Genomic DNA, 96,272 nt, shown 5'->3' on the forward strand with positions numbered 1-96,272 from the left:
TATCACCGTCTCGATGCGGCGGAGCGGGCTCTGGGTGAGGTTGAGGGTCGGGAGCGGAAGAAGATCGCGACGCGGGAGGGCATGCTCGCCGAAGCCCGCACCCAGGTCGGTGCCGACACCCACTGAACCGGGGCCCATCGGGCCGAGTCCCAGTACAGTGGCCCCATGACCTCTCCCCGCATCGTCGTCATCGGAAGCGGGATCGCAGGCGCCTCCGTCGCCTTCGGCCTCGCCGCCCGATCGGCCGCCGTCACCCTCATCGACGACGCCATGTCCGGTCAGGCCACCGCCGCCGGCGCCGGCATCATCGCCCCCTGGGTGTCGTCGAGCGACGGAGCCTACTACGAGACCTACGCCGCGGGCGGCGCCTTCTACCCCGAACTGCTCAGTCGGCTCTCCGCCTCGGGGATCACCGACGTCGGGTACCGGAGGACCGGGGCGATCGTCGTCGATCGTGACCCCTCCAGGCTCGCCGAGGCGGCCGTGCTCGTGCGCGAGAGGGCGGCGGCCGCGGGCGCAGTCGCCGGTGAGGTCACCGAACTCGACCCCACGCGGCTGCGGCGGGCCTGTCCGCCCATCGACCCCGAGATGTCGGGACTGCTCATCACCGGGGGAGGTCGGGTCGACGGGCGGATGCTCCGCGACGGTCTGCTCACCGCGGCAGCCGGATCGGGAGCCGAGCTCGTCCGCGACTCCGTCGTCGGTCTCACCGCCTCGGGCGGGAGCTCATGGTCCGTGGCAACCGCCTCGGCGAGGGTCGACTGCGACGCGGTCGTCGTCGCGGCCGGAGCCCGCAGCCCCGAGATCCTCGGCCGGCTCGGTCACCGGGTCGCGATCGCCGGGCAGCGCGGGCAGCTCATCCACCTGTCCCTGCCCGGAGCGAACACCGGGACCTGGCCCACCGTCCACCCCCTCGGCCACCACTACATCACTCCCTTCGACTCGGGCCGGATCGTCATCGGTGCGACCAGGGAGGACGGGACAGGGTTCGATGTCCGGCCGACCGCGGCGGGACTGCGCCAGGTGCTCGACGACGCACTGGCGATCGCCCCCGGACTCGCCGAGGCGACCGTGCTCGAGACCCGGGTCGGGATCCGGCCGATGTCGCAGCGGGACAACAGGCTGCCCTTCGCCGGACGGATCACCGACGCCTCCGGACTGTGGCTGGCGTCGGGGTTCGGCGCCGGGGGACTGACGATGGGACCGCTCATCGGTGACGCGATCGCCCGGGACATCCTCGGCGAACCGGCTCCGGAGATCGCGGCCCTCCAGCCCTGAACCGGCTGCTGACCCGGACCGGCGGCTCTAGCTCGACTCCGCCGACCGCGCCCGCGCGCCGGGGGAGACGGCGTTCGCGATCGCCTCGAAGGCGCGGATGGTCGGGAACAGCTTCGTCGCATCCTGCGGCAGTCCCCAGCTCGAGAGCTTGACCCCGACGAAGCTGGCGCCGGGATTCATGTAGATCATCTGCCCGTGGATGCCGAGGGCGAGGAACGCGTGGGAGTCCGGGTAGGGGAACCAGAACTGGTTGCGGTACATGCCGCCGGGCATCCGGTTGTCGCCGGGGCTGTCGGCGAACGCCTGCCGGGTGTCCTCGCTGCCGGTGAGGGTGTCGCCGATCCAGGAAGTGGGAACCACCTGCTCACCGGTCAGGGACAGGCCGCGATTGGCGTAGAGGTAGCCGAACCGGGCGAGATCGCGCAGGGTCGAGTTGATCCCGCCGTCGAACATCCCCACCCCGTACTGGTCGGTGGCGATGACGGCGTCGTGCTCGGCACCGATGCGCGACCAGAGCACGCGCGACATCAGCGTCTGCATCGGCTCCCCGGCGGCCTTCTCGCACACCCATCCGAGCACATCCGTCTCACACGAGCGGTACTCGAAGGGACCGCCGTGCTCGGACTTCCTCTCCAGCGTGGTCAGGTAGCGGTACATGCCCAGCCCGGGGGACTCGGGCTCGTCCTCCGACCAGCCGATCGACGCCTCGATCTGCCTGACCTCCGAATTCGGGTCGAGGTAGTTCTCCGAGAACCTGATCCCCGAGCGCATGTCGAGCAGATGGCGGACCGTGGCGCCGGAGTACCCGGACTCCGCCATCTCGGGGACGTAGTCGGTGATGGGCCGCTGGGGGTCGAGGACCCCGGCTCCCGCCAGGATCCCGGCGACCGTGCCGACCAGCGACTTGCTCACCGACATGAGGAGGTGCTGGGTGTCGGGACGCATCGCCGCGAAGTACTCCTCGGCGAGCACGGTCCCCCGATGGAGGACGAGCCAGCCGTCCGTGTCGCTCGACTCGATGACGCTGCGGACGCTGCGGGCCTCGCTGTAGGGAGTCTCGGGGATCTCGATCTCCCCGAGGTCCTGGAGGCCGACCGGAAGCTCCGCGACGGGTCCGGTGCCGCGGGAGATCGGCGTGGTGGGCAGGATCTGCGACAGGTTCTGGAACGACCACCGGACGTTGTCGGCATCCTGCCAGTTGTCCTTGTCGATGATGCTCACGGCCTGCGCCGAAGAAGTCTCAGTCACGGTCTGCCCTCTTGATCGTCCGGGTGTGCTCGATGGTCCGGGTGCGCCTGCCGGCCCCGGTTGCGGTTCGTTGCAGATTACCACCGCGGCGCATGCGAGGATGCGCGCGGAGTCGTCGGGACCCCCGGACGACCGTGGCCGCCGGGGGTCCTCAGGAGTCCGGTTCAGTCGCCCTTGGCGCCGGGACCGCCCAGTGCCGGGGAGGGATCCTCGGCGGCGACGGGGACGCCGGCGTACATCGCCCGGATCGAGTCGATGAAGTGCTTGGCCCTGATGCTCAGCGTCTTCGACTCCCCGTTGCTCGTCTGCAGCGGGTTCTTCGTCACGAGCACGCCGAGGTCGGCGCCCTTCCACCGGTACTCGCCGGCCCCGTAGATGCGCAGGAAGAATACCTCGTTGCCGTTCTGCAGCGGATGCCAGTCGAGGGCCGCCCGCTTGTACGTCAGGGTCCCGTACTGGTCGAGGTAGTACTGACCGGTCATCGGCGAGTGGGTGATGTACTCGGTGATCGGAGCCGTCTCCTTGATGATCATCTGGCTCCACTCGTCGGCGCCCGAGAGCTCCTCCCACCGCTCGTTGATCTCGTCGATGTCGAGGTCGAACTCGACATCGAGGTACTCGAGGAGGTGGAAGAGGAACAGCGGGACGTCGGCATAGGCTCCGGCGGTGACGTTCGTGATCGCCGAGGCGCCCGAGATCCGGGGGTTGAGCTCGCCGAGGTAGACCTCGTCGGAGTCGGTGTCGACGAGCACGTCGACCTCGAAGAACCCGCGGTAGCCGCGCTTGCGCAGCCCATCGCCCATCCGGCGGACGAGGTCGCGGGCGCGCGAGCGCTGGTCGGCGGTGAGCACATCCGGGGTCATCTCATTGCCGCACCAGCCGCCCTTGTACGGGGTGAGCTCGCTGAACCCGACCAGTTCGGTGAGGAACGGACCGACGACGACGCCGCTGGAGGTGATCACGGCCTCGACCGCGACCTGGAGGTTGTTGATCCGCTTCATGATCTTCAGCTGCTGACCGATGATGTCCTCGGAGTGGGCGTCCCAATCGGCCTCCGCGGCGATGAAGAAGGTCGTCTTGCCCGAGTCCCCATAGGGGGTCTGGACGACGAGATCGGTGCCGAGCCCCGCCTTCTTGCTCTCGGCGACGAGCTCCTCGTACGTGTCGGCGGTCGTGAGGACGTTGGGCACCGAGTACGCGCCGGCCTCGTTGCCGAGCTTCGTCGTCTCGATCTTCGAGTCGAGGAGGTTGCGGAGCTTCGCCGAGGGCAGGATGAGGTCGTAGCCGAGTTCGCGGCAGATCCGCTCGGTCTCCTCGTCGAAGAACACCATCGCGACCTTGGGCCGCTCCCCGTGGGGGACGTTGCGCGTCATGTGGGCGCGCACCTCGGCGTTGAGCAGCAGCCAGTTGTTGATCGCCTCACCGCTCTCGAACTCGACGAAGGGCTTGTAGCGCGGCGAGAACACGCGCGGGTGGGCGCCGTCCCAGCCGTCGTAGTAGGTGATGTAGGAGAAGTTGCGGACCCAGCGGTCGAGGCCGAGGAGGTTGAACGGGGTCGCGCCGATGAAGTAGATCGGCGTCTGGTTGGTGCGGAAGAAGTGGCGGACCTCGGAGATGTTGCGCAGCGGGCGCCGCAGCTGGACGCGATCGGCCTCGGCGCCGGCGTAGGCGGCGTCCGTGCCCACATGCACCTCGGCGTTGGTCGGGTCCGCCTCGGTGACGGGGAGGTCCGTGTCCGCTGTGGCCTGCGCGGCGGTGGCCGCACGGGTGGCCGGAGTGTCGACGGGACCGGCCGGCGGGGCATCGACGGCGGGGGCGGCCGCGGGAGCGGAATCGGCAGCCGGGGCGGAACCGGCGGGGGCCTGCTCGGCCGCGGGAGCGGTCTTCTCCGGGCGTCCGGAGCTGGGAACGGCGACGGCGTCCTTGACCACGCGATGGCCGGTGCCCGTCGTCTCTCCCTTGACCGGTTCGGCCTTGACGGCCTTCGCCGACGCGGCGCTCTTCGCCCCGGGCTTCTTCTTCTCCGACTTCTTCACCGTGGACTTCTTCGCCTCCGACTTCTTCGCCGGCGCGACCGGTGCCGTGACGGCGGTTCCGAACGCCGAAGTCGATGCGCGGGTGCCGTTGTCCTGCGGATTCGCAGTCGTCTCGGTGGCAGTGGTCGATGGGGCCTTGGCCGATGAGTTGTTCGTCATCGCACTTCTCCTTGTGAAGACGTCAAGCGTCGCATCCTCGTTGATGTCCGCGTGCACATCCCCTCCGAGATCCTCGCCCCTGTGCGGGAGCTCCGACAGCGAAAGAGATGTGTAGTGGACAACATATACCAGTTGCCGTCGCCCGCGCACGAGCGCTCACCGCATGGTGTCGCGGACGGCGTCCCCCGGTCACCGACACGCGGATTCTCGCCGGTCTCGGCGGGAGGGCTACCCTGGAACACGCGAGGTCCGCCCCGAGCGGCACGAGAGACTGCGAAAGTGAGTGACTGATGCCGGTGAACACGGACAAGCAGGGGTCGAGCTACCGCCTGCCGAGACCCTACGAGGTGTCCCGAGAGGCGATCGCGGAGTTCGCGCGCGCCACCGGAGCCCGAGCCGACTGCCATGTCGACGCCGAGGCGGCCCGCACCCTGGGCTATCCCGACGTCATCGCGCCGACGACCTTCGCCGTGATCGTCGCCCAGAGGAGCGAGTCGGCCTACATCCGGGACCCGGAGTCCGGCATCGACTTCTCCCGGGTCGTCCACGGCTCCGAGCAGTTCACCTACACCCGACCGATCGTCGCCGGGGACCGGCTCGATGCGACGACCCACGTCGACGGCGTCAGGGCCGCGGGAAGCAACGCGATGATCACCACCCGGACCGAGATCACCGACGCCGAGGAGGCGCCCGTGGTCACCGTGACCTCGACGATCGTCGTGAGAGGAGACGTCTGATGATCGACCTGAGCACCCTGAGCGTCGGCGACACGGTCGTCAGCACCGAGATCCCGCTCTCGCGGGCCTCGCTCATCGACTACGCCGCCGCCTCCGGAGACCACAACCCCATCCACTGGTCCGAGCGCTTCGCCACCGAGGTCGGACTCGACGGGGTCATCGCCCACGGCATGCTCTCGATGGCCCTCGTCGTCGCGCCCATCGCCGAATGGCTCGGCGATCCGGGCAGGATCGTCGACTACCGGACCCGGTTCTCGGCCCCGGTGCTCGTCCCCGACGCCGACGCCGGTTCGCCCGCCACCCCCACCGCCGCGCTCAGCCTCGAGGCGACGGTGGCCGCCGTCGACGCCGAGGCGGGAACCCTGCGCATCGACGCGACCGTGCGGGCGGGGGAGTCGGACGTGCTCAGCCGCACGCAGATTCGAGTCGCCCGGTGAGACTGTCCGAACTGACGACGTTCCGCCTCGGCGGGCCCGCCCGGGCGCTGACCACCGCCCGCACCCGCGAGGAGCTGCTCGACTTCTGTGCCCGCCATCCGCTCGGGCTGGGCGCCGGCGGCGACGCCGACGTGCTCTTCATCGGGGGCGGGTCGAACCTGCTCATCTCCGACGCGGGATTCGACGGTGACGTCTGCCGGGTCGCGACGACGGGCATCGACATCGCGGAGACCACCGCCGCCGAGGCGCTCGTCACCGTCGAGGCGGGGGAGAACTGGGACGACGTCGTGTCCATGACGCTGTCGCGCGGCCTCAGCGGCCTCGAGGCCCTCTCCGGCATCCCCGGCTCCGTCGGGGCCACCCCGATCCAGAACGTCGGGGCCTACGGCACCGAGGTCGGCGAGCTCATCACCTCCGTCGAGGTCTACGACCGGATCGCCGGTCAGGTGCGCAGGCTCAGCGCCGCCGACCTCGAGTTCGGCTACCGGACCTCGATGCTCAAACGCACCCAGCAGCGCTCAGGCGCCTCGGCGCACCTCGTGCTCTCGGTGACGTTCGAGCTCAGGCGCGACACGGCCTCCCTGCCGATCCGCTACTCCCAGCTCGCCTCGGCGCTCGACCTCGAGGTCGGGCAGACCGCCCCGGCCGCCCTCGTCAGGGACACCGTGCTCGCGCTGCGCCGGTCGAAGGGAATGGTGCTCGACGAGGCCGATCACGACACGTGGTCGGCGGGGTCGTTCTTCACCAACCCGATCGTCACCGACGCCGGCATGCTGCCGGTCGAGGCCCCGCGCTACCCGGTCACCGACCCCCTGAGCGGGGCGACGATCGAGGGGCTGACGAAGACCTCGGCGGCCTGGCTCATCGAGCATGCGGGCTTCTCCAAGGGCTATCGCCTCGGCGCGGGGCGGGCGAGCCTGTCGACCAAGCACACGCTCGCATTGACGAACCGGGGTGAGGCGAGCACCGAGGACGTGCTCGCGCTCGCCCGGGCGATCGTCGCCGGAGTCGAGGAGCGCTACGGGGTGACCCTCGAGCCGGAGCCGACCTTCATCGGCTGCTCACTCTGAGCCGCGGTCCCTGCGCCACCGCGCGATGTCCGCGGAGGCCCGGGCCCGGACCTCCGCGGGCGCGGCCGAGACGGCGAACGAGTCCTCCGCGAGCCGGGCGAGGTCGGCGGCAGTCAGGCCCATCCGCATGGCGAAGCGGTACTGATCGGCCAACCGTGACCGGAAGATCAGCGGATCGTCGGCCCCGAGCGCGACCTTCGCGCCGGCGGCCATGAGCGTGGTGAGGGGAACGTCCTCGATGTCGGGACAGACCCCGAGGGACACGTTCGACCCCGGGCAGACCTCGAAGGCGACACCGGCGTCGACGAGCGCGGCGAGCAGGGCGGGATCCTCGACCGCGCGCACCCCGTGGCCGAGCCGGTCCGGCCGAAGCGCCTCGGCGATCTCGCGGATGTGCGCCGGTCCGAGCAGCTCACCGCCGTGGGGCACCGAGAGCAGGCCCGCGCGCCGGGCGATCGCGAACGCCCGGGAGAACTCGGCGGTGACCCCACGGCGCTCGTCGTTGGACAGCCCGAAGCCGACCACGCTGCCGGGACCGGAGCCGGCGAACCGCGCGGCGAGCCGGGCCAGCGTGCGGGCGTCGAGCGGGTGGCGCGTGCGGGAGGCCGCGACGACGATCGCCATGCCGAAGCCGGAGTGGCTGACCTCGGCGGCCTCGTCGAGGATGATCTCCAGCGCCGGGGTGATCCCTCCGACGAACGGGGCGTACGAGGTGGGGTCGACCTGCAGCTCGAGCCATCGCGACCCCTCGGCCCGGTCCGCCTCGGCGGCCTCCCTGACCAGTCGGCGCATGATCTCCTCGCCGCGCACGACCCCGCGCGCCATGTCGTAGAGGCGCTGGAACCGGAACCAGCCGCGCTCGTCGGGACTGAGATCGAGAGGCGTGGAGCCGAGCAGCGCCTCCGGCAGCGACACACCCGCCTCGGCGGCGATCTCGCGCAGCGTCGACACGGCCATCGACCCCGTGAAGTGCAGGTGCAGATGGGCCTTGGGCAGGGACACGATCGGATCCGTCACCCCATCCACACTAATGGCCGCGGGCCCGTCGTCCCTAGAATGGAGCCGTGTCAGTCCCGCGGAGAATCACAGCCCTCGTCGTCCTCCTGGCGTCCCTCGCCGTGATCACCCTGCCCTGGGCCGTGCTCAGCGCCCGTGCGGACCTGACGTTCGGTCCCCACGAGGCGCGCTACGAGGTGACCGCGGACTCCCGGCTGACCGTGGACTTCGGGCCCCTGGGCAAACTCCTCATGCCCGCCGAGGAGCACCTGCCCGCCGGACTCGGGCTCACCGTCGAGGTCGGAGAGATCCCCGTGTCCGGCGACAGGGACGAGGAGTCCCGGGCGGGGGCGTCCCAGCGCCGTGCCGGCGCCGCCGAGGGGCAGGGCACCGTCGACGCCCTCGGCGCCGATGTCGCCTCCTACGCCCTGCTCTTCTCCTCGCCGCAGACGCAGATCGACCAGATCGTCATCGGCCTGACCCGCGACATCCTCACCCGGTGGGCGCTGGCGGTGTGCGTGCTCAGCGGCGCGGCCACGGGCGCCGCGCTCGCGTTCGGTCCGCTCCGGGCCCGCGACGCCCTCCGGGTCGTGGCCGGCAGGGAGCTCGTGGCGGCCGGTCTCGTCGTGGTCACCGTCTTCGGCGTCGTCGGCATCGCGGTGCTCAACCGGCCCCAGCCGGTCGTCGGCGACCCCGCCTTCGACGGCACGCCGCTCGAGGGCGCGCAGGTCACCGGCCGCCTCGGCGGGGTCATCGGCACGGCGGTCGGCGCCGTCAAGGACTTCGCCGACGACAACGACGCGTTCTACGACGGCGTGCTCGCCCACCTCGACGAGCAGTGGGACGCCCGGCCCCAGACCGGGAACTGGTCCGACCGGGGCCTGGTGCCGGTCGCCGGCGCGGAGGCGGGGCGCGCCGACGTGTCGACGTTCGTGTTCGGATCCGACATCCACTGCAACATCGGGATGGCCCGGGTGGTCGGCGACGTCGCCCGGCGGACCGGCGCGGACGCCTACATCGACGGCGGCGACATCACCATGACGGGCACCTCGGCGGAGAACTACTGCTTCGACGTCCTCGATCAGGAGCTGCCCGAGTCGATCCCGAAGATCACGGTCAAGGGCAATCACGACTCGACCGAGACGACCGATCATGCCGCGCGCAGCGGCTGGGAGGTGCTCGAGAACTCGACCGCGGAGCTGGCGGGGGTGACGTTCTTCGGCGGCCCCGACCCCAGGCGCACCGTGTTCGGGTCCGGTCCGGAGCTGGAGACGGGGATGACGGCCGAGCAGTACGCCCAGGCGCTGCGTGCGGAGGCGTGCGAGACCGAGTTCGACATCATGCTCATCCACGACGCGCGCATCGCCGCCCCCTCGCTGCGCTCGGGCTGCGCCGAGTACTCGCTGAGCGGGCACTGGCATCGCCGCGTCGGCCCGGAGGCACTGGGCAGCGGGGTCAGGTATGTGAGTTCGACCACGGGCGGGGCGCTCGCGAACGCGCTGACGCCGGGTCCGCTGAAGATGGACGCGGAGCTGAGCATCATCCGGATCGACAACCGGACGAAGCGGCCCATCGACCTCCAGGTCATCACCGTCGGGGAGGACCAGTCCCTGCGCATCGGGCCGTGGACGAGGTTCCCGGCCCCGATCCCGCTCGTCGGACAGCCCCCGGAGGGGGACGCCGAGGGCTCGTGACCAGCCCGGGGACGACACGGTCGCCGGCCCGGTTCGACTAAACGCGGCCGGAGACGGTATGCTCGTCTCTCGTGGTTGGGCACGACTCGGACGAACCGATCCGAGAGGTGCCGAATCGAAGGGGTGTGGCGCAATTGGTAGCGCAACGGTCTCCAAAACCGTAGGTTGCAGGTTCGAGTCCTGTCACCCCTGCGCAGTTGATCGTCGTCGATTCGCATTCGGCGCGACGCAGTCCTCGACTGGCCAGAAGCAATTGTGCAGTCCCATGGAAACCAACCGAGTGAGGATGTGTGAGCGACACACCGGCAAAGAAGACCGACGCGGCACCCACGAGCGCCGGCGGTCGCAGGCAGCTCGGGTTCTTCGGTCGAATCCTCCAGTTCTTCCGTGAGGTCATGGCGGAGCTGAAGAAGGTCGTCACCCCGACTCGCAAGCAGCTTCTCAACTACACACTCGTCGTGCTCGGATTCATCCTCGTCATGATGCTGCTCGTGACGGCGCTCGACCTCGTGTTCGGAAAGCTCGTCGGCTTCGTCTTCGCCGGCACCCCGATCTGGCCCCTGTGGTGAGCGTCGCCCGGTCGCGATGATCTCCGCCCGGCAGCGAGCGGGCCGACTCGGATACGATGTCATAAGTTCAGCAGCACATTCCCACAGCTCACCTCTTGACGAGTTGTCCCTACACGCGAAGCGAGGAAATGATCGGTGTCGGAAACCAGTTCATCCGAACATGATGCCCCTGAAGCTCAGAACGTCAGCGCCGAGGAGGCGAACGTCGCTGAATCGACCACTGCCGTCGAGGATGTGACCGAGACCGCCGGCGCCGAGGGAGAATCCGAGGCCCCGGCCGCGGAATCCGACGTCGACCCCGACTCCGAGACCGCCGCCGAGACCGCGTCCGGCGACGACGTCGACCCTGACGCGGAGCCCGCCGAGACCACCTCCGGCGACGACGTCGACCCTGCGGAGGAGTTCAAGTCGGAGCTGCGGATGCAGGAGGGTGACTGGTACGTCATCCACTCCTACGCCGGCTACGAGAACCGGGTCAAGCAGAACCTCGAGAACCGCGCCGTCAGCCTCAACCTCGAGGACTTCATCTTCGAGGTGCAGGTCCCGATGGAAGACGTCATCGAGATCAAGAACGGCCAGCGCAAGCAGGTCCGCCGTGTGCGCATCCCCGGCTACGTGCTCGTCCGCATGGAGCTCACCGACGAGTCCTGGGGCGCGGTCCGCCACACCCCGGGCGTCACCGGCTTCGTCGGCAATGCCTACGACCCGGTCCCGCTCTCGATCGACGAGGTCTTCACGATGCTCGCACCGGTCTTCGAGGAGCGGCAGGCCGAGGCCGCCGCCGGAGAGGGCGCGGCGAAGGAGCAGGCGTCCGCCCAGGCCCCCATCACCGAGGTGGAGTTCGAGGTCGGCGAATCCGTGCTCGTCAAGGAGGGCTCCTTCGAGGGCCACCCGGCGACGATCCAGGAGATCCGCCCCGACTCGCAGAAGCTCACCGTGCTCCTGTCGATCTTCGAGCGCGACGTCCCCGTCGAACTCGGCTTCGACCAGGTGTCGAAGCTCTGAGCCCTCGAGCCTGAGCGGAGCCCGGCGATGTCCGGGCTCCGCTCGCATTCACCGCCGGGGGAGCGGGACCCGGTGGGCCCGGCCTCCGGGTGATCCGGCTCACCACGGTTTGCCCCCGGTGCTCCGCACATGGAATACTGGTGTGGTTTGATTGTCCGCCCTGTATCGGCAGGAGCGACGTCGAACGACGTGTCGGAAGTTTCGGACACGTGACAACTTTGAGATTAAGGACCGTACATGCCTCCCAAGAAAAAGGTAGCCGGCCTCGTCAAGCTCCAGATTCAGGCAGGTGCCGCCAACCCGGCTCCTCCCATTGGTCCGGCGCTTGCCCAGCACGGCGTCAACATCATGGAATTCTGCAAGGCCTACAACGCCGCCACGGAATCCCAGCGCGGGAACATCGTTCCCGTCGAGATCACGGTGTACGAGGACCGTTCGTTCACCTTCGTCCTCAAGACCCCTCCGGCAGCCGAGCTCATCAAGAAGGCTGCGGGCGTGAAGTCGGGATCGGCCACTCCGCACACCACGAAGGTCGCTCACCTGAGCGCCGAGCAGGTGCGGGAGATCGCCACCACGAAGATGCCCGACCTCAACGCCAACGACCTGGACCAGGCAGACCGCATCATCGCCGGCACTGCTCGCTCCATGGGCGTCACCACCGACATCAAGCTCTGACACCAGGGCACACCAGTGGAAGGGCTCACGCGGCCCGGACCACGACTGCAAGGAGAGAAGCAGATGGCAAAGCGTTCCAAAGCCTACGAGGCCGCGGCGGAGAAGATCGCCGCCGACGTCAAGTACGAACCGGCTCAGGCGATCGCCCTGGCCAAAGACACCAACGTGGCCAAGTACGACGCCACCGTTGAGGTCGCCCTCCGCCTGGGAGTCGATCCCCGCAAGGCGGACCAGATGGTGCGCGGCACCGTCAACCTTCCGCACGGTACCGGCAAGACCGCCCGGGTCCTGGTGTTCGCCGCCGGCGACCGTGCAGAGGCTGCCCGCGAAGCAGGTGCCGACTTCGTCGGATCCGATGACCTGCTGGAGAAGGTGGCCGGAGGGTTCACCGACTTCGACGCCGCCGTCGCGACCCCCGACATGATGGGCAAGGTCGGCCGACTGGGCAAGGTGCTGGGTCCCCGCGGACTCATGCCGAACCCGAAGACCGGCACCGTGACCATGGATGTCGCCAAGGCCGTCACCGACATCAAGGGCGGAAAGATCGAGTTCCGCGTCGACAAGCACTCGAACCTGCACTTCATCATCGGGAAGGTCTCCTTCTCCGAGCAGGCGCTGCAGGAGAACTTCGACGCCGCGATCGACGAGGTGCTGCGCCTCAAGCCGAGCTCGTCGAAGGGCCGCTACATCACCAAGGCGAGCGTGACGACCTCGAACGGTCCCTCCGTTCCGGTCGACGCCTCGACCCTGCGCGCCTGACTCCCACCCTCCGGTCCGCTGGGACCGATCGAACAGGGAACAGGTGAGTGACCGTCCGGTGGGCGGGAAGCGAGTGATCGCTTCCCGCCCACCGGCGTCTGTAGCCGGCGTCTCGCCGCAGCGGACGGCTCTCGATTGGACTCGCCTCGGCGCGGTCCGCTAGACTGATACCACCCAAGACCGTCGGTCTCCTCGGGTCAGCCGGACATCGCAATCGATTCCGGGTGCCCGCGGACGAAGACTCCTCGGAGTGACCTGCGCAGGTGAGCAAGAGATTCCTCCACGAGGACCCCGTGTCCCCGTACGAGCGTTTCGCGCATGCCTGCGTGGAGCGCTCTTTTTGGTGTCGGGACACGATCGGCGCCTGTACGAAAGGAATACCATGGCGAGGCCAGACAAGGCAGCCGCAGTCGAGGAGCTCAAGCAGCAGTTTGAGAACTCCGACGCTGTATTGCTGACCGAGTACCGCGGTCTCACCGTTGCGCAGATGAAAGAGCTGCGCACTGCACTCGGTGAGAACGTCAGCTACGCCGTGGTAAAGAATACGCTTACTGCCATCGCAGCCAAGGAAGCCGGAATCAACGATCTCGATGAGCACCTGACGGGGCCCACCGCGATCGCATTCGTCAACGGTGAACCGCCAGAGGCTGCGAAGGCATTGCGTGACTTTGCCAAGGCGAATGCTCAGCTCGTCGTCAAGGGCGGCTACTACGATGGCGCCGTCCTCAGCGCTGAGCATGTCAACCAGCTTGCCGACCTCGAATCCCGCGAAGTGCTGCTTGCAAAGGCAGCAGGTGCCATGAAGGCAAGCCTCCACCAGGCGGCTTACCTCTTCACCGCTCCGCTGGTCAAGGCCGCTCGCACCGTCGATGCCCTCCGCGAAAAGCAGGACGACGCTCCTGCCGACGCCTGAGCATCACCCCAACAAACCGGTCACCGATCGTGACCACCACAGGAAGGACTGGCCACCATGGCTAAGCTCACCACCGACGAGCTCATCGAGGCTTTCAAAGAGCTCACCCTGATCGAACTCTCCGAGTTCGTCAAGACCTTCGAAGAGGTCTTCGAGGTCGAGGCAGCCGCCCCTGCCGCTGTCGCCGTCGCCGCCCCTGCCGGCGGAGCCGCCGAAGCCGCTGAAGAGCAGACCGAATTCGACGTCGTGCTCGAATCGGCCGGCGAGAAGAAGGTTCCCGTCATCAAGGAAGTCCGTGGACTCACCTCCCTCGGACTCAAGGAAGCCAAGGACCTCGTGGACTCGGCTCCGGCCGCCATCCTCGAAGGCGTGTCCAAGGAAGCCGCCGAGAAGGCCAAGGAAACCCTCGAGGGCGCCGGCGCCACCGTCACCCTCAAGTGATGACCTCTGCCGCAGCCTCGTGCTCGGCAGTGGCGTAGAGCCCCGCAGCTTCGTGCTGCGGGGCTCTTCCCGTGTCACCGATCAGGAACACCGGCGGCCCGACGGGCAACGCGGGAGATGCGCTCATACTATGATGGGGCGGTGAATACGACGCCGTCGAGGACTCAGGCCGAGCTGCTCGAGCGCTTGGCGACCCGTCTGCAGGAGTCCTGGGAGCGCGATCCGCTGGCCATCGAGCCCTCCATCCGGTCCGGCCTCACGACGAACCAGGTGACGGCGCTGGAGCGTGCCTCCGCCGAAGCGGGCGAATCCGGGCTGCCGCACTTCATCGCCATCGTCCCTCCGCTGCCGGTCCCCGCCCGCAGCTCGGAGGGCTGGAGCCGCTTCACGGCCGACCTCGCCTTCACGATGCACGAGAAGTCCGATTCCGAGCACACACTCGTCGTCTTCTCCGGGGCGGAGTCCGCCGCCCACACGCTGGCCTATCTCGTCGACGACAACGGACCGTCCATCCCGACCGGCTCGGATCAGCTGCAGCGCTCCGCCTCCGGCGACTTCCTGCCGGTCGAACTCGCCGTGCCCTACCACCTCGGCGTGCTGCAGGCGACCGCGCAGGGAACCGAGCTGCCGTCCCTTCCGGACTTCAACCCGCCGGACGTGGGCGAGGAGGACGACGACTACATCGAGGCCACCGGCCTCGATCGCGGGAACCCGGACGGCATCGTCTTCGTCGCGACCGCCGCCGCCACCGTCGGCCTCAGCGCGTGGCTGCTGCGCCGCCGATCGAAGTACTCCTGGCGCGCCGCACTGACGACCGCACCCGAACTCACCCGGGAGCACGACCTCGTCCGGAGGGCCGCGCGCACGCTGACCGCCCTGCCGGAGCCGGCGACGACCGACGATGCCCGGTGGTCGCTGTTCGATCGCGGGCGCCGCGTGCAGGACGCCCTGACGGCGATCATCGACGCCCATCCGCAGTGGGCGAGCGCTCCCGACTTCTCCCATCGGCACGCCGTCCACGCCCTCACCCGGACGGACGCCTGGGTGCGCAGCGCTCTGCGGACCTCCTCGGCGACGCAGAGGGGGAAGGCGGCGGGGGAGCCGCAGTTCTGCTTCTTCTTCCCCTCCCATGACCTCGAGATCGAACCCTTCGCCTGGAAGCAGGCGCGGACGACCCTGACCGTGCTCCTGTGCGCCGCCTGCCGTCGCGACCTCAACGCCGGTCACGATCCGGAGAGCCTCATGGTGCCGAGGAACGAAGGGCTGAGGAAGTCCCTGCCCGTGCCCTACTTCCAACGTCACGATGCCTATGCGCTCTCGGGATTCGGCAGCTTCGCCAACCTCGAGGACGCCGTGGCCGAGTACGGTGCGCCGGGATCGGAGCGACGATGACGGACCGAGGCCCACTCACCCGCAGAGATGCGGCAGCGCGAAGGACCGCGCGCAGGAGATCGGACCGCCACCCGGGGTGGATCCGCATCGGCATCGCCCTCGTCGTCCTCGCCGGCGTCGCGCTGGGCTCCACCGCCTACAGCGCCTCGCGGTTCGAGGAGGCGAAGCAGGAGCGCGTGGCGGTCTCGGAGAGCGACGACGTCCTCGTCGACTCGATCTACTCCGACCGCATCGAAGGCCAGTACGATCCCGACTACGACCGCGCCCGCTACCGGCAGATCACGGCGAGCTTCGACGACGACGCCATCCATGTCGACGAGTACCTCGCCTTCGAGATGGTCGACGCCGACCTCGACGCGATCCGCGACGAGGTCGAGGGGCTCGAGGTGCCGATCTACGTCGCCTTCGTCGCGAGCTCCGACATCGACGACGCCGACGGGGACCTCGATCTGACCGCCGCCCGCATCGCCACCGAGCTCGACGACGAGAAGGCGACCGTGCTCGCCTTCGGCAGCCTCGGCGCGGGCGTCGCGCACAAGGGCGTGGTGCGGGACGTGGAGCGGCCCGACCTCGGAGTGATCAACGAGCCCTATTCCACGACGGGGCTGAGCTGGGTCCGCGCGCTCAAGCAGGCCGAGATCTATCACGACGGAGGGATGCTCGGCTCGTACGCCGATGAGAACGGCGACCCGATCATCGTCAACGAGCGGCCGGACGACCGCCCCCGCGACCTCGAGTACGGGACGGGGTCGGCGATCGCCGGAGCGAGCTTCGGACTGCTCATCGGCCTCATCGTCACCGGGACCGGGGCGGCCGTCATCACCGTCGTCCGTCACCACCGGACCGGCGGACGGGACGCCCTGCAGACCACGAACCGAAAGGGCTGAGCAGTGGACGCACAGACCATCGCCGAGGCGCTGAAGACCGAGCCGTTCCACGTCGACCCGGCGGTCGCCGGCCACCTCGACCCCCGACTGCTGGAGACCGCGAAGTCGAAGGCCGAGGGCCTCGACTTCGACGTCTACGTCATCGCCGTGCCCGACGACCACATCGACCGCGACCTGCTCGAGCAGATCAAGGTGTTCAACGGCGGTGAGGGCTCCTTCATCATGGTCAACGGCAAGACCGACCTCGCCGTCGACGTGCACTTCGAGGACGACCACGACCTCCAGATGCAGGTGATGGAGCAGATGTCCGTGGGCTACGACACGTGGAGCCACGGCACACCATCGCTGACGAAGCTCAACATCCTCCTCGACCTCTACGCCGATCCGCAGACCGCACCGGACGAGCTCCCCGGGGAGACCGTGGAGGAGGTGGGGCAGGGCGAGGTCGTCCAGGACACCTCGAGCAGCTTCGCCCCGCTCTTCCTCGGCGGGTCGGTCCTCGTCCTGGCGCTCGTCATCGCCGGCGTCTTCCTCCTCCGCGGCCTCCGGCAGAGACGGGCGCAGGCGCGCCGGCAGCAGGCGTACCAGCTGCCCGGCGAACTCCTCCGCAAGGTCGATTCGCTCCAGCGCAGGTCGCTGCGGGAGAGCATCCACGCCGATACCGCGAGCCTCGCCGAGAGACTGGACCGACTGCGACTGCGGACCCTCGACGAGACGGATGCGGCCCGGGTCACCCGAGCCCTCGACGCCTATCAGTGGGCGCGGACGATCGTCGACGACGAGACCGCGGACCGCCTCGACCTCGCCGGTGCGATGGTGCTGCTGCGGCAGGCGGGGCGGGAGATCGCCGAGGTGAGTGAGCACCGGAGGAGGCGCGGTCGCCAGGGCGGTCTCCCGCAGAGCCTGTGCACGGTCAATCCGCTGCACGGGGAGGCGACGACCACCGCGCGCGTCGACGCCGATGCGCGCAGCGTTCGGGTCCCGGTCTGCGCGGACTGCTCCGCAGACCTGCGCGAGGGCAACCAGCTGCAGTGGATCTTCGACGGCGACCGGCCCTACGTCGAGGGCTCGAGCATCTGGTCGCAGACGCTGTTCGGCGTCATCGGCGGGGACCTCGTCACCGCCCTGCAGCGCCGGCGGCCCGACGCGCGGCGCTAGGACCGCGGAGAGGTCACGATTCCCGGGTCAGTGCGGACTCGCGGGGAACCGAGCGATCGTGCTCACCTGGCATCGAACGGGCCGGCAGCGCCACCTCGGCGTCGGCCCCCATCCGGCGGAAACCGTCGAGGTCGTCGCGCTGCCGCTCGACGAAGCCGCGGTCGACGGGCACCCCGTGCCCGGGCACGAACACCCGCGCCTCGGGGAAGGACAGGAGCGCATCGAGGCTGCGCGCCCACTCGGCCAGAGCGGCGTCCCCGCCGGCCTGCGGGGGATCGCCCTCCTCGACGAGGTCGCCGGTGAGGACGATCCCCTCGTCGGGCAGGCGGACGACGACGTCGGACGTGGAATGCCCGCCGAGGACATGGAACTCGGCCCGGGACCCGCCGAGGTCGAGGCCCCCATCCGGCACAGGGGTCACCTCGACGACGAGGTCGGACGGGTTCGCGGGCAGATCGGCGGCGAACCCCGCATGCTCGGGGTCGCGGCGCAGCGCGTCGAGGGCGATCCACGCCGTCGCCTCCTGATCGGCGGCGAACGCGGGCGACGCCCAGACAGTCTCGGCCCCCTCGTCGCGCAGCGTCCGATTGCCGAAGAAGTGGTCCCAGTGGTCGTGGGTGGTGACGACGTCGACGGGCGTGCGCCGGCCGGTGGCCGCGACGCTGAGCTCGGCGGCGCGCGCGGCGAGGGTGCGGGCGGAGCGCGGCCCGGGGCCGGCGTCGACGATGAGGGTGCGGGACCTGCCGGTGATGATCGCGCAGTTGACGCGGGCAGGATCGAAGGAGAGAACGGTGACCGTGGCCATGAGGGGAGTCTAGACTGTGGGCGTTCCCACCATCGACGAGGACCTCATGCAGATCACCCGAATCCGGCCCGCAGCGCTCAGCGGCGCACAGCTCGACTCCCTCGTCGCCGAGGTGGTCGCCTTCGACACCCGGGAGAACGCGGCCTCGGGCCTCGGCCCCGACTTCGGCCCGCTGCCCACGCAGGTGCGGCAGGCGCTGCGGGCGTCGACCCGGTACACGACCCGCGAGTTCTGGGTCGGGCGCCTCGGCGGGGAGATCGTGGCGAAGGGGACCGCCCACCTCGGCCTCGTCGACAACACCGACCAGGCGGAGGTGTGGCTGGCCGTCGACCCCGCACGCCGGCGGCAGGGGCTGGGATCCGCGCTGCTCGCGCGGATGGAGGCCGACCTCACCGGCTCCGGCCGCACCCGACTGCTCAGCTTCAACGAGGTCCCGGTCGAGGAGTGCACGGCCGCACGCAGGCAGGCGCACCTCGCGGCCGCGTCCGGAGTCGGCAGCCTGTCCCTCGGCGTTCCCTCGGTGGCGTTCCTCGCCCGTCACGGCTTCGTCCTCGAACAGCTCGAGCGCTGCTCGGCGGCGCGCACTGCGACCGCGGCGGGAATCGACATCGGCGACTTCGACCCCGACTACTCGATCCTGACCTGGAGCGGAGCGACCCCCGAGGAGCATCTCGCGGGCATGGCCGTGCTCCATCAGCGGATGTCGACGGACACCCCGGGGGCGCAGCGGCTGTCCGAGGAGGAGCGGTGGGACGAGGAGCGGGTGCGCGAGCTCGACGCCGAACGGGCCCGGTCGGGGGAGCGGATGCACACCGCGCTCGCCCTGCACGGCGACGCGGCGGCGGGGTTCACCGAGGTCGCCGAGTCCCTCGACCGCCCAGAGGCGGGCTGGCAGGGAGCGACGATCGTCGCGAAGGAGCACCGGGGACACCGTCTCGGCGCGCACCTGAAGATCGCCAACCACACGGCGCTGGCGGCGGCGACCGGTGTCAGGCGGGTCTACACATGGAATGCGGCGGAGAACTCGTGGATGCTCGCGATCAACGACCTGGCGGGATTCGCGACGCACGCGTGGACCGGGGTGTGGCAGAAACGCCTTGCATGACTTGACCGCGTGCTATAAGCTTGATATTTGCGTTGCTCTGTCTGTGGCGTGCCTTCATATAGCGGGGGGCACTGCGATTCCACTCCAGTGAACCATGGTGTCGCCCGGTGTCGAAATCTGACACACCGGTCGATCACGGTTCCTCGGGTGGGGAGCCTGCGCACTTAATGGTGAAGCACTCGGAAGGATCCCATTGGCCGCCGCCAACGATAACACCAGGACCGCTAACCCCCCCAAGAGAATCTCCTTCGCGAAGATTCGCGAACCCCTCGAGGTTCCCGATCTGCTCGGTCTGCAGACGGACAGCTTCGACTGGCTCATCGGCTCGGAAGCGTGGCAGGACCGCGTCGCCGAGGCCATCGAGATCGGCGATGACTCGGTCGCCACCACTTCGGGGCTCGAGGACATCTTCGAAGAGATCTCACCGATCGAGGACTTCGGTGGATCGATGTCCCTGTCGTTCCGGGAGCACCGCTTCGAAGCTCCCAAGTACTCGATCGACGAGTGCAAAGAGCGCGACATGACCTACTCGGCGCCGCTCTACGTCACCGCCGAGTTCATGAACAACAACACCGGCGAGATCAAGAGCCAGACGGTCTTCATGGGTGACTTCCCGCTGATGACCGACAAGGGCACCTTCATCGTCAACGGCACCGAGCGCGTCGTCGTCTCGCAGCTCGTGCGCTCGCCCGGCGCCTACTTCGAGTCGAGCGTCGACAAGACCACCGACAAGGACATCTTCACCGCGAAGATCATCCCCTCCCGCGGTGCCTGGCTGGAGTTCGAGGTCGACAAGCGTGACCAGGTCGGTGTGCGCCTCGACCGCAAGCGCAAGCAGTCCGTGACCGTCCTGCTCAAGGCCCTGGGCTGGAGCGAGGCGAAGATCCTCGAGGAGTTCGGCGACTTCGAGTCGATCCGCGAGACCCTGGCCAAGGACACGGTCACAACGCAGGACGAGGCGCTGCTCGACATCTACAAGAAGCTGCGCCCGGCCGAGCCGGCGACCGCCGAGGCCGCCCGCAACCTGCTCAACAACCTCTACTTCAACCCCAAGCGCTACGACCTGGCCAAGGTCGGCCGCTACAAGGTCAACCGCAAGCTCGGACTCGACGCGCCCCTGAGCGACTCCGTGCTGTCCGTCGACGACGTCGCCGCGACCATCCGCTACCTCGTCTCCCTCCATGCGGGCAACGAGACCATGCCCGGTGTCCGCGACGGCGAGACGATCGACCTGCGGGTCAAGCTCGACGACATCGACCACTTCGGCAACCGCCGCATCCGCGCCGTCGGCGAGCTCATCGAGAACCAGGTCCGGACCGGTCTGTCGCGCATGGAGCGCGTCGTCCGCGAGCGGATGACGACCCAGGACGTCGAGGCGATCACCCCGCAGACCCTGATCAACATCCGCCCCGTGGTGGCCGCGATCAAGGAGTTCTTCGGCACCTCGCAGCTGAGCCAGTTCATGGATCAGAACAACCCGCTCGCGGGTCTGACCCACAAGCGCCGCCTGTCCGCGCTGGGCCCCGGCGGTCTGTCGCGCGATCGCGCCGCGATGGAGGTCCGCGACGTCCACCCCTCGCACTACGGGCGCATGTGCCCCATCGAGACCCCCGAGGGCCCGAACATCGGCCTCATCGGCTCGCTCGCGTCCTACGCGCGGATCAACCCCTTCGGCTTCATCGAGACCCCGTACCGCAAGGTCGTCGACGGTGTCGTCACCGATGAGACCGAGTACCTCACGGCCGACGACGAGCTCGACTACAACATCGCGCAGGCCAACGCCCCGCTGACCGAGGACCAGCGCTTCGCCGAGGAGGAGGTCCTCGCCCGGCCCAAGGGCGGCGGCGGAGAGGCCGAGCTGGTGCTCCGGGACCAGATCGACTTCATGGACGTCTCGGCACGGCAGATGGTGTCGGTCGCCTCGGCGCTCATCCCGTTCCTCGAGCACGACGACGCCAACCGCGCCCTCATGGGCGCGAACATGCAGCGTCAGGCCGTGCCGCTGGTGATGTCGGAGTCCCCGGTCGTGGGCACCGGCATGGAGTACCGTGCCGCCGTCGACGCCGGCGACGTCATCGTCGCGGAGAAGTCCGGTGTCATCACCGAGGTCTCCGCGGACTACGTCACCGTCCTCGCCGACGACGGGACCATGCAGACCTACCGGGCCGCGAAGTTCAAGCGGTCCAACCACGGCACCTCGTACAACCAGCGCATCATCGTCGACGAGGGCGATCGGGTCGAGGCGGGCGCGGTGCTCGCCGACGGGCCGTCGACCCAGAACGGCGAGATGGCGCTCGGCAAGAACCTCCTCGTGGCATTCATGTCGTGGGAGGGCTACAACTTCGAGGATGCGATCATCCTCTCCCAGCGTCTCGTCCAGGACGACGTCCTGTCCTCGATCCACATCGAGGAGCACGAGGTCGACGCCCGCGACACCAAGCTCGGTGCCGAGGAGATCACCCGGGACATCCCGAACATCTCCCCGGACGCGCTGGCCGACCTCGACGATCGCGGCATCATCCGCATCGGCGCCGAGGTCACCGACGGCGACATCCTCGTCGGCAAGGTCACCCCGAAGGGTGAGACAGAGCTGACCCCGGAGGAGCGCCTGCTGCGGGCGATCTTCGGTGAGAAGTCCCGTGAGGTCCGCGACACCTCGCTGCGCGTGCCCCACGGCGAGATCGGCACCGTCATCGGCGTGCGCGTCTTCGACCGTGAGGACGACGACGAGCTCTCGCCCGGCGTCAACCAGATGGTCCGCGTCTACGTCGCCCAGCGGCGCAAGATCACCATCGGCGACAAGATGGCCGGCCGCCACGGCAACAAGGGCGTCATCTCGACCATCCTGCCGGTCGAGGACATGCCGTTCCTCGCCGACGGAACCCCGGTCGACGTCATCCTCAACCCGCACGGCGTTCCCCGCCGGATGAACATCGGTCAGGTCTTCGAGATCCACCTCGGATGGATCTCGAAGCAGGGCTGGAAGATCGAGGGCAGCCCCGACTGGGCCGCCGAGCTGCCGGATGCCGCCCGCGAGGCCGAGGCCGGCACCAACCTGGCGACCCCGGTCTTCGACGGTGCGCACGAGCAGGAGCTGCGCGGACTGCTGGATTCGACGAACCCGAACCGCGACGGGGATCGGCTCATCGACTCCTCGGGCAAGGCCCAGCTGTTCGACGGTCGCTCCGGTGAGCCGTTCCCGTACCCGATCTCGGTCGGCTACATGTACATGCTCAAGCTCCACCACCTCGTCGACGACAAGATCCACGCGCGTTCGACCGGACCGTACTCGATGATCACCCAGCAGCCGCTCGGTGGAAAGGCGCAGTTCGGCGGTCAGCGCTTCGGTGAAATGGAAGTGTGGGCCCTCGAGGCCTACGGCGCGGCGTACACGCTGCAGGAGCTGCTGACGATCAAGTCCGATGACATCCCGGGCCGCGTCAAGGTCTACGAAGCCATCGTCAAGGGAGAGAACCTGCCCGATCCGGGGATCCCCGAGTCGTTCAAGGTCCTCATCAAGGAAATGCAGTCCCTGTGCCTCAACGTCGAAGTTCTGTCCTCCGACGGAGGGCAGGTCGAGATGCGCGACTCGGAGGACGAGGTCTACCGTGCCGCCGAGGAGCTCGGCATCGACCTGTCCCACCGCGAGGCACAGACCGTGGAAGAAGTCTGAGGACTTCCGCTTCAACCGACACAACTTTTTGATGAACGTCTCGTTCATCGCCAGGAAAGAGGATTTACGTGCCTGACGTCAATTTCTTTGATGAGCTGCGTATCGGTCTTGCCACCGCGGATTCCATCCGCGGCTGGTCACACGGTGAGGTGAAAAAGCCTGAGACCATCAACTACCGGACCCTGAAGCCGGAGAAGGACGGACTCTTCTGCGAGAAGATCTTCGGCCCCACCCGCGACTGGGAGTGCGCGTGCGGCAAGTACAAGCGCGTGCGCTTCAAGGGCATCATCTGCGAACGCTGCGGCGTCGAGGTGACCCGGGCCAAGGTGCGCCGTGAGCGCATGGGCCACATCGAGCTGGCCGCACCGGTCACCCACATCTGGTACTTCAAGGGCGTGCCCTCGCGCTTGGGCTACCTGCTCGACCTCGCCCCGAAGGACCTCGAGAAGGTCATCTACTTCGCGGCCTACATGATCACCTCGGTGGACGAGGAATCGCGCCACCGCGACATGCCGAGCCTGCAGAACAAGATCGACGTCGAGAAGCAGCAGATCGGTTCGCGCCGGGACGCCGACATCGATCGTCGGGCCAAGAAGCTCGAAGAGGACCTCGCCGCCGTCGAGGCCGAGGGCGGGACCGCCCAGGCCAAGAAGAAGCTGCGGGACCAGGCCGACAAGGAGATGGAGAAGCTGCGGCGCAACGCCGATCGTGAGATCGAGCGCCTCGAGCAGGTGTGGGACCGGTTCAAGAACCTCAAGGTCAACGACCTCGAGGGCGACGAGAGCCTGTACCGCGAGATGTTCCACCGCTTCGGCCTCTACTTCACGGGGGCGATGGGCGCCGAGGCGATCCAGAAGCGCCTGCTCGACTTCGATCTCGAGGCCGAGGCCGCGAAGCTGCGCGAGCTCATCCAGACCGGCAAGGGCCAGCGCAAGACCCGTGCGCTCAAGCGCCTCAAGGTCGTCAACGCGTTCATGACCACCGACAACAACCCCGAGGGCATGGTCCTCGACGTCGTTCCGGTGATCCCGCCTGAGCTGCGCCCGATGGTCCAGCTGGACGGCGGCCGCTTCGCGACCTCCGACCTCAACGACCTCTACCGTCGGGTGATCAACCGCAACAACCGCCTCAAGCGGCTGCTCGACCTCGGGGCGCCGGAGATCATCGTCAACAACGAGAAGCGGATGCTCCAGGAAGCCGTCGACTCGCTGTTCGACAACGGCCGTCGCGGTCGTCCCGTCACCGGTCCCGGCAACCGTCCGCTCAAGTCGCTGTCCGACATGCTCAAGGGCAAGCAGGGCCGGTTCCGCCAGAACCTGCTCGGCAAGCGCGTCGACTACTCCGGCCGTTCGGTCATCGTCGTCGGCCCGACCCTGAGCCTGCACCAGTGCGGTCTGCCCAAGACCATGGCGCTGGAGCTGTTCAAGCCGTTCGTCATGAAGCGCCTCGTCGATCTCAACCACGCGCAGAACATCAAGTCGGCCAAGCGGATGGTCGAGCGTCAGCACCCGCAGGTGTGGGACGTCCTCGAAGAGGTCATCACCGAGCACCCGGTGCTGCTCAACCGCGCACCGACCCTGCACCGACTGGGCATCCAGGCGTTCGAACCGCAGCTCATCGAGGGCAAGGCCATCCAGCTGCACCCGCTCGTGTGCTCGGCGTTCAACGCCGACTTCGACGGTGACCAGATGGCCGTGCACCTGCCGCTGAGCCCCGAGGCGCAGGCCGAGGCCCGCATCCTCATGCTCTCGGCCAACAACATCCTCAAGCCCTCCGACGGCAAGCCCGTGACCATGCCCAGCCAGGACATGATCATCGGCCTCTACCACCTGACCTCTGAGCGGAAGGGACTGGCCGGCGAAGGACGCGCCTTCTCGGGTCTCGGCGAGGCCATCATGGCCTTCGACCGCGGCGAGCTCGACCTCGGTTCGGTCGTGACGATCCGTCTCGAGAACGTCGTCCCCGGCGCCGACCTCGAGGTCCCCGAGGGCTGGGAGGCCGGCGATCCGCTCGACGTGCAGACCACTCTCGGTCGGGCGCTGTTCAACGACTTCCTGCCCGCCGACTACGTCTACGTCAACTCGACGGTCGACAAGAAGGCGCTGAGCCGGATCGTCAACCACCTCGCCGAGGAGTACCCGAAGGTCGAGGTCGCCCAGACCCTGGACAACTTCAAGGCCAATGGCTTCCACTGGGCGACCCGCTCGGGCATCACCATCGCGATGTCCGACGTCGTGTCCCCGGCGGCGAAGACCGAGATCATCGATCACGCCGAGGCGCTCGACACCAAGGTCCAGCAACAGTACGAACTCGGCGCCCTGACCGACGACGAGCGCCGCAACGAGCTCGTCAAGCTCTGGACCGAGACGACCGAGAAGGTCGACGAGGTCATGCGGACGAACTTCCCGGAGGAGAACTCGGTTCTCCGGCTCGTCGAGTCCGGCGCCTCGGGCAACTGGATGCAGGTCCGTCAGCTCGCGGGTATGCGCGGTCTGGTGACGAACCCGAAGGGTGAGATCATCCCGCGTCCGATCACCTCGAACTACCGCGAGGGCCTGTCGGTGCTCGAGTACTTCATCGCCTCGCACGGTGCCCGCAAGGGCCTGGCCGACACCGCTCTGCGGACCGCCGACTCGGGCTACCTCACCCGTCGCCTCGTCGACGTGTCGCAGGACGTCATCGTCCGCACCGCGGAGACCGACTCGAACAAGGGCATCACCCTGCCCGTGGCCGAGCGCGATCACGAGGGCAACCTCGTTCCGCACGAGTTCGTCGAGACCAGCCTCTACGGCCGGCTCACCGTCTCCGACGTCACCGACGCCGAGGGCAACGTCATCGTCCCGGCGAAGACCGACGTCACCGGTGAGACCATCAGCAAGCTCGTCGAGGCCGGCATCACCGAGCTCAAGGTCCACTCGGTCCTCACCGCGGACTCCGACGTCCAGATCTCGGCCATGCACTACGGCCGGTCGATGGCCACCGGAAAGCTCGTCGACATCGGCGAGGCCATCGGCACCGTCGCGGCCCAGTCGATCGGCGAGCCGGGCACCCAGCTGACCATGCGGACGTTCCACACCGGTGGTGTGGCCGCGTCCTCGGGTGACATCACCCAGGGTCTGCCGCGTGTCACCGAGCTCTTCGAGGCCCGGACCCCGAAGGGCTTCGCGCCCATCGCCGAGGCGACCGGCCGGGTGAAGATCGACGACAGCCGCAAGACCCGCTTCGTCATCATCACCCCCGATGACGGCAGCGAGGAGATCGAGCACGCGGTGTCCAAGCGCGCCCGCCTCCTCGTCGAGGAGGGCCAGAACGTCAAGGCCGGCGACCAGCTCGTCGTCGGCGCGGTCGACCCGAAGCAGGTGCTGCGGATCCGCGGCCGCCGCGAGGCGGAGCGCTTCCTCGTCGAGCAGGTGCAGAAGGTGTACCGCTCGCAGGGTGTGGGCATCCACGACAAGCACATCGAGGTCATCGTGCGGCAGATGCTGCGTCGCGTCACCGTGATCGAATCCGGCGACACGAACCTGCTGCCGGGCGAGCTCGTCGACCGCGGTCGGTACCAGGCCGAGAACCGTCGCGTCGTCGCCGAGGGCGGACAGCCCGCGTCGGCCCGTGACGAGCTGATGGGCATCACGAAGGCCTCGCTGGCCACCGAGTCGTGGCTGTCGGCCGCCTCCTTCCAGGAGACGACCCGCGTCCTCACCGAGGCGGCGATGGAGGGCAAGTCGGACACCCTGCTCGGCCTCAAGGAGAATGTCATCCTCGGTAAGCTCATCCCGGCCGGCACCGGTCTCCAGACGCACCGCAACATCGTCGTGGAGCCGACGGAGGAGGCCAAGGCGGAGATGTTCACCAACAGCTACGGTGACTTCTACGCCGGCATCGGCGGAGACTCAGGCTCGGCGATCCCGCTGGAGGACTACGACTACGGAGCCTTCAACTGAGGACCTGAGAGTCTGAGCCGCTGAGACGCGAGAGGGGCATCCACCATCTGGTGGGTGCCCCTCTCGCGTCTCAGCGCCCGCCCCGCTTCGAGGTCGCGACGATCCCTGCGTCCGGCGGGGCGACGGCTCCCGGCTCAGCCGAAGAGGATCCGCGCCTCGTCCCACCGGGACCGGGGCACGTACTTGATGCTGTGGACGGCATCCGACATCCGCGCGGCGACGATCTCCGTGCCCTTGAGGCTGGCCATCGTGCCCCAGCGACGCTCGACGGCGAGGTCCACGGCGGCCATCCCGAACCTCGTCGAGAGCACACGGTCGTAGGCGGTGGGCGATCCGCCGCGCTGCAGGTGCCCGAGGATCGTCGCGCGGGTCTCGATGCCGGTGACCTCCTCGATCCGCGGGGCCAGGCGATTGGCGATCCCGCCGAGGCGGACCCGGCCCCTGCTGTCGAGCCCGTGGTCGGCGACCTGCTCGTCGAGCCCCTCGGGCACGAATCCCTCGGCGACGACGACGATCGGGGCGCGTCCGCGGTCCCTGGCCGACGTCACCCACGCGCCGATCTGCTCGAAGGTGACGGGGAACTCCGGCATGAGGATGGCATGGGCGCCCGCGGCCATGCCGGCGTGCAGCGCGATCCAGCCGACATTGCGGCCCATCACCTCGATGACCATGCAGCGGTGATGGGACTCCGCGGTCGTGCGGAGCCGGTCGATCGCCTCGGTGGCGATGGACTGGGCCGTGTCGAATCCGAAGGTGTAGTCGGTGGCGTCGAGGTCGTTGTCGATCGTCTTCGGCACCCCGATGATCGGCAGGCCCTCATCGCGGACGAGGCGGGCCGCACCCGAGAGCGTGCCCTCGCCGCCGATCGCGATGATCGCCTCGAGCTCGTGGCGGGCGATGACCTCACGCATCTGCGCGGGACCGCCGTCCTCGTAGGGGTGGGTGCGGGACGTGCCGAGGATCGTGCCGCCGCGGCCGGACAGGCCGCGGACGTCGAGCATCGACATCTCGAACACATCGTCCTCGAGCAGGCCCCGCCAGCCGTCGCGGATGCCGACGAAGGACGACCCGTGCGCGATGATCCCCTTGCGCACGATCCCGCGGATGACGGCGTTGAGCCCGGGGCAGTCGCCACCGGAGGTGAGCACTCCGATCCTCAACGCAGCGACCTCTGATCCTTCGCCCGGTAGCCCTTGGCCAGGCGGACGTCATGGCCGGCCATGAGGGAGAACCCCTTGAGGACGAGGGTGCCGTTCGATCCGTCGCCCCGGGCATCGCCCTTGACCTCGTTGCCGGCGAGGAGGTTGATCGTCTCGTCCCTGATCCGCACTCCGGGCGGGACGTAGATGGAGTTGCCGGCCCACATCGCGAAGGAGGTGATCGTCACCGTCACTCCCGGGCCCATCACCTCGCAGAGGTCGATGTCGTCGCCCCCCATGAGAGCGTAGGTGGTCAGCTCGGCGGTGCCCGGGGGGACGTCGATCTCACGGCCGGAGAGCACCGCGACGGAGTTGATCGGCGCGGCGGACCCCGGTTCGGCCCGGGGGGAGAGGAGTGCGGGTCCCCGCTGCAGGCGGTCGAGCTCGCCCGAGGGGGCGATTCCCGATTGCAGCTGGAGGGTGCGGTAGAGGTCGTGTCCTTCGGGGAGGTCCTCGATGAGGGGCATGAGGTCGTCGAGGTACTTCGCCGTGATCGCGGCGTCCTGACGTTCCGCGGTCTCCTCGGGGTCGAGCCGCCCGTTGCTCACGGCATCGGTGATGACCTTGAGCACGGCGTCTCGGTCCTTGTCGGCGGCGCGGATGCGTGGTGGGGGCGGGAGTTCGGGCTGGGGCATGCCACCAGTGTAGTCGGCGGCTGTCGCCCGGGTCACAGCCCAGGGAACCGGACGCCCACCTGCGCGTCGTCGTCCGTGCTCACCTCCGCTCCTCCGGCGAGAAGGTCACAGGCTGAGCACAGGTGCGGCCCATCGCCGGCATAGCGCCCGGTCGGAGCCTTGAGGCATGAAGAGCCATGAAGACGCGGCCCGGCCCCCGGTCCCGGTCGCCACCCGCGAGCGCAGCTCCCCGCCGCACGCAGCCCAGGTCGATCTCGTCGTTCCCGTCCACAACGAGGAGTCGACCCTGGAACGGTCGATCCACACCCTCATCGACCATGTCGCGGACAGCCTGCACGAGATGACGATCGTCATCGCCGACAACGCGAGCACAGATGCGACGGGTCGGATCGCCGAGGAGCTGGCCCGGTCGCACTCGAACGTCCGCGCCGTCCGCCTCGAGGAGAAGGGCCGGGGCCGGGCCCTGAGGACGGTGTGGCTGGAGTCGAGCGCCGAGGTGCTCGTCTACACCGATGTCGACCTCGCCACCGACCTCGCTCTCCTCGACCCGATGGTCACGGCGATCTCCGCGGGCACGGCCGACGTCGCGATCGCCGGCCGCCTCCATCCGCAGGCCCGGGTCCAGCGGGGAGTCGGCCGCGAGATCATCTCCCGCTGCTACAACCGTCTGCTCTCGATCGGCCTCGGCGCCGAGTACTCCGACGCCCAGTGCGGTCTCAAGGCGATCTCGCGACCCGCCGCCCAGGCGCTCCTCCCCGTCGTCGAGGACGACGGATGGTTCTTCGACACCGAGCTGCTCACCCTCGCCCAATGGTCGGGACTGCGCATCCGGGAGTTCTGGGCGGACTGGACCGCTGACCCCGACTCCTCCGTCGACGTCGTCCGCACCGCCGTCGACGACTTCAAGGGCATCCTCCGACTGCGCCGGGACGCCAGGCGCGGACGCCTGCCGCTGGCCCGGATCGGGGCCCGGCTGGGACGCGCTCCGGCGGTGCCGAACACCGGAGCCCAGATCCTCCACTTCGTCGACGTCGGGATCGTCTGCACGCTCGTGTACTCCCTGCTTTTCTGGTTCGCCTCGGGCCTCGTCTCGGCGGGGGTCGCCAACGTCGCCGCCCTGCTCATCTCGACGCTGCTCGGCACCGCGCTCAACCGGCGCCACACCTTCGGCCTCCGGTCGCCGCAGGACCAGCTGGCGCATCACCTCAAGGACCTCGTCGCATTCGGCGTCGGCTGGGCGATGACCTCCGCTGCCCTGCTGGCCACGAGCGACTTGAACGGCGCCTGGACGCTGGCTGTGCTCACCGTCGCCAACCTCGTCGCCACCGTGGTCCGATTCACCCTGCAGAAGCTCTGGGTCTTCGCCCGGGAAGGGAGCCTGCGATGAGCGTGCAGACTGAAGCGACGATGCGCGAGAGGGCTGAGCAGTCCCGGGTGGCGCGGTGGTGGTACCCGGTCGGGCTCGCCGGCCTGTGCCTGGCCGTCGTGGCCGGCTACCTCGTCGACCTCACCGGAAACGGCTGGGCGAACTCCTACTACGCCGCGGCCGTCCAGGCGGGCTCCCAGGACTGGGAGGCCTTCCTCTTCGGATCACTCGACGCGGCCAATGCGATCACCGTCGACAAGCCCCCGGCCTCGCTGTGGCTGATGGCACTGAGCGCCCGGATCCTCGGCTTCTCCTCGTTCTCGATGCTCCTGCCGCAGGTGCTCCTGGCGGCGGCGACCGTGCTGCTGCTCGCCCATTCCATGCGGCTGGCCCTGCGCGGGCACGTCCGCGCCCGCATCGAGAAGGCCGCGGCCCTCGGCGTCGGCCTCGTCTTCGCGCTCAGCCCGGTCGCTGCGCTGATGTTCCGATACAACAACCCCGACGCGCTGCTCGTGGCACTGATGACCGTCGCCGTCGTCGCGACCCAGCGGGCGCTGGCCGCGGTGAGGGTTCGGCGGGTCATCGGCCGGCTGGCGCTGACCGGCGTCGCGCTCGGACTCGGCTTCCTCACCAAGCAGTTCCAGGTCCTCCTCATCACCCCCGCGCTCGCGCTCGCCTGGCTGCTCTTCGCACGGGCATCCTGGCCCCGGCGCCTCCTCCTCGTGCTCGTTCCGATCGCGGTCATGGCGGTCTCGGCCGGGTGGTGGATCGCGCTGGTCGAGCTCCTGCCGTCCCACTTGCGACCCTACGTCGGCGGCTCCCAGACGGACTCCTTCCTCGAGCTCACCTTCGGCTACAACGGGTTCGGGCGCCTCAACGGGAACGAGGCGGGCTCCGTCGGCGGCGCGGGCGGTTGGGGAGAGACGGGAATCGCCCGCCTCTTCACCGGCTCCTTCGGCGCCCAGATCGCATGGTTCCTGCCCACCGCGCTCGTCCTCCTCGTCGTCGCGGCACTCGTGCTCGTCCTCCGGCGCCGGCAGGCAGCAGCCGGCCGGCGGCTCGCTGCGCCGGATGCGTCCCCCGGCTCGGCGGCCGCGGCCCTCGTCCTCTGGGGCGGGTGGCTGGTCGTCACGTGGCTGACCCTGAGCTACATGTCGGGAATCGTCCACGAATACTACGGGGTCGCCCTCGTGCCTGCGCTCGCCGCCGTCATCGGGCTCGCCGTCGCGCTCCTCGTCGACCGCGGCAGCAGGAACTCCCGAATCGTGCTCGGCCTCGTGCTCGCCCTCACGGTCACCTGGCAGTTCGTGCTCGCGTCCGGGATGTCGGGAATCCCGACGCCGCTGACCTGGGGCGTGCTCGTCCTCGGCGTCGGCACGGGCATCGCCCTCGTCCTCCACGGGACGCTCTCGGGCCCGAGGTGGACGGCACCGGTCCGGGGCGCTGCGATCGCGCTCCTCGTCGCTGCTGTCCTCTCGACTCTCGCGCTGCCCGCCCAGCTCACGGCCCGGACCATCGCCCAGGAGACGCAGGGCTCGATCGTCACCATCGCCGGCACCTCGGCGAACGGCCCCGGCGGGGGAGGAGGTCCTGGCGGGGGCCGAGCAGGCGGCGGCCAGACCGACGGCGGCCAGACCGGCGGCCCCGGGGGTCAGGCCGGCGGGGGCGGAATGGGCGGTCTGCTCAACGGCAGCGCCCCCTCGGCGGAACTCGCCTCCGTGCTCGAGGCCGATGCCGACCAGTACACGTGGATCGCCGCGACGACCGGTGCGAACCAGGCGGCCGGCTACCAGCTGTCGACGGGAGAGCCGGTCCTGGCCATCGGCGGTTTCAACGGCACGGATCCCTCTCCCACGGTCGAGGAGTTCGCGCAGCTCGTCGCCGACGGACGCATCCACTGGTACATCGCCGGCGGGAACGGCGGCCCCGGCGGGGCTCTGTCCTCGACGAGTGCGCAGATCCAGTCGTGGGTGGAGGAGAACTTCACCGCCACCGAGGTCGACGGCATCACGCTCTACGACCTCGGAGCCGGGGAGGGGAGCGGTGATGGATAATCGTGACATGGACGGCACCGCGCAGACCACCGCACCCCGGATCCTCATCGTCGACGACGAGAAGAACCTCGCCGAACTCCTCGTCATGGCCTGTCAGGTCAGGGGGTGGTCGGCCGAGGGTGTGGGCACCGGGCGGGCGGCGGTGGCCCGGGCCCGGGCCAAGCGCTTCGACGCGATCGTCCTCGACGTCATGCTTCCCGACCTCGATGGGTTCGGCGTCATCGAGAAGCTGCGCGGTGAGGGCATCGAGACCCCGGTGGTGTTCCTCTCGGCCCGGGACGAGGTCGACGACAGGCTCACCGGGCTGCGCCTCGGCGGGGACGACTACGTGACGAAGCCCTTCAACCTCGACGAGGTGGTCGCCAGGATCGAGGCCCGGCTGCGCCGCCGCACCGTCGGCCCCGAGGCCGAGGACGACGTGCTCAGGGTCGGCGACCTCGAGCTCAACGAATCCACGCACGAGGTGGCCCGCTCCGGTCGGCCCATCGAGCTGACCGCCCGGGAGTACGAGGTGCTCCTGCTGTTCATGCGCAATCCCCGGGTCGTCCTGTCGAAGTCGCAGATCCTCGACCGGGTCTGGGACTACGACTTCGGGGGGAACGGGAACATCGTCGAGCTCTACGTGTCCTACCTCCGCAAGAAGATCGACGCCCCGTTCCCCGACCTGCCGCCGCTCTTCCACACGAAGCGCGGGGCCGGCTACTCGATCCGCGCCGATCGATGACCCGCACGTTCCGGGCGAGGCGGATGACCCTGCGCAGCCGTCTCATCGCCATCGCCGTGTCCGTCCTCGTCATCGTCGGCTTCGGCATCGGGGCGGCCTCCTATCTCACGGTCCGCTCCTCCCTCATGGGCGACCTCGACTCCCAGCTGCAGGAGATGGCCGCGCAGGCCGGCGGGCAGACCCGCCCGCCCGGCGAGCCCGGACCCGATCCCGGCGACGGTCCCGGACCCGGGCTGCGCTACCTGTTCCAGCCCGGCGTCGGCGACGGCGCCGTCGTCGTCGCCGAAGGCGCCGGCGAGGACCGCGGGCTCATCGCCCGCACCGGCTCGGGCGAGCCCCTCGACCTGCCCGCCGAGGCGGTGGCCGCCTTCGCCGCGACTGCCCCCGCCGACGGCAGTCGACCGGAGACCGTGACCATCCCCGACCTCGGGGCCTACCGCGTGGTGAGCACGACCGAGGGGGTCGGGCCGGACTCGGTGACGACGGTCTTCGGTCTGCCGCAGGCGCGCGTCGACGCCTCACTGGGGCGCATCGCGGTGACCACGGCCCTCGTCGTGACCGCCGGGGTCGTGCTCACGGCCGTCCTCCTCGGCGTGCTCATCCACCGGCAGCTCGGGGAGCTGCGCGACGTCGCCCGGACGGCGCGGAAGGTGACCGAGCTCGACCTCGGCGCCGGCCGCCCGGAGCTGTCGCTGCGGGTCCCGGACGAACTCGCGGTGCCCGGCACGGAGGTCGGCGACGTCGGGGCGTCGATGAACAGGATGCTCGACCACGTCTCCCGGGCGCTGGAGGAGAGGTACCGCGGGAACGAGCAGATGCGCCGCTTCGTCGCCGACGCCTCCCACGAGCTGCGGACGCCGATCGCCACCATCCGCGGCTGGGCGGACCTGACGAAGCCCCACCGGGAGAACGTCCCGCCCGAGGTCAGCCTGTCCCTGTCGCGGATCGACTCCGGGGCGGAGCGGATGTCGCGCCTCGTCGACGACCTGCTCCTGCTCGCTCGCCTCGAGGCCGGCCGACAGCCGGAGGAGGGGACGACCGATGTCTCGGCCATCCTCGTCGAACTCGTCGAGGACGCCCACGTCGTCCACCGCGATCACGACATCGCGCTCGACCTTCCGCCCCGTGCGCTCGAGGTGCGCGGGACCGGTGACAGGGTCCGGCAGGTCGTCTCCGCCGTGGTGACGAACGCCTGCGTCCACACCCCGCCGGGGACGCGGGTCAGTGTCGAGGCCCGCGCCGAAGGACGCGGCTCCGACGCCGAGGTGGTGGTCTCCGTCACGGACGACGGCCCCGGCATCCCCGAGGAGATCGTCGGCAGGGTGTTCGACCGCTTCGTCCGCGGGGACTCCTCCCGGAGCAGGGAGGACGGTGCCGAGGGCGGTTCCTCCGGGCTCGGGCTCGCGATCGTCAAGGGTCTGGTCGACCTCATGGGCGGCTCGGTCGCGGTCGACTCCTCGGCGTCGGGAACGACGTTCCTCCTGCGCTTCCGCGCGGTCTGAGGAGCCACAGCCAGGGCACAGGTCGACCTGGGCCCGGCGACAGGATCGGGCGCGACAGTGGGATCACCAGTGAATCGAACAAGGAGGATCCCGATGACCGACAATCATCCCGTCGGAAACCATGCCGCCGACCATCGTCCCGCCGACAGGGACACCGGCTGAGGCGGCGTCCCTGAGGTCGGCCCCCCGGAGTCGCGGACCGCGCACCCGCATCCGGCACCGCACAAGGCGCCGCCGGCGTCCACGACGCAGGCCGGATCGTCGATGCCGGCAAGGCCGAACTCCGCGCCACAGGCGGTCCCGACCCCGACGCAGGCGATGCCGGCCGGATCGTCGATGCCGGCGAAGCCGAAGCGGACGGTCGCCCTCGTCCCCGCCGTCGTCGCGGGAGCTGCGCTCTTCGTCGTCGGCGGACTGGCGGGCGGTGCGATCGGCTCCGTCGCCGGAGCGGGCCTGGCCGGGCAGACGACACAGGGGCCCGCCGGGGACGGCGGAGGCCCGGGAGGCATGCCCGGCCAGGACGGCGGCGGGCCCGGCAGGGGTGGGCCCCCGGGACGCGCGGACGGCGACGGCGCCGGGTCGACCAGTCAGGGAGGGTCCGCGAGCCAGGACGGTGCCGGCGCCCAGACCGGACAGACCGACGGCACCCAGACCGACGATGGCCGGTCTTCCGAGGACACGGGCACGGCGCAGAACGTCGCACTGCTGAGAGCCGTGCTCGACCCGGCGGTCCTCGGCGCCGAGTACAGGCTCACCGAGGCCTGAGCCCGGACTCGCCGGTACACCTGACCAACCCCAACCAGCCGGGGACCCGGGCCGACCGGGAGCCCGGTCCGGCCCGAACCAGGCACGAGCGGCGGAGCGTCTCGGCGTAATGCGACAGTGCCGGGTGCCCACGAGGGGCACCCGGCACTGTCAGCCGGTGGCGATCAGCTCACGCCGCTGCGCGCGCTCAGTGCGCGACGACAGGCCGCTTGCGCTGGCTCGCCGGAGCGCGGTCGAGATCGAAGCGGTCCGCCTCGACGACCTTCGACCAGGCCTTGGCGAAGTCGACGACGAACTTCTCCTTGGCGTCGTCAGAACCGTACACCTCGGCCAGCGCCCGCAGTTCGGAGTTCGCACCGAAGAGCAGGTCGAAGCGGCTTCCGGTCCACAGCTTCTCGCCTTCGGGGGAGTAGCACTCGAACACCGTGGCGGTCTCGGACTCCCCGACGGGCTTCCAGATGTTGCCGAGTTCGAGCAGGTTGACGAAGAAGTCGTTCGTCAGCACGCCCGGGCGGTCGGTGAGGACACCGAGGTCCGAGTCCTCGAAGTTGGCCCCGAGGACGCGCAGTCCGCCGATGAGCACGGTCATCTCCGGAGCAGTGAGGCCGAGGAGGTTGGCGCGGTCGAGCAGCAGGAACTCGGCCTTGAGCGGCAGGCCATCGGTGAGGTAGTTGCGGAATCCGTCGTGAGTCGGCTCCAGGTAGGAGAACGATTCGACGTCGGTCTGCTCCTGGGTGGCATCCCCGCGGCCGGTCGAGACCGGCACGGTGATGTCGACACCGGCGGCCTGGGCCGCGGTCTCGACGCCGACGGCTCCGGCGATCGCGACGACGTCGGCGAACGACGCGCCGGTCTGCTCGGCGATGCTCTCGAGCACCTCGATGACGTGGGCGAGCTGGGTCGGCTCGTTGGCCTCCCAGCTGCGCTGCGGTTCGAGCCGCAGACGACCGCCGTTGACGCCGCCGCGCAGGTCGGAGACACGGTGCGACGACGCCGCCGCCCAGGTGGTCTTGACCAGCTGCGAGACGCTCAGTCCGGACTCGCGCACGGCGGCCTTGACGGCCTCGAGCTGGTCGGCCGAGAGCGGGGTGCCGGCGGGAACCGGATCCTGCCAGAGGAGCTCCTCGCTGGGTGCCTCGGGGCCGAGGTAGCGCGTGGACGGTCCCATGTCACGGTGCGTGAGCTTGAACCAGGCACGCGCGAACGCGTCCTCGAAGGCCTGCTGATCGTCCTTGAAACGCCGCGAGATCTTCTCGTAGATGGGGTCGAAGCGCAGCGCCAGATCAGTCGTGAGCATGCGCGGCTCGCGGCGGCCCTCACCGTGGGCCATCGGCACCATGTCGTCACCGCCGCCGTCGATCGGACGCCACTGGAGGTGGCCGCCCTCGTTCTCGAAGACCTCCCACTCGTAGGCGAAGAGGATGTGGAAGAACTCGTTGTCCCAGCGGGTCGGGTGGTAGGTCCAGGTGACCTCGATGCCCGAGCCGATGGTGTCGTTGCCGTGGCCGGTGCCGAAGTTCGACTTCCAGCCCAGGCCCTGGTCCTCGATCGGAGCGGCCTCGGGGTCGGCTCCCTTGTGGTCCTCGGGTCCGGCGCCATGGGTCTTGCCGAAGGTGTGCCCGCCGGCGATGAGGGCGACGGTCTCCTCGTCGTTCATCGCCATGCGACCGAAGGTCTCACGGATGTCATGGGCAGCCTTGACCGGGTCCGGCTCGCCCTCGGGTCCCTCGGGGTTGACGTAGATGAGGCCCATGTGGGTCGCGGCCAGCGGCTTCTGCAGCTCACGGTTGCCGAAGTAGCGCTTGTCGGTGGCCAGCCACTCGGTCTCGGAGCCCCAGTAGACGTCGTTGTCCGGCTCCCAGACGTCCTTGCGACCGCCGGCGAAGCCGAAGGTCTTGAATCCCATCGACTCGAGAGCGACGTTTCCGGCGAGGATGAAGAGGTCGGCCCAGGAGATCTTCTTGCCGTACTTCTTCTTCACGGGCCAGAGCAGACGGCGAGCCTTGTCGAGGCCGACGTTGTCGGGCCAGGAGTTGAGCGGAGCGAAGCGCTGCTGGCCCTCGCTGCCCCCGCCGCGTCCGTCCATGACCCGGTAGGTTCCGGCGGAGTGCCAGGCCATCCGGATCATGAAGGGACCGTAGTGGCCGAAGTCCGCGGGCCACCAGTCGAGGCTGGTCTTCTGCAGCTCTTCGAGGTCGGCCTTGAGCGCGTAGTAGTCGAGCTCGTTGAACTCGGCGTCGTAGTCGAAGTCGGGATCCATCGGATCGCCGGCCGGCTGGTTCTTGGCCAGGATCTTGAGGTTGAGGCGATTGGGCCACCAGTGGCTGTTCGCGTCTCCCTGCACCGGATTGACCAGGCCTGCGGGCGCCTCCTGCGGCGCCTTGGCCCCTGCGCCGTGGACTACCGGGCAGCCGCCCGTGACGGTGGTGTCGGTCATTGTGTTCCTTTCGCTGTCGAGCCCGCTTCCGGGCTCGGATGTTGTCAACGCCTGATTGTCGACTTGATGGCCGAAGTGGCGGTGCCGCCGGCCATCTCAGACTGCAGAGGGCGATCGCACCGGGTCTGCGTCCGAGCTGGACTCGGCACAGTCCGGGCACACTCCCCAGAACGTCACTTCGGCCTGCTCGACGGCGAAACCATGCTCGTGCGAAGGAGTCAGGCACGGAGCCCGCCCGATCGTGCAGTCGACATCGACGATGACGCTGCACATTCGGCACACGAGGTGATGATGGTTGTCGCCGACGCGCCGCTCATAGCGCGCGACGGACCCGGACGGCTGGATGCACCGGACGAGCCCGACTTCGGTGAGAGTATGGAGTGAGTCATACACGGCCTGGTGGGAGACCTCCGGGAGGTCCCGCCGCACCGCGCGGATGACGGTCTCGGTGTCGGCGTGCGGGTGGGCGTCCACCGCGCGCAGGACCGCGACCCGCTGTTTGGTCACACGCAGAGAACTGCTCCGCAGGGCAGCGGAGCAGTCCTCGGCGCGCATCGTCTCTTCCTCTGGCACCCCTCAAGTCTGACGGCCAGTCTTGAATCAGTCAAGGAAACGGATGCGTGTCCCACAGAGGGAGACGCGCAGGGGGAGACGTGTCCTTCGTCGCACTCCCGCGAGCGCACGCGCCCCGCTTTGACCGGATGGACGCGGCCGCGATATCCTGAGATGCGACTGATTGTGTAATCTACGCTGTTTCGACGATCGCGCCGGGTGGTTTGTGAGGCCCGGAATCAGAGTGTGAGTTGGATGGAGTAGGCCGTCGATGAGACGTGCCCGGGATGCGTGTGGCTTTGCGACACTCCCGACCGCGGGTCACGTACCGTCGCGCGGATACTGGCTTCGGGAGTCGAGCTTCACCCGTTGTTCAGTCGGATATGTCCCACGGTTCACAAACACGGCTGCCGCCGTGGCCGGATGTGGGAATTAGGTTTATCGAGAAGCAGATGGAGAACGCTTAGTGCCGACAATCCAGCAGCTCGTCCGCAAAGGGCGGCATAACAAATCCGCAGGATCGAACAGTCCTGCACTCAAGGGGAGCCCGCAGCGCCGTGGCGTGTGCACCCGCGTGTACACCACCACCCCCAAGAAGCCGAACTCGGCTCTTCGCAAGGTCGCGCGTGTCAAGCTCTCGAGCCAGATCGAGGTGACCGCCTACATCCCCGGTGAGGGTCACAACCTCCAGGAGCACTCGATCGTGCTCGTGCGCGGCGGTCGTGTCAAGGACCTGCCCGGCGTGCGCTACCGGATCGTGCGCGGCTCGCTCGACACCCAGGGTGTCAAGGGCCGTCAGCAGGGACGCAGCCACTACGGTGCGAAGAGGGAGAAGAAGTAATGCCACGTAAAGGTCCAGCACCCAAGCGGCCCATCGTCGTCGACCCGGTCTTCAACTCGCCGCTCGTCACGCAGCTGATCAACAAGATCCTCCTCGACGGCAAGCGCTCGACCGCCGAGCGCATCGTCTACGGCGCGCTCGAGGGCACCCGCGAGAAGAACGGCAACGACCCGGTCGCCAACCTCAAGAAGGCCCTGGACAACATCCGTCCGTCCCTCGAGGTCCGGTCCCGCCGCGTCGGCGGCGCGACCTACCAGGTCCCCGTCGACGTCCGTCCCGCTCGTTCGACCACTCTGGCCCTGCGCTGGCTCGTGGGCTACTCGCGGCAGCGGCGCGAGAAGACGATGACCGAGCGCCTCATGAATGAGATCCTCGATGCGAGCAACGGCCTCGGCGCCGCTGTCAAGCGCCGCGAGGACACCCACAAGATGGCCGAGTCCAACAAGGCCTTCGCCCACTACCGCTGGTAATCGCCCGTCGTCCCGGACCGTCCCGCATGCGTGCGGGCGGTCCGGGACGGGGGAGTCGATCAAGTCATCGATTGAGAGAGAGACACCGTGGCACTTGACGTGCTCACCGACCTGAAAAAGGTCCGCAACATCGGCATCATGGCCCACATCGATGCCGGTAAGACAACCACGACCGAACGCATCCTCTTCTACACCGGTGTGAACTACAAGCTCGGCGAGACCCACGACGGTGCCTCGACGATGGACTGGATGGAGCAGGAGCAGGAGCGCGGCATCACGATCACGTCGGCCGCCACCACCTGCTACTGGCACGACAACCAGATCAACATCATCGACACCCCCGGTCACGTCGACTTCACCGTCGAGGTCGAGCGCTCCCTGCGCGTCCTCGACGGAGCGGTGGCCGTGTTCGACGGCAAGGAAGGCGTTGAGCCGCAGTCCGAGACCGTGTGGCGCCAGGCGGACAAGTACAACGTCCCCCGCGTGTGCTTCGTCAACAAGATGGACAAGCTCGGTGCGGACTTCTACTACACCGTGCAGACCATCAAGGATCGCCTCGGCGCGAAGCCGCTGGTCATCCAGCTGCCCATCGGTGCCGAGTCCGAGTTCCAGGGTGTCGTCGACCTGCTTGAGATGAAGGCCTATGTCTGGCCCGATGAGTCCAAGAAGGGTCAGGACATGACCGAGATCGAGATCCCCGCGGACCTCCAGGCGAAGGCCGAGGAGTACCGCGCGCAGCTCGTCGAGGATGTCGCCGAGGCCAGCGAAGAGCTCATGGAGAAGTACCTCGAGGGCGAAGAGCTCTCGATCGACGAGCTCAAGGGCGGAATCCGCTCCCTCGTCATCAACTCCGAGGCCTTCCCGGTCATGTGCGGTTCGGCGTTCAAGAACAAGGGCGTCCAGCCCATGCTCAACGCCGTCATCGACTTCCTCCCCTCGCCTCTCGACGTGCCGCCGATGATCGGCCACGCCCTGAACAACGAGGACGAGGAGATGACCCGCAAGCCCTCGAGGGACGAGCCGTTCTCGGCTCTCGCCTTCAAGGTCGCCGCTCACCCGTTCTACGGTTCGCTGACCTACGTCCGCGTCTACTCCGGCCGGGTCGACTCCGGTGCCCAGGTGCTCAACACCACCTCGGGCAAGAAGGAGCGCATCGGAAAGCTCTTCCAGATGCACTCGAACAAGGAGAACCCGGTCGAAGAGGCGATCGCGGGTCACATCTACGCGTTCATCGGGCTCAAGGACACCACCACCGGTGACACCCTGTGCGACATCAACCAGCCCATCGTCCTCGAATCGATGTCCTTCCCGGACCCGGTGATCTTCGTCGCCATCGAGCCGAAGACGAAGAGCGACCAGGAGAAGCTGTCCCTGGCCATCCAGAAGCTCGCCAAGGAGGACCCGACGTTCTCGGTCAACCGCAACGAGGAGACCGGGCAGACGGAGATCGGCGGCATGGGCGAGCTGCACCTCGACATCCTCGTCGACCGCATGAAGCGCGAGTTCAAGGTCGAGGCGAACATCGGCAAGCCCCAGGTGGCCTACCGCGAGACCATCCGCCGCAAGGTGGAGAAGTACGACTACACCCACAAGAAGCAGACGGGTGGATCGGGTCAGTTCGCGAAGGTCCAGGTCACCATCGAGCCCCTCGAGGTCGAAGGCGATACAGTTTACGAGTTCGAGAATGCCATCACCGGCGGCCGCGTGCCCCGTGAGTACATTCCGAGCGTCGACGCGGGCATCCAGGACGCCATGCAGCTCGGCGTCCTCGCCGGCTACCCGCTGGTGGGGATCAAGGCCACCCTGGTCGACGGTGCCTACCACGATGTCGACTCCTCGGAGATGGCATTCAAGATCGCCGGATCGATGGTCTTGAAGGAGGCCGTCAGGAAGGCGAACCCGGTTCTGCTGGAACCAGTCATGGACGTCGAGGTGCGCACCCCTGAGGAATACATGGGTGACGTCATCGGCGACCTGAATTCCCGGCGTGGCCAGATGCAGTCCATGGACGACGCTTCCGGTGTGAAGGTCATCCGGGCCCTGGTCCCGCTGTCGGAGATGTTCGGCTACATCGGAGATCTGCGGTCGAAGACCCAGGGACGTGCGGTGTACTCGATGCAGTTCTCCAGCTATGCGGAGGTCCCGAAGGCTGTCGCCGACGAGATCGTCCAGAAGATGCGTGGCGGAGAGTAATCTCCGGTCCCCGGTCTGTCCGCGGTGAGGAGAACCTCCCCACCGTGTATGAAAGAAAACCAACAAAGGTCTAAGATATGAACCGCATATCTTTTGCCAACCACGAGGAGGAACCCAGTGGCAAAGGCTAGTTTCGATAGGACTAAGCCGCACGTCAACATTGGTACCATTGGCCACGTTGACCACGGAAAGACCACCTTGACCGCCGCGATCACCAAGGTCCTGGCGGACAAGTACCCAGATCTCAACGAGGCTCGTGCCTTCGACCAGGTGGACAACGCACCTGAGGAGAAGGAGCGCGGCATCACCATCAACGTCTCGCACGTTGAGTACCAGACCGAGAAGCGTCACTACGCTCACGTCGATGCCCCTGGTCACGCCGACTACATCAAGAACATGATCACCGGTGCTGCTCAGATGGACGGCGCGATCCTCGTGGTTGCCGCCACCGACGGTCCGATGCCCCAGACCCGTGAGCACGTGCTGCTCGCGCGTCAGGTCGGTGTGCCCTACATCGTCGTGGCTCTCAACAAGTCCGACATGGTCGAGGACGAGGAGCTCCTCGAGCTCGTCGAGTTCGAGGTTCGCGATCTGCTCTCGAGCCAGGACTTCGACGGCGACAACGCTCCCGTCGTGCAGGTCTCCGCTCTCAAGGCCCTCGAGGGCGACGAGAAGTGGGTCGCCACCGTCGAAGAGCTTATGAACCAGGTCGACGAGTTCGTCCCGGAGCCGGAGCGCGACGTCGACAAGCCCTTCCTCATGCCCGTCGAGGACGTCTTCACGATCACCGGTCGTGGAACCGTCGTCACCGGTCGTGTCGAGCGCGGTGTGCTCCTGCCGAACGAAGAGATCGAGATCGTCGGCATCAAGCCGACCTCCTCGAAGACCACCGTCACGGCGATCGAGATGTTCCGCAAGACCCTGCCTGACGCACGTGCAGGTGAGAACGTCGGTCTGCTTCTGCGCGGCACCAAGCGCGAAGACGTGGAGCGCGGTCAGGTCATCGTCAAGCCGGGTTCGATCACCCCGCACACCAAGTTCGAGGGCCAGGTCTACATCCTCAGCAAGGACGAGGGTGGACGCCACAACCCGTTCTACTCGAACTACCGTCCGCAGTTCTACTTCCGCACCACGGACGTCACCGGCGTCATCACGCTGCCCGAGGGCACCGAGATGGTCATGCCCGGCGACAACACCGACATGTCGGTCGAGCTGATCCAGCCGATCGCCATGGAAGAGGGCCTGCGCTTCGCCATCCGCGAAGGCGGACGCACCGTCGGCGCCGGTCGAGTGACCAAGATCGTCGAATGATCCGACACCGTCGTCAGTCAGGCTCCGCCTGAGTGAATGACGCGAGAACCCCGGTCCGCAAGGGCCGGGGTTCTTCGCATTCACCGACCCTCGACCAGCCGCCTTGCCCTTACCTTGAGGTATGGTGTGAATGGACTGGCAAGTGAGGCAGATCACGGTGCAGGGTGGTGAGAGACGATGACGCAGCGTTCCCGGTGGCCCCGACGCGGCCTCGGCATCGTCGTCGCGGCAGCGGCCAGCGCGGCTGCCGTCGCCCTCGGCGGGTGCTCCCCGGACGCGGCGACGCCCACGCTGACCTGGTACATCAATCCCGACAACGGCGGTCAGGCCCGCATTGCTGAAGCGTGCACGGACGAGGCCGGGGGTGCTTATCGCATCAGCACGAGCCTGCTTCCCAACGACGCGCCCGGGCAGAGGGAGCAGCTGGTCCGCCGGCTTGCCTCCGAGGACTCCTCGATCGACATCATGAGCCTCGACCCGGTGTACGTCGCCGAGATGGCTCATGCGGACTACCTGGCGCCCGTGCCCGCTCAGTACGAGGAGGAGTTCACCTCGGGGGTCATCGCCTCCTCGGTCGAGTCCTCGACCCGGAGGGACGAGCTGGTGGCGGCCCCGTTCTGGGCCAACACCCAGCTGCTGTGGTACCGGAAATCGGTCGCCGAGGCGGCCGGCCTCGACATGTCCCGGCCCGTCACCTGGGACCAGGTCATCGACGCGGCGGCCGGTCAGGGCAAGCGGGTGAGCGTCCAGGGCATCCGTGCCGAGTCCCTGACGGTGTGGCTCAACGCGCTCATCGAATCCGCGGGCGGGCACATCGTCTCCAATCCCGATGCCGACAGTCCCGACGCAGTTGACCTCGGCCTCAACAGCGACGCCGGCAGGGACGCCGCCGCGATCATGGCGAAGATCGGCGAGGCGGGAGTCGGCGGTCCGCAGCTGAGCAATCAGGACGAGAACGGCTCGATGCTCGAGTTCCAGTCCGACGACGGCGGGTTCATGGTCAACTGGCCCTTCGTCTACGCCGCGACGAAGGCCTCGGTCGACGAGGGGGCGCTCGACGCAGCGGTCCTCGACGACATGGGCTGGGCCCTCTACCCCCGGGTCGACGCCGACACCGAATCGCGACCGCCCCTGGGCGGCATCAACCTCGGCGTGGGCGCGTTCTCCGAGCACCGGGACCTGGCCTTCGACGCGGTGCAGTGCATCCGGACGCCCGAGCACCAGAGCGAGTACTTCCTCACCGACGGGAATGCGCCGTCGAACCTCGCGGCATTCGACGACCCCGAGGTGCAGCGGGAGTTCCCGGCCGCGGCGGAGATCGCCGAATCGCTGCGCATCTCCGCGCCGCGGCCGCTGACCCCCTACTACAACGAGGTGACCGGGGGAGTGCAGAAGACCTGGCATCCGGTGACCGCCGCGGATCCGGAGACGACACCGGCCGCCTCGGCGACCCTGATCCTGGAGATCCTGCGAGGGGAGCGTCTGCTGTGAACGGATCGACCGCTGTGCGGACCCGGCTGTCGGGGAGGGCCCGGGGGGAGAGGAGCCTCGGCTGGCTGCTGTCCGCCCCGGCGGTCATCGTCCTCCTCGCGGTCACCGGCTACCCCATCCTGCAGGCGTTCTACTACTCCCTATTCAACTACCGGCTCACCGACCCCGACAACCGGTTCCTCAACTGGGGACACAACTACCTCGTCGTCCTCACCGACCCCCTGTGGTGGCAGACGCTGGGCGTGACCCTGCTCATCACCGTCGTCACCGTCGCGATCGAACTCGTCCTCGGCTTCGCCCTCGCGCTCGTCATGCTGAATGCGCTGCGCTCGGTGCGGCCGTGGCTGCGCACGGCGATCCTCATCCCCTACGGGATCATCACCGTCGTCGCGGCCTTCTCCTGGAAGTACGCCTTCGACCTCGGGACCGGCTTCGTCGGGACCTGGACGGGTCTGACCGACTTCGACTGGTTCGGGGACTTCTGGTCGGCGTTCGTCGTCATCTGCGCCACCGAGATCTGGAAGACGACTCCGTTCATCTCGCTCCTCCTGCTCTCGGGCCTCGCGCAGATCTCCGGCGACATGCTCGAAGCGGCCACCGTCGACGGGGCGACGTGGTGGCAGCGGATGTCGCGGGTGATCATCCCCAACATGAAGGCGGCGATCATGGTCGCGCTGCTCTTCCGCACCCTCGACGCGTTCCGCATCTTCGACTCGGTGTTCGTCATGACCGCCGGGGCCCAGAGCACGGCGACGGTGTCGTTCCTGACCTACAACCAGTCCATCAGCCAGCTGCAGATCGGGATGGGGTCGGCGCTGTCGGTGCTGCTGTTCCTCAGCGTCGCGCTCATCTGCTTCGTCTTCATCGAGCTCTTCAAGGTCGATCTGGCCCAGGCCAGGGGGGAGTGAGGCATGAACGGTCGTCGCCACCGGGTCTGGTGGATCGTCATCTCCGTCGTCGTCGCCGTCTACGCGCTGTTCCCCGTCGTGTGGATCGTGTCGCTGTCGCTGAAGTCCCCGGCCGACATCGCGAACAGGGGGTTCTGGCCCACCGAGGTGAGTTGGGAGAACTACCAGCTGATCTTCGTCGGGTCGGCCCGGGACCTGTTCGTCCCCGCCCTCGTCAACTCGATCGGGATCTGCCTGCTCGCGACGGCCATCGCGGTCGTCCTCGCCACCCTGACCGCCTATGCCGTGGCACGGCTCGACTTCCCGGGCAAGAAGCTGGTCCTCACGATGGCCCTGGCCGTCTCCATCTTCCCCGTGATCTCCCTCGTCACGCCCCTGTTCCGGATCTGGTCGGCACTCGGCCTCTACGACACGTGGCTCGGCCTCATCATCCCCTATCTGTCGCTGACGGTGCCGATCTCGATCTGGACGCTCGCGGCGTTCTTCCGGCAGATCCCGTGGGAGCTCGAGCAGGCGGCGCAGGTCGACGGCGCCACGAGCTTCCAGGCCTTCCGCAAGGTCATCGTGCCGCTGGCCGCCCCCGGAGTGTTCACCACCGCGATCATCGCCTTCTTCATCGCGTGGAACGACTTCATCTACGGAATCTCCCTGACGTCGACCTCGGCGGCGAGGCCCGTGCCCGCGGCGCTGTCCTTCTTCACCGGGGCGAGCCAGTTCGAGGAACCGGCCGGAGCCATCGCGGCCGCGGCCATCGTCGTCACCGTTCCGATCATCGTCCTCGTCCTCCTGTTCCAACGGCAGATCGTCAGCGGTCTGACCTCCGGCGCGGTCAAGGGATGAGAGAACCGACACCGCAGAGAGAAGCGAGGTTGACGGATGTCCGAGATTCAGCTCAAGAGCATCGACAAGAGGTACGCCGACGGATACCAGGCGATCAGCGATGTCAGCCTGTCGATCGCCGACGGCGAGTTCGTGATCCTCGTGGGACCGTCCGGTTCGGGCAAGTCCACGCTGCTGCGGATGATCGTCGGCCTCGAGGACATCACCGGCGGGGAGCTCCTCATCGACGGCGAGCTCATCAACGACGCCCCGCCCCGTGACCGCGACCTCGCGATGGTGTTCCAGAACTACGCCCTCTACCCCCACCTGACGGTGGGGGAGAACATCGCCTTCCCGCTGCTCCTCGCGAAGGGCAGGTACACCCGGGCCGAGATCGACCAGCGGGTGCGCAGCGCTGCCAAACTGCTTGAGCTCGAGGAGCATCTCGACCGCAAACCCGCCAACCTCTCCGGCGGACAGCGTCAGCGAGTGGCGATGGGTCGGGCGATCGTCCGCGACGCGAAGGCGTTCCTGTTCGACGAGCCGCTGTCGAACCTCGACGCCAAACTGCGGATCCAGATGCGCACGGAGATCTCCCGGATGCAGAGGAGCCTCGGGGTGACGACCGTCTACGTCACCCACGACCAGACCGAGGCGATGACGCTCGGCGACAAGGTCGCCGTCCTCAAGATGGGCGTCCTCCAGCAGTACGCGAGCCCGCAGGAGCTCTACGACGAGCCGATGAATCTCTTCGTCGCCGGCTTCATCGGCTCCCCGCCGATGAACTTCCTCCCGGTGGAGAACGCCGACGGCGAGCTGAGGTCGCCGTTCGGGGCGTTCTCCCTGCCGCCCGAGCGGCAGGAGCGCCTCCACGACGCTCCCCGGTTCCTCATCGCCGGGGTCCGTCCCGAGGACATCCACGACGCGGCGCAGATGGACGACGCCGAGGTGGCCGCCGGTGCCGTGCTGCACGCCGAGGTCGACGTCACGGAATGGCTCGGCCACGAGGTCTACGCCTACATACCTTTCGAAGCCGCCCCGCAGGTGGCCGCGGCGCTCGAAGAGCTCGACCGGGACCTCGACGGAGAGGGCATGCGGACCCAGATCGTCGCGGCGCTCGACGCCTCGACGACGATCCGCGAAGGTGACGAGGCGAAGCTGTGGTTCGACCCGGCGAAGGTCAAGGTCTTCGACCCGGAGACCGGAAGGAACCTCACCCGGGACGAGTCCAATGCGGCCCGGCTCGCCGAGGCGTCGGAGGCGGCGCGGCGGCGGGCTCTCGAGCGCGCCGGCTCCCGCCGGGCGGACTGAGCCGGAGCCCGCGAGGGCGGCCCCGGCGCGGCCCGCGAGACTTCCCTCACAGTGATCAGGCCCGGAATTGCGCGGTTCGGACGGAATGTGACAAGATAGTGAAGTTGCGTTTTGGGCGTTGACCCCTGCACTGCGGTGGCGACACCGCGAACAGCCCGAAACACTATCGGATCGAAGAATCTGCCTGTACGCGGGTTCGGACCGAGCAGCCATTGAGTAGAAGCGCCGTCGGCGCGGAACCGGATCCCTCGCGGATTCGAGCCTCCGAAACAGCCGACACGCCCGACCTCGGGGGTCGGTCATGGTCAGCCGGCACAGACCCCAACCGCCCTGGTTGGAGGTTGATGGCCGGAAGGAACTAAAGAAAGAGACGACGCCATGGCGGGACAGAAGATCCGCATCCGGCTCAAGTCGTACGACCACGCTGTGATCGACAGTGCCGCACGCAAGATCGTGGACACCGTCACTCGCGCTGGTGCGACTGTTGTGGGCCCCGTGCCGTTGCCGACGGAGAAGAACGTGTACTGCGTCATCCGTTCGCCGCACAAGTACAAGGACAGCCGTGAGCACTTCGAGATGCGCACGCACAAGCGTCTGATCGACATCGTCGATCCGACGCCGAAGGCTGTCGATTCGCTCATGCGTCTCGACCTCGCTGACGACGTCAACATCGAGATCAAGCTCTAAGGGGGAGGGAACTATGGCGAACAACCGTTCTTCCGCTCTCCCCACCACCCGCAAGGTCAAGGGCCTGCTGGGGACCAAGCTGGGCATGACCCAGGTGTGGGATGAGCAGAACAAGCTCGTGCCGGTGACCGTCGTGGCCACCGGGAACAATGTCGTGACCCAGATCCGCAACGAGGAGACCGACGGTTACCCCGCTGTGCAGATCGCGTTCGGCGAGATCGATCCGCGCAAGGTCAACAAGCCGCTCGCAGGCCACTTCGAGAAGGCCGGCGTGACCCCGCGCCGTCACCTCGTCGAGCTGCGCACCGCGGACGCCGCCGACTACGCGCTCGGTCAGGAACTCGGTGTCGACACGTTCGAGGCCGGAGTCAAGGTCGACGTGACCGCGAAGACCAAGGGCAAGGGAACCGCCGGTGTCATGAAGCGTCACGGCTTCGCCGGCGTCGGCGCCTCGCACGGTGCGCACCGCAACCACCGCAAGCCCGGTTCGATCGGTGGAGCAGCGACCCCGGGCCGTGTCTTCAAGGGCATGCGCATGGCCGGTCGCATGGGTGCCGTCAAGCACACCACCCAGAACCTCACGATCCACGCCGTGGACACCGAGAACAACTTCCTGCTCATCAAGGGTGCCGTTCCCGGCCCCAAGGGTGCAGTCGTTCTCGTTCGCTCGGCCGCGAAGGAGGCCTGAACGATATGTCTGAAGCACAGACAGTCGACATCGTCGATGCCACTGGCGCCAAGACCGGCACCGCGACTCTGCCCGCCGAGGTCTTCGGCGTCCAGACGAACGTGCCGCTGATCCACCAGGTCGTGGTGGCTCAGCTCGCAGCCGCTCGCCAGGGCACGCACAAGACCAAGACCCGCTCGGAAGTCCGTGGCGGCGGTCGCAAGCCCTACCGTCAGAAGGGAACCGGCAACGCCCGTCAGGGTTCGATCCGCGCCCCTCAGTACAACGGCGGCGGAATCGTCCACGGGCCGGTCCCGCGCGACTACTCGCAGCGGACCCCCAAGAAGATGAAGGCAGCCGCCCTGCGCGGCGCGCTGTCGGATCGCGCCCGTCTGGGCCAGGTCTTCGTCGTGAAGAACCTGGTCACCGGCGACGCACCGTCGACCAAGCAGGCGAAGACCGCTCTGGCGGGCCTGTCCGATCGCAAGAACGCCCTCGTGGTGATCGACCGTGACGACGAGCTCACCTACCTGAGCGTGCGCAACCTGCCCGACGTGCACGTGCTCACCTCCGACCAGCTCAACACGTACGACGTGCTGGTCGCCGATGACATCGTGTTCACGGAAGCGGCGCTGGCCACGTTCCTGGGTGGATACCGCGAATCGGAGGACGCATCATGAGTCTCAACCTCAAGGACCCGCGCGACATCATCATCGCACCGGTCGTCTCGGAGAAGACGTACAGCCTGATGGACGAGGGGAAGTACACCTTCATCGTCGATCAGCGCTCGAACAAGACCGAGATCAAGAATGCCATTGAATCGATCTTCGGCGTGCAGGTCGCCAAGGTGAACACCCTGAACCGTCAGGGCAAGCGCCGCCGCACCCGCACCGGTTGGGGGAAGCGCAAGGACACCAAGCGTGCCATCGTCGCCCTCAAGGACGGATCGATCGACATCTTCGGTGGATCGCTCTAAGCGATCCTTCGCACAGAAGGACAAGACTCATGGGAATCCGTAAGCACAAGCCGACGACCCCGGGCCGCCGTGGCTCGTCGGTCGCCGACTTCGTCGAAGTGACCCGGTCTACACCGGAGAAGTCGCTTCTGCGCCCACTGCCCAAGCGCGGTGGCCGCAACAACCAGGGCCGCGTGACCACTCGCCACCAGGGCGGCGGTCACAAGCGTCAGTACCGTGTCATCGACTTCCGTCGCCATGACAAAGACGGTGTTCCGGCGAAGGTCGCTCACATCGAATACGACCCGAACCGCACTGCGCGGATCGCTCTGCTGCACTACGCAGACGGAGAGAAGCGCTACATCATCGCCCCGCACAACCTCAAGCAGGGCGCACAGGTGGAAGCCGGACCGGGCGCGGACATCAAGCCGGGCAACAACCTTGCCCTGCGCAACATCCCAGTCGGAACCGTGGTGCACGCCGTCGAGCTGCGCCCCGGTGGCGGTGCCAAGATCGCTCGCTCTGCCGGTTCGTCCGTGCAGCTCGTGGCGAAGTACGGCCGCTTCGCCCAGCTGCGCATGCCGTCCGGAGAGATCCGGAACGTCGACGCGCGCTGCCGCGCAACCGTCGGTGAGGTCGGCAACGCCGAGCAGTCGAACATCAACTGGGGCAAGGCAGGCCGCATGCGGTGGAAGGGCAAGCGCCCGACCGTCCGCGGTGTCGTGATGAACCCGATCGACCACCCGCACGGCGGTGGCGAGGGCCGTACCTCGGGTGGTCGTCACCCGGTCAGCCCGTGGGGTCAGCCAGAGGGCCGCACACGCCGGCCGAAGAAAGAGAGCGACAAGTACATCGTGCGCCGTCGCCGGACCGGCAAGAAGCGCTGATTGGAGTACTGACTTATGCCTCGTAGCCTGAAAAAGGGTCCTTTCGTCGACGAGCACCTCTACCAGAAGGTGGCTCGCCAGAACGAGAAGAACACCAAAAACGTAATCAAGACCTGGTCTCGTCGCTCGATGATCATCCCGGACTTCCTGGGACACACCATCGCCGTCCACGACGGACGCAAGCACGTGCCGGTCTTCATCACTGAAGCGATGGTCGGGCACAAGCTCGGCGAGTTCGCACCGACACGGACGTTCCGTGGCCACGAAAAGGACGATCGCAAGGGCCGCCGCCGCTGACGCGGGGCACTCTTTCGATCCTAGAGAAGAGAGAAGGAAGCGATGGAAGCCAAGGCTAAGGCGCGGTACCTGCGCGTCACGCCTCGTAAGGCTCGGCGCGTCATCGACCTCATTCGTGGTCAGCAGGCGACCGAAGCACTTGCAGTGTTGAAGTTTGCAGAACAGTCGGCCTCTGAGCCGATCTACAAGCTCGTTGCCTCCGGCATCGCGAATGCGCGGGTCAAGGCGGACGAGGAAGGCGTTGCGTTCGACGAGAACGAACTGGTCGTCTCGGAGGCGTTCGTCGATGAGGGTCCGACCATGAAGCGGTTCCGTCCGCGTGCCCAGGGTCGTGCGTTCCGCATCGAGAAGCGCACCAGCCACGTGACCGTGGTCCTGGCCAGCGGCGACGACCTGCCGCAGCGCAAGAACCGGAAGGGGAGCCGCTGATGGGCCAGAAGATCAATCCCAACGGATTCCGACTCGGAATCACCACGGATCACAAGTCGAAGTGGTTCTCTGACTCGAACAAGCCGGGTCAGCGCTACGCCGACTACGTGCTCGAAGACGTCAAGATCCGTCAGATGATGACCCAGGGCCTCGAGCGGGCCGGCATCTCGAAGGTCAACATCGAGCGCACCCGTGACCGTGTCCGCGTGGACATCCACACCGCCCGTCCGGGCATCGTCATCGGACGTCGCGGAGCAGAGGCCGATCGCATCCGCGGTCAGCTCGAGAAGCTCACCGGCAAGCAGATCCAGCTCAACATCCTCGAGGTGAAGAACCCCGAGATCGACGCCCAGCTCGTCGCTCAGGGTGTCGCCGAGCAGCTCGCCAGTCGTGTGGCGTTCCGCCGCGCGATGCGCAAGGCCATCCAGAGCGCCCAGCGCGCCGGTGCCAAGGGCATCCGCGTGCAGTGCTCGGGTCGCCTCGGCGGTGCCGAGATGAGCCGGTCGGAGTTCTACCGCGAAGGCCGTGTGCCGCTGCACACCCTGCGCGCGAACATCGACTACGGATTCCACGAGGCGCACACCACCTTCGGGCGGATCGGCGTCAAGGTGTGGATCTACAAGGGCGATATGACCGACAAGGAGCTTGCCGCCGAGCAGGCGAAGGCTCCTGCCGCCCGTGGCCCCCGTGGCCGGGGGCGCGGCCGTGGCGGCCGTGGTCGTGGTCAGGAAGGCGCTCCGCGCCGGAACGACCAGCCTCGTACGACTGACAACAGCGCCGAAGCCCCTGCGGCTGAGGCCGGATCGGAGGGCTGACCCATGTTGATCCCTCGTCGAGTGAAGTACCGCAAGCAGCACCACCCCAAGCGGGGCGGCGCAGCCAAGGGCGGCACGACGGTGTCCTTCGGTGACTACGGCATCCAGGCTCTCGAGCCCGCCTACGTCACCAACCGGCAGATCGAGGCCGCGCGTATTGCCATGACCCGCTACATCAAGCGTGGTGGCAAGGTGTGGATCAACATCTACCCGGACCGACCGCTGACGAAGAAGCCCGCCGAGACCCGCATGGGCTCCGGCAAGGGCTCTCCCGAGTGGTGGGTCGCCAATGTCAAGCCCGGCCGAGTCATGTTCGAACTCGCCGGTGTGTCCGAGGAAGTTGCTCGCGAGGCCCTGCGCCTGGCGATCCACAAGCTTCCGCTCAAGGCCCGCATCGTGGCCCGCGAAGGTGGTGAGTGAGTATGGCTATCGGTTCGAAGAACCTGTCCATGGACGCACTGGACGGTTTCGACAACGAGCGTCTGGCCGAGGAGCTCAAGAAGGCCAAGGCCGAGCTCTTCAACCTGCGGTTCCAGTCGGCCACCGGCCAGCTGGAGAACCACGGTCGGCTCAAGGCAGTGCGCCGCGACATCGCTCGTATCTACACCGTGCTCAATGAGCGGGAGCTGGACATCCGTCCGAACCCTGCTGACGCCAAGGAAGAGAACAAGTGATGACTGAGTCCACCAACCCCGAAGCCACGCAGGCGGAGCGCAATTCGCGCAAGACCATGCGCGGATACGTCGTGTCCGACAAGATGGAGAAGACCATCGTCGTCGAGGTCGAGGAGCGCGTGAAGCACCGCCTCTACGGCAAGGTGCTGCGCAAGTCGAACAAGATCAAGGTCCACGACGAGGAGAACACCGCCGGTATCGGCGATCTCGTCGTCGTGGCCGAGACGCGGCCGGTCTCGGCCGCGAAGCGCTGGCGGCTCGTCGAGATCATCGAACGCGCCAAGTAAGCCATCGCCACCCCTCCCACCCGGTCCCGCCCGCGGCCTGTTCGCAGGCCGTGGGCGGCCACCGGGAACGGGGTGAACTGTCCGAAAATCCGTTCCGCAAGGCTCATGCTCAGCGTGAGAACCAGCGCGACGACAGGAGAAAACTGTGATTCAGCAAGAGTCGCGACTCAAGGTCGCCGACAACACCGGAGCCAAGGAGATCCTGGCCATCAGGATCCTCGGCGGTTCCGGTCGGCGCTACGCCTCGATCGGTGACACGATCGTGGCCACCGTCAAGGACGCAATCCCCGGCGGCAACGTGAAGAAGGGTGACGTCGTCAAGGCCGTCATCGTCCGCACCGCCAAGGAGCGCCGCCGTCCCGACGGTTCGTACATCAAGTTCGACGAGAATGCAGCAGTCATCCTCAAGAACGATGGCGAGCCGCGCGGAACCCGCATCTTCGGGCCCGTGGGACGCGAATTGCGTGACAAGAAGTTCATGAAGATCGTGTCCCTGGCACCGGAGGTGTTGTGAGCATGGCGAACAAGCTCAAGATCAAGAAGGGCGACCTCGTCCAGGTGATCGCCGGCGCCCGTCAGTCGCGGGGCGGCGATCGTGGGAAGCAGGGCAAGGTCCTTGCCGTCTACCCGGAGCGCAACCGCGTCCTCGTCGAGGGCGTCAACCGAGTGATCAAGCACAAGAAGGCTACGCAGACTCAGGCCGGCGGTTCCGCCGGCGGTCGTGAGACCCACGAAGCCCCCATCCACGTGTCCAACGTGGCGCTCGTCGACCCCAAGGACAACAAGCCCACCCGCGTCGGATACCGCGAGGAGACCGTGGAACGCGATGGTCGCACCAAGACCGTCCGGGTCCGCTACTCGCGTCGTACCGGGGAGGAGATCTGATGACGGAGACAACCACCAACCGTCCAGCACCGCGCCTCAAGCAGGTCTACCGCGATGAGATCGTGGCGAAGCTGCAGGAGGAGTTCAACTACGCCAACCCCATGCAGGTTCCCGGCCTGACCAAGGTCGTCGTGAACATGGGTGTGGGTGACGCAGCACGCGATTCGAAGCTGATCGAAGGCGCGATCAACGACCTCACTCTGATCACCGGTCAGAAGCCGGTCGTGACCCGCGCACGGAAGTCCATCGCCCAGTTCAAGCTGCGCGAAGGTCAGCCCATCGGGGCCCACGTCACCATGCGCGGTGCCCGGATGTGGGAGTTCGTCGACCGTGTCATCACTCTGGCCCTGCCGCGAATCCGTGACTTCCGCGGGCTCTCGGATCGTCAGTTCGACGGGAACGGTAACTACACCTTCGGCCTCACGGAGCAGTCGATGTTCCACGAGATCGACCAGGACCGGATCGACCGTGTCCGAGGTATGGATATCACCGTTGTGACAACAGCGAAGACCGACGACGAGGGACGCGCCCTGCTGCGCCACCTCGGGTTCCCGTTCAAGACCAAATAATCGCTACGTCGCAGGTCCAATCGCGTGAGCGCGGGCGGAAACCGTGACGAGGAAGGGCTAGAGCCCACCATGACAATGACTGATCCAGTCGCAGACATGTTGACACGTCTGCGCAACGCCAACTCGGCTTACCACGAGGACGTCTCCATGCCGTTCTCGAAGCTGAAGTCCAACATCGCCGAGATCCTCAAGGCCGAAGGCTACATCACCGACTGGAGCGTCGAGGACGCTGCCGTCGGGAAGACCCTTCGCCTCGACCTCAAGTTCGGACCCAACCGCGAGCGTTCGATCGCCGGCCTGCGCCGTGTGTCGAAGCCCGGTCTGCGCGTCTACGCGAAGTCGACGAACCTGCCCAAGGTGCTCGGTGGACTCGGCATCGCCATCCTGTCGACGTCGTCAGGTCTCCTGACCGACCGCCAGGCCGCCAAGAAGGGTGTGGGTGGGGAAGTCCTCGCCTACGTCTGGTAAGGAAGGAGAGAAGACATGTCACGCATTGGCAAGAACCCGATCTCCGTTCCCACCGGCGTCGAGGTCACGATCGACGGCCAGGACGTCTCGGTCAAGGGTCCCAAGGGCGAGCTGTCCGTCACCATCTCCGAGCCGATCTCCGTATCGCTCGATGAGGGTGTCGTGACCGTGAGCCGTCCGAACGACGAGCGGGAATCCCGTTCGCTGCACGGGCTGTCCCGCACCCTGGTCAACAACATGATCATCGGTGTGACCGAAGGCTACTCGAAGGCCCTCGAGATCGTCGGCACCGGCTACCGTGTGCAGGCCAAGGGATCGAACCTCGAGTTCGCCCTCGGCTACAGCCACCCGATCACCGTCGAAGCGCCGGAGGGCATCTCCTTCAGCGTCGACGGACAGACCAAGCTGGCTGTCCACGGCATCGACAAGCAGTTGGTCGGCGAGACCGCCGCCAACATCCGGAAGCTGCGCAAGCCCGAACCCTACAAGGGCAAGGGTGTGCGCTACGCCGGCGAAAACGTCCGTCGCAAGGTCGGAAAGGCTGGTAAGTAGAGATGGCCTTTGGCAAGAAGGAAAGCTACGGCAAGGGCAGGGCTGCGGCTCGCAAGCGCCGTCACGCTCGTCTGCGCAAGCATGTCAGCGGGACGCCGGAACGCCCTCGTCTCTCAGTGACGCGTTCCACGCGCCACGTGTTCGTCCAGGTCATCGACGACACCGTCGGCAAGACCCTGGCATCGGCCTCCACCATGGAAGCGGACCTGCGCGAGCTCGACGCCGACAAGACCAGCAAGGCCCGCCGGGTCGGCGAGCTGGTCGCCCAGCGCGCGAAGGAAGCCGGCATCGAGACCGTCGTCTTCGACCGTGGGGGCAACGCCTACCACGGCCGCGTGCAGGCGATCGCCGAAGGTGCCCGTGAAGGAGGATTGGCCCTATGAGCACTGAAGAGAACAAGGACCAGCAGGCTCCGGCAGCAGAGAGCCGCAACGACAGCAGCGGCGACCGCGGTTCCCGCGGCCGCGGTGACAATCGCGGTCAGGGCGGCCAGGGTCGTGGACGCGGCGAGGGCCGTGGACGCGGCGGTCGCGGCGACCGCGAGGAGAAGAACCAGTTCATCGAGCACGTCGTCACGATCAACCGCGTGTCGAAGGTGGTCAAGGGTGGACGTCGGTTCTCCTTCACCGCACTCGTCGTGGTCGGTGACGGCGACGGCATGGTCGGCATGGGCTACGGCAAGGCGAAGGAAGTCCCTGCCGCCATCGCCAAGGGCGTCGAGGAGGCGAAGAAGAACTTCTTCCGCGTTCCCCGCATCCAGAAGACCATTCCGCACCCCATCCAGGGTGAGGCCGCCGCAGGCGTCGTCCTGCTGCGTCCGGCCGCTCCCGGCACCGGCGTGATCGCCGGTGGTCCCGTGCGCGCCGTCCTCGACTGCGCCGGCGTCCAGGACATCCTGTCCAAGTCGCTGGGATCCTCGAATGCGATCAACATCGTCCACGCGGCGATCAAGGCTCTCCAGAGCCTCGAGCGCCCCGAAGAGGTCGCGGCACGCCGCGGTCTGCCGGTCGACGAGGTCGCTCCTCACGCTCTTCTGCGTGCGGCTGCTGAAAGCGGGGCGAAGGCCTGATGGCGAAGCTCAAGGTAACCCAGCGCAAGTCCGAGATCGGCGGCAAGCAGAACCAGCGTGATTCGCTGCGTTCGCTCGGGCTGAAGCGGATCAACGATGTGGTGGTGCACGAAGATCGTCCGGAGATCCGGGGCATGATCAACGTCGTGCGTCACCTCGTGACAGTGGAAGAGGTGGATTGATATGTCGAACTCCGACGCACTCAAGGTCCACGATCTCCGTCCTGCCCCCGGCGCCAAGACCGCCAAGACCCGTGTCGGTCGTGGTGAGGGCTCGAAGGGCAAGACCGCCGGCCGCGGAACCAAGGGCACGAAGGCCCGCTACCAGGTTCCGCACGGCTTCGAGGGTGGACAGACCCCGATGCACATGCGTCTGCCGAAGCTGCGGGGGTTCAAGAACCCCAGCAAGGTGACGTTCCAGGTTGTCAACCTCGACAAGCTGGAGGCCCTGTTCCCGGAAGGCGGCGACGTCACCGTCGCCGACCTGGTGGACAAGGGTGCTGTGCGTCCCAAGCAGCCCGTGAAGGTTCTCGGCACCGGTGAGATCACCGTGGCCCTGAACATCACCGCGGACAAGTTCTCCGGCTCCGCGCTGGAGAAGATCAAGGCCGCCGGCGGCAGCGCCACGGAAGCCTGATCCGCACCCCCTTGCGAGGGGGAGGGTCGAGACATGAGGGGACGGTCACCGCGGTGACCGTCCCCTTCGTCGTCCCCGGCTCCGGGCCGTTTCGCGAGCGGGGGCCGTACCCTGGTAGTCTTTTGCAGGTATTTGTCTCATTCGCCAGGTCGTATCAGCGACCCTGAATTCATCCCCCATTGAGGAGGACGCTTGATCGGCGCAATTCGGAGGGCCTTCAGAACGCCCGACCTGAGGAACAAACTCCTCTTCACCTTGGGTGTCCTCGTCATCTTCAGGCTCGGCTCGTTCATTCCCACTCCGGGGATCGACTATTCCCAGGTTCAGGAGTGCGTGGCGTCCCCGCAATTGAACTCCGGCGGCTTCGCGATGATCAACCTCTTCAGCGGTGGAGCGCTGCTGCAGCTGTCGATCTTCGCCCTGGGCATCATGCCCTACATCACGGCCAGCATCATCGTGCAGCTGCTGCGCGTCGTCATCCCGCGCTTCGAGGCCCTGCACAAGGAGGGCGCGTCCGGACAGGCCAAGCTCACCCAGTACACTCGCTACCTGACCATCGGCCTGGCGATCCTCAACTCGACGACCCTCATCGCCACCGTGCGCTCGGGCGCCCTGTTCGGCAATGTCGAGGGCTGCACGAACCTCATCACGAACGACACCTGGTGGGGGATCACGATCATGGTCCTCACGCTGACCGCCGGCACGGGCCTGATCATGTGGCTGGGCGAGCAGATCACCGAGCACGGGGTGGGCAACGGCATGTCGCTGCTCATCTTCATCTCCGTGGCCGCGGCCTTCCCGTCGTCGCTGGGCGCGATCTTCCGCGAGCAGGGCGTCGACATCTTCCTCATCGTCCTTGCCGTCGGCCTCGTCCTCGTCGCCCTCGTCGTCTTCGTCGAGCAGTCCCAGCGGCGCATCCCCGTCCAGTACGCCAAGCGTATGGTGGGCCGGCGGATGTTCGGCGGAACCTCGACCTACATCCCGATCAAGGTGAACATGGCCGGCGTCATCCCCGTCATCTTCGCCTCGTCGGTGCTCTACCTCCCGAGCCTCATCGCCCAGTTCTTCGATCCCCAGACGGCCTGGGTGGAGTGGATCAACACCTACTTCACCCGCGGCGACCACCCGCTCTACATCACGATCTACGCGCTGCTGACGATCTTCTTCGCCTACTTCTACGTCGCGATCACCTTCAACCCGGAGGAGGTCGCGGACAACATGAAGAAGTACGGCGGCTTCATCCCCGGCATCCGTGCCGGGCGGCCCACGGCGGACTACCTGAGCTTCGTGCTCAGCCGCATCAACTTCCCGGGTTCGCTCTACCTGGCCTTCGTCGCCCTGATCCCGCTGATCGCGCTGATCCTCATCAACGCGAACCAGAACTTCCCCTTCGGCGGCACCTCCCTGCTCATCGTCGTGGGGGTCGGCCTGGAGACGGTCAAGCAGATCGACGCCCAGATGCAGCAGCGCCACTACGAAGGTCTGCTGCGCTGACGGGCCGCGGACACCCAACGGAAGGACATCCATGAGTTCACGCATCATCCTGATCGGCCCTCCCGGCGCCGGCAAAGGCACCCAGGCCGCCCGGCTCGCCGCGGCCCTGGACATCCCGGCGATCTCGACCGGCGACATCTTCCGGGCCAATGTCAAGGGAGAGACCGAGCTCGGGAAGCTCGCCAAGCGCTACATGGACGCCGGCGAGTACGTTCCGGACGAGGTGACCAACTCGATGGTCGCCGACCGGCTGTCCCAGGACGATGCCGTGAACGGATTCCTCCTCGACGGATATCCCCGCACCGCTGCGCAGGTGAGCGAGCTCGACCGGATCCTCGCCGAGCAGGACGTGGAGATCGAGCATGTCGTCGAGCTCACCGCCGACACCGATGAGGTCGTGGCCCGGCTGCTCGCCCGCGCGCAGAAGGAAGGGCGCAGCGATGACAACGAGGACGTCATCCGCCACCGCCTCGACGTCTACGCCGAGCAGACCCAGCCGCTGACGGACATCTACCGCGACCGCGGGCTGCTCCGCCAGGTCGACGGCCTCGGCGAGGTCTCCGACATCACCGAGCGCATCCTCGACGTCATTCGATGATCTTCGGTCCCCGGATCGAGCTGAAGAGCCCCGCCGAGCTGCGCACCATGCGCAGGGCGGGGCTCGTCACGCGTGCCGCCCTCGACGCCGCCCGTGCCGCCGCCGTGCCCGGGGCAACCACCGCCGAGGTGGATGCCGCGGCGGAGGCCGTCATCGCCGAGGCGGGTGCCCGGTCCAACTTCAAGGGCTACCAGGGGTTCCCGGCCGTCCTGTGCATCTCCGTCAACGAGGAGATCGTCCACGGGATCCCCGGGTCCCGGGTGCTCGCGGCCGGCGACCTCGTGTCCATCGACGGGGGCGCGATCGTCGAGGGATACCACGGGGACTCGGCATTCACGATGATCGTCGGCGGCGACGAGTGCGGCAGCGCCGCGGACCGGGCGCTGTCCCGGGCCACCGAGGAGGCGCTGTGGGCCGGCATCGCGGCCTTCGCCATCGGCGCGCGGGTCTCCGACATCGGCGACGCCATCGACGACCACGTCACCGACCATGCCCCCGACTTCGGTCTCGTCGAGGAATTCACCGGGCACGGGATCGGGACGGCGATGCACATGCCGCCCGAGGTGCTCAACTACCGCGCCCGCTCGAACGGGCCGAAGATCCGGCCCGGAATGTGCCTGGCGATCGAACCGATGCTCACCGCGGGCTCTCCGGAGACCCGGACCCTGGCCGACGACTGGACCGTCGTCACCGCCGACGGCTCGAGGGCCAGCCACTGGGAGCACAGCGTCGCCCGCCACGAGGGCGGGGTCTGGGTGCTCACCGCCGAGGACGGGGGAGCCGCGGGCCTCGCACCCTTCGGGATCACCCCGGTCCCCGTCGACTGACCGCGGTCCCTCAGCCCAGCGCGGAGCCGATCCGCTTCACCGCCTCGGCGAGCAGGGGGCGGGGGAGGGCGAAGTTGAGGCGGATGTGGCCCTGGCCGACCTCGCCGCACAGCCGTCCCTCGGTGACGGCCACCTTCGCATCCGCCGTCAGCTGCCCGGCGATGTCGGAGCCGACGCCGTAGGCGCGCAGATCCACCCATGCCAGATAAGTGCCCTCGGGCGGGATGCAGGTGGCCCGGGGAAGATGCTCGGCGAGGAGATCGGCGAGCAGGTCCCGGCTGCCCCTGAGGTACTCGGTGATCTCGTCGAGCCAGTCCCCGCCGGCGATGTAGGCCGCGGTCGTCGCGAGGATCCCCGGGTTCGCCGCGGCCCCGGAGACGAATCCGCCGCGCTCCTTCCACACCCGGCGGTCGGCCTCGTTCGTGAGGATGAGCTGGGCGCACTTGAGGCCGGGGATGTTGAAGGCCTTCGATGCCGCCGTCGCCGTCACCGTGTGCGCGGCCGTCGCCTCGCTCAGCGACGCGTAGGGGATGTGCCGGGAGGGGGAGTAGACGAGCGGGGCATGGATCTCGTCGGAGAACACGCGGGCGCCGTTGCGGTCGATCACCTCGGCGAGGGCCGACATCTCCTCGGGTGTGTAGACCTTGCCGATCGGATTGTGCGGATTGCACAGGACGAGCACGGCCCCGGGGCTCAGGGCGGCGTCGACGGCGTCGAGATCGAGGGACCAGCTGTCCTCGGCCCGCCGCATCGGCACCTCGATCAGCCGGCGACCGGTGACCCGGGCGACGTCGAAGAAGGGCATGTAGGCCGGCGTCGGCAGGACGATGGGGGCGTCCGGGGGAGTGAGGAATCCGAGGACCCCGATGAACCCGGCGAGGACGTCGCTGGCGAGCTCGACATGCTCGGCCGGGAACCGCCAGCCGTAGCGGTCGACCGCGAATTCAGCGGTCGCCGACTTGAGGTCGGTGACCGTCTGATAGGGCGCGTACCCGTAGAGGTCGCGCTCGTCGAGCTCGCGCAGCGCCTCCCGCACGGCAGGGGCCACGCCGAAGTCCATCTCCGCGATGAACGCGCCGAGGCTGCCCGGGAAGCTCGACCACTTCCGCCCGCCCTTGCGCACCAGCGATTCCTCAGTGATCGCGTCCAGTTCGTGCATGCCGCTCCCTCCGTCTCCCGGTGTCTCTCGGTCGAGGCGGATCGGCCCGCCTCGTGAGTGCTGGGACTCACGCTAACAGCAGCCCGCGGGTGAGGGGACCGGGCGCCGACATGCGCTGTCACCGGCGGGGTCGGCGGGGGCATGCACTGTCACCGGCGGGGCCATGAGACGATGGTGCGACCGGACAGTTGCACAGGGGAGAGGACGACGATGTCGAAGACGACCGGTCACGCGGCGGGGCGACGGACCTTCCGCCGCAACCAGTGGGCGCTCAGCCTCGCCCAGCTGTTCTCCGGCATCGGGATCGCGACGGGGTTCGCCGTCGGCGGCATCCTCGCCGAACGCCTGACCGGGCGCACCGAACTCGCCGGCTTTGCGCAGACGGCCTCCATCCTCGGCGCGGGGCTCCTCGCGGTGCCGCTGGCGCGGGTCGCGGTGAGGCGGTCGAGGCGCCTGGCGCTGAGCCTCGGCTACGGAGTGGCCCTCGCCGGGGCCCTGCTCATCGTCGGCGCCGTCACCGCGGGCATCGACCTCCTCTTCTTCCTCGGCATGGGGTGCTTCGGGGCGGCGACCGCCGCGGGACTGCAGAGCCGCTATGCCGCGACGGATTCCGCCCCCGACCACCTCAAGGGCTCGGCCATGTCGGTCGTCGTGTGGGCGACGACCATAGGCTCGGTACTCGGGCCGAACCTGTCGGAGCCGGGCGCGCGGCTCGGCCGGGCGCTGGGGATCGACCCGCTGTCGGGGCCCTTCATCATCTCGACCGTCGTCTTCGCCTGTGCCCTGCTGTGCGTCCTGTGCCTGCGCACGCTCACCGCGGCGCCTCGTGCCGACGCGGCAGGAGCCATGGGCGTCCTCCCGCCGTCACCGCACCGAGGCGGCACCTGGCAGGCCATCCGTCGCTCGCCAGGAGCGCTGCGGGGCCTGCTCGCGGTGGTCACCGGGCACATGATCATGGTCTCGACGATGGTGATGACGCCTCTCCACATGGACCACCACTGTCTCGGCCTCGAGCTCATCGGGATCACCATCGGCGGGCACATCCTCGGCATGTACGGGCTCTCACCCGTCTTCGGGCTGCTCACCGACAGGTTCTCGGCCTCGGCGGTCATCGCCCTGGGGCAGGGCCTGTTCGCCATCAGTCTGGTGCTCGGGTTCATCGACGCCCTCGGTGAGTCCTCCTTCGTCCGCCTCTCGATCTCCCTCTTCATCCTCGGACTCGGATGGTCGGCGTGCCTCATCGCCGGCTCCACCCTGCTCACCGCCGAGATCGACGAAGCTCACCGGGTGCCCGTGCAGGGCCTGTCGGATGCCGGGATGAACCTCGGCGCGGCGGGACTGGCGGCACTGGCCGGACCGCTGCTCGCCGCGGGCGGGTTCGCCTGGATCACGATCGTCGGCGTCCTCGTGCTCGTCGGCGCCGTGCTCGCGAGCCTCGGGGCCGGACGTCGTTCACATCACACGGCTGACACGGCCGCGATGTGGAACGGTGCGCGCCCGTAGTGTAGAGTTGATGATTGGTCTGTTCTCACTCAACTCACCCTGTCCCGGTTGTGGTCGGCATCTGCCCTCCATGGCCTTTCCGGTGGTGGGATGAACCGATCCGCGTGATGGGGAGAGCAGGGGTCGCCGACATTGAGTCGGGGATACACGATTACGTCGAACGCGAAGGTTTCGCGGGAATACGAGGTTAGCGAACGATATGGCCAAAAAAGAAGGGGTCATTGAGATCGAAGGCACCGTTGTCGAGGCTCTCCCGAACGCATCGTTCCGGGTCGAGCTGAGCAATGGCCACAAGGTGCTTGCGCATATCTCAGGGAAGATGCGGCAGCACTACATCCGAATCCTTCCCGAGGACCGGGTCGTGGTGGAGCTGTCTCCGTACGACCTCTCGCGTGGACGGATCGTTTACCGCTACAAGTAAGGATCTTCGATCATTCGAGCCGCGCCTCCGCACAGAGGCGCAGGCCGGAAGAAGGAAAAACGATGAAGGTTAAGCCCAGCGTCAAGAAGATCTGCGAGAACTGCCAGATCACCCGCCGTCACGGCCGGGTGATCGTGATCTGCTCCAACCCGCGCCACAAACAGCGTCAGGGTTGAGCACAGCTTCGAGCAGACAGGAGCACCTGTCAAGGGCTGAACCCCCTTCGGGTGCTGCAGCACCACACCCGCGCAGACCTCGCCCCCTGTCCCAGCCGTTCGCGGCATGAGACAGGACGATACCTTCGGTCGGGGGCCGAGGACCTCGGGGAATCCGAGGACAGGTCTGCATCAGCACCTCCGTGACAACAACAGGAGTTAGTACCTATGGCACGACTTGCCGGAGTCGACATCCCGCGTGAGAAGCGCGTGGAAGTCGCCTTGACATACATCTATGGTGTGGGCCGCACCCGTGCGCGCCAGACCCTGACGGAAACCGGGATCAACCCTGATACTCGGGTGAAGGACTTGAGCGATGCCGAGCTCGTCCAGCTGCGTGACTATATCGAGGGCACATTCCAGGTTGAGGGCGACCTCCGTCGTGAGGTGGCCGCCGATATTCGCCGCAAGGTGGAAATCGGAAGCTACGAAGGCCTGCGCCACCGCCGCGGTCTGCCGGTTCGCGGACAGCGGACCAAGACGAACGCGCGTACCCGCAAGGGACCCAAGCGCACCGTGGCCGGTAAGAAGAAGTAACATGCTCACCCGGTTGACTCGCATCAACCACCTCGATCAGGAGTAAAACCAATGCCTCCCAAGTCACGCGCCGCAACAGCGCGTAAGCCTCGTCGCAAGGACAAGAAGAACATTGTCGCCGGCCAGGCTCACATCAAATCCACCTTCAACAACACCATCGTGTCGATCACCGACCCGTCCGGTGCTGTCATCTCCTGGGCGTCCTCCGGTGAGGTCGGCTTCAAGGGCTCGCGCAAGTCGACGCCCTACGCCGCTCAGATGGCTGCGGAGTCCGCTGCCCGCCGTGCGCAGGAACACGGCCTGAAGAAGGTCGACGTCTTCGTCAAGGGACCGGGATCGGGACGCGAGACCGCGATCCGCTCCCTGCAGGCCGCCGGTCTGGAACTGGGCACCATCCAGGATGTCACCCCGGTTCCCTTCAACGGCTGCCGTCCTCCCAAGCGCCGCCGCGGCTGACCCTTTCCGTGTGATCTGCGCCGCCGGCGCGGCGCTCTGCCGCGCCCGGAGGTCGCCGATCGGATCCACCGCATACCCGAACCGTTCATCATGGCCCTGGTGCCATGACGTGCAGTGCGAACGTCATATAGCGGATGTTCGCTGAAAGGAAGCCCACGTGCTCATTGCACAGCGCCCCACGCTCACGGAAGAAGTCGTCTCCGACAACCGCTCACGGTTCGCCATCGAACCGCTCGAGCCGGGATTCGGCTACACCCTCGGCAACTCTCTTCGTCGCACCCTGCTGTCGTCGATTCCGGGTGCCGCCGTCACGTCCATCCGGATCGACGGAGTCCTCCATGAGTTCAGCACCGTCCCGGGAGTCAAGGAGGATGTCACCGAGTTCATCCTCAACCTGAAGTCCCTGGTCGTGTCCTCGGAGTTCGACGAGCCCGTCGTCGCCTACCTGCGCAAGCAGGGACCCGGCACCGTCACCGCCGCCGATGTCTCGGCTCCGGCCGGAGTCGAGATCCACAACCCCGACCTGCACATCGCCACGCTCAATGGCGAAGGGCGTCTGGACATGGAGCTGACCATCGAGCGCGGTCGCGGATACGTCTCGAGCGCGCAGAACAAGAACGCGGATGCAGAAATCGGCCGGATCCCGGTCGATTCGATCTACTCCCCGGTTCTCAAGGTCACCTACAAGGTCGAAGCCACCCGTGTGGAACAGCGCACCGACTTCGATCGACTGGTGCTCGACGTGGAAACCAAGCCGTCGATGAGCCCGCGCGATGCCATCGCATCCGCAGGCAAGACCCTGGTCGAGCTCTTCGGCCTGGCGCGGGAGCTCAACGTCGAAGCAGAGGGCATCGAGATCGGACCGTCCCCGGTCGACGCGGCGCTGGCCGCCGATCTGGCCCTGGCCATCGAAGATCTTGATCTGACCGTGCGCTCCTACAACTGCCTCAAGCGTGAGGGCATCCACACCGTCGGCGAGCTCGTTGCCCGCAGCGAGGCCGACCTCATGGATATCCGCAACTTCGGTTCGAAGTCGATCGACGAAGTGAAGGCCAAGCTCAACGAGCTGGGCCTGAGCCTCAAGGACAGCCCTGCCGGATTCGAATCCGGCCTCGTTGACGAGGACCAGTCCTACGTCGAAGACGAACAGTACTGATCAAGACCTAGGAGTATCTCACCATGCCAACCCCCACCAAGGGTCCCCGCCTCGGCGGTTCGCCCACCCACCAGCGCTTGATGCTCAACAACCTGGCCGCCCAGTTGTTCGAGCACAAGAAGATCACCACGACCGTGACCAAGGCCAAGCGCCTGCGTCCTGTCGCGGAGCGCCTCATCACCGCTGCGAAGAAGGGCGACCTCGCTGCGCGTCGTCGCGTTCTCGCGCAGATCGGTGACAAGTCGATCGTGCACGAGCTGTTCACGTCGATCGCCGACACCATGGCCGAGCGTCCTGGCGGATACACCCGTATCACCAAGATCGGCCCCCGCTCCGGCGACAACGCTCCGATGGCCGTCATCGAACTGGTCCTCGAGCCCTACTCGCCGAAGCAGGCGACCGTGAAGGAAGCGGAGCAGGCCACCGCGGCCGCCGCTGCCGAATCGGCTCCCGCCGAGGCCGACGAGGCTCCCTCCGCTGAGACCGCCGAGGACTCGGCGGCCGAGGAAGCGTCGACCGACGAGGCTGCCGAAGAGACCAAGTAAGGCCTCCGCGTCGAGCCTGCGGGCTCGGCGACAGCGACACCGCTCAGGCGGGCACCCCACCGGGTGCCCGCCTGAAGTGCTTCTTCGCCGCGGGAGGGCCGCAGGCGACGGTGACGGCACCGGAGACGCAGCGCGCGGACGGGTGACGCCGGCGGTGCGCGCCATACGGGGCCGGGCGTTCCCGCTCACCGTTTCGCGCGACGATCCGCGCCAGGAATGTGGTCGAGGAACGCCGAGAGGCCGCCGCCACGAGGAGTTCTCGTGGCGACGGCCTCTCGCTGCGTCCCGGGTGCGCCGGAACAGGCGCTGGGCGCGCGGTGTCCCGCGCTGCGTGCGCGGGAGGAGCCAGTGCTCGGGTCAGGCGATGTCTGCGGCTCTCACTTCGCCTTCGAGAGTTCGACGGACTCGTCGAACTCCCGATCGGACTCGTCGCTGTGCTTGTAGGTGAACCTGCTGACCACGATCGCGACGACGAGGTTGACGGCGAAACCGGGAATGATCTCGTAGATCGCGTCCGTCAGCGGCGTGCTCACCTGGCCCCACACGAACGCGACGATCGCGCCCGCAGCCAGGCCGGACAGCGCGCCCCAGTTGCTCAGGCGCTTCCAGAACAGGGTGAGCAGCACGATCGGACCGAACGAGGCTCCGAATCCGGCCCAGGCGAACGCGACCAGATCGAGGATGCTGTTCGACGGAGAGATCGCCAGCAGCACCGCGATGATCGCGACGACGAGAACGCCGAGGCGACCGAGGAGAACGTAGGTCGAGTCCTTGAGAGTGCGCGTCGACCCGGCCCGCAGGGCGACGATCTTGAAGAGATCCTCGACGAGGGCGGACGAGCAGACGACGAGCTGGGAGGAGATCGTCGACATGATCGCGGCGAGCACTGCGGCCAGGACGAGACCGGCGATGAACGGATGGAAGAGGATCTGCGCGAGATCGAGGAACACGGTCTCCGGGTCTGTGGGCTTCATGTCGGCATGCTGCGAGAAGTAGGAGATGCCGACGATGGCCGTCGCGATCGCGCCGAGAGCCGAGATGGCCATCCAGCCCACGCCGATGCGGCGGGCGACGGTGGCGTCGGCCGGAGTGCGCAGCGCCATGAAGCGCACGATGATGTGCGGCTGACCGAAGTAGCCCAGTCCCCAGGCCAGGGACGAGATGACGGCGAGATAGGTGCCGCTCGCCCAGAACGATCCGCTGCCGAAGAGGCTGAGCATGCCGGGATCGATCTCACGTACGTTCGAGATCACCTCGACCGGGCCGCCGGCGTTGACGACGGCGACGATCGGCACCGCGACCAGTGCGGCGAACATCAGCAGTCCCTGGGCGACGTCGGTGAGGGTGGCGCCGAGGAACCCGCCGAAGAGCGTGTAGAGCATCGTGATGCCGGCGACGACGAGCATTCCGGCCAGGTAGTTGAGTCCGAAGCTGGATTCGAAGAACTTGCCGGCGGCCACCATGCCCGAGGACACGTAGAAGGTGAAGAACACCAGGATGATGACGCCGCAGACGATGCGCAGCAGCCGGGTGGAGTCGCCGAGGCGCTGTTCGAAGAAGCTCGGAATCGTGATCGAGTCACCGGCCCGCTCCGTGAAGGCACGCAGTCGCGGCGCGACGAACTTCCAGTTGACCCAGGCTCCTGCGGTCAGGCCGATCGCGATCCATGCTTCGACCAGACCCGAGAGGTAGATCGCCCCGGGCAGTCCCATGAGCAGCCAGCCGGACATGTCGGAGGCCCCGGCGCTCAGCGCCGCGACGCTGGGGCGCAGTCCACGTCCGGCCAGCATGTAGTCGTCGAGGCTGTTCCGGGTCTTGCGGTACGCGAACCAGCCGATGGCCAGCATGCCCGCGAAGTACAGAACGATTGCAATTGTTCGGAAAGTTGTTTCCGTCATTTTGACTCGTTTTCTATAGACAGCACCGGCGAGTTTACCGCAGGCGGGGAAGAAGATGTGAACCGGCTGACAGGACTCCGCGACGACCGGAGCCCTCGCCGATCGTGGCCCTGAGTCAAAGTGGTGGCACCCAGGCACTCGTCCGCGGAAGGGTGAGGTCGACCGTCGTGATGATCACGCAGGGAAACGTGACTATGTGCGTGTTGTTCCAGGGAAAGAACGACAACACCTGTACGCTGAATCGAAAATCGGGACTTCCCCAGCGACTACAGGAGATTGTGACATGTTCACGACGCTTCTCGCTCCGGTTCGCGGAACCGTTGCCTCGAAGATGAGTGTGCGGCAGAAGGTGCTCGTGTCGAAGCTTCGACACGGAGAGATGGGCTGGCAGGAATACGCCAAGCAGTCGGTCGGAGCCCTGCGGGGGTCGGGCGGTCGAGAACCAGCACTGCAGACAGCCGAATCGATCCACATCTCCGAGGAAGTCCGGCGCGACAATCTCCTCAGAATCCGGGATGCACTCGCAGAGGCGGGAGCAGAATTCGTCGAACTGCCCCGTCGCGGTCTCGAGCGATCTGTGCTCGTGGTTCCGCGAGCCGGACTGCGGGCGGCTCTGCGCGCCCTGCGTTCGCTGCCCGGGTCGAGCGGGTGGAGCCTGGCGTTCGAGGACGAACGTCTGCAGCCGATCGTCGAGGACCACCTCGCGAAGAAGTTCGATGCTGTCTCACGGATAATCTGCCGCAGACGCGTCTGCGCGCCCAACGGCCGGGTCCTCAGCTCGCGGTCAGAGCAGGTCGTCGTCGAATTCTGGGACGACCTCGGGCCGCGCGTGCCGCGCGTGGACGGTTCGACCCATATTCCGGGAACCCTCCACCGCAGAGTGAGGAACCCCAGGATCGTCGTCGAGTATCTCACCCCCGAGATGTGGGACGATGCCGCTGTCGGCAACGATCGTCGCGTCGAGTTCGCGGCCCCCGACATCTACACCGTGAGGGAGCCCGTCGACGTGGTCTACACCTGGGTCGACGGATCCGACGTCGAATGGAAGAAGCGCCAGCTCGCGGCTCGCGGCATGTCCGACGAGGATGAGCTCAACGCCACGGCTCTCTCAGCGTCTCGATTCACCGACCGCAATGAACTCATGTACTCTCTGCGGTCCCTCGAATCCTACGCCAGCTGGGTCAACCACATTTACATCGTCACCGACCGCCAGGTGCCCGAATGGCTGAACACCGACCACCCGAAGATCACCGTCGTCGATCATCGTGACATCTTCAGCAGACCCGAGAATCTTCCGGTGTTCAACTCCCACGCGATCGAATCGCAGCTTCACCACATCGAGGGGCTCAGCGAGCAGTACCTCTACCTCAACGACGACCTCTTCTTCATGCGTCCAACTTCACCGGAGTTGTTCTTCACCGGCAGCGGACTGTCGAAGTTCTTCCCGTCGACCGCTCCTCTGGACCTCGCCGAGGCGACTGCGCGGGACCTGCCGGTCCTGTCGGCGGCGAAGCACGGTCGGGAGTTCATGCTCAGCAGGCACGGGAGGACGGTGACGCATAAATTCAAGCACACGCCGCATCCGCAGCTGAAGTCGGTGCTCGCCGAGTTCGAACGCAGGGAGCCCGAACTCTTCGCCGCGGTCTCGGCGTCGACGTTCCGCCATCCCGATGACTGCTCCATCGCCTCGAGCCTCTATCACTTCCACGCCTATGCGCAGGGCAGGGCTGTCGATGCAGGCATCCGCTACGCCTATATGGACATCGCGCGTCCTGATGCCGCGCTCTACCTCCGCCGCCTGTCCCGACGAAACGATCTAGATGTGCTCTGTCTCAACGATACGGACTTCGGCAATGGGAACCCCGAAGCGGTCACGTCCTTGCTCACCGGGTTCCTCGAGGAGCGGTTCCCCTTTCCGAGTTCCTTCGAGAAGGACGAGCCCGCGAACGATCCGGGCTGATCCGAACAGACCCGTCCCTGACCACCCTCGCACCCATCACGGCGGCTTGCGGTGCGAGCGCGGCACTGGCGTCGTCGATCGTCCGACGGAGAAGGCGGCGAGCGGACGGCCTGGTCCTGCGAGGTCCCGCAGGCCCTGGTTCGTCTCCGGGATGTCCTTGAGCTCGGAGTGGACGTCGACCCGCAGACCATGCCTGTCGAAGAGCAGCCAGGTCCGGAGCAGGCAGCGGCCGATCGCGATCTCGTCGCGAGCACTGTCGCCCGCACCCGCATCTGCCGTGAGGACGACATGGTGAGGCCGTGCCGAATCGGAGGCAGGGGCCGGTGGCGGGAACCGCTTGGCCAGCACCCGGTGACCGACGTCGAGGGGGAGCGCCGCAGTCGCGGCGATCCTCGCGATCCACGGCCGCAGCGCAGAGGAGTTGAGGCGGGAGCCCGGCACCGCCAGAATCGGGGGCAGGCGCAGGCACTCCGCCGTCAGACCGTCCTCGTGGTACCGGGGATCGCGCTTGTCGAAACGACACCAGTCCAGGGCCTCGGCGAAGATCCGGGGCGTCGCGATCATCGACAGCGACGCCTGTGCGAGCAGCGACCGCCAACCGGCGTCGGGGATCGTCGCGAGTCGAAGTCCCGCAGCGGTCAGCCCGGGTCCCATCTCCTCGAGCGCCCGCGCGAACGCCGGTTCGTCCCGCGCCAGAGGTCCGCGGTCGACCTGCCTGTGATGGAGGTCGGCGGTGCCGAACCGGGGCCAGAGCGCGTCCGCCCCGGCCTCCGGCGATACGGAGAGCTCCGCGCGAGCGGCACCATCGGAAACGACATGCAGCCGGATCTCGAGACCGGGTCCCGACCCGGTGACTGAGACGGGGACGACGCCGATGCCCGCCTCGGCGGCGGAGATCGCCAGGGACTCGACCCAGCAGCCCATCGACAGGTGCAGATCGAGGTGCTCGGGGTCACCTGCCGGCAGGCACCGGGCGGGATCGACGGTCACGACCACCTCGGCGGTGGTCGGATCACCCGCGGTCCCGAGCAGCCGCGGAACCCACGGCTGGGTGTTGTGTGCTGACGGGGACCGAGCGGCATGCGTGAAGAGCTCGGCGATCGCCTCGGCGCCCACGCCGCCGCGAGCCGTCCTCGGGGTGACCGCCGCCTCGATGAAGGCGAGGTCGTGGAGGGGTCTGCCTCCGGAGTTCGCGAACACCGCCGCCGAGGCGGGATTGTCCTCCGCGATGAACGTCACCCGCAACCGGCGGTAGCCGCCGGCGACGAGCTCCGCGTTGAGCTCGCGCATCACCAGGGACAGGATTCCCCGCCCCTGGTGCTCGGGCGCGGTGCCCTGGATGATGAGGACGGCATCGGTGAGGCGACGGCGGCTGCGGAGCAGATCGACGATCGCCGCCGGGCCGAGTCGACCGTCGTGAGCGCGGAGGACGGGCAGGGGATCGGGGATGACGAGGGCGAAGCATCGCGGTGGGGCGTCGTCGGGGTCCTCGCATCCGACCACGTCGACGATGAGCGCCGGATCCATGAGCGCCGCGAGCCCCGCCATCTGCGCGCGCAGCTGAGCCGGGGTGATCTCGGTGTAGTAGGGCAGCCGGGCGAACGCGGCGTTGAGCGTCGGCAGGAGCCTGCGCGCGAAGGCGCGAAGACCTGCTCGGGAGACCCGGCGGCGCCGCAGCCCGCGGTCGGCCCACTCGTGCGGGCTCGGTGCGGTCGCCCGGGGTGCGGGGATGTCGCCGACCGCGACCTCCCAAGTCTGCGCTCGCCCCCACGGTGCGAAGCCGGCCCGGAGGAAGCCCTCGGCGAGGAACTCGGGGTTCCAGACGGTGTCGAAGAAGCCCGGCTCGTCGGCTCCGTCGGTGAGCAGACCGCCGGTGACATTGGGCAGCGGCGAGACGGGCCCGAACATCCGGGTGCAGCCGTGAGCTGCCGCCCGGGAGCGGATGAGGGTGATGAGCTCGTCGAGGGCGGAGGGGTCGGCGGCCTCGAGGGCGCCGAAGAAGAGGGTGGGGCGAGGAGCGGCGGGGCCGCCGCCGGTCTCGGCGAGCTTCTCCGCCAATGCGGGGGAGCGGTGGCAGATCATCCGGGCCGCGCTCACTCCCGACTCGTCGTCGAGCAGCCACAGCTCGACCTCCTCGGCGAACCATCCCGAGCCGGTGTGCCACTGGGCGATGTCGGAGGCGAACAGCGGAACCCAGTGGTCGATCTCCCCGCGCGTGCGGGCGAGCCGCGGCGCCAGGTCGATGAAGTCGCGCAGGTCCGCGCGCGTGCTCACGCGCCGTGGCCTCATCGTCGCCTCAGCGCCGTTCCGGGTCGTCCTGGGACCGGGCCCGCTCGGCGGGCCGCCCACCGGCGACACGTCCGGTCACGCCCCCACCGGCGCCACGTCCGGTCGAGCGCCCACCGGCACTCCCGCCGTCGGCGACCTGACGGGTATCCGCCTCGAGACGCGTGAACTCGTCGATCATCCCGAGGCGGGAATCCTCGGCACGGTACTCGCCGTTCGTGTATCCCCACTCGTCGGCGCGCAGGATGCGGATGAAGCCACCCCTGGCGGGCGCCTTCTCCCCACCGACGAGCCACTTCATGATCTCCCGGTGCTCGGGGGTGCGGGCATAGAGCATGAGGTCGTCGTAGGAGGCGAAGGCGACGATGAGTCCGATGCGGTCGGGGAACTCGACGTAGCTGCGATGCCACAGGTAGCCCGGCGCGCGCTTGAGCGACCGGGCGACCTTCGGCCACCGGCGGACCTGGGCGAGCATGGCCAGGGGACTGCGGTAGCGGTTCGCCCCGAGGAACACCGCCTCGGCGCGGGCCTGGGGAGGCGCCTGGGAGAAGTCCTTCGACCGCATCGCTCAGCTCCTCACGAGGTAGACGTTCTTGATCTTCGTCGTCGCCTCGGCGAACGGCCCGGTGCCGTGCCGGTGGATCTCGACCTGGATCTCGGCAGTCGTCGGGTCCTCCTGCAGGCTCTGGGCGAAGTCACGGGACACCGATGCCAGGTGGGCCAGCACTCCGCGGCGGATCGTCGCGGCGAAGTCGTCGAGCTCGCCCTCGCTCAGCTCCGGGGCCTCGTCGCGCAGCTGCACATGGAGGGCCGGACGCTCCTCGAGAGCGGCGACCTCGCGCAGCTCGATGCGGAAGGACTCGATGAGGTGGGCCCGGGGATTGTCCCGGTACAGGCCGTTCTCGATGTCGAGGGGGTAGATGTTGGCGCCCATGTAGGAGATCGTCGAGTCGGAGCGGCCGAACAGGAGGACGAATGGAAGCTTCATCCCGTTGCCGGCGAACGCCCGCGAGCACTCGGCGGCGAGGCGCGGATGGGCCCGTGTGAGCTCGACCATCGTCGGGAAGTCGACGAGCCGCGCCTCGTCGCCGATGTTGTAGCGCAGCCGCGGGCTCATCACCGCCGCGGAGTTGATGGTGGCGACGAGCTCGCCGTCGTCGGTGGTCTCGAGGTAGGTCTCGAGCGGGTTGTACTGGAAGACCATCGGCACCCGTGACTCGTCCGGACCGAGCACCCGGGCCCGGAAGTCGAGATCGTGGGCCAGCGCCCGGCGGATGACGATCGAGAGGTCGGATTCCCCGGCCATGCCGATCGTCAGGTCCGAGGCGCCGTAGCCGGAGTAGACCTTCGCGAAGCGCCCCAGCAGGTAGTCGCGCAGTCCCTCCGTCATCGCCTCCCCGCCGACGAAGCCGCTGATCCGGTAATCGTCCCAGGCGCCCGGCTCGGCATCGAGCCTGTCCGCCAGGTGCTTGAGGAACGGGGGATAGGCGCTGACGAGGTAGGTGTGGCCGGGACCGAAGTGGCGCATCGTGTCGATGATCTTGTCGAGGTCGGGGCCGGTGTTCTTCACCATCGCGACCTTCGCCATCGCCAGCCCCGTGTTCGTTCCCGTCGCCCAGGCACCCATCGAGAAGGCGTTGATGCAGAACAGGTCCTGCGATCCGAAGAGCATGGTGACGTAGCCGGCGACGTTCCGGTGGACCGTGTCGAGCTCCCGTTTCGAGCGCATCCAGTTGAAAGGCGTCCCCGAGGAGCCGGAGGATTCGTCGACGACGGTGCCGATGCGCTCGATCCTCCCGCCCCAGCACCGGTGCTCCTCGCTGTAGCGGCGCACGAAGTCGTCCTTCGAGGTCGGGGTGTAGGAATCGAGGTCCCACCAGCGGAAGGCGAAGCCGGTCCGGGCGAGGTAGTCCTGGTAGGCGGGGACGTCGAGGGAGGCCTGCTGGCAGATCATCCACGCGTTGAGCTTCGCGAACCGCTCGAGCCGGGGATGGTAGTGCCGGGCGGTGAATCTCCAGATCGCCGGGTGCGCCCGGTACGCGCCGTAGGCCGCGGTGAGACCGAGGTTCGCCGCCCGCAGCACGGCCTGGCGCGCAAGATTGACCGGGCCGCGGGGGATCGGCAGTCGCCGCAGTTCGGACGCCGCCGGCTGAGTCTTGTCCATATCGTGACAGTAGCCCAGTTCTCCCTCGCGGTGGACGGGCACAGGGGAATTGTCACAGCTTCGCTACCTCGCCGAGGTGCGTGATCAGTCCTGGTGCGCCCTCGCCGAGGTGCGCGATCAGGTGAAGACGACGGTGCGGTGCCCGTCCATGAGGATCCGGCCCTCGGCGTGCCAGCGGACGGCGCGCGCGAGGACGGCCGCCTCGACGTCCTGACCGCGCTGGACGAAGTCGGCGACGCTGCGATTGTGATCGACGCGGGCGACGTCCTGCTCGATGATCGGGCCCTCGTCGAGGTCGGGGGTGACGTAGTGAGCCGTCGCCCCGATGAGCTTGACCCCGCGGGCGTGGGCCTGATGGTAGGGCTTGGCGCCCTTGAAGCTGGGCAGGAACGAATGGTGGATGTTGATCATCCGACCCGCGAACCTCGCGCAGAGGTCGGGGGAGAGGACCTGCATGTAGCGGGCGAGGACGATGAGCTCGACGTCGAGCTCATCGACGAGCTCGACGAGGGCCGCCTCCGCGACGGCCCTCGTCTCGGGGGTGATGGGGATGTGGTGGAAGTCGTGGCCGTGGAACTCGGCGAGCGGGCGCAGGGAGTCGTGGTTGCCGGCGACGCCGACGACGTCGATGGGCAGCTGGCCGGAGCTCTGCTGGAACAGCAGGGTGTTGAGGCAGTGGGCTGCCTTCGACACGAGCACGAGGGTGCGGGTGCGCTCGAGGGCGGGCTGGAGGCCGATCGTCATCGAGTGCCGGGCGGCCACCTCGGCGAGGGCGGCCTCGAGGTCACCGCGCTCGGCGACGGGGGCGACGAACTGCAGGCGGAGGAAGAACTGCCGGGAGTCGGGGGAGGAGAACTGCTGGGACTCGGTGATGTTCGCATCCAGGTCCGCGAGGACCCCGGTCACGGCGTGGACGATCCCCGTCGCATCGGGGCAGCTGATTCGCAGGATCCATTCTCGGCTCATGGATCCCGAGTCTAGCGATCATGCGGGTTTCGCGGACCACGCACCATGTGGATGCCGTCGGTTCCGGCCCCTGTTTCGCTGTTAGCATGGTCGGGGGTCGCGCGGATGTGAGATCGCTGACCCCCGCCCCACACTTTGGACGCCACAGGAGTGCACATATGACCGAATCCTCCATGCAGGCCTCGCTTGCCGACATCGATCCGCAGATCGCCGAAGTCCTCGATCAGGAGCTGGGCCGGCAGCGCTCGACGCTCGAGATGATCGCCTCGGAGAACTTCGTGCCGCGCGCCGTGCTCGAGGCGCAGGGATCGGTCCTGACGAACAAGTACGCCGAGGGCTACCCCGCCAAGCGCTACTACGGCGGCTGCGAATACGTCGACGTCGCGGAGAACCTCGCGATCGAGCGGGCCAAGAGCCTCTTCGGAGCGGAGTACGCGAACGTCCAGCCCCACTCCGGCGCATCCGCGAACGCCGCCGTCATGCACGCGCTCGCCCGGCAGGGCGACAAGATGCTCGGCCTGTCCCTGGCCCACGGCGGACACCTCACCCACGGGATGAAGATCAACTTCTCCGGCCGCCTCTACGACGTCGCCTCCTACGAGGTCGATCCCGACACCTACCGTATCGACATGGACAAGGTGCGCGAGCGGGCGCTCGAACACCGTCCCGCCGTCATCGTCGCCGGCTGGTCGGCCTACCCGCGTCAGCTCGACTTCCAGGCGTTCCGCGACATCGCCGACGAGGTCGATGCGAAACTGTGGGTCGACATGGCGCACTTCGCCGGGCTCGTCGCCGCCGGCCTCCACCCCAATCCCGTGCCCTTCGCCGATGTCGTCTCCTCGACCGTGCACAAGACGATCGGCGGACCCCGTTCCGGCTTCATCCTCGGAAAGCAGGAGTACGCGAAGAAGCTCAACTCCGCGGTCTTCCCCGGCCAGCAGGGCGGTCCGCTCATGCATGTGGTCGCGGCGAAGGCCGTGGCGTTCAAGCTCGCCGCCGGCGAGGAGTTCAAGGACCGGCAGGAGCGGACCCTGCGCGGGGCCCAGATCCTGGCCGAGCGCCTGATGGCCGACGACGTCGCCGAGGCGGGCGCCACCGTCCTCACCGGCGGCACCGACGTCCACCTCGTCCTCGTCGACCTGCGCAACTCCGCCCTCGACGGACAGCAGGCCGAGGACCTCCTCCACGAGGTCGGGATCACCGTCAACCGCAACGCCGTGCCCTTCGACCCGCGCCCGCCGATGGTCACCTCCGGACTGCGCATCGGGACGCCGGCCCTGGCCACCCGCGGATTCGGCGACGCCGAGTTCACCGAGGTCGCCGATGTCATCGCCGAATCCCTCAAGCCGGGAGCCGATGTCGAGGCGCTCGCCGCCCGCGTGGCCCGTCTCAGCGGGTCCTTCCCTCTCTACGAAGGATTGGAGCAGTACCGATGAGCGCAGAGATCCTCGACGGCAAGGTCTGCGCGAATCAGATCAAGGACGAACTGCGCGCCACCGTCTCCACCCTCGCCGACCGCGGCATCGTCCCCGGCCTGGGCACGGTGCTCGTCGGCGAGGATCCGGGATCGAAGTGGTACGTCGCCGGAAAGCACCGCGACTGCGCCGACGTCGGCATCCGGTCGATCCGACGCGACCTGCCGGAGACCGTGAGCGAGGACGAGGTGCTCGCCGTCCTCGATGAGCTCAACGCCAACGACGAATGCACCGGGTACATCGTGCAGCTGCCTCTGCCCGGGCACATCGACACGGACAAGGTGCTCGAGCGCATCGACCCGGCGAAGGACGCGGACGGTCTCCACCCGACCAACCTCGGCCGCCTGATGCTCAACGTCAGCCGGGAGATCACCACGCCCCTGCCCTGCACCCCGCGCGGCGTCATCGAGCTCATGGTCCGCAACGGGATTGAGCTGGCGGGCAAGCACGTCGTCGTCATCGGCCGCGGAGTCACCGTCGGCCGGTCGATCGGTGCGCTGCTGACCAGGCGCGAGTTCAACGCCACCGTGACGCTGACCCACACCGGAACGACGAACCTGCCCGAGCTCCTGCGCTCCGCGGACATCATCGTCGCCGCGGCCGGAGCCGCCCGGATCGTCACCGCGGACGCGGTCAAGCCCGGAGCCGTCGTCCTCGACGTCGGGGTCTCCCGCGAGGTCGACGAGGAGACCGGCAAGTCGAAGATCGTCGGCGACGTCGATCCGGCGGTCGCCGGGGTGGCCGGATGGCTCTCTCCCAACCCCGGGGGAGTGGGCCCGATGACCCGGGCCCTGCTGCTCAAGAACGTCGTCGACTCCGCCGAGCGCGCCGCCGGCTGAGTCGGGACGCACGCCCGGACGCGCGGTCGCCGACGAGTTCGCTCAGCGACCGCGCCACACGGGGACGCGCTTCTCGGCGAACGCCCGGGGTCCCTCCTCGGCGTCTGCCGAGCCGAGCATCCGGCGATAGTCCTCGAGCTCGCCCGAGCGCATGAGCGCGAACCCCTCCTCGACCGACAGCTGCGCCGTCGCCGCGAGAACCTCCGAGATCGCCCTCAGCGCCAGCGGCGCACCCGTCGCCACCGCGTTCGCGAGCTCGAGAGCCTCGGCGAGCACGTCGCCGTCGGCCACGCGATTGACCAGTCCCCAGGAGTGCGCTTCGGGTGCCGGCATCCTCCGTCCCGTCAGGAGCATCTCGACGGCGATGGCGCGCGGCAGACGTCGAGGCAGCCGCAGCACGCCACCGGAGTCGGGAATGAGCCCCAGGCTCACCTCGGGCAGTCCGAACTCCGCGTGGCGGGCCGCCACGATCATGTCGGCGGCCAGCGCCAGCTCGAAGCCTCCGCCCAGGGCCAGACCGCCGACGGCGGCGATGAGCGGCTTCCTCCGTCCGAAGTGCTCGGTGATGCCCGCGAATCCACCGGGACCGTGGTCGGCATCGACCGCTTCGCCTGCGGCCGCCGCCTTGAGATCCCAGCCGACGCAGAAGTACCTGTCGCCCGCCCCGGTGAGGATACCCACCCGGTAGCGGTCATCGGCCTCGAGGTCGCAGATCGCCCGATGGAGCTCCCGGCTGGTGGGAACGTCGACGGCGTTCGCCGAGGGCCGGTCGAGGATGATCACGAGGACGGGTCCATGGTCCTCGACGCGCAGCGCGGTCACAGGGGGCTCCCGAGGGGTTCGATCGATGCGGCCGGGGACTTGCCGGGGACTCCGCCTCGTGTGCTGGGGGAGTCGAGGTCACCGGTGGCGAGGACGTCGACGGCGACGGCTCCCGGGGCACCGGTCGCCCGGCCGCGGACGATGAGCGGATTGATCTCGATCTCGCCGAGGTGACCGCGCAGCCCGTGCGCGAGCCCGGCCAGCGCCTGCACCGCGGAGACGACCGCCGCCACATCACCCGGCGGAGCGCCGCGGGCCCCGTCGAGCAGCGGCCACGCGCGCAGCGAACGCAGCGCCGCCTCGATCTCGGCGGGCCGGGCGGGCAGGAGCACCGTGGCGACATCGCGGAGCACCTCGACATGCACCCCTCCCGCGCCGATGGTGATCACCGGGCCGAACTGCGGGTCGTCCCTGAGGTCGAGAACGAGCTCGGCCACCCCATCGGTGATCATCTCCTCGATGAGGAAGAGGCTCCCCAGGTGGGCCATCCTCGCGACTGCCGCGACAGCTGCGGCGGGCGAGTCGAGCCCCAGCTCCACAGCCCCGTGCTCGGTCTTGTGCGCCCGGGGCGGCCAGATCGCCTTGACGACGACGGGGAACCGGAGGCCGGCCACCGCCTCGGCGCGGGGCCCGGCGTCGACGACCTCCGCCGGGGAGGAGACGAGGACCGAGGCGGGCACGGGGAGTCCGTGCGCGGCGAGGAGGCGCTTGGCGCTCGCTTCATCGAGCTGCCGATCCGGTCCTCCGGCGCTCCCGGACGGGGGAGGAGAGGGGAGCCGGGGACCGGGCATCAGCGGGGGATCCACCTCGGCAGCATCCTGAGCGGCACCGATGACGGCTGCGACGTCCACCGCGGTCAGCGCCTCGGCGAGGCCGTGGAGTGGGACGATGCCCTCGTCGACGAGCTGCTGGGAGATGTCGTCGGGCAGGCCCTCGGGCAGAAAGGAGAGGACCCCCGCACGGCCGGGCGCGGTCCGGGCGGCGGAGACGAAGGCGCGCAGGGTCCGGAGCCAGAGCAGCGGATCGCCGCGATCGGCGCGAGGGATGTCGAGGCTGAGCAGGTGGAGCGCGGAACCGGCGGTGAGGAACTCCTCGAAGCAGCGCCGCTGGGCCTCTTCTTCTCCCCAGATGTAGGTGTGATAGTCGAGCGGATTGCGGACGGCGACGTGCTCCCCGAGGATGCCTCTCAGCCGATCGGCGACGGGGACCGGCAGGGGCGGGAGCGCGACGGACCTGCGTGAGGCGACATCGGCGAGCAGCGCCGCCTCGCCGCCGGAGCAGCTCGCGGTGCTCATCGTCGCCCGCGGCAGCCCGCCGTGGACATGGAGCAGCCCGAGGGTCTCGACGAAGGCCGACACGTCATCGACCCGGCCGATGCCCAGCCGAGCGAACAGCGCGTCGACGAGAACATCGGGACTCGACAGGGACGACGTGTGACTCCGGTTGGCCTGGGCTCCCAGGGCCGAGCCGCCGGTCTTCAGGGCGACGATCGGGATCCGGCGGGTCAGGGCGAGGAAGGCGACGCGGGAGAGCTCCGACACGTCCCCGAGCGTCTCCAGATGGAGACCGATGGCCGTGACGCGATCGTCCGCGAGCAGGCCCGCCACGGCCTCGGCGGCGGAGACGACCGCTCCGTTGCCCAGGGTGAGGAGGTAGGCCAGCGGCAGGCCGCGGCGCTGCATGCTGATGTTCTGGCCGATGCTGCCGCTCTGGGTGATGACGGCGACTCCGCGCTCGACCCGCCGACCACCGTGCTCGTCGGGCCACAGCGCCGCCCCGTCGAGGAAGTTGAGCATCCCGATGCAGTTGGGTCCGATGAGGGGCATCGGCCCACAGGCGGCGACGAGCCGAGACTGCAGGCCGGGATCCGCTCCGTCGTCCTCGGCGAATCCCGAGGCGTGGCAGACGACGCCTCCCGCCCCTGCACCCTCCAGCTGCGCCACCAGGTCCACGCAGTCCTCCGCGGGCACCGCCAGCAGCACGGCGTCGGGCGGAGCCGGGAGCGCGGCGACGTCCGGGAGGCAGTCGAGACCGGCCATGGTCCGCCGGTGCGGATTCACGGCCCACATCCGACCGTCGAATCCCATCCTCCGGCAGGTGCTCAGCGCAGCCTCGGCCGCTCGCCCTCCGACCACGGCGATGCTGCGCGGGGACAGGAGACGACGCAGACGGTCCTCGGCGCCGTCCGCGGGGGCCGCCATCATGTCCCCAGCGGACGGAGCAGGGACCGTGCGATGATGTGCCGCTGGACCTCACTGGTGCCGTCCCAGATCCGTTCGACGCGGGCATCGCGCCAGAAGCGTTCGATCGGCAGTTCGGCCATGAGGCCCATCCCGCCGAAGATCTGCACCGCGCGGTCGGTGATGCGGGCCAGCGACTCGGTCGCGTACAGCTTGGCCATCGCGGCGTCCCGGCTGCTCATGCGCCCCTGCTCGAGCCGCACGGCCGCGCGCAGGGTGAGCAGCTCCGCGGCCTCGAGCTCGGTGGCCATGTCGGCGAGCTGGAATCCGACCCCTTGGAAGCGGCCGATCGGCTGACCGAACTGGACTCGTTCCGCCGCCCACCGTGTCGTCATCCCGAGCACTCGTCGGCCTCGGCCGACGCTCGTCGCCGCGACGCTCAGGCGGCTCGCTCCGAGCCACTCGTCGATCAGCTCAAACCCCCGACCCTCCTCGCCGAGCCTGTTGCCGGCGGGGACCCTGACCTCGTCGAAGTGGAGTTCGCACTGGTGGTAGCCGCGGTGGGAGACACAGGCGGAACCGCGCCTGACGTCGAGGCCCGGCGAGTCGAGGTCGACGAGGAACGCGGTGATGAGACTCCTGGCCCCGCGCGCAGTCCGCTGGGTGCCGGTGGCGGCGAAGAGGACGACGAAGTCGGCGGTGTCCGCGTGGGAGATGAAGTGCTTCGTCCCGGTGACGACATAGTCCCCGCCGATCCGGCGCGCCCGTGTCGTCATCGACCGCACATCGGAACCGGCGCCCGGTTCCGTCATCGCCAGGCAGTCATGGCGCTCGCCGCGCACCGTGGGCAGGAGGTAGCTCTCCCGCTGCTCGCCGGTGCAGGCCTGAAGAATGGAGCTGGGCCGGGCCACGAGCATCTGCAGGGCGAAGCTCGTGGCGCCGAGTTCGCGTTCGGCGAGGGTCAGGGAGACGGGATCGAGACCGCCCCCGCCGATGTCGGCGGGCATGTTGGCGGCATAGATGCCGGCGTCGAGGGCACGCCGGCGGATCGTCGTCGCGAGGTCGGCGGGCACCTCGTCGAGGCGTTCGACCTCGTCCTCGTGGGGGACGAGTTCGCTCTCGACGAAGCGTCGGACGGTGTCGACGACGGCGCTCTGCTCGGCGGTGAGGGTGAAGTCCATGGGGTCCGTCCTCAGTGGTGTGCGGCTGTGATGCGACGATGACGAGATCGCCGAGGCGTGTGCGCGGACGCAGGGCTCAGCCTCGGCGGATTCCGATCGGTCTGCCGAGGAACGCGGGCCGGGGGAGAGCGGCATGGGCCCGGCGCAGGGCGTCGAGGCGTCGGGTGAGCTCCGCGGGCAGCGGCGTCGACGCCTGCGCTTCCGTGTCGACGTGGACGAGCAGCTGCTCGCCGACCGCGATCTCGGCCGACGTCACGGCCGCGCACATCGTGTGGAGGATGTGCACTCGTCTCGAATCGAGATCGAGGACGGCGAGGTCGAAGACGACCTCGTCGCCCTGCCGCGCCTGGGCGACGTGGTGGATATGGGTCTCGACAGTGAAGAGCGAATGTCCGCCGCTGCGGTAGTCCTCGTCGATGCCGATGAAGCGGAAGAAGGCATCGGAGCTGTGGCCGAAGGCGAGCAGGTACGCCGATTCGCTCATATGCCCGTTGTAATCGACCCATTCGGCCGGCACCGCGGTCCTGTAGAGCCGCAGAGGCGAGGGCGGAGGCTCGTCCTCGGTCCAGACGGGAAGACCGGTGCCCTCGAACGGTGTGACGATCCGTGTCATTCATTGCCTCCTCGCAATCGCATGATACGAATATCTCTCTCATATTGTGCGATCATGCGAGGAGGGCGTCAATGCTCGCCCGGATCCGCACGAGAGGAGAGGAGCCGACGTGGCAGCCGAGAACAGCGGCAGGGTCCAATCGCTCGAGCGGGCGATCGGGCTCCTCAGGGCAGTGGCGACCGGAGGAGAGAAGGGGGTGACGATCGCCGAGGCGGCCGATGCCTGCGGCATCAACCGGGCGACCGCCTGGCGCCTGTTCGCCACCCTGGACCACCACGAGTTCGTGTGCCGCGACCGGTCGACAGGGCGCTATGCGATCGGCCCGGGGATCGCACGGCTGGCCGGCCGCAGCGAGAGCGACCTCCTCGTCGGCCGGTGCCGCCCGGTCCTCGAACGACTGTCGTCCCTGACCGGTGAGACCGCGAGCCTCGCGGTGTCCCTGCCGGAGGGTCTGACCTATGTCGACGAGGTCGTGCCCGAGAGCGTCATCGCGGTGCGCTGGGTCGGCCGAAGGGTCTCACTGTATGCCACCTCGGCGGGCAAGGCGATGCTGGCCTGGATGGGGCAGTCGGAGATCGCCGCGGTCCTCGACGCACCCCTGACCGGGCACACCGGCGCCACGCACACGGACCGGCGGGCGCTCCTCGACGAACTCGAGACGATCCGCTCGCGCGGCTACGGCCAGGCGGCGGGTGAACTGGAATCAGGAGTGAACGGAGTGTCGGCGGCGATCCTCGACGCCGACGATCGGCCGATCGGGATCATCAGTGTCTGGGGCCCCGCCGACCGGCTGCCGGAGACCGAGTTCGCTGCGCTCGGGGAGCTCGTCGTGGCAGCCGCCGCAGAGCTCCGCCCTGACTGAACTCAGTCCTCGGTGAGCTTGAGTTCGAAGAACACCCGCGGATTGCCCGCGCCCGCGTAGTCCTCGACGAGCTCGCCGCTGAACCCCATGGACGAGTGGAACGAGATCGCACCCGATTCCCCGGGCAGCGTCGTCGCCTGGACCGAGGTGACCCCGAGCTCGCGGGCATGCTCGATGAAGGCCTGGTAGAGGTGACGGCCGATGCCGCGGTGCCGGAAGTCCGACCGGGCGGCGACGAGATGGATGTAGGCGGGACCGTCGTGGGGGATGACGCCGAGGAGGTAGCCGACGATCTCCCCACGGTACCGGGCGACGAGGCCCGAGGTGACGAACTGGCGGAACCAGTAGGCATCGTGCGCGGCGCTGAGATCCCTCTCGCCCCAGAAGTTCTCCTGGGCGCCGAGCAGGAACTCGCGCATCTCGCGGGCGTCCACCTCGTCGAGCGGGCAGATCATCAGCTGCTCGGGGTCGAAGGTCTCGTTCTCGGCCATTGCGCCTCCTGAAAAGTCTCGTGCTCCCACCACTGTATAACGCCTGGTCCGGTAAGAGTAGCGCGGTCATGTCATGATTGGTCGCATGATCCGCATTGCCACAGTCAACGTCAACGGGATCCGCGCGGCATGGAGAAAAGGCATGCCCACCTGGATCGACACCGCAGCCCCCGACTTCATCACCCTGCAGGAGGTGCGCGCGGCCGATGACATCGCCCTCGCCCTCCTCGAGGAGACCGGATACACGACGATCAGCCATGACGCCGAGGCGAAGGGCCGGGCCGGAGTCGCCGTCATGGCCCGCACCGCCCCTCTCGCCGTGCGGTCCGGGCTCGGCGACGACGGCTACTTCGACCGCGCCGGACGCTGGCTGGAGACCGACTATCGCCTCGGCGACGGTTCGCTGCTCACCCTCGTCTCCGCCTATGTCCACTCCGGGGAGGCGGGCACCCCCAAGCAGGAGGACAAGTACCGCTTCCTCGACCGGATGACGGTGCGGATGCCCGAGCTCGCCGCGCACGCCGACCATGCGCTCGTCACCGGCGACCTCAACGTGTGCCACACCGAACGCGATCTGAAGAACTGGAAGGCGAACCGGAAGAAGGCCGGCTTCCTGCCCGAGGAGCGGGCCTACTTCGATGGGTTCTTCTCCGACCTCGGGTGGGTCGACGTCCACCGGGCGCTCAGCGGCGACATCGACGGCCCCTACACGTGGTGGTCGATGCGCGGTCAGGCCTTCGACAACGACACGGGCTGGCGGATCGACTACCACATGGCCACGGCGGCACTGGCCGAGTCCGCGGTCCGTGCGACGGTCGACAAGGCGCCGAGCTGGGACACCAGATGGTCCGACCACGCACCCCTGGTCATCGACTACGAGCTCCCGGCACCGCAGTAGTCTCCCGCGCAGCAGGTTCGCGGCGCCGGAGCAGGCCGCAGGGAGCGCAGGGCCGATCGGCATCGGAGTGCCGATCGGCCCTGCTGCGTCCGCCGGCCGGACCCTGCGAGCCCACCGGACCTGGTTCAGGCGTGAGATCCGAGCTCGACGAGGAGCACGCCGACGATGATGAGCGCGATCCCCGCGGTCATCGTCCGGGTCAACCGCTCCCCGAAGAGGACACGTCCAGCCAGGGCCGTGAGGGCGACCCCCGTGGCGGCCCAGATGCCGTAGGCGACCCCGAGGGGGAATCCCGTGCGCAGGGTCAGGCTGAGCAGTCCGAAGGAGACGACATAGCCGATGCCGACCGCCGCGTACCACCAGCGGGAACCGCCGACCGCCGCGATCCGCAGGCAGATCGTCGCGGCGACCTCGAGCAGGATCGCGGCGCCGAGCAGCCCCCAGGCGAGCATCACGGCTGCGACCCGCGCCGAGGCCGCCGGGAACCGGACGACTCGATCCCGCCGCCTACCTCGACGAGGACCACCCCGGCCATGATGCACACGATCCCTGCGATCATCATCCAGGTCAGCGGTTCGCCGAAGAGGGCGAGCGAGAGCACCGCGGTGAGCGCGACCCCCGTCGCACCCCAGATCCCGTACGCGATGCCCAAGGGCATGCCGCAGCGCAGGGTGAGGCTGAGGAGGACGAACGCCGCCGCGTACCCGAGCCCCATGAGGACGTAGAGTCCCGGGGCGTCGAGCGCGCCTCTCATCGACAGCGTGCCGGTCACCTCGGCGAGGATCGCGCCGCTGAGGAACAGCCACCGGCGCATGTCAGCAGCAGCGCGCCGTCGGGTTGCGGTCCTGCTCGTCCGTGAGGTCGCGCCAGAACTCCCTTTCGCCCATGGCGCCTTCCCTCGTGCCGTGGCGACGTTCATAGGACTCCAGGTAGTGGAGGTAGGCGTTCTCACCCATGATCTCCTTGAGGTACCACCAGACTCCGGCCGCGCCGCGGCGCAGGGCCGTGACCGCCCGGGTCATTGCCGCCTCGGTCCGGTGCGCTCGGTCCACTGCGCCTGCACCTCACGCTCGGCCCGACGCGGGATGAGGCCGGCGGGGGCGAACATCCTCGACGGCGCGAACGGCTCCTCGGAGGTCGGCAGCGACCCCCGTCGGACCGCCTGGATCGCCTTCGCCGCGGCCATGACGACGACCATCGCGACGAGCAGGGCGAACACGATGGACAGGGTGCCCTGGACGAAGGTGTTGCGCACGACCGCATTCATCGCCGCCGCACCCTCGGTGGTCCCCAGCGAGGTCTCGCCCTGAGCCAGGGCGTCGCGGTAGGCGAAGTGCTGGGCCCAGTAGCCGAGCTTCGGATCCGAGGAGAAGATCTTCTGCCACGAGGCCGTCATCGTCACCACGAGATCCCAGACCAGCGGGATGCCGGGGATCCACGCCCACTTCGCCAGGCCCATCTTGCACACGATCGCGAAGATCACCGCCAGGGCGATGGCCGCGAGGAGCTGGTTGGAGATGCCGAAGAGCGGGAACAGCGTGTTGATTCCGCCGAGGGGGTCCGTCACTCCCATGAGCAGGATCGAGCCCCAGGCGCCGACCATGATCGCCGTGGTCAGCCACGCCCCGGGGGTCCACGACGGGTCCCGGAACTTCTTCGAGAAGTTGCCGAGGGCGTCGGAGAGCATGAAGCGGGCGACGCGGGTGCCGGCGTCGATCGTCGTGAGGATGAAGAGCGCTTCGAACATCACCGCGAAGTGGTACCAGAACGACATCCACGCGGGGCCGCCGAAGACGTTGTGGAGGATGTGCGCCATGCCCATCGCCAGAGTCGGCGCCCCGCCGGTGCGGGAGACGATGCTCTCCTCACCGACGTCCGAGGCCGCTTGCTGGAGGACCTCCGGCGAGGTGGTCACCCCCGACATCCCCAGGGAGTTGTTGATGAAGTCGGCAGCACCCTGGACCGTGCCGCCGGTCAGCGGTTCGGCCGCGTTCATCGCGAAGTAGAGGCCCTTGTCGAGGCAGACCGCGGCGACGAGGGCCATGATCGCGACGAAGGACTCCATGAGCATGCCGCCGTAGCCGATCAGGCGGGCCTGGGACTCCTTCTCGATGAGCTTCGGGGTGGTTCCCGAGGAGATCAGGGCATGGAATCCCGACAGGGCGCCGCAGGCGATCGTGATGAACAGGAAGGGGAAGAGGGCGCCGGCGAACGCGGGTCCGGCCGAGTTGAACGCGAACTCGGTGAACGCGGGCATCTGCACGGTCGGATTGACGACGAGGATGCCGACGGCCAGGAGCACGATCGTGCCGACCTTCATGAACGTCGACAGGTAGTCGCGCGGGGCGAGCAGCACCCACACCGGCAGGACGGCGGCGAGGAAGCCGTAGATCATCAGGCACCAGGCCAGCGTCACCTTGTCGAGGTGGAAGACCTCCGACCACACCGGAGAGCTGTGCACCCAGCCGCCCGCGACGATCGCGAGGACGAGGAGCACGACGCCGATGGCCGAGGTCTCGACGACCCTGCCGGGTCGCAGGTAGCGCAGGTACACGCCCATGAAGATCGCGATCGGGATCGTCATGGCGATCGAGAAGACGCCCCAGGGGCTCTCGGCGAGCGCGTTGATGACGACGACGCCGAGGACGGCGATGAGGATGACCATGATGAGGATGATGCCGATGGAGGCGATGATCCCACCGGTGCGACCGAGCTCGTCGCGGGTCATCTGACCCAGCGACCGGCCGTTGCGGCGCATGGAGAAGAACAGGACCATGTAGTCCTGGACGCCGCCGGCGACGATGACGCCGACGATGATCCACAGGGTGCCGGGCAGGTAGCCCATCTGCGCGGCGAGGATCGGACCGACGAGAGGACCGGCTCCGGAGATCGCGGCGAAGTGGTGTCCGAAGAGCACCCGGCGGTCCGTCGGCGCGAAGTCGCGGCCGTTGTCATTGAGCTCCGCCGGGGTCGCGCGCTTGGGGTCCGGACGGCAGATCTTCCATTCGATGAACTTGGCGTAGAACCGGAAACCGATGAGATAGCTGCCGACGGCGGCGGCGACGAACCAGCTCGCCGACATCTCCTCACCGCGGACGACGGCCACCATGGTCCATCCGGCCGCGGCGACGAGGGCGATCGCGACCCAGACCGCGATCTTCAGCGGCGTCCACCGCGGCCGTTCGACCACGGCCACCGGCGGCAGCTCGTCTTCGGTCCTGACGTATTCAACCGACACGTCGTTCCTCCTCCTTGAGTGAGCGGATGAGTTCGCGGCTGCCCCGCCTGCACAGGAAAAGTTGTGAGGAAGCTTGGCGAATCATGTGACTGCAACGTCACTATACCGGCGACTTCCGCGGGATGGGACGGCAGCGTTCGAAACGTGATCCCGACCGGGAAGCGGCGTGAGGCCGAGGGCCGGGTGCGGACCGCGGCGTCGATCAGGGACTCCCAGGTGAAGTGGCATCATAGGGGCATGACGTTTTCTCATCAGCCGCGCACCGTCTCCGGCATCCAGGCCACCTCCGATTCCCTCCATCTGGGCAACTACATCGGCGCTCTGCAGCAGTTCGTGGTCCACCAGGAGTCGCACGATGCCTTCTACTTCATCGCGAACATGCACGCGATCACGGTGGAGCAGGACCCCGCCGAGCTGCGGGAGCGCACCCTGCGGACCGCGGCGCAGTTCCTCGCCGCAGGTCTCGACCCCGAGAAGTCGACGATCTTCGTCCAGTCGCAGGTGCCGGCGCACTCCCGGCTGTCGTGGGTGCTCGAGTGCACGACGTCGATGGGCGAGGCCACCCGGATGACCCAGTTCAAGGACAAGTCGGCCAAGCAGGAACATGTCTCGCTCGGACTGCTCACCTATCCGGCGCTGATGGCCGCCGACATCCTCCTCTACAATCCGCAGATGGTCCCGGTGGGTGAGGACCAGCGCCAGCATCTCGAGCTCACCCGGAACCTGGCCGAGCGCTTCAACCACCGGTTCGGGCAGACCTTCGTGGTTCCCGAGCCGCAGATCCTCAGGACCACGGCCAAGATCTACGATCTCCAGAACCCGAACGCGAAGATGTCGAAGTCCCTGCCGAGCCCGGCAGGACGCATCGACATCCTCGACGAACCGAAGGCGCTGACGAAGAAGATCAAGTCCGCCGTCACCGACGCCGGGACCGAGATCGCCTTCGACCGCGAGGCCAAGCCCGGGGTGTCGAATCTGCTCACCATCTACTCGTCCCTGACCTCCCGGCCGGTCGAGGACATCGTCGACGAGTACGCGGGGAAGATGTACGGCCACCTCAAGGTCGACCTCGCCGAGATCGCGGTCGAGGCGCTGCGCCCCGTGCGCGAGCGCACGCTCGAGCTCCTCGACGATCGCGCCCAGCTGCAGCGCATCCTCGACGCCGGCGCCGCGAAGGCCGATGAGATCGCCGAGGCGACGCTGCGCGACGTGTTCGACAGGGTCGGGTTCCTCTGACCATGATCGGGAAGAAGCCGGACGAGGGTCCGCTCAACCTCACCCCTGACATGCTCCACACGGCCGCGAGGATGGAGGACAGGTTCAACGGGTGGATCCAGCGCAAGGCGCTGTCCCACAGCTACCACCGCACTGTCATCGCCTACGACTCCTACGGCGGCACCGGCTGGGTGCGCGTCCTCGCCCGGCTCATCCTCACTCCCACGGGGCAGCCGGCCGCTGATCTGGCCGCATCCATCCGCGGGTGGAAGTCCTTCGTCAACGTCCCCCTGCCCAACGACACGGCCTGGGTGCGCGTCAACGACGAGGAGCACATGGTCACCTCCGACCGCGGCGGCATCATCGACACGGTCATCCCGGGCGACTTCGAGCCGGGGGAGACCGAGATCGAGGTGTGGACGGACGGTTCGTTCGTCGACTCGGCGACGGTGAGGATCATCGGCGAGGACTCGACCTTCGGCATCATCTCCGACATCGACGACACGATCATGGTCACTTCTCTGCCGCGCCCGTTCCTCGCCGCGTGGAACACGTTCGTCATCAGCGAGCACGCCCGCTCGCCGGTCGCGGGGATGGCCGTGCTCTACGACCGGCTCACGTACATGCGGCCGAACACGCCGATCCTCTACCTCTCGACGGGGGCCTGGAACGCGGGGCTGACGCTCAAGCGCTTCCTCACCCGCAACCTCTATCCCATGGGCCCGCTGCTGCTCACGGACTGGGGGCCGACGACGACCCGGGTGTTCCGGTCGGGCAAGGAGCACAAGCGCAACACCCTCGAGCGGCTCTCGCGGGACTTCCCGTGGATGAAGTGGCTGCTCGTCGGCGACGACGGCCAGAACGACGAGGAGATCTACTCCGAGTTCGTCGAGAACCATCCCGAGAACGTCGCGGCGGTCGCGATCCGCCAGCTCACGGTCGGGGAGGCGGTGTGGGCCGGCGGTCGCTCGCGCCGACACGGACGCGGTCAGGGCGTGCCGTGGATATACGCCGAGGACGGAGCGGGCTTCGCCTCCCGCCTGACCGAACGCGGGATCATCTCCGGGATCTGATCTCCCCGGATCGAACGGGAGGCGGCCGAACCGCTCAGCCGACGCCGACGACTCCGACTCGGGAGAGCAGGTCCTCGCGGGCCGCGGCGAACTCGGCGGCGAGGCGATCGACGAGCGCGGCCGTGCTCGTCGTCTCGGTGAGCGCCCCGATGCCCTGCCCCGAACCCCAGATGTCCTTCCACGCCTTCGACTCCGACTTCTCATCCGTGCCGAAGTCCATCTTCGTCGGATCCGCCTCGGGCAGATTGTCCGGATCGAGACCGGCGGCGACGATCGAGCCGCGCAGATAGTTGCCCTTGACGCCGGTGAAGTAGTTCGAGTAGACGACGTCGTCGGCCGAGGAGTCGACGATCATCTGCCGGTAGTCCGCGACGACGTTGGCCTCGGTGGTCGAGAGGAACGCCGAGCCGATGTAGGCGTAGTCGGCGCCCGCGGCCAGGGCCGCGAGGATCGAGCGCCCGTGCGCGATGGCTCCGGAGAGCAGCAGCGGCCCGTCGAACCAGGCCCGGATCTCCTGGAGCAGGGCGAAGGGGGACAGTGCCCCGGCATGGCCCCCGGCCCCGGCGGCGACGGCGATGACGCCGTCGGCGCCCTTCTCCACGGCCTTGTGCGCGAACCTGTTGTTGATGACGTCGTGGAGGACGACCCCGCCGTAGGAGTGGACGGCCTCATTCACCTCTTCCCGGGCGCCGAGCGAGGTGATGACGATGGGCACCCGGTGGGCGACCACCTCGGCGAGGTCGGTCTCCAGGCGGGTGTTCGACCGGTGGACGATGAGGTTGACCGCGAACGGCGCGGCCGGTGTCTCCGGATTGGCCGCGCTGAAGTCCGCATTGGACTCGGTGACCTCGTCGAGCCAGTCCCTCAGCTGCGCGGCCGGCCTGGCGTTGAGCGTGGGGAATGCGCCGATGATCCCGGACCGGCACTGGGCCTTGACGAGTTCGGGACCCGACGCGATGAACATCGGTGAGCCGACGACGGGCAGCCGCAACCGAGAGTGCAGGGTGTCGGACAGGTTCACTATGCCTCCTTGGATGGATGAACAGTCCCACTCTAACTGAACGGACGTTAAGAGCTCCTCGCCGCGAGAGCTCCCGGCCGCGGCCGCCGCCTCAGGAGTCGGTGAACCGGGCGTCGCGCTTCTCGACGAACGCGGCCATGCCCTCGGACTGGTCGTTCGTCGCGAGCACCGAGTGGAAGAGCCGGCGCTCGTAGCGCAGACCCTGCTCCAGGGGCATCTCGAACGCGGCGTTGACGGCCTCCTTGACCATAGCCGAGGCGATCCGCGACTTCGCCGCGATCGTCGCGGCGATCGCGTTCGCCTCCTCGAGCAGCTGCTCGGGGGCGACGACCCGGGCGACGAGGCCTGAGCGCTCGGCCTCCTCGGCGTCCATCATCCGCCCCGTCAGGCACATGTCCATCGCCTTCGCCTTCCCGATCGCGCGGGTCAGCCGCTGCGATCCGCCCATTCCGGGCAGGACACCGAGATTGATCTCGGGCTGGCCGAACTTCGCCGTCGACGCCGCGATGAGGATGTCGCCCATCATCGCCAGTTCGCAGCCGCCGCCGAGGGCATAGCCGGAGACCGCGGTGATGATCGGCTTGCGGACCGCGGTGAGCCGGCTCCAGCCCGCGAACCAGTCGGCCTTGAACGCGGTGGCGAAGTCGAGATCGGCCATCTCCTTGATGTCGGCACCGGCGGCGAAGGCCTTCTCGCTGCCGGTGATGATGATCGCCTTGACCGAGTCCTCGGCGTCGAATCCGGCGGCCGCCTCGGTGATGTCGGTGAGCACCTGGAGGTTGAGGGCGTTGAGCGCCTTCGGGCGGTTGAGGGTGATCGTCGCCACCCCGGCGTCGACGGAGGTGAGGATGGTTGCGAATTCGGTCATGAGAACACCTTCTCTGTGCGGTCGGCGGTGAGGATGCGGGTGACGGCGGCGTCGTCGACCTCGGCGAGCGTGGCCGGAGACCACCGGGGGCTGCGGTCCTTGTCGATGACCTGGGCGCGGATGCCCTCCCGGAGGTCGGGGCGCTCGGTCATCGCCACGGCGACGCGATAGTCCTGTTCGAGCACCTCGGCGAGCGTCATGTGCGCGGCCTTCCGCAGGGCGGCGAGGGTCACCTTCACCGAGGTCGGCGCCTTCGCGGCGATGAGGTCGGCGGCGGCATTGGCGTCGGGGTGCGGGTGGGCGGCCAGGGCCGCGACGATGTCCTCGGCGCGGTCGCCGCGGTAGCACTCGTCGATCCACTCGGCCGACTCGGCGAGTTCGCTGCGCGGAGGTTCGGCGGCGTAGCGGTCGATGACGGTCCGGACGTCTCCGCCCGCGGCGAGCTCGGCGACGAGGTCGTCGAGGTCGGCCTCGGGGACGTAGGCGTCGGCGAGACCGAGCGCCACTGCGGCGCCGGGTCCGACGGCCAGTCCCGTCAGTGCCAGATGCGTGCCGAGCTCACCCGGGGCTCTCGCGAGCAGATGAGTGCCGCCGACGTCCGGGAAGAGGCCGATCCCGGTCTCGGGCATTCCCACCTTCGTCGAGTCGGTGACGATGCGGTGCGAACCGTGCCCCGAGATGCCGACGCCGCCGCCCATCGTGATCCCCTTCATGACGACCACATAGGGCTTGGGGAAGACGGAGATCGCGTGGTTCATCCGGTACTCACGGTTCCAGAACCGCGAGTTTTCGTCCGTGCCGGCGAGGATGTCGGCGTAGACGGCCTTGATGTCACCGCCGGCGCACAGGCCGCGGTCGCCGCGGCCGGTGACGAGGACGGAGTCGACCGACTCGTCGTCGCGCCACGCGGTCAGGGCGTCGTCGATGAGGCCGATCATCTCCTGGCTGAGCGCGTTGATGAGCTTCGGTCGGTTGAGCTCGATCCGACCGACCCCGTTGGACACCGAGGTGATAACGGGCGGTTCGGTCGGTGGTGCAGGGGATTCGGTCGTCGTCATATCAGCCCACTCCTGTGCTCTTGCGCGAGATGATCACGCGCATGATCTCATTGGTCCCTTCGAGGATCTGGTGGACCCGCAGGTCACGCACCAGCTTCTCGATTCCATACTCTGTCAGATAGCCGTATCCGCCGTGCAACTGCAGCGCCCGGTTGGCGACGTCGAACCCGGTGTCGGTGGCCGTGAGCTTGGCCATCGCCGACAGGAGCGAGGTGTTGGGATCGGACGCGTCGTAGGCGTTGGCGGCGCGCCACAGCAGCGACCGGGCGGCTTCGAGCTTCGTCTGCATCTCCGCGAGCTGGAAGCGCAGGGCCTGGAACCCGGTGAGCTCGGTGCCGAACGCCTGGCGCTCGCCCATGTACTCGATGGCCTTCTCCAGTGCGGCCTGCCCTCCGCCGAGGGAGCACGCGCCGATGTTGAGCCGGCCTCCGTCGAGTCCGGACATGGCGATCTTGAAGCCCTGCCCGACCTCGCCGAGGAGGTTCTCCTTCGGGACACGGACGTTCTCCATGATGACCTGGCGCGTCGGCTGGGCCCGCCAGCCCATCTTCTGCTCGTCCGGCCCGAAGCTCAGTCCCTCCATCCCCTTCTCGAGGATGAACGCGGAGATCCCGCGCGGTCCGTCCTGTCCGGTCCGCGCCATGACGAGGTAGGTCTGGCTGGTGCCGGCTCCGGAGATGAACTGCTTGACCCCGTTGAGGACGTAGTGGTCGCCGTCCTCCCGCGCCGAGGTGCGCAGCGCGGCGGCGTCCGACCCGGCATTTGGCTCGGTGAGGCAGTAGCTGCCGAGGTGGTCCATCGAGACCAGAGGAGTGAGGTGCTTCTCCTTCTGCTCGGCATTGCCGTACTTGTCGATCATCCACGCGACCATGTTGTGGATGGAGATGTAGGCGGCGACGGAGGGGCATCCGGTGGACAGGGCCTCGAAGATGAGGGCGGCGTCCATCCGTCCCATCCCCGCTCCGCCGGATTCCTCCTCGACGTAGATCCCGCCCATGCCGAGTTCGGCCGAGCGTCTGATCACGTCGACGGGGAAGTGGTGCTCGGCGTCCCATTCCAGGGCATGTGGGGCGATGTGCGCGTCCGAGAAATCGCGCACCATCCCGGCGATGGTCTGTTGGTCCTCGGTGAGACCGAAGGGCAGGGCTGCTGCGGTGCTGCGCGGCATGGCTTCCTCCACAGTGATGAGTGATGATGCTCACCACAATACGGAGAAAATACTTGGACGTCCAACTAAATGAGTCGGGGCGTCGACTCCGGATGGCGCGAAGCCGCTCAGGAGTGCGCTTCGAGCTCCGAGCGCAGGGATTCGAGCTGCGGGAGGATCCGGTCGAGGTCGGCGCCGGCGAGGGCGGGTGACGTGAAGACCTGCTCATTGAGCGCAGTGGTCGCCCGGGCGGAGAGCTCGCGTCCCGCGTCGGTCAGCTCGACGAGGGTGGTGCGGCGATCGTCCGGGTGGCTGCGGCGCCGGACCAGTCCTGCCTTCTCCAGACGGTCGACCGAGTTCGTCGTCGACGTCGCATGCACCTGCAGCCGAGCGGAGATCTTCGACATCGGCAGCATCCCGGTGCGGGTGAAGGACAGGAGGGTGAGGACCTCGTAGCGGGAGAAGGTGAGTGCGAAGGGCTTGAGTGCCGCGTCGACCTTCGCGAGGAACAGCTGATGGATGCGCATCACCGAGATCACCGTGTTCATGCCGTCGGTCGCCTCGGTCCATCCGTGGGCGAGCCACTGCCGCCTGGACTCCTCGATCGGGTCGAACGTCTCCGCTGCTCTCTGCTCCGCCGCCATTGTCGACAGTGTACTGAAGTGAGAGGATGAACGCATGTGCGGTCGTCTCAACATGTCACTCGATCCGGCCGACCTGGCCGACGAGCTTCGCCTCGACGTCGTCGCCTACGACTACACCCCGCGCTACAACGTCCCACCAGGGTCTCTCGTGCCGATCGTCGTCGAGCGCCTCGACGATGAGGGCCAGCTCATCCGACGACTCGAGACGGCCTCGTGGGGACTCGTTCCCAGCTGGGCGAAGGACCCGAAGATCGGCTTCAAGGCCTTCAACGCCCGCGCGGAGACCGTGCTCGAGAAGCCGATGTTCCGGCAGGCCATCCGCCGTCGCCGATGCGCCGTGCCCGTCGCGGGGTACTACGAGTGGGAGACCACGGAGACGGGCAAGCAGCCGTGGCTGATGTCGGCGGCCGCCGCCGGCCCACTGTTCATGGCCGGAGTGTTCGAGTTCTGGCGGCAGCCCGACGAGAGCTGGCTCGTGTCGACGACGATCCTCACCACCGCATCGCAGGGGCATCTCGCGGACCTCCATCACCGGATGCCGGTGTTCCTCGACCGCACGCACATCGACGACTGGATCGACCCCGCCGTGGCGAGTGCGGACGTGCCGCCGCTGCTCGAGGCGACCCTGGCCCAGGCCGATCCGGCCGCCGTGACCAGGCACAAGGTGAGCAGGAACGTGGGCAGCGTCCGCAACGACTCTCCCGATCTCGTCGTGCCGGTGGCGTGATCCGGACCGCGGTTCCGTCGCCGTGTTGCACGTGCCCGAGGAACTGTGTAATGTAGTCCGAGTTGCCAGGCCGCAGGGTCGGGCAGCGGGACTCCAGCAGGACGGGCCGGAGCGAATCGGGGATGAACTCCGAGTTGCGAAGGCGAGAACAACACTGTAGAGTTGAGAACCGCCGGCACGGCGAGCTGAGAAGCGAAGAGTGCCAAAACCGACACCCCCGGGTAGCTGCAGGTTCACTGTGGTGGGTTTGGGTGTGTGTTTGTGGTTTGAGAATCCAATAGCGTGTTTGTTTGAAAACAATG

Annotated in this window: 96 protein-coding genes and 1 tRNA gene; 69 read left to right on the forward strand and 28 right to left on the reverse strand. The window is 67.9% G+C overall.

Annotated elements, in window-relative coordinates; genetic code table 11:
- Positions 1–165 precede the first annotated feature (165 nt).
- Complete coding sequence (locus DFO65_RS15720) at positions 166–1,278, forward strand: NAD(P)/FAD-dependent oxidoreductase (protein ID WP_113905401.1); 1,113 nt, start codon at positions 166–168, stop codon at positions 1,276–1,278.
- A gap of 27 nt (positions 1,279–1,305) precedes the next feature.
- Here the strand turns inward: DFO65_RS15720 and DFO65_RS15725 are convergent, their stop codons facing one another.
- Positions 1,306–2,526, reverse strand: coding sequence for a serine hydrolase domain-containing protein (locus DFO65_RS15725; protein WP_113905402.1), 1,221 nt, complete (start codon positions 2,524–2,526; stop codon positions 1,306–1,308).
- 164 nt (positions 2,527–2,690) lie between these two features.
- Positions 2,691–4,721, reverse strand: coding sequence for a biotin carboxylase (locus DFO65_RS15730; RefSeq protein WP_245940827.1), 2,031 nt, complete (start codon positions 4,719–4,721; stop codon positions 2,691–2,693).
- 290 nt (positions 4,722–5,011) lie between these two features.
- Here DFO65_RS15730 and DFO65_RS15735 point away from each other — a divergent pair, with 290 nt between their 5' ends.
- From DFO65_RS15735 to DFO65_RS15745, 3 genes are read left to right on the forward strand one after another with little or no spacing between them, the layout of a single operon-like run.
- Positions 5,012–5,458 (forward strand): FAS1-like dehydratase domain-containing protein, encoded by a 447-nt coding sequence (locus DFO65_RS15735; RefSeq protein WP_113905403.1) that lies wholly within the window; start codon positions 5,012–5,014, stop codon positions 5,456–5,458.
- Complete coding sequence (locus DFO65_RS17345; RefSeq protein WP_113905404.1) at positions 5,458–5,895, forward strand: MaoC/PaaZ C-terminal domain-containing protein; 438 nt, start codon at positions 5,458–5,460, stop codon at positions 5,893–5,895. Before DFO65_RS15735 ends, DFO65_RS17345 begins: the two co-directional genes overlap by 1 nt.
- Positions 5,892–6,965, forward strand: a complete 1,074-nt coding sequence (locus tag DFO65_RS15745) for a UDP-N-acetylmuramate dehydrogenase (protein WP_245940828.1) — start codon at positions 5,892–5,894, stop codon at positions 6,963–6,965. The genes DFO65_RS17345 and DFO65_RS15745 overlap by 4 nt, the downstream gene beginning before the upstream one ends.
- Here the strand turns inward: DFO65_RS15745 and DFO65_RS15750 are convergent.
- Positions 6,957–7,982 (reverse strand): adenosine deaminase, encoded by a 1,026-nt coding sequence (locus DFO65_RS15750; protein WP_281268764.1) that lies wholly within the window; start codon positions 7,980–7,982, stop codon positions 6,957–6,959. The two genes, DFO65_RS15745 and DFO65_RS15750, sit on opposite strands and share 9 nt — an antisense overlap.
- A 47-nt stretch (positions 7,983–8,029) precedes the next feature.
- Between DFO65_RS15750 and DFO65_RS15755 the strand changes: the two genes are divergently transcribed.
- The 11 genes from DFO65_RS15755 (at position 8,030) to DFO65_RS15805 (ending at position 17,454) form a co-directional block, all read left to right on the forward strand.
- Positions 8,030–9,655: a metallophosphoesterase family protein gene (locus tag DFO65_RS15755; RefSeq protein ID WP_245940829.1), complete on the forward strand. Its 1,626-nt coding sequence runs from the start codon at positions 8,030–8,032 to the stop codon at positions 9,653–9,655.
- 119 nt (positions 9,656–9,774) lie between these two features.
- Positions 9,775–9,847 (forward strand) — tRNA-Trp (locus DFO65_RS15760).
- A gap of 98 nt (positions 9,848–9,945) precedes the next feature.
- Positions 9,946–10,224 carry a preprotein translocase subunit SecE gene (secE, locus tag DFO65_RS15765; RefSeq protein ID WP_113905406.1) on the forward strand — a complete coding sequence of 93 codons (279 nt, stop codon included), beginning with the start codon at positions 9,946–9,948 and terminating at the stop codon, positions 10,222–10,224.
- Between the two features lie 135 nt (positions 10,225–10,359).
- Positions 10,360–11,229, forward strand: a complete 870-nt coding sequence (gene nusG / locus DFO65_RS15770; protein ID WP_113905407.1) for a transcription termination/antitermination protein NusG — start codon at positions 10,360–10,362, stop codon at positions 11,227–11,229.
- 237 nt (positions 11,230–11,466) lie between these two features.
- Positions 11,467–11,904 (forward strand): 50S ribosomal protein L11, encoded by a 438-nt coding sequence (gene rplK, locus DFO65_RS15775; RefSeq protein ID WP_113905408.1) that lies wholly within the window; start codon positions 11,467–11,469, stop codon positions 11,902–11,904.
- Positions 11,905–11,967: 63 nt separating this feature from the next.
- Entirely contained in the window at positions 11,968–12,663 is a 696-nt protein-coding gene (gene rplA / locus DFO65_RS15780) for a 50S ribosomal protein L1 (protein WP_113905409.1), read from the forward strand.
- A 382-nt stretch (positions 12,664–13,045) separates the two neighbouring features.
- The gene (gene rplJ, locus DFO65_RS15785) at positions 13,046–13,576 is read left to right on the forward strand and encodes a 50S ribosomal protein L10 (protein WP_113905410.1); all 531 of its coding nucleotides are present in this window, start codon (positions 13,046–13,048) and stop codon (positions 13,574–13,576) included.
- 57 nt (positions 13,577–13,633) lie between these two features.
- Positions 13,634–14,017, forward strand: a complete 384-nt coding sequence (gene rplL, locus DFO65_RS15790) for a 50S ribosomal protein L7/L12 (RefSeq protein WP_113905411.1) — start codon at positions 13,634–13,636, stop codon at positions 14,015–14,017.
- Between the two features lie 141 nt (positions 14,018–14,158).
- A complete protein-coding gene (locus DFO65_RS15795) occupies positions 14,159–15,409 on the forward strand; it encodes a hypothetical protein (RefSeq protein WP_245940830.1) in 1,251 nt (416 codons plus the stop codon).
- Positions 15,406–16,296, forward strand: coding sequence for a hypothetical protein (locus DFO65_RS15800; protein WP_113905413.1), 891 nt, complete (start codon positions 15,406–15,408; stop codon positions 16,294–16,296). Before DFO65_RS15795 ends, DFO65_RS15800 begins: the two co-directional genes overlap by 4 nt.
- 3 nt (positions 16,297–16,299) lie before the next feature.
- Positions 16,300–17,454 carry a hypothetical protein gene (locus DFO65_RS15805; RefSeq protein ID WP_113905414.1) on the forward strand — a complete coding sequence of 385 codons (1,155 nt, stop codon included), beginning with the start codon at positions 16,300–16,302 and terminating at the stop codon, positions 17,452–17,454.
- A 13-nt stretch (positions 17,455–17,467) separates the two neighbouring features.
- Here the strand turns inward: DFO65_RS15805 and DFO65_RS15810 are convergent, their stop codons facing one another.
- On the reverse strand, positions 17,468–18,259 hold the full coding sequence (locus tag DFO65_RS15810; protein ID WP_113905415.1) for an MBL fold metallo-hydrolase: 792 nt from the start codon (positions 18,257–18,259) through the stop codon (positions 17,468–17,470).
- Positions 18,260–18,275: 16 nt separating this feature from the next.
- Here DFO65_RS15810 and DFO65_RS15815 point away from each other — a divergent pair, with 16 nt between their 5' ends.
- From DFO65_RS15815 to DFO65_RS15825, 3 genes are all read left to right on the forward strand, one after another.
- On the forward strand, positions 18,276–19,364 hold the full coding sequence (locus DFO65_RS15815; protein ID WP_245940831.1) for a GNAT family N-acetyltransferase: 1,089 nt from the start codon (positions 18,276–18,278) through the stop codon (positions 19,362–19,364).
- A gap of 193 nt (positions 19,365–19,557) precedes the next feature.
- A complete protein-coding gene (gene rpoB, locus DFO65_RS15820; protein ID WP_113905416.1) occupies positions 19,558–23,037 on the forward strand; it encodes a DNA-directed RNA polymerase subunit beta in 3,480 nt (1,159 codons plus the stop codon).
- Between the two features lie 68 nt (positions 23,038–23,105).
- Positions 23,106–26,978 (forward strand): DNA-directed RNA polymerase subunit beta', encoded by a 3,873-nt coding sequence (locus DFO65_RS15825; RefSeq protein ID WP_113905417.1) that lies wholly within the window; start codon positions 23,106–23,108, stop codon positions 26,976–26,978.
- Between the two features lie 134 nt (positions 26,979–27,112).
- On the opposite strand, the gene DFO65_RS15830 is transcribed toward DFO65_RS15825, so the two are convergent.
- Both DFO65_RS15830 and DFO65_RS15835 read right to left on the reverse strand, forming a co-directional pair.
- Positions 27,113–28,138: an ATP-dependent 6-phosphofructokinase gene (locus tag DFO65_RS15830; RefSeq protein WP_113905418.1), complete on the reverse strand. Its 1,026-nt coding sequence runs from the start codon at positions 28,136–28,138 to the stop codon at positions 27,113–27,115.
- Positions 28,135–28,812 carry a DUF1707 SHOCT-like domain-containing protein gene (locus tag DFO65_RS15835; protein WP_113905419.1) on the reverse strand — a complete coding sequence of 226 codons (678 nt, stop codon included), beginning with the start codon at positions 28,810–28,812 and terminating at the stop codon, positions 28,135–28,137. The genes DFO65_RS15830 and DFO65_RS15835 overlap by 4 nt, the downstream gene beginning before the upstream one ends.
- A gap of 166 nt (positions 28,813–28,978) precedes the next feature.
- Between DFO65_RS15835 and DFO65_RS15840 the strand changes: the two genes are divergently transcribed.
- From DFO65_RS15840 to DFO65_RS15860, 5 genes are all read left to right on the forward strand, one after another.
- Positions 28,979–30,199: a glycosyltransferase gene (locus DFO65_RS15840; RefSeq protein WP_113905420.1), complete on the forward strand. Its 1,221-nt coding sequence runs from the start codon at positions 28,979–28,981 to the stop codon at positions 30,197–30,199.
- A complete protein-coding gene (locus DFO65_RS15845; RefSeq protein ID WP_113905421.1) occupies positions 30,196–32,232 on the forward strand; it encodes an ArnT family glycosyltransferase in 2,037 nt (678 codons plus the stop codon). The genes DFO65_RS15840 and DFO65_RS15845 overlap by 4 nt, the downstream gene beginning before the upstream one ends.
- Positions 32,225–32,956: a response regulator transcription factor gene (locus DFO65_RS15850; protein ID WP_113905422.1), complete on the forward strand. Its 732-nt coding sequence runs from the start codon at positions 32,225–32,227 to the stop codon at positions 32,954–32,956. The genes DFO65_RS15845 and DFO65_RS15850 overlap by 8 nt, the downstream gene beginning before the upstream one ends.
- Positions 32,953–34,458, forward strand: a complete 1,506-nt coding sequence (locus DFO65_RS15855) for a sensor histidine kinase (protein ID WP_113905423.1) — start codon at positions 32,953–32,955, stop codon at positions 34,456–34,458. Before DFO65_RS15850 ends, DFO65_RS15855 begins: the two co-directional genes overlap by 4 nt.
- 336 nt (positions 34,459–34,794) lie before the next feature.
- Positions 34,795–35,223 carry a hypothetical protein gene (locus DFO65_RS15860; RefSeq protein ID WP_147233385.1) on the forward strand — a complete coding sequence of 143 codons (429 nt, stop codon included), beginning with the start codon at positions 34,795–34,797 and terminating at the stop codon, positions 35,221–35,223.
- Between the two features lie 187 nt (positions 35,224–35,410).
- On the opposite strand, the gene katG is transcribed toward DFO65_RS15860, so the two are convergent.
- Together katG and DFO65_RS15870 are read right to left on the reverse strand one after the other, a co-directional pair.
- A complete protein-coding gene (katG, locus tag DFO65_RS15865) occupies positions 35,411–37,660 on the reverse strand; it encodes a catalase/peroxidase HPI (protein ID WP_113905425.1) in 2,250 nt (749 codons plus the stop codon).
- A 96-nt stretch (positions 37,661–37,756) separates the two neighbouring features.
- Positions 37,757–38,215: a Fur family transcriptional regulator gene (locus DFO65_RS15870; protein ID WP_113905426.1), complete on the reverse strand. Its 459-nt coding sequence runs from the start codon at positions 38,213–38,215 to the stop codon at positions 37,757–37,759.
- 463 nt (positions 38,216–38,678) lie between these two features.
- Here DFO65_RS15870 and rpsL point away from each other — a divergent pair, with 463 nt between their 5' ends.
- From rpsL to map, 31 genes are all read left to right on the forward strand, one after another.
- On the forward strand, positions 38,679–39,053 hold the full coding sequence (rpsL, locus tag DFO65_RS15875) for a 30S ribosomal protein S12 (protein WP_113905427.1): 375 nt from the start codon (positions 38,679–38,681) through the stop codon (positions 39,051–39,053).
- Positions 39,053–39,523, forward strand: a complete 471-nt coding sequence (gene rpsG / locus DFO65_RS15880; RefSeq protein ID WP_113905428.1) for a 30S ribosomal protein S7 — start codon at positions 39,053–39,055, stop codon at positions 39,521–39,523. Before rpsL ends, rpsG begins: the two co-directional genes overlap by 1 nt.
- Positions 39,524–39,610: 87 nt before the next feature.
- Positions 39,611–41,716, forward strand: a complete 2,106-nt coding sequence (fusA, locus tag DFO65_RS15885; RefSeq protein WP_113905429.1) for an elongation factor G — start codon at positions 39,611–39,613, stop codon at positions 41,714–41,716.
- 117 nt (positions 41,717–41,833) lie between these two features.
- The gene (gene tuf, locus DFO65_RS15890; RefSeq protein WP_113905430.1) at positions 41,834–43,027 is read left to right on the forward strand and encodes an elongation factor Tu; all 1,194 of its coding nucleotides are present in this window, start codon (positions 41,834–41,836) and stop codon (positions 43,025–43,027) included.
- Positions 43,028–43,204: 177 nt separating this feature from the next.
- Positions 43,205–44,518: an extracellular solute-binding protein gene (locus tag DFO65_RS15895; protein ID WP_113905431.1), complete on the forward strand. Its 1,314-nt coding sequence runs from the start codon at positions 43,205–43,207 to the stop codon at positions 44,516–44,518.
- Positions 44,515–45,426: a carbohydrate ABC transporter permease gene (locus DFO65_RS15900; RefSeq protein ID WP_113905432.1), complete on the forward strand. Its 912-nt coding sequence runs from the start codon at positions 44,515–44,517 to the stop codon at positions 45,424–45,426. Before DFO65_RS15895 ends, DFO65_RS15900 begins: the two co-directional genes overlap by 4 nt.
- Positions 45,427–45,429: 3 nt before the next feature.
- On the forward strand, positions 45,430–46,266 hold the full coding sequence (locus DFO65_RS15905) for a carbohydrate ABC transporter permease (protein WP_113905433.1): 837 nt from the start codon (positions 45,430–45,432) through the stop codon (positions 46,264–46,266).
- A 36-nt stretch (positions 46,267–46,302) separates the two neighbouring features.
- Positions 46,303–47,556, forward strand: coding sequence for an ABC transporter ATP-binding protein (locus tag DFO65_RS15910; protein WP_113905434.1), 1,254 nt, complete (start codon positions 46,303–46,305; stop codon positions 47,554–47,556).
- A gap of 378 nt (positions 47,557–47,934) precedes the next feature.
- Complete coding sequence (rpsJ, locus tag DFO65_RS15915; protein ID WP_009379191.1) at positions 47,935–48,243, forward strand: 30S ribosomal protein S10; 309 nt, start codon at positions 47,935–47,937, stop codon at positions 48,241–48,243.
- Between the two features lie 13 nt (positions 48,244–48,256).
- Entirely contained in the window at positions 48,257–48,931 is a 675-nt protein-coding gene (rplC, locus tag DFO65_RS15920) for a 50S ribosomal protein L3 (RefSeq protein WP_113905435.1), read from the forward strand.
- Positions 48,932–48,936: 5 nt separating this feature from the next.
- On the forward strand, positions 48,937–49,590 hold the full coding sequence (gene rplD / locus DFO65_RS15925; RefSeq protein WP_113905436.1) for a 50S ribosomal protein L4: 654 nt from the start codon (positions 48,937–48,939) through the stop codon (positions 49,588–49,590).
- Positions 49,587–49,886: a 50S ribosomal protein L23 gene (gene rplW / locus DFO65_RS15930; protein WP_113905437.1), complete on the forward strand. Its 300-nt coding sequence runs from the start codon at positions 49,587–49,589 to the stop codon at positions 49,884–49,886. Before rplD ends, rplW begins: the two co-directional genes overlap by 4 nt.
- A gap of 29 nt (positions 49,887–49,915) precedes the next feature.
- Positions 49,916–50,752 carry a 50S ribosomal protein L2 gene (gene rplB / locus DFO65_RS15935; RefSeq protein ID WP_113905438.1) on the forward strand — a complete coding sequence of 279 codons (837 nt, stop codon included), beginning with the start codon at positions 49,916–49,918 and terminating at the stop codon, positions 50,750–50,752.
- A 15-nt stretch (positions 50,753–50,767) separates the two neighbouring features.
- Positions 50,768–51,049, forward strand: a complete 282-nt coding sequence (gene rpsS / locus DFO65_RS15940; RefSeq protein WP_113905439.1) for a 30S ribosomal protein S19 — start codon at positions 50,768–50,770, stop codon at positions 51,047–51,049.
- Between the two features lie 42 nt (positions 51,050–51,091).
- Positions 51,092–51,478, forward strand: coding sequence for a 50S ribosomal protein L22 (rplV, locus tag DFO65_RS15945; RefSeq protein ID WP_113905440.1), 387 nt, complete (start codon positions 51,092–51,094; stop codon positions 51,476–51,478).
- The gene (gene rpsC, locus DFO65_RS15950) at positions 51,478–52,293 is read left to right on the forward strand and encodes a 30S ribosomal protein S3 (RefSeq protein WP_113905441.1); all 816 of its coding nucleotides are present in this window, start codon (positions 51,478–51,480) and stop codon (positions 52,291–52,293) included. Before rplV ends, rpsC begins: the two co-directional genes overlap by 1 nt.
- A gap of 3 nt (positions 52,294–52,296) precedes the next feature.
- A complete protein-coding gene (gene rplP, locus DFO65_RS15955) occupies positions 52,297–52,713 on the forward strand; it encodes a 50S ribosomal protein L16 (RefSeq protein WP_113905442.1) in 417 nt (138 codons plus the stop codon).
- Positions 52,714–52,715: 2 nt separating this feature from the next.
- Positions 52,716–52,967 (forward strand): 50S ribosomal protein L29, encoded by a 252-nt coding sequence (gene rpmC / locus DFO65_RS15960; protein WP_113905443.1) that lies wholly within the window; start codon positions 52,716–52,718, stop codon positions 52,965–52,967.
- The gene (rpsQ, locus tag DFO65_RS15965; RefSeq protein WP_113905444.1) at positions 52,967–53,254 is read left to right on the forward strand and encodes a 30S ribosomal protein S17; all 288 of its coding nucleotides are present in this window, start codon (positions 52,967–52,969) and stop codon (positions 53,252–53,254) included. Before rpmC ends, rpsQ begins: the two co-directional genes overlap by 1 nt.
- Positions 53,255–53,399: 145 nt before the next feature.
- Complete coding sequence (gene rplN, locus DFO65_RS15970; RefSeq protein ID WP_009379205.1) at positions 53,400–53,768, forward strand: 50S ribosomal protein L14; 369 nt, start codon at positions 53,400–53,402, stop codon at positions 53,766–53,768.
- A gap of 2 nt (positions 53,769–53,770) precedes the next feature.
- Entirely contained in the window at positions 53,771–54,139 is a 369-nt protein-coding gene (gene rplX / locus DFO65_RS15975) for a 50S ribosomal protein L24 (RefSeq protein WP_113905445.1), read from the forward strand.
- Positions 54,139–54,708: a 50S ribosomal protein L5 gene (gene rplE / locus DFO65_RS15980; RefSeq protein ID WP_113905446.1), complete on the forward strand. Its 570-nt coding sequence runs from the start codon at positions 54,139–54,141 to the stop codon at positions 54,706–54,708. Before rplX ends, rplE begins: the two co-directional genes overlap by 1 nt.
- A 69-nt stretch (positions 54,709–54,777) precedes the next feature.
- Positions 54,778–55,176, forward strand: a complete 399-nt coding sequence (gene rpsH / locus DFO65_RS15985) for a 30S ribosomal protein S8 (RefSeq protein ID WP_113905447.1) — start codon at positions 54,778–54,780, stop codon at positions 55,174–55,176.
- Between the two features lie 15 nt (positions 55,177–55,191).
- Positions 55,192–55,728: a 50S ribosomal protein L6 gene (rplF, locus tag DFO65_RS15990; protein WP_113905448.1), complete on the forward strand. Its 537-nt coding sequence runs from the start codon at positions 55,192–55,194 to the stop codon at positions 55,726–55,728.
- A 2-nt stretch (positions 55,729–55,730) separates the two neighbouring features.
- On the forward strand, positions 55,731–56,111 hold the full coding sequence (rplR, locus tag DFO65_RS15995) for a 50S ribosomal protein L18 (RefSeq protein ID WP_113905449.1): 381 nt from the start codon (positions 55,731–55,733) through the stop codon (positions 56,109–56,111).
- Positions 56,108–56,797 (forward strand): 30S ribosomal protein S5, encoded by a 690-nt coding sequence (gene rpsE, locus DFO65_RS16000; protein ID WP_113905450.1) that lies wholly within the window; start codon positions 56,108–56,110, stop codon positions 56,795–56,797. Before rplR ends, rpsE begins: the two co-directional genes overlap by 4 nt.
- Positions 56,797–56,979 carry a 50S ribosomal protein L30 gene (gene rpmD / locus DFO65_RS16005; RefSeq protein WP_113905451.1) on the forward strand — a complete coding sequence of 61 codons (183 nt, stop codon included), beginning with the start codon at positions 56,797–56,799 and terminating at the stop codon, positions 56,977–56,979. Before rpsE ends, rpmD begins: the two co-directional genes overlap by 1 nt.
- Before the next feature lies 1 nt (position 56,980).
- Positions 56,981–57,433: a 50S ribosomal protein L15 gene (rplO, locus tag DFO65_RS16010; protein WP_113905452.1), complete on the forward strand. Its 453-nt coding sequence runs from the start codon at positions 56,981–56,983 to the stop codon at positions 57,431–57,433.
- A gap of 192 nt (positions 57,434–57,625) precedes the next feature.
- A complete protein-coding gene (gene secY, locus DFO65_RS16015) occupies positions 57,626–58,927 on the forward strand; it encodes a preprotein translocase subunit SecY (protein ID WP_113905453.1) in 1,302 nt (433 codons plus the stop codon).
- Positions 58,928–58,958: 31 nt separating this feature from the next.
- Positions 58,959–59,525, forward strand: coding sequence for an adenylate kinase (locus DFO65_RS16020; protein WP_113905454.1), 567 nt, complete (start codon positions 58,959–58,961; stop codon positions 59,523–59,525).
- Complete coding sequence (gene map, locus DFO65_RS16025; RefSeq protein ID WP_113905455.1) at positions 59,522–60,352, forward strand: type I methionyl aminopeptidase; 831 nt, start codon at positions 59,522–59,524, stop codon at positions 60,350–60,352. The genes DFO65_RS16020 and map overlap by 4 nt, the downstream gene beginning before the upstream one ends.
- A 10-nt stretch (positions 60,353–60,362) precedes the next feature.
- On the opposite strand, the gene DFO65_RS16030 is transcribed toward map, so the two are convergent.
- Positions 60,363–61,511, reverse strand: coding sequence for a MalY/PatB family protein (locus DFO65_RS16030; protein ID WP_113905456.1), 1,149 nt, complete (start codon positions 61,509–61,511; stop codon positions 60,363–60,365).
- A 210-nt stretch (positions 61,512–61,721) separates the two neighbouring features.
- On the opposite strand from DFO65_RS16030, the gene DFO65_RS16035 reads away from it, so the two are divergent.
- The 7 genes from DFO65_RS16035 (at position 61,722) to rplQ (ending at position 66,344) form a co-directional block, all read left to right on the forward strand.
- Positions 61,722–63,014 carry an MFS transporter gene (locus tag DFO65_RS16035; RefSeq protein ID WP_181778755.1) on the forward strand — a complete coding sequence of 431 codons (1,293 nt, stop codon included), beginning with the start codon at positions 61,722–61,724 and terminating at the stop codon, positions 63,012–63,014.
- Positions 63,015–63,213: 199 nt separating this feature from the next.
- A complete protein-coding gene (gene infA, locus DFO65_RS16040) occupies positions 63,214–63,435 on the forward strand; it encodes a translation initiation factor IF-1 (RefSeq protein WP_025777906.1) in 222 nt (73 codons plus the stop codon).
- A gap of 62 nt (positions 63,436–63,497) precedes the next feature.
- Entirely contained in the window at positions 63,498–63,611 is a 114-nt protein-coding gene (rpmJ, locus tag DFO65_RS16045) for a 50S ribosomal protein L36 (protein WP_009884960.1), read from the forward strand.
- A 207-nt stretch (positions 63,612–63,818) separates the two neighbouring features.
- Positions 63,819–64,187 (forward strand): 30S ribosomal protein S13, encoded by a 369-nt coding sequence (rpsM, locus tag DFO65_RS16050; protein ID WP_009379249.1) that lies wholly within the window; start codon positions 63,819–63,821, stop codon positions 64,185–64,187.
- A 51-nt stretch (positions 64,188–64,238) separates the two neighbouring features.
- Positions 64,239–64,643, forward strand: coding sequence for a 30S ribosomal protein S11 (gene rpsK / locus DFO65_RS16055; RefSeq protein WP_113905458.1), 405 nt, complete (start codon positions 64,239–64,241; stop codon positions 64,641–64,643).
- Positions 64,644–64,800: 157 nt separating this feature from the next.
- Positions 64,801–65,799: a DNA-directed RNA polymerase subunit alpha gene (locus tag DFO65_RS16060; RefSeq protein ID WP_113905459.1), complete on the forward strand. Its 999-nt coding sequence runs from the start codon at positions 64,801–64,803 to the stop codon at positions 65,797–65,799.
- Positions 65,800–65,822: 23 nt separating this feature from the next.
- Positions 65,823–66,344, forward strand: coding sequence for a 50S ribosomal protein L17 (gene rplQ / locus DFO65_RS16065; protein WP_113905460.1), 522 nt, complete (start codon positions 65,823–65,825; stop codon positions 66,342–66,344).
- A 377-nt stretch (positions 66,345–66,721) separates the two neighbouring features.
- Here rplQ and putP read toward each other — a convergent pair whose 3' ends face one another.
- Entirely contained in the window at positions 66,722–68,242 is a 1,521-nt protein-coding gene (putP, locus tag DFO65_RS16070; RefSeq protein ID WP_113905461.1) for a sodium/proline symporter PutP, read from the reverse strand.
- Between the two features lie 283 nt (positions 68,243–68,525).
- Here putP and DFO65_RS16075 point away from each other — a divergent pair, with 283 nt between their 5' ends.
- Positions 68,526–70,202, forward strand: coding sequence for a stealth family protein (locus DFO65_RS16075; protein ID WP_113905462.1), 1,677 nt, complete (start codon positions 68,526–68,528; stop codon positions 70,200–70,202).
- A gap of 36 nt (positions 70,203–70,238) precedes the next feature.
- Here DFO65_RS16075 and DFO65_RS16080 read toward each other — a convergent pair whose 3' ends face one another.
- From DFO65_RS16080 to purU, 4 genes are all read right to left on the reverse strand, one after another.
- Positions 70,239–72,476 (reverse strand): hypothetical protein, encoded by a 2,238-nt coding sequence (locus DFO65_RS16080; RefSeq protein WP_113905463.1) that lies wholly within the window; start codon positions 72,474–72,476, stop codon positions 70,239–70,241.
- Between the two features lie 22 nt (positions 72,477–72,498).
- Complete coding sequence (locus tag DFO65_RS16085; RefSeq protein ID WP_181778756.1) at positions 72,499–73,053, reverse strand: hypothetical protein; 555 nt, start codon at positions 73,051–73,053, stop codon at positions 72,499–72,501.
- A 3-nt stretch (positions 73,054–73,056) separates the two neighbouring features.
- Positions 73,057–74,652, reverse strand: a complete 1,596-nt coding sequence (locus tag DFO65_RS16090) for a phenylacetate--CoA ligase family protein (RefSeq protein ID WP_113905464.1) — start codon at positions 74,650–74,652, stop codon at positions 73,057–73,059.
- A 117-nt stretch (positions 74,653–74,769) separates the two neighbouring features.
- Positions 74,770–75,618, reverse strand: coding sequence for a formyltetrahydrofolate deformylase (purU, locus tag DFO65_RS16095; RefSeq protein WP_113905465.1), 849 nt, complete (start codon positions 75,616–75,618; stop codon positions 74,770–74,772).
- Positions 75,619–75,776: 158 nt separating this feature from the next.
- On the opposite strand from purU, the gene glyA reads away from it, so the two are divergent.
- Entirely contained in the window at positions 75,777–77,054 is a 1,278-nt protein-coding gene (gene glyA, locus DFO65_RS16100) for a serine hydroxymethyltransferase (protein WP_113905466.1), read from the forward strand.
- Complete coding sequence (locus tag DFO65_RS16105) at positions 77,051–77,932, forward strand: bifunctional methylenetetrahydrofolate dehydrogenase/methenyltetrahydrofolate cyclohydrolase (protein WP_113905467.1); 882 nt, start codon at positions 77,051–77,053, stop codon at positions 77,930–77,932. Before glyA ends, DFO65_RS16105 begins: the two co-directional genes overlap by 4 nt.
- 42 nt (positions 77,933–77,974) lie before the next feature.
- Here DFO65_RS16105 and DFO65_RS16110 read toward each other — a convergent pair whose 3' ends face one another.
- The 4 genes from DFO65_RS16110 to DFO65_RS16125 all read right to left on the reverse strand — a co-directional run bounded on the left by DFO65_RS16110 (position 77,975) and on the right by DFO65_RS16125 (position 82,728).
- Positions 77,975–78,754, reverse strand: coding sequence for an enoyl-CoA hydratase-related protein (locus DFO65_RS16110; RefSeq protein WP_113905468.1), 780 nt, complete (start codon positions 78,752–78,754; stop codon positions 77,975–77,977).
- Complete coding sequence (locus DFO65_RS16115) at positions 78,751–80,958, reverse strand: acetate--CoA ligase family protein (RefSeq protein ID WP_220151310.1); 2,208 nt, start codon at positions 80,956–80,958, stop codon at positions 78,751–78,753. Before DFO65_RS16115 ends, DFO65_RS16110 begins: the two co-directional genes overlap by 4 nt.
- A complete protein-coding gene (locus DFO65_RS16120) occupies positions 80,955–82,115 on the reverse strand; it encodes an acyl-CoA dehydrogenase family protein (RefSeq protein WP_113905470.1) in 1,161 nt (386 codons plus the stop codon). Before DFO65_RS16120 ends, DFO65_RS16115 begins: the two co-directional genes overlap by 4 nt.
- 76 nt (positions 82,116–82,191) lie before the next feature.
- Positions 82,192–82,728, reverse strand: a complete 537-nt coding sequence (locus DFO65_RS16125) for a thioesterase family protein (protein ID WP_113905471.1) — start codon at positions 82,726–82,728, stop codon at positions 82,192–82,194.
- Between the two features lie 109 nt (positions 82,729–82,837).
- On the opposite strand from DFO65_RS16125, the gene DFO65_RS16130 reads away from it, so the two are divergent.
- A complete protein-coding gene (locus tag DFO65_RS16130) occupies positions 82,838–83,590 on the forward strand; it encodes an IclR family transcriptional regulator (RefSeq protein ID WP_113905472.1) in 753 nt (250 codons plus the stop codon).
- Between the two features lie 2 nt (positions 83,591–83,592).
- On the opposite strand, the gene DFO65_RS16135 is transcribed toward DFO65_RS16130, so the two are convergent.
- Positions 83,593–84,081 carry a GNAT family N-acetyltransferase gene (locus tag DFO65_RS16135; RefSeq protein WP_113905473.1) on the reverse strand — a complete coding sequence of 163 codons (489 nt, stop codon included), beginning with the start codon at positions 84,079–84,081 and terminating at the stop codon, positions 83,593–83,595.
- A gap of 85 nt (positions 84,082–84,166) precedes the next feature.
- Here DFO65_RS16135 and DFO65_RS16140 point away from each other — a divergent pair, with 85 nt between their 5' ends.
- Entirely contained in the window at positions 84,167–84,979 is an 813-nt protein-coding gene (locus DFO65_RS16140; RefSeq protein ID WP_113905474.1) for an exodeoxyribonuclease III, read from the forward strand.
- A gap of 125 nt (positions 84,980–85,104) precedes the next feature.
- Here DFO65_RS16140 and DFO65_RS16145 read toward each other — a convergent pair whose 3' ends face one another.
- The 4 genes from DFO65_RS16145 to DFO65_RS16160 are packed head-to-tail and all read right to left on the reverse strand — an operon-like array spanning position 85,105 to position 88,217.
- A complete protein-coding gene (locus tag DFO65_RS16145; protein WP_113905475.1) occupies positions 85,105–85,431 on the reverse strand; it encodes a DMT family transporter in 327 nt (108 codons plus the stop codon).
- Positions 85,431–85,793 carry a DMT family transporter gene (locus DFO65_RS16150; RefSeq protein WP_113905476.1) on the reverse strand — a complete coding sequence of 121 codons (363 nt, stop codon included), beginning with the start codon at positions 85,791–85,793 and terminating at the stop codon, positions 85,431–85,433. The genes DFO65_RS16145 and DFO65_RS16150 overlap by 1 nt, the downstream gene beginning before the upstream one ends.
- 1 nt (position 85,794) lies before the next feature.
- Positions 85,795–86,001 carry a CstA-like transporter-associated (seleno)protein gene (locus DFO65_RS16155; protein ID WP_113905477.1) on the reverse strand — a complete coding sequence of 69 codons (207 nt, stop codon included), beginning with the start codon at positions 85,999–86,001 and terminating at the stop codon, positions 85,795–85,797.
- Positions 85,998–88,217: a carbon starvation CstA family protein gene (locus tag DFO65_RS16160; RefSeq protein WP_113905478.1), complete on the reverse strand. Its 2,220-nt coding sequence runs from the start codon at positions 88,215–88,217 to the stop codon at positions 85,998–86,000. The genes DFO65_RS16155 and DFO65_RS16160 overlap by 4 nt, the downstream gene beginning before the upstream one ends.
- 237 nt (positions 88,218–88,454) lie before the next feature.
- Here DFO65_RS16160 and trpS point away from each other — a divergent pair, with 237 nt between their 5' ends.
- Both trpS and DFO65_RS16170 read left to right on the forward strand, forming a co-directional pair.
- Positions 88,455–89,453 carry a tryptophan--tRNA ligase gene (gene trpS, locus DFO65_RS16165; protein ID WP_113905489.1) on the forward strand — a complete coding sequence of 333 codons (999 nt, stop codon included), beginning with the start codon at positions 88,455–88,457 and terminating at the stop codon, positions 89,451–89,453.
- Positions 89,454–89,455: 2 nt separating this feature from the next.
- Complete coding sequence (locus DFO65_RS16170; RefSeq protein WP_113905479.1) at positions 89,456–90,505, forward strand: App1 family protein phosphatidate phosphatase; 1,050 nt, start codon at positions 89,456–89,458, stop codon at positions 90,503–90,505.
- Positions 90,506–90,539: 34 nt separating this feature from the next.
- On the opposite strand, the gene DFO65_RS16175 is transcribed toward DFO65_RS16170, so the two are convergent.
- From DFO65_RS16175 to DFO65_RS16195, 5 genes are all read right to left on the reverse strand, one after another.
- The gene (locus DFO65_RS16175; protein ID WP_245940832.1) at positions 90,540–91,526 is read right to left on the reverse strand and encodes an NAD(P)H-dependent flavin oxidoreductase; all 987 of its coding nucleotides are present in this window, start codon (positions 91,524–91,526) and stop codon (positions 90,540–90,542) included.
- A gap of 91 nt (positions 91,527–91,617) precedes the next feature.
- On the reverse strand, positions 91,618–92,394 hold the full coding sequence (locus DFO65_RS16180) for an enoyl-CoA hydratase (RefSeq protein ID WP_113905480.1): 777 nt from the start codon (positions 92,392–92,394) through the stop codon (positions 91,618–91,620).
- Complete coding sequence (locus DFO65_RS16185; RefSeq protein WP_113905481.1) at positions 92,391–93,452, reverse strand: enoyl-CoA hydratase/isomerase family protein; 1,062 nt, start codon at positions 93,450–93,452, stop codon at positions 92,391–92,393. Before DFO65_RS16185 ends, DFO65_RS16180 begins: the two co-directional genes overlap by 4 nt.
- A gap of 1 nt (position 93,453) precedes the next feature.
- Positions 93,454–94,620, reverse strand: a complete 1,167-nt coding sequence (locus DFO65_RS16190) for an acyl-CoA dehydrogenase family protein (RefSeq protein WP_113905482.1) — start codon at positions 94,618–94,620, stop codon at positions 93,454–93,456.
- A gap of 107 nt (positions 94,621–94,727) precedes the next feature.
- Complete coding sequence (locus DFO65_RS16195; protein WP_113905483.1) at positions 94,728–95,243, reverse strand: MarR family winged helix-turn-helix transcriptional regulator; 516 nt, start codon at positions 95,241–95,243, stop codon at positions 94,728–94,730.
- Positions 95,244–95,277: 34 nt separating this feature from the next.
- Here DFO65_RS16195 and DFO65_RS16200 point away from each other — a divergent pair, with 34 nt between their 5' ends.
- Positions 95,278–95,970: an SOS response-associated peptidase gene (locus DFO65_RS16200; RefSeq protein WP_113905484.1), complete on the forward strand. Its 693-nt coding sequence runs from the start codon at positions 95,278–95,280 to the stop codon at positions 95,968–95,970.
- Positions 95,971–96,272: the final 302 nt, after the last annotated feature.

The sequence above is a fragment of the Brevibacterium sanguinis genome (assembly GCF_003315415.1).
In the GTDB taxonomy this organism is placed as follows: Bacteria; Actinomycetota; Actinomycetes; order Actinomycetales; family Brevibacteriaceae; genus Brevibacterium; species Brevibacterium celere_A.

Bases quoted from the DNA above. Each gene is read 5' to 3' on its own strand.
- DFO65_RS15720 (WP_113905401.1), top strand. From the start codon at position 166: ATGACCTCTCCCCGCATCGTCGTCATCGGAAGCGGGATCGCAGGCGCC.
- DFO65_RS15730 (WP_245940827.1), bottom strand. From the start codon at position 4,721: ATGACGAACAACTCATCGGCCAAGGCCCCATCGACCACTGCCACCGAG.
- DFO65_RS15735 (WP_113905403.1), top strand. From the start codon at position 5,012: ATGCCGGTGAACACGGACAAGCAGGGGTCGAGCTACCGCCTGCCGAGA.
- DFO65_RS17345 (WP_113905404.1), top strand. From the start codon at position 5,458: ATGATCGACCTGAGCACCCTGAGCGTCGGCGACACGGTCGTCAGCACC.
- rplK (WP_113905408.1), top strand. From the start codon at position 11,467: ATGCCTCCCAAGAAAAAGGTAGCCGGCCTCGTCAAGCTCCAGATTCAG.
- rplA (WP_113905409.1), top strand. From the start codon at position 11,968: ATGGCAAAGCGTTCCAAAGCCTACGAGGCCGCGGCGGAGAAGATCGCC.
- rplJ (WP_113905410.1), top strand. From the start codon at position 13,046: ATGGCGAGGCCAGACAAGGCAGCCGCAGTCGAGGAGCTCAAGCAGCAG.
- rplL (WP_113905411.1), top strand. From the start codon at position 13,634: ATGGCTAAGCTCACCACCGACGAGCTCATCGAGGCTTTCAAAGAGCTC.
- DFO65_RS15800 (WP_113905413.1), top strand. From the start codon at position 15,406: ATGACGGACCGAGGCCCACTCACCCGCAGAGATGCGGCAGCGCGAAGG.
- DFO65_RS15810 (WP_113905415.1), bottom strand. From the start codon at position 18,259: ATGGCCACGGTCACCGTTCTCTCCTTCGATCCTGCCCGCGTCAACTGC.
- DFO65_RS15835 (WP_113905419.1), bottom strand. From the start codon at position 28,812: ATGCCCCAGCCCGAACTCCCGCCCCCACCACGCATCCGCGCCGCCGAC.
- DFO65_RS15840 (WP_113905420.1), top strand. From the start codon at position 28,979: ATGAAGAGCCATGAAGACGCGGCCCGGCCCCCGGTCCCGGTCGCCACC.
- DFO65_RS15845 (WP_113905421.1), top strand. From the start codon at position 30,196: ATGAGCGTGCAGACTGAAGCGACGATGCGCGAGAGGGCTGAGCAGTCC.
- DFO65_RS15850 (WP_113905422.1), top strand. From the start codon at position 32,225: ATGGATAATCGTGACATGGACGGCACCGCGCAGACCACCGCACCCCGG.
- DFO65_RS15855 (WP_113905423.1), top strand. From the start codon at position 32,953: ATGACCCGCACGTTCCGGGCGAGGCGGATGACCCTGCGCAGCCGTCTC.
- DFO65_RS15860 (WP_147233385.1), top strand. From the start codon at position 34,795: ATGCCGGCGAAGCCGAAGCGGACGGTCGCCCTCGTCCCCGCCGTCGTC.
- katG (WP_113905425.1), bottom strand. From the start codon at position 37,660: ATGACCGACACCACCGTCACGGGCGGCTGCCCGGTAGTCCACGGCGCA.
- DFO65_RS15870 (WP_113905426.1), bottom strand. From the start codon at position 38,215: ATGCGCGCCGAGGACTGCTCCGCTGCCCTGCGGAGCAGTTCTCTGCGT.
- rpsG (WP_113905428.1), top strand. From the start codon at position 39,053: ATGCCACGTAAAGGTCCAGCACCCAAGCGGCCCATCGTCGTCGACCCG.
- DFO65_RS15895 (WP_113905431.1), top strand. From the start codon at position 43,205: ATGACGCAGCGTTCCCGGTGGCCCCGACGCGGCCTCGGCATCGTCGTC.
- DFO65_RS15905 (WP_113905433.1), top strand. From the start codon at position 45,430: ATGAACGGTCGTCGCCACCGGGTCTGGTGGATCGTCATCTCCGTCGTC.
- DFO65_RS15910 (WP_113905434.1), top strand. From the start codon at position 46,303: ATGTCCGAGATTCAGCTCAAGAGCATCGACAAGAGGTACGCCGACGGA.
- rpsJ (WP_009379191.1), top strand. From the start codon at position 47,935: ATGGCGGGACAGAAGATCCGCATCCGGCTCAAGTCGTACGACCACGCT.
- rplC (WP_113905435.1), top strand. From the start codon at position 48,257: ATGGCGAACAACCGTTCTTCCGCTCTCCCCACCACCCGCAAGGTCAAG.
- rplD (WP_113905436.1), top strand. From the start codon at position 48,937: ATGTCTGAAGCACAGACAGTCGACATCGTCGATGCCACTGGCGCCAAG.
- rplW (WP_113905437.1), top strand. From the start codon at position 49,587: ATGAGTCTCAACCTCAAGGACCCGCGCGACATCATCATCGCACCGGTC.
- rplB (WP_113905438.1), top strand. From the start codon at position 49,916: ATGGGAATCCGTAAGCACAAGCCGACGACCCCGGGCCGCCGTGGCTCG.
- rpsS (WP_113905439.1), top strand. From the start codon at position 50,768: ATGCCTCGTAGCCTGAAAAAGGGTCCTTTCGTCGACGAGCACCTCTAC.
- rplV (WP_113905440.1), top strand. From the start codon at position 51,092: ATGGAAGCCAAGGCTAAGGCGCGGTACCTGCGCGTCACGCCTCGTAAG.
- rpsC (WP_113905441.1), top strand. From the start codon at position 51,478: ATGGGCCAGAAGATCAATCCCAACGGATTCCGACTCGGAATCACCACG.
- rplP (WP_113905442.1), top strand. From the start codon at position 52,297: ATGTTGATCCCTCGTCGAGTGAAGTACCGCAAGCAGCACCACCCCAAG.
- rpmC (WP_113905443.1), top strand. From the start codon at position 52,716: ATGGCTATCGGTTCGAAGAACCTGTCCATGGACGCACTGGACGGTTTC.
- rpsQ (WP_113905444.1), top strand. From the start codon at position 52,967: ATGACTGAGTCCACCAACCCCGAAGCCACGCAGGCGGAGCGCAATTCG.
- rplX (WP_113905445.1), top strand. From the start codon at position 53,771: ATGGCGAACAAGCTCAAGATCAAGAAGGGCGACCTCGTCCAGGTGATC.
- rplE (WP_113905446.1), top strand. From the start codon at position 54,139: ATGACGGAGACAACCACCAACCGTCCAGCACCGCGCCTCAAGCAGGTC.
- rpsH (WP_113905447.1), top strand. From the start codon at position 54,778: ATGACAATGACTGATCCAGTCGCAGACATGTTGACACGTCTGCGCAAC.
- rplF (WP_113905448.1), top strand. From the start codon at position 55,192: ATGTCACGCATTGGCAAGAACCCGATCTCCGTTCCCACCGGCGTCGAG.
- rplR (WP_113905449.1), top strand. From the start codon at position 55,731: ATGGCCTTTGGCAAGAAGGAAAGCTACGGCAAGGGCAGGGCTGCGGCT.
- rpsE (WP_113905450.1), top strand. From the start codon at position 56,108: ATGAGCACTGAAGAGAACAAGGACCAGCAGGCTCCGGCAGCAGAGAGC.
- rpmD (WP_113905451.1), top strand. From the start codon at position 56,797: ATGGCGAAGCTCAAGGTAACCCAGCGCAAGTCCGAGATCGGCGGCAAG.
- rplO (WP_113905452.1), top strand. From the start codon at position 56,981: ATGTCGAACTCCGACGCACTCAAGGTCCACGATCTCCGTCCTGCCCCC.
- DFO65_RS16020 (WP_113905454.1), top strand. From the start codon at position 58,959: ATGAGTTCACGCATCATCCTGATCGGCCCTCCCGGCGCCGGCAAAGGC.
- map (WP_113905455.1), top strand. From the start codon at position 59,522: ATGATCTTCGGTCCCCGGATCGAGCTGAAGAGCCCCGCCGAGCTGCGC.
- DFO65_RS16030 (WP_113905456.1), bottom strand. From the start codon at position 61,511: ATGCACGAACTGGACGCGATCACTGAGGAATCGCTGGTGCGCAAGGGC.
- DFO65_RS16035 (WP_181778755.1), top strand. From the start codon at position 61,722: ATGTCGAAGACGACCGGTCACGCGGCGGGGCGACGGACCTTCCGCCGC.
- infA (WP_025777906.1), top strand. From the start codon at position 63,214: ATGGCCAAAAAAGAAGGGGTCATTGAGATCGAAGGCACCGTTGTCGAG.
- rpmJ (WP_009884960.1), top strand. From the start codon at position 63,498: ATGAAGGTTAAGCCCAGCGTCAAGAAGATCTGCGAGAACTGCCAGATC.
- rpsM (WP_009379249.1), top strand. From the start codon at position 63,819: ATGGCACGACTTGCCGGAGTCGACATCCCGCGTGAGAAGCGCGTGGAA.
- rpsK (WP_113905458.1), top strand. From the start codon at position 64,239: ATGCCTCCCAAGTCACGCGCCGCAACAGCGCGTAAGCCTCGTCGCAAG.
- rplQ (WP_113905460.1), top strand. From the start codon at position 65,823: ATGCCAACCCCCACCAAGGGTCCCCGCCTCGGCGGTTCGCCCACCCAC.
- putP (WP_113905461.1), bottom strand. From the start codon at position 68,242: ATGACGGAAACAACTTTCCGAACAATTGCAATCGTTCTGTACTTCGCG.
- DFO65_RS16075 (WP_113905462.1), top strand. From the start codon at position 68,526: ATGTTCACGACGCTTCTCGCTCCGGTTCGCGGAACCGTTGCCTCGAAG.
- DFO65_RS16085 (WP_181778756.1), bottom strand. From the start codon at position 73,053: ATGCGGTCGAAGGACTTCTCCCAGGCGCCTCCCCAGGCCCGCGCCGAG.
- DFO65_RS16090 (WP_113905464.1), bottom strand. From the start codon at position 74,652: ATGGACAAGACTCAGCCGGCGGCGTCCGAACTGCGGCGACTGCCGATC.
- purU (WP_113905465.1), bottom strand. From the start codon at position 75,618: ATGAGCCGAGAATGGATCCTGCGAATCAGCTGCCCCGATGCGACGGGG.
- glyA (WP_113905466.1), top strand. From the start codon at position 75,777: ATGACCGAATCCTCCATGCAGGCCTCGCTTGCCGACATCGATCCGCAG.
- DFO65_RS16105 (WP_113905467.1), top strand. From the start codon at position 77,051: ATGAGCGCAGAGATCCTCGACGGCAAGGTCTGCGCGAATCAGATCAAG.
- DFO65_RS16115 (WP_220151310.1), bottom strand. From the start codon at position 80,958: ATGATGGCGGCCCCCGCGGACGGCGCCGAGGACCGTCTGCGTCGTCTC.
- DFO65_RS16120 (WP_113905470.1), bottom strand. From the start codon at position 82,115: ATGGACTTCACCCTCACCGCCGAGCAGAGCGCCGTCGTCGACACCGTC.
- DFO65_RS16125 (WP_113905471.1), bottom strand. From the start codon at position 82,728: ATGACACGGATCGTCACACCGTTCGAGGGCACCGGTCTTCCCGTCTGG.
- DFO65_RS16135 (WP_113905473.1), bottom strand. From the start codon at position 84,081: ATGGCCGAGAACGAGACCTTCGACCCCGAGCAGCTGATGATCTGCCCG.
- DFO65_RS16140 (WP_113905474.1), top strand. From the start codon at position 84,167: ATGATCCGCATTGCCACAGTCAACGTCAACGGGATCCGCGCGGCATGG.
- DFO65_RS16145 (WP_113905475.1), bottom strand. From the start codon at position 85,431: ATGCTCGCCTGGGGGCTGCTCGGCGCCGCGATCCTGCTCGAGGTCGCC.
- DFO65_RS16150 (WP_113905476.1), bottom strand. From the start codon at position 85,793: ATGCGCCGGTGGCTGTTCCTCAGCGGCGCGATCCTCGCCGAGGTGACC.
- DFO65_RS16155 (WP_113905477.1), bottom strand. From the start codon at position 86,001: ATGACCCGGGCGGTCACGGCCCTGCGCCGCGGCGCGGCCGGAGTCTGG.
- trpS (WP_113905489.1), top strand. From the start codon at position 88,455: ATGACGTTTTCTCATCAGCCGCGCACCGTCTCCGGCATCCAGGCCACC.
- DFO65_RS16170 (WP_113905479.1), top strand. From the start codon at position 89,456: ATGATCGGGAAGAAGCCGGACGAGGGTCCGCTCAACCTCACCCCTGAC.
- DFO65_RS16180 (WP_113905480.1), bottom strand. From the start codon at position 92,394: ATGACCGAATTCGCAACCATCCTCACCTCCGTCGACGCCGGGGTGGCG.
- DFO65_RS16185 (WP_113905481.1), bottom strand. From the start codon at position 93,452: ATGACGACGACCGAATCCCCTGCACCACCGACCGAACCGCCCGTTATC.
- DFO65_RS16190 (WP_113905482.1), bottom strand. From the start codon at position 94,620: ATGCCGCGCAGCACCGCAGCAGCCCTGCCCTTCGGTCTCACCGAGGAC.
- DFO65_RS16195 (WP_113905483.1), bottom strand. From the start codon at position 95,243: ATGGCGGCGGAGCAGAGAGCAGCGGAGACGTTCGACCCGATCGAGGAG.
- DFO65_RS16200 (WP_113905484.1), top strand. From the start codon at position 95,278: ATGTGCGGTCGTCTCAACATGTCACTCGATCCGGCCGACCTGGCCGAC.